This is a genomic window from Olsenella massiliensis (genome assembly GCF_001457795.1).
Lineage (GTDB): Bacteria > Actinomycetota > Coriobacteriia > Coriobacteriales > Atopobiaceae > Olsenella_F > Olsenella_F massiliensis.
On sequence record NZ_LN898210.1, the window covers coordinates 283,219 to 381,583 of the forward strand.

Consider the following 98,365-nt stretch of genomic DNA (forward strand, 5'->3'; position numbering starts at 1 on the left):
CCCGCCGCCAGGCAGATTATGCCAATGATGATCCATTCCATGGTTGCTCCTCAGATAGCTGGTATGTCTGTTCAGGAGACCGATGCGCACGTCATCGGAACCCGCCATCTGAGGCGTACTCTGAGCTGTGTGTTTCGACCGAGAGCAAAAGGAACGTGGCCAACAGAACAGATATGGATACCAGCCCCGCAAGGCTGGAAAAAACGACTCAAACAGCAGCTTTAATCCTAATTTGGCGGCCGCGACCTGTCAAACCAAAAGAACGAGCGGCAACCCAAACGCATGGATTGCCGACAACTCAGGAGGGCAGGAGTCCCTCGTCTCGCAGCCGTGCGGCCGCGGCGTGGGCGACGGCCGCCGAGAAGCCGCGCGCGCACAAAAAGCGGACGGCCTTGGCGTACGGGTCACGCCCGCCGAGGCGCCGTCGCGCGACCAGCTCGAAGGCGCGCGCGTCCTCGCCCCCGGGGTCAATGAAGGCGTCAGGCCAGCCGTCGAGCTCGCCCACGTCAACGCCGCGCTGGGTGAGCGCCCGCTCGATCTTGGCCATGCCCCAGCCGGCGTAGAGCTTCGAGCGCACGAAGACGTCGGCATAGCGGGCGTCGTTGACGAGCCCCAGGTCGCGCAGACGTACGAGGCAGGCCGTCGTGACGTCCGACCAATAGCCGTCCGCCCGCAGCCTGTCCGCAAGCTCCTTGGAGGAGTAGTCGCGCCTGTCCAGAAGAAAGGTGGCCCGCAGGCGCGCCTGGCGCTCCTGAAGCTCGCGCAGCTTGAAGACGAGCTCGTTGCGCGAGCGGGGCGCGAGCGACCCCTGCCTCCTGAGACGCTCCAGCTCCTTGCCGACCGCGAGCGGCACCCAAAACGTCTCCTCGGCGTCGTCCTGGACGAGCGAGACGCACGCCGTCGGCTTGAGGTGCGAGATTCCCTCCTGCCGAGCGCGACGGGCGGGAAGCGCGACGCTCCAGGTGAGGGCGCCCTTGTCCTGGCGTGCGTCCATGGCTAGGCCTCGCTCGTGGGCCCGTCGCCCAGGAGGGGCTCCCCCACCCGCTCGTCGCCCAGCTCGAGCCCGCAGGCGACGCGCACCTTGTGGTCAACCTCCTCGCGCAGGTCGGGATTGGTGGCCAAAAACTCCTTGGCCGCCTCGCGACCCTGACCCAGGCGTTCCTCGCCATAGGTGAACCAGGACCCGGCCTTCTCGACGATGTCATAGTCGACGGCCATGTCGAGGATGGAGCCCTCCTTGGAGATGCCCGTGCCGTACATGATGTCAAACTCCGCCTGCTTGAACGGGGGCGCGACCTTGTTCTTGACGACCTTGACGCGGACGCGGTTGCCGACGATCTCGTTGTTGCGCTTGATGGAGTCGATGCGACGTATGTCCATGCGGACGGACGAGAAGAACTTGAGGGCGCGGCCGCCCGGCGTGGTCTCGGGGTTGCCGAACATGATGCCGATCTTCTCGCGCAGCTGGTTGATGAAGACGCAGGTGGTTTTTGACTTGGAGAGCGACCCGGCGAGCTTGCGCAGGGCCTGGCTCATGAGACGTGCCTGAAGGCCGACCGTGGTGTCGCCGATCTCACCCTCTATCTCGGCGCGGGGCACCAGCGCCGCGACGGAGTCTATGACGACGACGTCGATGGAGCCCGAGCGCACGAGCATGTCGCAGATCTCGAGCGCCTGCTCGCCCGTGTCGGGCTGGGAGATGAGCACCTCGTCTATGTCGACGCCGATGCGCGCGGCATAGCTGGGGTCGAGCGCGTGCTCCGCGTCGATGAAGGCGACCATGCCCCCCATGGCCTGGGCCTCGGCAAGGATCTCGAGGGACAGCGTCGTCTTGCCGGAGGACTCGGGGCCGTAGATCTCGACGATGCGGCCGCGGGGCACGCCGCCGATGCCGAGCGCCGCGTCAAGGGCGATGGAGCCCGTGGGGATGGCCTCCACCTCAAGGTCCGTACCGCCGTCGCCGAAGCGCATGATGGCCCCGCTGCCAAACTTCTTGTTGATCTCCTTGGCGGTGGCCTCGATCATCTTGTCGCGCTCCTCGCCGTAGGTCTTCTCGTGGACCTCGCGCGCGGGAGCCTTGCTCTTTGCCATGCTGTCTCCTCAGGTCGTGACTACGCGAATGACTATATGCGAACACCCGTTCTATGTCAATCAAGCTGCCACAAGCGTACGAGCGGTGACTGGCAGGGGGCTTGCAAAAAGCTGGCGGCATCCTCGCGCCCTGCCGCGCGGCAAGCGTGAGGCGGCCTCTGAGCAGGCGGGCGGATGAGACCGTGGTCCCGTGGCGTCTCTTCCGCGCGTCCGTCTATGGCCTGGCGCCCTCAATCTCCTCACAAAGGAGGCGCAAGGCGCGACGGACCGCCTGACGGCGCACGGACGCCCTGTCGCCCGAGAAGCGCTCGAGGACGCAGCGCGTGCCGTCTGGGCCGTGCACGCCAAACCACACCGTTCCGACGGGCCTGCCGGGCTCTGCGCCGTCCGGGCCGGCTATGCCCGTCACCGAGACGCCAAAGTCGCTTCCGACGACGCGCGTGACGCCCTCGGCCATCTGGGCGGCGCAGGGCGCCGAGACGGCGCCTCGCGCCGGGTCGCTCAGGACGTCCTGCGCCACGCCGAGCACTCGCGCCTTCACGGACGTCGCGTAGGAGACGACGCCACCCACGAGCGCGGCGGACGAGCCGGGCACGGAGGTGAGGGCGCCGCACACCAGGCCGCCCGTGCAGGACTCCGCGCAGCCGACGGTCACGCCGCGCGAGCGCGCCGCACGCACCACCCGCCGCGCGAGTGCCTCCTCGCCCGGGGCGTCCGGGGCCCCTTTCGCCCGTGCGCCGTCGCCCATGGCCCTACCCCTTCCTGACGATGACGTGCCAGGACTTCATGAAGTAGTCCAGGCCGGACCAGATCGTGAGGACGACCGCCGCCGCGAGGCATAGCCGAAACGCCGTCGCAAGCAGGTTGACGTACGTCCCCTGCGGCAGGGCCATGACGAGAAGGAGCCCCGATATGGCCACCATCGTCGTGGCGGTCTTCCATTTTCCCAGGTCGCTCGCCGCGACGACCTCGCCCTCGGAGGCGACCACCATCCGCAGCCCCGAGACGAGGAACTCGCGGGCGACGACGACGAGCAGAACCCAGGGGCTGACCCATCCCATCTCGAGCAGGAAGCAGAGGGACACGACGACGACGAGCTTGTCGGCGATGGGGTCGAGGAACTTGCCGAAGGTCGTCACCTCGTCGCGACTGCGCGCCAGGTACCCGTCGAGCTTGTCGGTGAGCGACAGGAGGACGAAGAGAACGGCGACGAGAGCCAGGCCGGGCTGGAACTCCCCCGGCACGGGCGCCCCCGCAAGCTCGGCCGCGAACAGCCAGGCGGGCACGAGCGCCACGCGAAGGCAGGTCACGATATTGGCTGGAGTCCAGATTCCCTTAGTCGCCACATGTCTCACCGTCCTCGTCGGAAACGACCTTGCCCTCGAGCTCATAGCAGAACGAGTCCGTCAGCAGGACCCGGACCTTGTCACCGACGGACGCCTCGCCGCAGGCGAGGTGCACCGCGCCGTCGCAGTCGGGCGCCTGGAACCAGGCGTGGCCTATGAGCTCGACGCCCTCGTCGGTCTCGTCCACGCCGTCAATGATGACGTCAACGACCTCGCCCACGTGGGACGCCGTCGCGGCAAAGCCCAGGTCCTCGGCGACGTCATGGAGGCGCTGCTCGCGCTCGCGCCGTTCGTCCTCCCCCACCTGGCCGTCCATGCCGGCCGCGCGCGTGCCGTCCTCGCGCGAGTACGCGAAGACGGAGGTGTAGTCAAACTCCTGCTCCCTCACGAAGTCGAGCAGCTCCTCGAACTCCTCCTCCGTCTCGCCGGGAAAGCCCACGAGCCCGGTGGTCCTGAGCACCATGTGGGGGATCTCGCGCCTGAGGCGGGAGAAGAGCTCCGCGAGCTCGCGACGTGAGCCGCTGCGGCCCATGGAAGAGAGCACCCTCTCGTTGCAGTGCTGGATGGGGATGTCAAGGTAGGGCAGCACCTCGCTGACGTCGCGCAACGTCGCGACGAGCTCATCGGTCATGCCCTCGGGCTGCAGGTAGAGCACGCGCACCCACCCGCCGTACGGGGCGACCTCGCGTGCGACCTGACGCAGGAGCCAGGCCAGGCTCAGCTCGCCCGCGCCGAGGTCATGGCCCCACACGCCCGTGTCCTGTCCGATGAGGACGATCTCGCGCACGCCGCCTGCCAACAGGTCACGCACCTCAAGGAGGATCTCGTCGGCCGGCCGCGACGCATAGCGGCCGCGGATGTAGGGTATGGCGCAGAAGGCGCAGAAGCGGTCGCAGCCGTCGGAGATCTTGACGTAGGCGCTCGCGCCCTCCACGGTGCGCAGGCTCGCCGAGGCGTCTCGTCCCTGCGCGGCCTGCGGAGGCTCCGTGTCGAGCACGCGCGACACCACCTCGACGATCTGGTCCTCCTCGCTGGTCCTCACGAAGGCGGCCACCTCGGGAAGCTCCGCCTCAAGGGCGCTTCCGTAGCGGGAGGGCACGCATCCGCACATGATGATGGGTCGTGCGCGGACCCCCCGATGGACGTCATCGGCGAGCTCCAGGGTGGCCTCGACGGACTCGGAGGTCGCCGAGGCCAGAAAGGAGCAGGTGTTGACGAGCACGACGTCGGCGTCATCGACGTCATGGGCCTCGCCGAAGCCCGCGTTGAGCAGCAGCGCCCTCATGCGGTCGGTGTCGACTTCGTTCTTCGCGCAGCCGAGCGTCACGAACAGGCAGGATTGCATCGACGCCTCCCGCTAGCGGTAGTTGACGAACTGGAGCGGCTGGCCGTAGTCGCCCTCCCTGAGCGCGGCGATGACCTGCTGGAGCACGTCGCGGGAGGCGGAGCTCACCCGAAGCTTGTCCCCCTCGACCGTGGGCTTGCACTTGAGCTTGAGGTCGCGAACGTCCTTCGCGATGCGTTTGGCCGTCTCCTTGTCTATGCCCTGGACGAGGCTCCCGCTCTGGCGCACCGATGCGCCGGCGGCAGGCTCGACCTTGCCCCAGCGCAGCGCCGCGAGGTCGATCTGACGCTTGGCGAGCTTGCCGGCGAGGACGTCGCGCACCTGGGCGCATACGAAGTCGGAGGGGGCCTGGATCGTGAAGGTCTCGTCCTTGCGGGAGAAGTCCAGGGTGGCACCCGTCTGCTTGAGGTCATAGCGCTGCGTCAGCTCGCGCGCCGCCTGCTGGTAGGCGTTGTCCACCTCCTGGAGGTCCACCATCGACACGATGTCAAAGCTTGCTTCCTTTGCCATGAGGCCTTCCTTCCTGTGACGTTGCTGGTGCCAGGGCGCCTAGGCGCCCGTCGAGTCCGTGCCGGCCGCCGAGCGGGAGGTCGCCTTGGACGCCGCGGCGTCCGTCTTGCCCGTGCGTAGCGAGAGCTCGCGCGCGACGGGGGCGAGCTGAGGTCACGGGAGGTGTAGCGACGCTCCCAGTCGTCCGCGCCCGCGGTTCCGCGACGCACGAGGGGGCTGCTCTGCCCCTTGGGCCTCACGGGGGACGTCGTGGCGAAGCCTCCCATGTCACCCGCATATCCGCCGGAGGTGGGCAGGAGCCCCTGGCTCCCCCGGAAGCCCTCGCGACGGGGCATCCCCACGGACGCGTCGACGTGTCGCGACCGGGCGAGGTCCCTGCCTCCCGCCCGCTCCCAGTCTGCCATGTCCCGGCTGAACTGCTGGGAGACGGTGCGGGGATTGAGGCCGAGATAGCGCGAGTACGACGCGAGCATGCCCTGGGCGTAGCCGCTCTTGGGCATGTGGGCAAAGTCGCCCTCCTCAAACGCGACGAGGGCGCGCTCCTTGAGCTTGAGGACCGACGAGGCCTGGGCGATGGAGAGGCCGAGCGCTCTGCGCCTCTCGACGAGCATCTCGCTGAAGCGTGGACGAGCCATGGTCCCTACACCCCCCTAAAGGCGGCTTCTTGGGTCTTGAGCTGCTCGAGGGAGTCCTTGTCCAGGAGCACCTCCCGAGGCTTCGAGCCGTCCGGCGGGCCGACGACGCCCTTTGCCTCGAGCATGTCCATGATTCTACCAGCACGGGCGTACCCCACCTTGAGCCTTCGCTGCAGTCCCGAGGTGGAGCCCAGCTGGGAGTCGACGACGATGCTTGCGGCCTCCCACAGAAGCGGGTCGTCCGCCTCGTCCTCCTCTCCCATGCCCGCGCCGGACGCGCCGGGCTGCCCGGGGACGATCTGCGAGAGGATCTCCTCGTGGTAGTCGGGCGCCGCCTGGGCGCGAATGAACTCCACCACGTCGTTGATCTCGCGGTCCGACGTGTAGCAGCCCAGGACGCGGCGGGGCGAGAGGCCGCGGTCCTTGAAGAGCATGTCGCCGTTGCCCAAGAGGCGCTCGGCGCCCGTCTCGTCAAGGATGACGCGCGAGTCGATGCCCGAGGACACCTTGAGCGCCACGCGGCTGTCGATGTTTGACTTGATGAGACCGGTGACGACGTTGGCGGAGGGGCGCTGCGTGGCGATGACGAGATGGATGCCCGCCGCGCGGGCGAGCTGCGCGATGCGGACGATGGACGCCTCGACGTCCTTGCCGGCGACCATCATGAGGTCTGAGAGCTCGTCGATGATGACGACGAGGAAGGGCATGGGCTCGGGCGGGTTGTCCATCTTGGCGAGGGCGCCGTCTTTGCAGAGGCGGTTGTAGACCTTGATGTCGCGCGCCCCCGCCTTCTGGAAGACCTTGAGGCGCCGCTCCATCTCCGAGACGGCCCAGGCGAGCGCGCTCGCGGCCTGGCGAGGCTCCGTGACGACGGGGACGTAGAGGTGCGGAAGGCCGTTGTATGCCGAGAACTCCACGCGCTTGGGGTCGATCATGATGAGGCGCACCTGCTTGGGAGTGGTGCGCATGAGCAGGGACATGATCATGGAGTTGATCATGACGGACTTGCCCGATCCCGTCGTGCCCGCCACGAGCATGTGAGGCATCTTGGCTATGTCGGCGATGACGGGCCTGCCCGCCGAGTCGCGGCCGATGGCCACCTCGAGGGGGCCGCCCGCGGCAAAGGGCAGCACGTCCCCCAGGTGCACGTTCTGGCGCGACTTGTTGGGAATCTCGATGCCCACGTAGGAGGTGCCTGGGATGGGAGCGAAGATGCGCACCTTCTCGGCGGCGAGCGTGAGCGCGATGTCGTCCTCGAGGTTGCGGATGCGGTTGACGCGCTCCCCCTCCCCCATCTCGACTCGGAAGGTGGTCACGAGCGGCCCCGAGACGTAGTCAACGACGCGGCCGGTGAGCCCGAACTCCTCCAGGGTGCCCTGGAGACGCGCGCGCGTCTGGTCGAGCTCCTCCTTGCTGCTCGCGCTTGCGGCGCTGTTGGGGTTGGAGGAGAGCATGGAGAACCGTGGCAGCTCGTAGCCGTCGGCGTCATCGCCCGGGCGCGACGTCTTGGCCTTGGCCGCAGCGGACACGGGACGGGCGGGCGCCTCCGCGCGGGCCCGAGAGGTGGTGCAGCTGGGAGTTTGGGCGGCCGCGTGCTTGCGCGGGGTCCCTCGGCGCCCGCGCGCCAGGGAGCGTGCGGCGGCGTCCTCGAGAAACGGCGGGACGGCCGGCTGACCTGGCAGGTCGCTCGCAACGTCCAAGGCTCCCTCGCCTGCGATGACGGCCGTCGTCGCGGCGGGCTCGGACGTGGCGACGTCTATGTCAGGATGACGATGACGCAGCAGCCGCGTGGGCGCCTCCTCCGGCGCCTCGGGGCGCCCCCTCCTGAGGACGGTGGTCTTGCGCGAGCCCAAGAACGTGGTCTGGGCGACGTCCTCACGCTGGGCGACGGCATCAGGGAGCCCGTCGTCAAGAGGCCCCTCAAGGTCCACGGGCCGGCGGCGGGCGGCGATGCGGCGCCGCGCCGACCCCAAGGAGCCCTGAAGGCGCTCGACCAGGCGCGACACCGAGAAGCCGCAGACGACGACGCCCACGATGGCGAGGCCCACGAGGACGATGTTGCCGATGACCTGGCCGACGCTCTCGAGGAGGAGCAAGGCAAGCGCCCCGCCCACGTAGCCGCCAAACTCCTTGGCGACCTCGTCCAACAAGACGGCCGGGGGCTTTACCCCGACGACGTATGAGTTGATGGAGAGCAGGCCCAGGATCGCAAGCGCGATGAGGAGCACGCCCAGCGCGATGTGGCCCGAGAGAGGCCCGTCGTCAGGCACGAAGAACGTCAGCGCGAGCACGGCGACGGCCACGGGGCAGAGAAGCGCGCCCGCGCCAAAGCACAGGTGAAGCGCCTGACCGCAGGCCTGCGTCACGATCGCGTCAGAGGGTGCCACGACGGAGACGGCCAGCGCCATGGCGAGCACCATGAGCAGGACCCCGACGATGTCGCCTGCGGTCGTGCCGCGCAGGCTTCCCAGGGTGCGAGAGGGGCTCGGGGCCCCCGGGCGCGAGACGGGCTTGCGCGTGCGGTTGTGAGCTGCGTTTGATCTACGTAGTGCGGCCATGCGGCGCTAGACCTCCATAATGACCGGAATGACCATGGGACGCGTGCGCGTCTTGTCCCAGAGGTAGCTGGACAGCGCGCTGCGAGCCGCCTTGCGGAGCGTCTCGAGATTGCTGCCGCTCTTGTGCGCACGCTTGGACATCTGTTCCTTGACGAGGCGCTGGGCATCCTCGACGAGCCCCTCGGAGTCGAAGGTGACGCCGCGGCAGGCGAGTGCCACGTCGCCGACCTCGCCCCCGCGGCGCGACACGGTGACGACGCAGGTGACGATGCCGTCGCTCGCGAGCTTCTGACGGTCGCGGAACACCACGGGGTCACTGTCCGTCACGTTGAGGCCGTCCACGTAGACCACGCCCGACTCCACGGGCTGGCCCCAGCTCACCTGCCCGTTGCGCATCTCGAGGGTGTCACCGTTGTCGGCGATGAAGATGTGGTCGCGGGGCACCCCCATGGCCTCGCCCAGGCGCGCGTGGGCGCGCAGATGGACCGCCTCGCCGTGGACGGGCATGAAGTAGCGCGGACGCGTCATGGCGAGCATGAGCTTGAGCTCCTCCTGCGAGGCGTGGCCCGAGACGTGCACGACGGTCGTTGACTTGTCAAAGATCGTGCACCCGATCTTCGAGAGCGCGTTGATGATGCCCTGAACGCTCTTCTCGTTGCCGGGAACGGGCGTGGCCGAGATGATCACCGTGTCGTCTGCCGTGATGGTGAGCGACTTGTGGTCGCCGTTGGCCATGCGGGCCAGGGCGCTCATGGGCTCGCCCTGGCTGCCCGTGCAGAGGACGACGATCTTCTCGTCGGGAATGTCGTGGACCTCGTAGGCGTCGATGAGGTCGTCCTGGTCAATCTTGAGGTAGCCCAGCTCGCGGGCGATGCGCGTGTTGTTGATCATGGAGCGGCCCGTGACGACCACCTTGCGACCGACGCAGGTCGCGGCGTCGCAGACCTGCTGGATGCGGTGAATCTGGCTCGAGAACGACGCGACGAAGACGCGACCCGCGGCGTTCTTGATGATGTGGCGCAGAGACGGCCCCACCGTGGCCTCCGAGGGGGTGTAGCCCGGGCGCGTGGCGTTGGTGGAGTCCGAGAGCAGCAGGTCGATCCCCATCGTGGAGAAGCGGTTGATGGCCTGATAGTTGGGAAGGCGTCCGTCGATGGGCGTCTGATCGAGCTTGAAGTCGCCGGTGTGGAGCACGGAGCCCGCCGGGGTGCGCATGTACACGCCGAGCGCCGCCGGGATGGAGTGCGTCTGGGAGAAGAAGTCGATGCTGAAGGCCCCCAGGTTGATGTGGGTGCCGTTTTTGACCTCGCGGAACTTGGGAGCGTTGAGCTTGTGCTCGGCGAGCTTGCCCTCGATGAGCCCAAGCGTGAGCTTGCTGGAGTAGATGGGCACCTTCCTGCCCAGGTCCATGAGCAGGTACGGGAGGGAGCCCGTGTGATCCTCGTGCCCGTGGGTTATGAGGATGCCCCTGAGCTTGTCCTCGTTCTCGAGGACGTAGCTGTAGTCGGGAAGCACCAGGTCAACACCCGGCTGCTCATCGTCGGGAAACATGAGTCCCGCATCGACGAGAACCAGGTCGTCGCCATACTCGAAGGCGGTCATGTTCTTGCCGATGCCGTCGAGTCCGCCCAGAGGGATGACCCTCAGGGGAGTCTGCTGTTTTGCCATGTGCGCGTGCTGTCCTTTCGTGACGTTCTTGGTCAAAGCTATCTCTGGGGCCACGTCGTGGAGGCCCCGCCATCTTCATCGTGACCATTGTACTATCCCCGCCGTCCGTCACCGAAAAGGGACGGAAGCCACCATCAACACTCCCGAGGAGCCTGGGCGCCTTTTGCCACGTGGCCAAACGACGCCGGCACGATCAGGGAAGTCCCCGTGAGGGCTCACTGCCGCCGGTGAGCCATAGGTACGGCTGGACCAGCCGGGAGAGCTCCGAGGCTGGTCCAGAACGGTCAGAAGGAAGGCTGTCGCACCACGGTGCGGCAGCTTATTACGTGTTGCGGATGTACTTTACAAGCGCAATGCATCCCAGGACTTGAAGTAAGGCTGTCAGTATCAGGCTGAGATAGGAACAGGCCGAGACGAACAAAACAAACAGATCAACAGAATGCATAATTCATCACCCTCACATTCCTACTAGGGCCTACCTCAATATAGATACGTATGTATGCCCTCGTCCACAGCTCCTTTTGTCACATTTAACACACTTTGGTGCACAGTGTCACAAACCATGCTTTATTCACCTGTGGCTATATACTAAGGCATTCTGTGTCACGTCACGCACAATGAACCACTTGAGAAGCGCAGCGGCACAAGCGTCACGGTAGGTAGGTGACAATAAAAGCATTAAACCTACCCACGGACACAAGTGCCGCCGCGGCGACGCCTGCAAAAGGCTGGACCAGTCGGGAGAGCTCCGAGGCTGGTCCAGAATGACGCGACGTTATGGATGATGACGGTGACTAGCCCTCGTGACGACGGCGGGGCTGGCGGCCCGACCCGTTGCCGCCGCGATCGCCGGGACGGCGGCTGGGACGGCCGCGACGCTCCGCGCCCTCGTGCTCGTGCGACCTGCCGGAGCCGGCGGGCGCCTCGGGCTTGTCGAGGCGGTCGAGGCTGATCTTGCCCTTCTCGTCCACCTCGAGCACCTGGACGCGGACCTCGTCGCCGACGCTGAGGACGTCCTCGACCTTGTCTACGCGACCCTTGGCGACGCGCGAGACGTGGAGCAGGCCGTCCTTGCCGGGCAGAAGCTCGATGAAGGCGCCGAAGGGCTGGATGTTCACGACGCGGCCCAGATACTCCTCCCCCACCTCGGGGACCTTGACGATGGCCCTGATGCGCTCGGCCGCCTCGTCGCCAGCGCCGGCGGTGCCCGCGATGAAGATGGTGCCGTCCTCCTGGACGTCGATCGTGGCGCCCGTGTCGTCCTGGATGCCGCGGATGACCTTGCCGCCCGAGCCGATCACGTCGCGGATCTTGTCCGTGGGGATGGTGAGGCTGATGATGCTGGGCGCCGTGTCCTTGGTGGTCTCGCGCGGGGCGGGAATCTGTTCGAGCATGGCGTCGAGGATGAACATGCGGCCCTCGTGCGCCTGGTGGAGCGCCTGGCGCAGGATCTCGGGGGTGAGGCCCGTGGCCTTGTTGTCCATCTGCATGGCCGTGATGCCCTTGGTGGTGCCGCAGACCTTGAAGTCCATGTCGCCGAGGAAGTCCTCGATCCCCTGGATGTCGGTGAGGACGACGGTCTTGCCCTCCTCCTGGATGAGGCCCATGGCCACGCCCGAGACGGGACGGGCGAGGGGCACGCCGGCGTCCATGAGAGCCAGCGTCGAGCCGCAGGTCGAGGCCATCGACGAGGAGCCGTTGGACTCCATGACCTCAGAGACCACGCGGATGGTGTAGGGGAACTCGTCCTCGGAGGGGATCACGGGCAGAAGTGCGCGCTCGGCGAGGTTGCCGTGGCCTATCTCGCGACGCTTGGGCGCGCCCATGCGGCCCGTCTCGCCCGTGCAGAACGGCGGGAAGTTGTAGTGGTGGATGTAGCGCTTGCCATCGACGGGCTCGATGGTGTCAAGGCGCTGCCACTCGTTGAGCATGCCGAGCGTGGCCACGGAGAGGACCTGCGTCTGGCCGCGCTGGAAGAGGCCGGAGCCGTGCACGCGGGCGAGGTAGTTGGGCTTGACCATGAGCGGACGAATCTCGGTGGCCGCGCGCCCGTCCACGCGCTCGCCGGTCTCGACGACCATCTTGCGCATGGCGTGCTTCTCGAGGCCCTTGAGCTCCACGGGGATGGCGCGGTCCCACAGGGATTGCTCCTCCTCGGAGAACTCCGCCCTGATGGCGTCCTTGAGCGCCTCGACCCTGCCCATGCGGGCGAGCTTGTCGGCGTCCTTGAGCGCGGCGGCCATCTCGTCAAAGTGCGCGAAGACGCGCTCGTGAACCTCGGCGACGGGCTCGTCGAGCAGGTACTCGCGCGGCGCGATGGGGCCGTTCGCGGCCTCCACCTTGGCAAAGAAGGCCTTTTGCTCCTCGCAGAAGGCCGCGATGGCCTCCTGGCCGAAGGCCATGGCGGCGAGCATATCATCCTCGGAGATCTCCTTGGCGCCCGCCTCGAGCATGCTGATGAAGGTGGCCGAGCCGCCCAGCTCCAGGTCGAGGTCGGAGGCGTCGCGCTCCTCGTAGGTCGGGTTGACGATGAACTCGCCCGTCTCGACGTCGCGGCCGATGCGCACGCCGGCCAGCGGGCCCTCGAAGGGGACGCCGCCCACGGTGAGCGCCGCGGAGGCGCCCATGATGGAGATCGTGTCCACTGAGTTGACCTGGTCGGCCACGAGCGGCATGGCGACGATCTGCACCTCGTTGCGGAAGCCGTCGGGGAAGGACGGGCGGATGGGGCGGTCGATCATGCGCGCCGTGAGCGTGGCCTTCTCGGAGGGACGCGCCTCGCGCTTGAGGTAGCCCCCCGGGATGCGTCCCACGGCGTACATCTTCTCGATGAAGTCCACGGTCAGCGGGAAGAAGTCGTAGTTCTTGCGCTCCTTTGAGACGACCACGGTCACGTTGACCGTGGACTCCCCGCAGGACACCACGCACGCGCCGGTGGCCTGCTTCGCGAGTTCGCCCGTCTCGAGACGGTAGTGCTTTCCGTAGAGGTCGAACTCGTGCGTAACTTTTGCCATGTCGTTTCCTCTTTATCTCCGCCTGCCCCTTTGCAGGCGGGCCGTCATGTGAGGGGAGCGCCTTGCGGCGCTCCCCACGATGCCATCTGTGGTCTACTGGATGTTGTCGCGAATGCCCAGACTCTTGATGAGCGCTCGATATGCCTCGATGTCCTGCCTCTTGATGTAGGACAGGAGGCGACGACGCTGGCCGACGAGCATCAGAAGGCCGCGGCGGGTGTGGAAGTCCTTCTTGTGCGACTTCATGTGCTCGGTGAGGCCCTTGATGCGCTCGGTGAGCAGGGCCACCTGGACGGGCGCGGAGCCGGAGTCCTGGGCGTCCTTGCCATACTGGGCGATGAGCTCTGCCTTGCGATCCTTTGAGACTGCCATGGGGGTTCTTCCTTTCCTGGATATTCGCCTCAGACCGGGAGAGCCGCCTGGCGAGCGAGCCCCTAGGTCAAAGGTACGGACGGAAGCTAGGATAGCACGCCGGAGCCGTTACGGGGCTGGAGGCGGGACCACGGGCGCAACTAAACAAGGTCGCCATAGTTGCCACGCCCGCCCGGCGCCGGGCGGGCAGGAGCTCAGGCCCCGAGCATGAACTCCAGGCAGCGCAGGCGCGCGTCAAGGTGGGTGGACGCCCACTCGTGAGAGACCTCCAACAGCAGCGACGCCGTGGCGTCGTCAGAATCAAGGGACAGCAGCTGGTCAAAGGTGAGCGAGAGCAGCGACGAGACCCAGGAGAGGCCCCCTGCTCCCAGGAGCCGGACACCCGGCACGTCCTTGGCACAGCTGGCGCAGAGGGCCCCGCCCGCCAGCGAGGAGAACGACGACACGTCCGGGTCGCCGCAGGCGACGCATGACGCCAGCTGCGGCATCCAGCCGCAGTGCGCGCAGACCTTGAGGGCGTAGGCCGCCGTGAGGAGCCTGAGCGAGGCCTGGGAGGACAGCCCCTCCACGGCCGAGAGCGCCTTGGCGCAGATGCCGTACAGGTAGGGGTCGCGCACGTCCTCGAAGCTGGTGAGGCGCGCCAGCTCCGCCACGGCGCTGGCCGCGCACACGCGCCCGTAGTCGCCCCGGATGGCTCGATGGGGGTTGACGAGGGCGGCCTCGCTGACGATGGAGAGCGCGCCGCGCCCCTTGGCGAGCAGGACGTCCACCTCCGAGAAGAGCTCGGAGCGCGAGGCGAGGCGGCCCCCCGGCTTGCGCGCGCCCTTGGCGACGGCGCGCACCTGCTCGCCCTCGCGGCTGAGCAGCGTCAGGATGAGGTCCTGCTCCGAGAGCTTGGTGCGGTCGAGGACGACGCAGCCGAGCCGGAAGGTGCGCGCGGGCACGGGGCGCTACTCCTCGACGGACAGGCCCATGCGCCTGATCTCGGACTGGTCGCGCCGCCACGCGGGACGCACCTGGACGCGCAGGTCAAGGTAGCAGGGGGCGTCGAGGAGCCTCTCCACGTCGCGGCGGGCCGAGATGCCGATGCGCTTGATCATGGCGCCCTTGTGGCCGATGACGATGCCCTTCTGGCCCTCGCGCTCGACCACGATGGTGGCGCGGACGGAGGCGTGGCCGTCCTTGGCCCACTCGATGCCGTCACAGACCACGCCCACGGAATGGGGAACCTCCTCCCGCAGGTTCAGGAGCACCTTCTCGCGCACGAACTCCGCAACGAGCTCCTCGTCCGTCATGTCGACGTCCATGTCCTCGGGAAACCAGGAGGGGCCCAGGGGCAGGTGCGCGGACACGAGGCGCAAAAAGACGTCCACGTTGAAGCCCTCCTTGGCCGAGACGATGATGCCCTCGTCAAAGTGGGCCAGGGCCGCCGCCGCATGAAGCTGCGCGGCGGCACGCTCGGGCTCGACGAGGTCGGCCTTGGTGATGACGAGGAGCTTGTACGGGGCGCCTGAGGCCTCCACGTGCGAGGCGACCCACTCGTCTCCCCTTCCGACGGGCTTGGTGGCGTCAACGAGGAAGGCCGCGACGTCCACGTCGGCGAGCGACGAGAGCGCGGCCCTGTTGAGCTCCTTGCCCAGGGCGTCCTGAGGCTTGTGGAGGCCGGGCGTGTCAACGATGACGACCTGCGTGTCATCGGTGTTGATGACGGCCCTCATGCGCCGACGCGTCGTCTGCGCCACGTTGGAGGTGATGGCGATCTTGCCCCCGTAGCAGGCGTTGAGCAGCGTGGACTTGCCGGCGTTGGGCCTGCCGACGAGGGCGACGAAGCCGCTGTGATGCGAGGGCTGGCCGGGCACGTCTCCCATGCCGGCATGCTGGTCTGACATGACTCACCTATCCTAGGACGAGACGGACGATGGCATTGACGTACAGTATGAGACCGATGAGCGCCACCACGACCGAGAGGGTCCAGGTGGCGGCCGCGGCGATGTCCTTGGCCCGCCCCGCGAGGGGGTGGAACTCGGGAGACACGAGGTCGACGACCGTCTCGACGGCCGTGTTGAGCAGCTCGGCGGCGATGACGACGCCGCAGCAGAGCAAGAGGAGGGCCCAGCTCAGCGGGTCAAGTCGCACGGCGATGCCCCCGATGAGCGCGCAGGCTCCCACGGCGAGCATGACCTTGAGGTTGCGTTCCTGTCGCAGGGCGCCCCGAAGGCCCTGGACGGCAAAGAGGAAGCTCCTCCTGAAGGACGGATGACGGGGCGTCTTTCCCGGAATCATGCGCTAGCCCTCACGATGACGGGTCAGTCTCACGGGCGCCACGCGCTCGTCGGCCACAACCAGGCGCACGAGCTCGTCCTCACGCGCCTCCATGGCCCGCGCCTCGTCCTCCTCCAGATGGTCGTAGCCAAGAAGATGGAGGGTGCCGTGAACGAGCAGGAGCCTGAACTCGTCAGCCCAGGTGGTGCCGTAGCGTCGTGCCTGGCGAGCGATGTAGTCGGGCGCGATCACGACGTCGCCCAGCTCGCAGGGCTCGCCGGGCGCAAGGTCAGGGTCGCAGGGACGCTCGCACTCGAGCGAGATGACGTCAGTGGCCTGCGGGCACCCGCGCCACCTCTCGTTGAGGGACGCCATGCGCTCGTCGCTGACGACGCTCACCGACATGAGGCAGGGCCGCTCGACGCCCTCCTGGTCAAGGACGAGGCTCACGTCGCGGACGATCTCCTCCGGGCTGACGGGGCATGTGACGCCCTCGTCGCAGCAATAGTCAATCTCGTGGTGGGGCATGCTACTCCGCTCTCTTTTCATGTGCGCCCTCGGCCCTATCGTAGGCGTCCACGATGCGGGCCACAAGGCTGTGACGGACGATGTCACCCTTGTCGAGGTCAACGAACGCGACGTCGTCGAGGCCCGCGAGCACGACCCGCGCCGACTCGAGGCCGTTGCGCCCGAGCAGGTCACGCTGGGTCTGGTCGCCGGTTATCACGAACTTGGACGAGAAGCCCAGGCGCGTGAGAAACATCTTCATCTGGTCCGGCGTCGTGTTCTGGGCCTCGTCGAGGATGACGAAGGAGTCGTTGAGCGTGCGCCCGCGCATGAAGGCCAACGGGGCGATCTCTATGACGCCGCGCTCGATGAGGGAGCTGCCCCCCTCCATGTCGAGCATGTCGAACAGCGCGTCATAGAGCGGCCGCACGTAGGGGTCGAGCTTCTCCTGCAACGTGCCGGGTAGGTAGCCCAGCGACTCCCCCGCCTCCACGACCGGTCGCGCGAGCACGATGCGACCCACCTCCTTGCGCTTGAGCGCCGCCATGGCCATGGCCATGGCGAGGTAGGTCTTGCCCGTGCCCGCCGGCCCGACGCCAAAGGTCACGGTGTTGCGGGCTATGGACTCGATATAGCGCTGCTGCCCCTCGGTCTTGGGGCGGATGGAGCGTCCCCGGTAGGTGAGCAAAATGTCGCGCGAGAGGTCGGGGGAGCTCCTGACGCCGCGACGCACCTGTCCCACGAGCAGCTCGACGTCGGCCTCGTCGGGCCTCTCGCCCCTCTCCACGAGCCGTATGAGCCGCGAGAACACCGACGTCGCCGCATCGACCTCGTCCGCGGGTCCCATGACCTTGATCTGGTTGCCCCGGACGGAGACCATGGCGTCAAAGGACTCCTCGACCTTCCTGAGAAGCGAGTCCGACGGACCCATGAGGCTGAGCGGGTCTATGGCGTCAGGAATAGTCAGGCGGACATGGGTCGGCTGCATGGGCAGGCGCTCCTTCCAGGTTGACGCTGGGCGCACCCCAAGGCGCACGACTCCATGATAGCCCGAGAACGCCCGCGCTCACAGAAGCTCGGCAAGGAGGCTCCCGTCATCGAGCAGGGACGTGAGACGTGCGCGCACCATCGAGCCCACCTGCGCCGCCGGTGAGACGCGCACGTCAAAGAGGCCGCCCGTGACGCCTCTGCCGCGCGACTCCACCACCACGAGCTCTTCGGTGCCCAGACGAGCCCGTGCCGCCTCACGGCGGAGGTCGCGCGCGAGGGCGCGCAGCCGGGCGCTGCGCGCGGCCTTGTCCTGGGCGCTGACCTGGTCGGGGGCGTCCGCCGCCGGCGTGAGGGGTCGGGGCGAGTAGCGAAACACGTGCATGTTGGCAAAGGCCATGTCACGGCAGAACGACAGGCTCTGCTGAAACTCCGCCTCAGTCTCGCCGGGAAAGCCTGCGATCACGTCGGTGCCCAGCGCCAGGGAGGGCACGGCGGCGCGGGCCATGTGGGCCATGCGGGCGTACGCGGCGACGTCATAGGGCCTGCCCATGCGGGCGAGCGTCGCATCGCAGCCGGATTGCAGGCACACGTGCAGGAAGGGGGCGAGACGCTCCGGATACGCCCCGAGCGTCTCGACGAGGCGGGCACTGACGTCCATGGGCTCGATGGAGCCTATGCGCACCCGACGCACGTCCGTCTCGCGCATGAGCATCGCCAAGAGGCCGGCGAGGTCCAGTCCCCGGTCCTGATAGCTTCCCAGGTTGATGCCCGAGAGGACGACCTCGGCAGCGCCGCGCTCGCTCTCGCGGGCGACCCGCTCGAGCACGTCCGCGGCAGGAAGCGAGCGCTGGGCGCCCCGCGCCCTCCAGACGATGCAGTAGCTGCAGCGATGGTCGCAGCCGTCCTGGATCTTGATGCCGGGGCGCGTGCGACCCGTGGGCGTGCCGGGGCGTGGCGCGGCGCTCTCGTGCGGCAGGGCCGAGGTCCCCACGACGCTCATGACCTGGGCGGCGACCTGTGCCTTGTCGGGCACCACGCGCACGTTGGGGGCGACGGACGCGAGCTCGTCGGCAAAGAGGCTGGCGACGCAGCCGCTCACGACCACCTCGGGGGCCTGGGGCAGGGCCGCCAGGCGACGCACGCGCTTGCGCGTCGTCGCCTGCGCCTCCCCCGTGACGGCGCAGCTGTTGACGACGATGACGCTCGCGTCGGGCGGGTCCACGACGGCGACGCCCTCGGCCGCGAGCGTGCGGGCGATGTCGTCCAGCTCGTCACGATTGACCCTGCACCCGAGGTTCACGTAGGCGACGCGCGGCGCCGTCAACGACGCCTCCTGCCGTGGGGCCTCTTCTTTTCGCGCGCCGCCGACGACGTGGCGTCGGCGGCCGTGTCGCGAGGCTCGACCCCTGCGGCGGCCCGGCGACGCCTGATGAGCCCGCGCAGCAGCTCAAGGTCTTCCTCGGCCAGATTCGCGGGGGGGTTCACCTGGACGACGGCGATGAGCGAGCCGCGCGTCGCGGAGCCCGTCCGCGGCATGCCCCTGCCCGGCACCCTCACCCGCTCGCCGTAGGCGCAGTTCGCCGGCACCCGCACCTCGACGCGCTCGCCCTCGATGACGCCGTCCAGGGTCAGGGTCCTGCCGACGATGGCGTCAAGGGCGTCGACCTCGACCTTGCAGAACAGGTCGTCGCCCTGCCGCTCGAAACGCTCGTGCGCCTGCACGTCAACGGTCACCACGAGGTCGCCGGCACGGTCGTTGCGCACGCCCGCCTCGCCCTTGCCCCCCAGCGCGAGCGACTGTCCTGCGTGGACGCCCGCGGGGATCTTGACCTCGACGACCTCGCGCGAGGGCGTGCGCCCCTGCCCCCCGCACGTCTCGCAGGGGTGGTCCATCACCGTGCCGGCGCCCTGGCACGCCGGGCAGGTCGTCTGCGACTGCATCTGTCCGAAGATGGTGCGCTGGACCTCGACGACGCGCCCGGTGCCCTGGCAGCGCGTGCAGGTGACGACCTTGCCGTGTTCTGCCGCGCCGCTGCCGCCGCAGTCGTCGCAGGGGGCCAGCCGCTCATAGGAGACCGTCTTGGTGCAGCCCGAGGCCGCCTCCTCGAGCGTGATGCGCAGCGTGATGCCCATGTCACGCCCGCGGGTGCGCGGAGCCCGACCGCCGGCGGAACCGCCGCCGCCGAAGAAGGAGTCAAAGATGTCGTTGATGCCGAAGCCCCCGCCGAAGATATCCGACATGTCCACGTAGTCAGCGCCGAAGCCGCCCGGGCCGTCGGGCGTGCCGTAGCGGTCGTAGTTCGAGCGCTTGCGCTCGTCAGAGAGGACGGAGTAGGCCTCGTTGACCTCCTTGAAGCGCGCCTCCGCGTCAGGCTCCTTGCTGACGTCGGGGTGCAGCGTGCGCGCCTTCCTGAGGAAGGAGCGCTTGATGGTCTTGGCGTCGGCGTCCCTCGCGACGCCGAGGATCTCGTAATAGTCCGGACTTGCAGCCAATCTCACCGATCTCCCTTGCGAATCAACTGACGTGGCGTGACGCCCAAAGGCCTACCTGCCAACATAGCCCCGGGTGCCCAGGCTGGCGCAGGAGTGCATCATCGTGAGCAGAAGCGCGAGCAGAAGGCCGTTGGAGGCCCCGTTGGCGGCGACCCTGAGGCCGTGCTTCCACCAGGTCCTGGGATGCATGACGCCCTCGCCCAGCAGGCTCCAGAGCCCCACGCCCATCACGAGGACCACGAAGACGCCCATGCTCGTAAGATCCTGCGACGCCAGGCCGAAGGCGACGAAGGGCGTCCCAAAGCCCAGCAGGTAGAACCCTCGTGCCTGGCGCGAGCTCAGGCGCTCGGAGGCGACGGCGACGCGACACACGAAGTCGCCCCCCTCCCTGCCGTTTGTGCCGGCGTTTCCCATCCCGGCGACGCGGACCTCGCTCCCGTCGTGGGAGCCCGCCGGCACGTGGACGACCACCTCGCTGGCCGAGAGGGTGCGTCCCGACCCGCCGCATGCGGGACAGGGGTCGGCCACCACCTTGCCGGTGCCCGCGCACTCGGGACACTCCATCTCGAGGGTGCCGAAGCCGAAGATGCCGCTGAGGTCAACGCCGATATGCCCCGACCCGCCGCAGGTGGGGCAGGTCTCCGCGTGCTCATGGCGTATGGAGCCAAAGCCGTGGCAGCTGTCGCAGCTCGCATAGCGCTGGTAGGTGACCCCGCGCGTGCAGCCCTCCCGAGCGGACCGCTCGTCCAGGTCGAGCTCGACCACGACGTCAGACCCGGCGCGCGGGTTGTACGCGCGTCCCGCCGACCGGCCGGCCGTGCGCCCGACGCCGCCGAAGGGAAAGCCCCAGCCAAACGGGTCGCCGCCCGATCGTGCCGTGCTCGCGCCCGCACCTTCCCATGGCGCGAAGGGGCTGCCCGAGCGCATCGCGTCATAGCGGCTGCGCTTGCCGTCGTCCGACAGGACGGCATAGGCCTCAGAGACCTCCTTGAAGCGCTCCTCCGCGCCGGGGTCCTTGTTGACGTCCGGGTGGAGCTTGCGCGCCTTCTGTTGGAAGGCCCGACGAATCTCGTCTGACGAGGCATCCTTCTCCACGCCCAGAATCGCGTAATAGTCCTTCTCGTTCATTGCGGTCATGCGATGGTCCTGCCTGCCTGTCCGTCGTGGTCCTGCAGTCTAGAGAGTATAGCCAAGTGACGCCCTGCCTAAGCACCTGCGGCGCCCATTAGCACCGCGCGCCCAAAACCTCCCCCTCATGCAGGCCCCAGAGCTCGCCGTAGAGCTCGTTGCCCTGGAGCCACCCGCGTCGCGTGGGCGCGAGCGCGCCGTCGGGACGCGACGTCACGAGTCCACGCCGCAGGACGCGGCCAAGGCAGGCGTCCAGGCGTCGTGCGCCCAGGCGCTCTCGGGCGCGCTCGAGCAGAGGCGCCCCCAGGCCCGCGGAGGTGCGCGCGGCGAGCATGAGATCCTCGCAGAGCGCCTGGTCCGCCGTGAGGAACTCGAGGTCACACGAGAGGTCACGCAGGCGGGGGCGAAGGGCGACGGCGCGCGGGGAGCTGGTGACGGTGAGACGGACCCGCGTGATGTTCGCCGGCAGCTTGGGCAGCTGCGGGGCGACGACGCTGAGGCGGGCGTACCCGCGCGCGTCGAGCATGCCCGCTGCGCCCGTCCCCAGGCCCAGGTACGGGCGTCCCGTCCAATAGGCCAGGTTGTGGGCGCAGGCCTCGCCCGGGCGGGCGTAGCTCGCCACCTCATAGCGAACGAGCCCGGCCGCGCCCAGCGCCCCCTCCGCCTCGAGCATGCGGGCGGCCTGGACGTCGGGGTCGTTGAAGGCTGCCTCGGCGTGAACGTAGCGCCTGCCGAAGGCGCTGCTCTCCTCAATCTGGAGCGGGTACACGCTCACGTGGCCGACGCCCGCGTCGATGACGCCGGCGAGCGTGGCGCGCCAGGATCGTTCCGTCTGCAGGGGTATGGCACACATGAGGTCGCAGGAGACGAGAAGGCCGCTTTTGACGGCCGCGGACAGGCGCTCTCGGGCCTGCGGCGCACCGTGTGCGCGCCCCAGGGCGGCGAGCTCCGCGTCGTCCAGGCTCTGGACGCCCACCGAGACGCGCGTGACCCCGCCGTCCGCGAGCTTTGCCAGCAGCTCGTCGCCAAGCGAGTCGGGATTGGCCTCGCAGCTGAGCTCCGCGAGCGCGGGGCAGGCACGGTGCACCGTCGCCACGAGGGACCCCAGCGTCTTGGGTCCCAAGAAGCTCGGGGTGCCCCCGCCCAGATAGGCCGTCCGGACCCCCTCGAGCAACCCCAGGGACGTCAGCTCTGCGAGCTGAAGGCGAAGGGCCCGCGCGTAGGCGACGAGAAGCTCGTCGTCCGCTCGTGCCGCGCGCGTGGGAAAGTCGCAGTAGAGGCACCTGCGGGCGCAGAAGGGAACGTGCAGGTACAGGGCAGACACGCTCGGCGGGTTTTCGCGGGTCGGGTCACGGGCGCCGTCAGACATCGGCGCCTTCGTCCGCCAGACGGTCGCGCGCGTCGTCAAGCAGGTCAAGGAAGTCGGCCAGGGTGACGCAGGACATGGCGGCGTCGCGCCAGACGGAGGCGTGGGGCAGCCCCTTGAGATACCAGCCGGCGACGCTCCTCCCGCGCACGAGATGCCCGCCCGTCGCCTCGAGAATCTGAAGATGGAGCCCAAGCGCGTCCAGGCGCTGGGCGATTGTGGGGGACATGCCCTCCTCGTGGCGCCGGAGCGCCTGCGCCTGGCAGAAGAGCCAGGGGTTGCCATAGGATCCGCGGGCGACCATGACGGCCGTCGCGCCCGTCTCGTCCAGCAGCCGCGCGGCCGCGCGGGCGTCCGCCGGATCGTCGGATGCGAGAACGTCCTGGAGGCTCGTCTCGCCCTTCTTGATCTTGTCGCGCAGCTCAGCGCTTGTCTCTTATCCACATCTAGATGTGTATAAGAGACGGGGGTGGGGCGCCGCGGCCGGGCGCCCGTGGACGGCTATGGCGGACGCCCCCGCCTGCTCCAGACGGCGCGCGAAGTCGGGGGCGACCTCCTCGCCGTCACGCCGTCCGCGACGAATCTTGCAGGTCACGGGCACCTGGTCGCAAACGCCTCGCCGACAGGCGCGCACGATCGCCTCTGCGCGCGCGGGCTCGTCGAGGAGGGCCGACCCCTCCCCCTTCGAGACGACCTTGCGGACGGGGCAGGCCATGTTGACGTCGATGAGGGCGAGCCTCTCGCCCAGGCGCTCGGCCACGAGCGCGGCGGCCTCCTCGAACTGCTCGGGCCTGCTCCCGAAGAGCTGGACGGCGAGGTCGGGCTCTCCCTCGACGGGCAGCACGAGGTCCCAGGTCTTGTCGCTCCCGTAGTGGATGCCCGCGACGGAGACCATCTCGGTGTAGGCCAGGGCCGCTCCCCCGGCACGCGCCATCAGGCGATACGCGCCGTCGGAGACGCCGGCCATGGGAGCCATGAGCAGGGGGTTTCGGGCAAGGAGAGAACGAAGGCTCGAGCCGCGCCCGACGAAGGGGCGCACGGTGGCACCCAGGCCCGCGGCCGGGGCGCGCGCCGCCAGAAGCTCGGAGGGGGTCATTCGTCCCCCACCTTGAGGACGGCGAGGAAGGCCTCCTGGGGCACGTCAACGGACCCGATGGCCTTCATGCGCCTCTTGCCCTCCTTCTGCTTCTCGAGGAGCTTGCGCTTGCGGGATATGTCGCCGCCGTAACACTTTGCCAGGACGTCCTTGCGCACGGCCCGCACCGTGGAGCGACTGATGATCTTGTTGCCGATGGCGCCCTGGATGGGAACCTCGAACTGCTGACGCGGAATGATCTCCTTGAGCTTGTCGCAGAGGCCGCGTGCCAGGGCGTAGGCCTTGTCCTTGTGCACGATGAACGAGAAGGCGTCCACCTCGTCGCCGGCGAGCAGGATGTCGAGCTTGACCAGGTCGCTCGGCCGATAGTCGGCCATCTCGTAGTCAAGAGAGGCATAGCCCTTCGTGCGGCTCTTGAGCTGGTCGAAGAAGTCGAGGATGAGCTCGGCCAGCGGGATGTCAAAGTGGATCTCAACCGACTTCTCGCTGAGGTAGACCATGTCCTTGGTGATGCCGCGGTGCTCGATGGCAAGCTGCATCACCGCCCCCATGTGCTCGGGGGGGACGATGACCTTGGCGGCGAGGTAGGGCTCCTCGATGCGGTCGATGCGCGTGACGTCAGGAAGGTCCTGGGGGCTGGTGATGGCGAGCTCGCTGCCGTCGGTGAGGAACACGTGGTAGTTCACGGAGGGCGAGGTTGCGATGAGGTCGAGGCCGAACTCCCGCTCAAGGCGCTCCTTGACGACCTCCATGTGCAGGAGGCCCAGAAACCCCACGCGAAAGCCAAAGCCCAGGGCAACCGAGGTCTCGGGCGACCAGACCAGGGAGGGGTCGTTGACGCGCAGCTTCTCCAGGGCGTCCCTGAGGTTCTCGTACTGCTTGTTGTCGATGGGAAAGAGGCCGGTGTAGACCATGGGCTTGGCGTCCTGGTAACCCGGGCAGGCCTGGGCGCAGGGGCGCGTCGCCGAGGTGATCGTGTCGCCCGTCTTGACGAGCGCGGTGTCCTTGAGGCCCGTGACCACGAAGCCCACCTCGCCCACGGACAGGGCGTCAACCATGGTCTCGCCCGGGCGCTTGCAGCCGACGCCGTCGCAGAGGAAACCGTCGCCCAGGGCCATCATGCGCAGCTGGTCGCCCTTCCGGATGCTGCCGTCAAACACGCGCACCGTGGCGATGACGCCCCGATACTCGTCGAAGTAGGAGTCCAGGATAAGGGCCTTGAGAGGCGCGGCGGCGTCTCCCGCGGGGGGCGACACCAGGTAGACGATGGCCTCGAGCAAATCATGGATGCCCTCGCCCGTCTTGCCCGAGACGAGCACGGCGTCGTCGGCGGGGATGGCCAGCTCCTCCTCGATCTCGTCTTTGACCTCGTCGGGATGGGCGGAGGGAAGGTCGATCTTGTTGATGGCGGGGACGATGTCGAGGCCGGCGTTCATGGCGAGGGTGGCGTTGGAGACGGTCTGGGCCTCGACGCCCTGGGTGGCGTCCACGACCAGCACCGCGCCCTCGCAGGCCGCGAGCGAGCGGGAGACCTCGTAGGTGAAGTCGACGTGACCCGGGGTGTCAATGAGGTTGAACTGGTAGCTGTCACCGTCGTCCGCGTCGTAGCTCACGCGGACGGCGTTCGACTTGATGGTGATCCCACGCTCCCGCTCGATGTCCATGGAGTCGAGCATCTGGGTGGAGAGGTCGCGGTCCTCGACCGTGTGCGTGAGCTCGAGGATGCGGTCCGAGATCGTGGACTTGCCATGGTCGATGTGGGCAACGATAGAGAAGTTGCGAATATGTGAGACGTCATGCGTGTTCATGCGGAAGATGATAGCAAATGTGCCGGCCAGCATGCTATACTTCAGCGGTTGACCTCGCCGTGTCGAGGGTGGGTGCCCCACGCCCATCCGCAGCTAAGTCAAGAGGCCTCTGGGACAGCATTTGAAAGGATTCGCACGTGGCAAACATCAAGTCGCAGAAGAAGCGCATCATCACCGCCGAGAAGGCCCGCATGCGCAACAAGGCGGTTCGCTCCGCGCTCAAGACTGCCGTCAAGAAGGTTCGCGCGGCCGTCGAGGCCGAGGACAAGGACGGCGCCCAGGATCTTGCCAACAAGGCCGGACGCCTGCTCGACAAGGCGGCCTCCAAGGGCGTTATCCACAAGAACCAGGCCGCCAAGCGCAAGAGCGGCATCCAGAGCCTCGTCAACTCCCTCTAGGGCCCAGGGCCTGATCATGCCGCGCGTTCGCGTTGCGCTCGCGGGTCTCGAACGTTAGGGATTGCGCCGACAGCTCACATCGTAAGGGGTCCGTCCGCCACGACGGGCCCCTTCCTCATATGCACCTGATCCCAAGCTCGTCCTGGGGCCTTGCGGAATGCGGGATTTCAGTTTGGTCCCGGCCGCGAGGACTCAGAGGCCGCAGACGGCGGCCATGAGGGACAGAAAGGCGGTCTCGGCATCCCCGCCGCCCTTGAGGGAGCGCTCGCAGCTCGCGCAGGAGGCCAAGGCGCGTTCAAGCTCGCCCTCGCCAAAGCGCCGCGCCCATCCGACGTGCCGCCTGACGGCCCATTCGGGCTTTCTGAGCGTCGAGGCGAGCAGGTTCGCCTCTCCCCTGTCCGCCAGCGAGCGGGCGCAGATGAGCTCGCGCACTCGTCCGGCGACGAGGGCCGTGAGGGCGATCTGCGAGGGCTTCTGCATGAGGCCGTACAGCTCGAGCGCCCGCGGAAGCCTCCGCTCGCAGAGGGCGTCGAGGAAGTCCCACGGCTTGACCTCCGCCGTCCGCGCCACGTGGCGCTCGACGTCCGCGAGCATGATCTCGCCCCTGCCGCCGCAGAGCGCGGCGAGGGCCCTCACCTGGTTGTCAAGCATGGTGGTTGACGTGCCCGCGCGACTCACGAGCTCACGCGCCGCGTCCTGCCCCATGCTCATCCCTCGCGCCGTCGCAAGCTTCTGGACCAACGTCGAGAGGTCCCGCGACCTCATGGCGGCGCAGTCGATGACGGCCTGGGGGCCCAGGGCCGCCACCGCCTTGTAGAGGCGCGTGGACTTGGCCAGGGACTTTGCGACCAGCAGCAGGACGCAGCCGGGGTTGGGGTCGGCAAGATAGGTGATGATGGCCTCCGACACGGGCTTGGGCAGACGCTCGGACTCGCCGATGAGCACCAGCCTGAAGCCCGAGCCCATGGGCAGCGTGTTGAGCGAGGCGACGAGCTCGACGGGGTCAAGGTCGGGTCCCGCCTGGCGCTCGTCCAGGTTGAAGGCCTCCAGGCCAGGCTCGAGCCTCGCCTTGAGGCGCGTCTGGGCGGCGCGGCTCTTGAGCTCGTCCTCCCCCACGACCAGATAGGCCGCCAGAAGCGGTCGCGCGGAGCGTGATGCCATATGACACGTCCTTTCCCCTCGTGACCCTACACTATGCCACATCCGTCCCGTCCAAGGCGTCGTCCCGCGCGCTCACGACGACGACGCCGCGCGCGTTGGGCCTCAGTCGTATCGTGCCCTGGTCCTTGGTGCAGAGAAAGAGCGCCCGCGCCCCTTCGAGCGTCTCGCGACACGCTCGCGTGGGGTGATTGAACTTGTTGTTCTCTCCTGCGGAGGCCACCGCGACGTCAGGAGAGAGGATGCGGGCCGTCTCTGGGTCGATGGACGCCTCGGAACCATGATGGCCCACCTTGAGCACGTCTATGTCACGAAGGCGGGCCCCCCGGACCGCGCGGCGCGTCTCGTCGCGCTCGGCGTCCCCCGTCAACAGGGCCGTCATGCAACCCGCCGGCCCCTCGTAGCTCACGACGAGCTCGATGGAGTCCTCGTTGTCCTTCCCGTCCACGGGGGCGGTCGGCCATATCATGGTGAGGGTGAATGCGCCCGCCTTGAGCGTGTCTTTTTCGGACATCTGTCGCGGGCGTCGTCCCGTGATGCGCCGGCTGCTTGCGACGACGTCCGCCGGCAGGTCATCGACGCCGCGCGCAACGACGACGCTGCCGCATCCCAAGGGCGGCGCGAGGTCGCGCAGGCCGTTGATGTGGTCGGCGTGCAGGTGCGTGAGAACGACGGCGTCAAGGCGCAGGACCCCCAGCCGCGAGAGCTCACGTGAGCAGGAGGCGTCAGGCCCCGTGTCCACGAGGATCGCATGGGGCCCGTCACGCACGAGGATGGCGTCCCCCTGCCCCACGTCGAGCACGCAGACCTCTGCGGGGGACAGGACGAAGGGCACGATGACAAGCGTAAGGACAAGGGCGAGGGCGCCCGCCGCGAGCCGTGCCACCACCGCGGGTCTCACGTCGTCCCAGCGCCACCAGAGCAGGGCGGCCGCGAGGGCGCAGACGGCAGGGGGTAACGCCAGCCCCTCCGGGACGACGAGGGAGGCCCAGGGCAGCGCGCAGAGCAGGCGCAGGGGCATGAGGCAGAGGCGGGCGCAGAGCTCGGCCGCACACAGCGTCACCGAACCCAGCACGGGCAGCGAACATGTGAGGGCGGCACAACATCCCGCACCGACCAGCAGCGAGAACGGCAGCGACAGCACCAGGTTGGCCACGGGCGCCACCAGGGAGAGCTCGCCAAAGGCGGGAAGGGTCAACGGCAGGGTGGCCAGCTGGCACACGAGCGTCGCGGCCACGATTTCGCCCCCTCCCCTCACCAGGCCGCTCGCGACACGAGCGGGACGCGACCTCGACGCTTCCAGCCTGCGCCGCGGCCCCGCGAGTGCACGCCGGGCCAGATGAGTGGCCAGGGGCGAGAACACGCACAGCGCCGCGACCGAGCACAGCGAGAGAAGGAACCCGAGCTGGCCCGAAAGGCCGGGGTCCGCAAGGAGCATGGCGGACCCGACGATCGAGAGGGAGGACAGGCCGTGCGAGCGCCTGCCCGCCAGCTCGCCCGCGCACGCGACCGTCGCCATGGCCCACGAGCGCAGCGCAGAGAGGGGAAGGCCGCAGGCCACGACGAAACAGCCGAGCGCAACCGTCAGGACGCCCACGCGCGCCGCCGGTCGCAGGCGCGAGCGGCGCAGCGGCGCGCTCATGAGGGCGGAGAGGATAACCAGGTGGCCCCCGGAGACGGCGACGAGGTGGGCGACGCCGGCGCGAGAGAAGAGCTCCCGCAGGGACCGCGCGGCCATGCCGGGCGCGAAGCCCAGCACCGTGGCGGCGAGCAGCGCGCGCCCGTCAGACGAGGCGGGGTCGATTCGCGCGAGAGCGTCCCTTCTCCAGCCCATGACACGGCCCAACGGTCCCGACGCCTCGCTGCGCCCCAGGACGCGCACCACGCGCACCCTCCCGATCACCCCCTGCCGGGCGCTGCGCGCGCCCCAGTCGTCCTGCGCGTTGGGAGAGAAGCGCCCCACCACTCGCAGGCGGTCGAAGGCGGCAAGCTCCTCGGGCGCGCTCACCCACACGTTTGCCGCCTGGGCGCCGGGCCCGCGCAGGCGGCCCAGGCAGCTCCATCCCCGCTCGCCCGGGGTGGGGTCGCCCAGCAGCTCAAGCTCCCAACGTGCGAGGGAGTCATGACTCACGAGCCACCCCGTCGCCTGGTCCGCCCCCACCCGCAGGCACGCCACGGCCGTGCCCACGCAGAGCGCGGCGAGCACGGCCAGGACGGATCGGGCGACGGACCCGTGACGTCCGCCTTGAGGCGGCCAGCCTCCCAGAAGGAAGACCGCGGCGGCGCACCCGACGACAAAAAGGGTGACGATGACGACGGGCGCCACGTGGCCAGGCTGAAGGGACATGACGACGCACTCGGAGGATAGGACGCCCACAAGCCCCCAGAACGTCCACGGCGCCTCAGGCCTGAGAGGCGCGTCCGGTGACCTAGACACAGATCCTGTCCTTGAGCCTGACGAACTTCTTCTCGCCTATGCCCGAGACGCGCATGAGGTCCTCGATGGTCGCAAAGGGGCCGTTCGTCGAGCGGTCCCTCACGATGGTCGCCGCGGTCGCCGCCCCCACGCCCGGAAGGGTCTCAAGCGTGGCCTCGTCGGCGGCGTTGATGTTGACGAGCCCTGCCGCCTGGGAGGACCCGGCGGCAAAGCCCGGGGCCGAGGCGACCGTCCCGGCAACAGGCGCCTCGCCCACCTGCGGCACATGCACCTTCTGCCCGTCAGCGAGCGGCGCGGCGAGGTTGACGGCAGTGCCGTCCGCATCCTCGGTGAGGCCCCCGGCAGCGGTGATGGCGTCGCGCACGCGCGGCGGGCTGCCCCTGAGCTCGATGACGCCCGGGGCGTTGACGGCACCGTCCACGTCCACGACGACAAGGGCGACGTCGCCGTCAGCGGACGGCGCGCCTGCGACGTCGGGCGAGGCGCCCTCGTCGGCGTCATGCAAGGGCCGCTCCTGGCTCGTCTCGGCAGGGCCACCGTCATCGCGCATGACGAGCGTGCCGCTCGCCTGCGTCCCCGCGCCCACGACGATCAGGCAGCCCAGCGCCAGGGCGCCCGCAAGGGCGACGGCGCCCGTCACCGCTCGCGGCAGATTACCCCGCCTCCGTCGCCGCAGCTGTGCCATGCGAACCACCCCCCTCTCCAGTGTGGGACAAGGGAGGCGCGCAGGCGACGGCCTTGGTCACGCAAGCGAGCGCCAGTCTGGCGCCCAGCTTGCCGCGCCCCGTGCCGTCAGACGTCCTGCCGGGGAATATGTGCCGTCAGTTGCCTTCGGAGGCGGGCAGAAGGTCCCTGTGGCGAGCGCGCAGGGACGCAGGTGGGCGATACGAGGCGCACTGGTCAAAGTCAACGTACTCAACATCGCGCACCAAATCGTCAATCATGGCGTCGTGGTCGAAGGAGTCCCACGCCGCGTGCACCTCGGCGAGGCGGGCATGCGTCTCGGGCCGGCGCGGCATGAAGAGGGTGCAGCAGTCGTCAACTGACTGCGCGCTGAGGTCGTAGGTGCCGATCTGTTGGGCCCGACGCATGATCTCCTGCTTGTCGGAGCCGATGAGCGGGCGCAGGACCGGCATGGTCGCCATCTCGTTGACGGCGGCTATATTGTCGAGCGTCTGGGAGGCCACCTGCCCCAGCGACTCGCCGGTGACGAGCGCCTTCGCCCCCTCGAGGGCGGCGATTCGCTCGCTCACGGCGAACATCACGCGACGATAGGTGATGATGCGCAGGCTCTGGGGAACGGCAAGCGAGATCTCGCGCTGTCGCTCTCCGAAGGGCACCACGTAGAGCCGCCCGACCATCCCGGCGGGGGCCAGGGCGTCGACGATGTCGCGGCAGAGGTACTCGCTCGTGTCGGCGGTCATGGGCCTGCCGGAAAAATGCACGGGCACGCAGACGGCACCTCGCCGCCCGACCATCCAGGTGGCCACGGGCGAGTCAAAGCCGCTCGAGAGGAGCGTCACGACCTTGCCCGCCGTGCCGACGGGCAGGCCGCCCACGCCGGGCCCCGAGGTCGCGTAGACGTAGACGCCGTTGTTGACGACGTTCACGTTGACCGTGACGTCCGGCTTGTGCATGCGCACCTGCTTGTCGGGAAACGCACGGCACAGCACGTCGCCCACCAGGCGGTTCATGTCGATGGAGTGCAGCGCGTAGGTCGTGGACGACCGACGGGCATGCACCTTGAAGCTCGTGAAGTCACCCGCCTCGCCCAGTGCGCGCACGGCGGCGTCGCAGTACTCCTTTTCCACGAGCGCGCAGTGAAAGGCAAGCGAGACGCGCGCGACGCCGGGGACCTGCGCGACGGCGCGGGCCAGCTCGTCGGTGACGGCGTCATCGGCGCAGCTCACCAGGAGGTGTCCCGAGATGCGCCTCACGTCCTTGACGGGAAACGCCTGGAGCGCCTTGCGCAGGTTGGTCACGAGCTGGTTCTCAAAGGTCGAGCGATTCTTGCCCTTGAGACCGATCTCGTGATAGTGGACCAGGCATACGCGTGCGCCCATGCTACAGGTTGTGCTCGACGCGCGTGTTGGAACCCTGGATCTTCTCGTCGAAGTCCTCCTTGACGAAGCTCAGGGTGCCCTCCTCGATCTCCTGCATGGCGACCGAGACGGTGTCCTCGCCGGACACGATGGTCGTGATGTTGTCAAAGTCCTGCACCTCGGCGACGCGCAGGTGCATGCCGCGAATCATGTTGTTGATGTCGCAGGCGCGCTTGGACGCCACGGCGCACAGCAGGAAGGGGTTCTCCTCGGTCTGCGCCAGGAGGTCGTCAATCTCGGGCTTGGTTACTGCCATGATGGGGGTCTCCTCCATCCATCTCGTATGCGTTCAGAACTGACGCCAGGTCTCGTGCGGCGGCGGCGCAGTCGTCGTTGACGATGCGGACGTCATAGCTCGCGGCGTGCTCAAGCTCGCGGCGGGCGTTGCGCAGCCGCAGCTCGACCTCGGCCTCGTCCTCGGTGTGTCGGGCGCGCAGGCGCCGCTCGAGCTCCGCCATGGAGGGCGGCTCAACGAAGATGAGCACCGCCTGAGGCATGAGGCGACGCACGTTGAGGGCTCCCACGACGTCTATCTCGAGAATGACGGACCTGCCTTGGCCCAGGATCGCCTCGACGTCAGCCTTGAGGGTGCCGTAGCGATGCCCATGGACGTCGGCCCACTCCAAGAACTCGCCCGCGGCCACGCGGCGGGCGAACTCGCCCTCATCCATGAAATGGTACGAGACCCCATCGACCTCACCGGGACGAGGGGGTCTCGTGGTAGCCGAAACCGTCAGGCCCAGGCTGGGGTCCGCCTGCCTCACGAGCGAGACGAGCGTGCCCTTGCCTGCGCCCGACGGTCCGGAGATGACGAAGAGTCTCGGTGACCTGCCCACTTACTTGGAGAGCACCTCGAGGAGCTGCTCGCGCTGACGGCCGCCCAGGCCCTTGACGCGACGCGTGGAGGAAATGCCAAGCTCGTCCATGATCTTGGTGGCCTTGGCCTTGCCGTAGCCGGGCAGCGACTCGATGAGGGCGGAGACCTTCATGCGAGCGGCTATGGGATCGTCGGATGCGAGAACGTCCTGGAGGCTCGTCTCGCCCTTCTTGATCTTGTCGCGCAGCTCAGCACGAGCATGACGGGCAGCGGCGGCCTTCTCGAGAGCTGCCTTGCGCTGCTCATCGGTAAGCTGAGGTAGTGCCATTGTTCCTCCAAACGTAGGATGCGTCTGTAAAACGCCTTGCTCTGAAAGACTAGCAGGTAAGACGCTTGCGGACAAGTAGTTTGTGCGTTATGGCGCCGATTTGCAAGCAAAGTGGCCCACGAGGGCCCCCAAGGGACCCCGTTTCCATAAAACCGCCCACATTCGTGCGGCACGACAAGGCGGGCCTGCCGCACGACGCGGGCTCGCACGGTCTAGGCGGACGCGTCCGGCAAAGGGCCCTCGAGCTCCTCGACGACGCTCTCGAAGGCGCGCACGACGTCAGGGGCCTGCGTGATGGGGCGCCCGATGACGAGCTTGCTCGCCCCCGCACCGATGGCGACCGCAGGGGTGGCGACGCGACGCTGGTCGCCGACGGCGGCGCCCAAGGGGCGCACGCCCGGCGTGACGATGAGCGCCTGAGGACCCAGAAGCTCACGCAGGCGCGCGGCCTCCTGCGGGGAGCAGACGACCCCGTCCGAGCCCGCCGAGACCGAAAGGCGCGCCAGGCGGTCCACCTGCTCGGCGACGGGAGCCTCGACGCCCACCTCGGCCAGGGCGTCCGGGCCCATGCTCGTGAGCACCGAGATCGCGAGCAGGCGCGTGCGTCGGCCGTCTCTCTTCGCGGCGGCTTCCTCGACCCCCGCACGCGCCTCCCTCACCATTGCCGAGCCGCCCGCGCCGTGGATGGAGAGCAGGTCGGCGCCCGTGAGCGACGCCGCACGTGCGGCGCCCCTCACCTGGAAGGGGATGTCGTGAAGCTTGAGGTCGAGGAAGACCTTAAGTCCCCGTGCACGCAGCGCCCCCACGATCGAGGGCCCCTCCGCGTAGAAGAGCGTCATGCCCACCTTGACCCAGCGGGCGCGCCCCTCCAGGCTTCGAGCGAGGTCGAGGGCCGTCTCGCGGTCGCAGTCAAGGGCGACGATGATGGCGTCGCGTGCGGCGTCGTCACTTAGCATTCGAAGGCTCCAATCAGGTCGTTGACGTCATCCACGCCCTGGCTTGCGACCCAGGTTGTGAGCTCGTCAAGGATGCGGCCGGCAGCCGCGGGGTCATAGAGGCTCACCGTGCCCACGCCGACGGCCGTGGCGCCGGCGAGGATGAACTCAGCCGCCTCCTCCCCCGTCGTGACGCCGCCGATGCCGCAGACGGGAATGGACGTCGCGCGGGCCGCCTCCCATACCATGCGCACCGCTATGGGATGGATGGCGGGGCCGGACAGACCCGCCGTGGGCCGTGATAGCCTGCTTCTTCTGGTCCTGACGTCAATGGCCATGGCGGGAATCGTGTTGACGAGCGAGAGCGCGTCGGCGCCCGCCGCCTCGAGGGCGCGCGCCACCTCCGACACGTCATGCGGCGCCATCTTGACGATGAGGGAACGCGCGCTGCGGGGACGCACCGCACGCATGACCTCGGCCGCCTTCGAGGGCGTCGCGCCCATGGCGGCGCCTCCCTCGGACACGTTGGGGCAGCTGATGTTGATCTCGATGCCGGAGGCGAAGGGGGCAAGCTCCTCGTACAGCTCCACCGCGCGCACGTAGTCATCGAGCGAATGCCCGGCGACCTGGCAGATGACGGCGACGCCTCGCTCGCTCAGCCTCGTGAGATAGGCCCCGTTGTCCTTGACGAAGGCGCGGATGCCGGGGTTGGCGAGTCCCACGGAGTTGAGCATGCCGCTCGCCGTCTCCGCCATGCGACTGCCGGGGTTGCCCGGCCAGGGGACGGGCGCGCAGCCCTTGCAGGTGATGGCCCCCAGACGAGACACGTCCTGGAAGCTCTCGAACTGCCAGCCAAAGCCGAAGGTCCCGGAGGCGGTGTTCACGGGGTTGCTCATGCGGATGCCCGCAAAGTCCACGGCCATGTTGGGAGTGCTCACCATGCCACCTCGCTTCCGTCAAAGACGGGCCCGTCCATGCAGCATGACGCGTAGCCGCCGTTGCGCAGCGGCACGTTGCAGCAGCCGCAGGCCCCGAATCCGCATGCCATGAGCTGCTCCAGGGAGACCAGGCAGCGCACGTGGGCCTTCTCGGCCAACGACGCGACGCCCGCCATCATGCGCGTGGGGCCGCAGGCCATGACGAGGTCGTACGGGCGCGCCGCCAGGCACTGAGCCATGGCGTCGGTCGTGAGCCCGCCCAGGCCGTAGCTGCCGTCGTCAGTGGTGACGAGCGTGTGGTGCGCCCCGAGGTCGCGCAGCTGCTGCTCGCCCCAGAGCCTGTCCTTGCTGCGTGCCCCGATGATCGCGTCAAAGGGCAGGTCATGCGCGGCAAGCAGCCCCGCCGCCGCCACGATGGGCGGGGCGCCGACGCCTCCCGCCACGAGCAGGGTGCGCCCGCCGTCGGGAAGCGGCCACCCCACGCCCTCGGGGCCTCGGGGCCAACCGCGCTGACGCGCTCGCCGGCTCGTAGGTCCGCGAGCGCCTCCGTGCCCGCGCCGACCACCGCATAGACGAGCTCGACTGTGCCCGTCGCGGCGTCGGCGCGAGAGAACGAGAGAGGGATCCTCAGCAGCTGGCTCTTGTCACGAGGGACCCGCAGGCTCAGGAACTGCCCCGGCGCGAGAGCCTCGGCGAGTCGGGGGGCCCTCAGGACCATGCGAAATGTCTGTGCGGCCACGGCGGCGTTCTCCACCACCTCCGCCTCGTGCAGGCTCGGCCTCGGCTTGGGCACGATGCACCTCCTCACGTGCGCGGTGCCCGGCACGCCGGGCACCGCGGTTTGATGCGCGTCTAGGCCTGGGTGACGACGCCGCCCGTCAGGGTGCGCCTGCCGCCGACGAAGACGTCCGTCGCGGCGCCGACGAGCGACTGCCCCAGAAACGCCGAGTTCTTAGACTTGCTCTCAAAATAGTCGACCGTGACGTCCACCTCTTGCTCGGGGTCGATGAGCGTGAGGTCGGCCACGGATCCCGCCTCGACGCGCACGGGCGCGAGCCTCAGGACGCGACGGGGGTTGACGGCCATGACCTCCACGAGGCGCGCCCAGCTCAGACGTCCGGTACGCACCAGCTTGGTGAGCATGAGGGGAAGGGCCGTCTCAAGCCCTATGGTGCCAAAGAAGGCGATCTCCCACTCGCAGTCCTTCTCGTGCTGGGCATGGGGGGCATGGTCGGTCACAAGGCAGTCGATGGAGCCGTCGATGAGGCCTTCCACCAGGCGCTCCATGTCATGGGCCGAGCGCAGGGGCGGATTCATCTTGAGGTTGGTGTCATAGGCGTCCGTGATGTCGTCCTCGTTGAGGAAGAGGTGGTGCGGCGTGACCTCGCAGGTGACGGGCAGCCCCTCCTCCTTCGCCTGCCTGACGAGCTCGAGGCCCTTTGCGGTCGAGATGTGCGCTATGTGCAGGGCGCATCCGGTGAGGCGGCAGAGCTCGATGTCACGGTAGATCTCGAGCTCCTCGCCCAGGGCGGGCCAGCCGAACATCCCCAGGCGGGTGGACGATCTGCCTTCGTTGATGACGCCGTTGGCGGTGAGGGCCTCGACCTCGCAGTGCGCGATGGCGACGCGGTCAAACTGCGAGACGTAGTCCATGCACGTGCGCATCATGCCCGCGCTCTGGACGCCGTGTCCGTCGTCCGAGAAGGCGCTCGCGCCCTCCATCACCATGTCGCCGATCTCGGCCAGCGCCTCGCCCTTCTCACCGCGCGTGAGCGCGCCGATGGGGCGCACGTGACAGAGGCCCGCCTGACGGGCGTGGTCGAGCTGGTAGCGAATCTCGGCACCGGAGTCCGTGACGGGATCGGTGTTGGGCATCGTGGCCACGTCCGTGAAGCCGCCGTGGGTTGCCGCGCGCGCACCGGTCTCGATGGTCTCCTTGTACTCGAAGCCGGGGTCGCGAAAGTGCACGTGCATGTCCACGAGACCGGGAACCAGGTACTTGCCCGTGCCGTCGATGACCTCGACGCCGTCGGCGCCGTCGATGGCGGGCGCGACGCGGGCTATGGTCGAGCCCTCAATGAGGACGTCACGCACGTCGTCAAGGCCCAGCTGCGGGTCGACCACATGGGCGCCCCTAATCAGAAACGGCATTGTTCTCTCCTCCCAGAAGCAGGTACATCTCGGCCATGCGGGTCAGGACGCCGGCATTGACCTGGTCAAGGATGCGCGAGCGGGCGCAGTCGGCCACGTCGGCGTTAATCTCCATGCCGCGGTTCATGGGGCCGGGATGGCAGATGATGGCGTCGTCCTTCATGCGGCCCACGCGACGCATGTCAAGGCCGTAGAGGCGGTTGTACTCGCGCCGGGAGGGAATGGCGGCGCCCTCCATGCGCTCAAGCTGAACGCGCAGCATGTAGACCACGTCCATGTCCTCGACGACGTCGTCGAGGCTGGCGGTCTGGGGGCAGCCGAACCAGTCGGGGTCGTCCACCTGGAACGTCGGAGGACCCACCAACGTCACGTGGGCGCCCATGGTCTTGAGGGCGGGGGCCAACGAGCCGCAAACGCGACTGTGGGCGAGGTCGCCCACGATGGCCACCTTGAGCCCGTCAAGATGGCCAAAGTTCTTGCGGATGGTATAGAGGTCGAGCATGGCCTGCGTGGGGTGCTGATGCTTGCCGTCGCCGGCGTTGATGACGATGGCGTCGGTGTTCTCGGTGATCTTCTGCGGCGTGCCGGCAAGGCGGGCGCGGCAGATGAACATGTCCACGTTCATGGCGTCGATCGTCTGAATGGTGTCGGCAAGGCTCTCGCCCTTGACGACGGAGCTCGTGGAGCCGCCCATGCTCAGCGAGTCGGCCGAGAGGCGCTTCTCGGCTAGTTCGAAGGAGCTCTTGGTGCGCGTGGAAGGCTCGAGGAAGAGGTTCACTATGGTGCGGCCCCTGAGGGCGGGAACCTTCTTGATGGCCCGGCTGTTGACCTCCTCGAAGGAGGCGGCGGTGTCCAGGATCTGCGTGATGTCGTCGGCGGTGAGGCTGTACGTGTCGATGAGGTGCTTGACGGAGAGCATCTACTCGGCACCTCCCTTGCTGGTGGTGGAGGTAAGGTCCCAGATCTCCACGGCGTCGTGGTCGTCAAGCGGGCGCACGCAGACGCGGACGTCCTCGTCATGGGACGAGGGGACGTTCTTGCCCACGAAGTCTGCGCGAATGGGAAGCTCCCGATGGCCGCGATCGACCATGACGGCGAGCTGGACCGTGTGCGGCCGTCCGTAGTCCATGAGCGCGTTGAGCGCGGAGCGCACGGTGCGACCGGTGTAGAGGACGTCGTCCACCAGGACGATGTCCCTGCCGTCAACCGTGAAGGGTATGTTGGTCGCGTGCAGCACCGGCTGGATGGCGCGCGACACGTCGTCACGGTAGAAGCTGATGTCCAGGGACCCCAGCTCGGGGCGGACGCCGACGATGCGCTCGATCTCGTCGGCCAGGCGATGCGCGAGGGTCTCGCCCCGCCGGATGATTCCCACGACCGCAAGCCTCTTTGATCCCTCGTTGCGCTCGACGACCTCATGCGCGATGCGCACGAGCGCCCGCGACAGAGCCGCCTCGTCCATGATGGTTGCCTTACAGCTGCCTTGCATCTGTCTCCTCCCAAAAAAATAAGGGCCCGCACCGACTTGCACGGCACGAGACGCCTGATATCTGCAAAAAGGCAGCTATGGAACGACCCTGAGGGGCCGCGTCGCCTTACGGGCATCTCGTACCGCGTTTAAAGGACAGGGCCATTCTATACGAAACGGCCGCCGACATATGCAGAAATCGGCGACCTTCAAAACTTGTCCCGTTCACGGGCACCCTAGCGGGCCATGCGCCTGAGGTAGTCCTCCCAGAACGAGACGGACGTGAGCTCGTCCTTTGCGGCGGCCCAGCTGGCGGCCACCTCGTCGCCACAGCGGTCGAGCTTTGCCAAGACGCGGCGCAGCTCGCGCTCGAGCGCGGCGGCCCGACGGCGGTCGAACTCCCTCAGCACGCCCTCGTTGCCGTCTGCCGTGACGGCGAGGATGCAGCTGCGGTTACGAATCTTGTTGGGGGCGTAGTCCTGCAGGAGCGTCACGGCAGGCTCGTCGCTCACGAGGAAGTCGGGCAGGCGATGTCCGTTCTCGGTAACGTAGTCGTAGAGGTGCTGGGCGCTGTTTCGACGCTTCTTCTTCTTGAGCTTCTCGGGCTTGAACGATACGCGCAGGACCCGGGGATCGTCAATCTCGTCGAGGGGGACGACCTTCTCGTTCTTCTTGCCCGTCTCGGCCATGAGCGCGGCACCGTCGACGCGCTTGAGGTACTCCGGGCCGCGCAGGTAGTCCTCGATGGCGCGGATGGCGAGCTCGCAGCCGTCGTAATAGAAGTTCTTGAGGTCAAAGCCAAAGACGATCCTGATCGCCCTCGTGAAGTCAACGCCCGGGTAGGCACCCGTGGTAGCCTGGCCGATGAGGGAGTTGCGCAGCACCTGATACCGGTCGAGGTTGGCGCGGAACTTGGCCGAGAAGGTCATGTGCCAGATGCAGATGCCGTTCATGGTCATGAACGGCTCGTCGCAGCGTATGCCGTATTCCGTGTCGTCCCCGCGGATGAAGAGGGGCAACGGCAGGCCGACCCTCCTGATGACCGCCGTGGGAATGCAGCAGTACCACCAGCCCGCGTAGGCGTTGACCTTGGAGGCGCGCATCGTCTCAAGGCGGAGCGCCTCCCTGAGCGTCGCGACGCTGCGCTTCCTCTTGACCGGCTCAAACATGCCGTTCTCGTCAAGGTGGCCGATGTCCTCGCGGAACATGTCCTGCTGCTCGAGCGAGAGCATAGCCCCCGACAGCAGCGCCGACGCGTACTCGTCCCGCACGAGGGAGAGCAGGTTGAAGGTGCGCTTGACGCTCTCGGGCGACACCTCCACGTCGTCGTCCATGAGGATGACGTGCGTCGCCTGGGGCGTCTGCCTCAAGGCCTCGATCATGCCCCGGGCATAGCCGCCCGAGCCGCCCACGTTGGGGTTGGGATGCACGACCACGCAGCCCTCTGAGAGCCCCTGCGCGTCGAGCGTGCGGCCGTTGTCGATCACGTGCAGCGTGAAGTGCTTGGCAACCGGCTCGTCGCAGCCTCCCACCTCGCGCCGCAAAAGCTCGACGTTAGGAAGGATGTACTCCTCCTTCTTGAAGGTGGTTGTGGCGACGGCGAGCTCGACGGGGCGGATGAGGGCCTCGTCCACCTTCGTGTAGTAGTAGGCCTCGACCAGCTCCACGGGCGAGGCGGTCGCGACCTCAAAGGCGAGGAGGTCCCCCGCGATGGAGGGAAACTCGACGTCAAGATCCGCGACCTCGTCATGCCGGACCGTGCGAGTCAGCAGCTCCGCCCTCTTGGGCGACTTGTACCCCGAGTAACTCGTGAGCGTGAGCGTGAGGGAGCCCTTGACCCTCAGATGCAACCACACGTTGTCGATGGGCGTGTAGCGACGCCACTTGATGGACGAGAGGGCGTTGAAGTATGTTGCGAAGTCGTAGCGCTCGCTCGCGGGGTCGGCCAGGATGACGCTCCCCTTTTCCGTGGCCCTGGGAAGCCGGGACTGCCGCCAATAGAGGGAGGGCTGGGTGACGCTGCGCTCTGAGTCGCATAGCAGCACGTTTGCGAGCCTGAAGTTGACCATCATGAGGTTAGCGACCTTTCCTGGGGGCGCTCTTGGGGAGCCCCTTGCCCTGACCTTCCCCACCGTCGCGGCGCGGGCCGCGACGGTTCTGGTTGGCGCGCCTCCTGAGATAGCGCCTCGTCTGCGCGAGGGCAAAGCCCACGCCGTTGATGCCGAGGGAGTGTGAGAACTCGCGCACGAGGCCCCGGGCATAGCCCAGGGCGGCGACGCGGGGCACCTCTCTGCCTGAGAGCCTGAAGGCCAGCTCCCTCAGGCGAGGCGCCACGTTGTCCAGCGAGAGGATCGTCTCGGCGTCCATGCGAGAGAAGATGGCGCCCATCCGCGCCCTGAGGTCGGCGTCCTCGAGGGCGCCTTGGGCCACGGCCTCGCCCGCGTAGCGAAAGCCCACGACGGCGAGGGCCCTGCGCACGCCCTCGTCCGTGACGCCAAGCCGGTCGCAGACGTCGCACATGTCCTGCCAGCGGTCGAAGGAGAGGGCGAGGTCGCGCGTGGCCGACGAGGAGCCGGGAAGGTCCTCCCGGTAGCAGTAATAGGGCGTGTCCAGGTAGACGATCGTCTCTGCCTGGCAGAGCGTCTCGTACCAGAAGGGGTTGTCCACCCATCCCGCCCCCGGGACCTCCTTGAAGCGAATGGAGCGGTCGCGAATGAAGCCGGCTCGGTACAGCGCGGACCAGATGGAGGGATGATGCTGCACGAGGCGCGGGCAGTCGCCGAGCGTGAAAGGCTGGCGAGAGGGACGGATGCGCCGAAAATAGGCGCAGTTGAGCCGCCGCTCGTCAGGGGTCCCCGGCATCCAGATGCGCCAGTACGGCGACTTCACGACGTCCGGGGGCGTCTTGAGGCAGAAGCTCCGGGCAAAGTCAAAGAGGTCGTCATACATATGCGGCTCGACCCAGTCGTCCGGCTCCAGGATGGCAAGGTAGGTGCCGCGCGCCTCCGCGAATCCCCTGTTGACCGTCGCGCCGTAGCCCTGGTTGGGCTTGTCGATGACGCGCACGCGGACGTCCCTGGCCTCGTGGCGACGCATGATGTCCAAGGACCCGTCCGTGGACCCGTCGTTGAGGACGATGATCTCAAGGGAGACGCGGTCGTTCTGTTCGGCGCTCGCAAGCGCCTGGTCGAGGTATCGCTCCGTGTTGTAGCAGGGGACCACGACGCTGACGTCGACGCCTCCCCCGCGTTCGCCCTGCCCCGTCATGCCAGATCCCCCAGGCTCCGATACGCCTCGCACACCTCGTCGGCCGCGCCCAGCATGCGCTGCCTGCCCTTCTCGATCCAGCAGACGCGGTCGCAGATGCGCTCCACGAGGTCGATGCTGTGGCTCACGAGCAGCACCGTCGTGTTGTCGGACCTCACAAGCTCCTGGATCCGGTCCTCGCACTTCTGCTGAAAGAGGAAGTCCCCCACCGAGAGGGTCTCGTCGACGATGAGGATGTCGGGCTCCGTGATGGTCGCGATCGCGAAGGCGATGCGCGCCACCATGCCGCTCGAGTAGTTCTTGAGCGGCATGTCCATGAAGTTCTCGAGCTCGGCGAAGGCGACGATGTCATCAAAGTGGCTGTCGATGAACTCCTTCCTGTAGCCCAGGAGGGAGCCGTTGAGATAGATGTTCTCCTTGGCCGTGAGCTCCATGTCAAAGCCCGCGCCCAGCTCGATGAGCGGGGCGATGGTCCCCTTGACCGAGCAGCTGCCCTCGGAGGCCTCCAGGACGCCAGCGATGATCTTGAGCATCGTGGACTTGCCCGAGCCGTTGGTGCCCACCAGGCCAAAGGCCTCGCCCCGCCTGACCTTGAAGCTTATGTGGTCGAGCGCGCGGAACTCCTTGAAGCGCAGCTCGTGGCGCATCAGCGCGATGAAGTACTCCTTGAGCGAGTTGAACTGCTCCGAGGCGATGTTGAAGATCATGGACACGTCATCGACGTCGATGATCGTCTCGTCCTGGACGACGTTCGTCGTGAGGGTGCGAAAGAGGCGCTTCTCGGACAACGGGACTCCCTTGCGGCTAGAAGAGGTGCGGCCCTTCAGGGTTTACAAGGTATCACAAGGCGCTCTAGCTTGCGATATGCATCACAGTACGCTCGCATGACACGCCCGCCTGGAGCCGTGCGCAACACGCCCGAGAGGCAAGATGCCCTCCTGCCCAAAGTCAGGAACCAACCACCTGATCCTCCGCATGGGGCCTCCTAACGCGTGAGGCCCCCGCGCGGGGCCTCACGATAGCTCTGCCATTGCCTTCTGGTACTTTTCCAGGCGCTCAAGGTCTGACTCTGTGACCTCCGGCAGCCTCGACAGGTCGCTGTTGTGCGCGAGGTCGGCCAGCTTCACGGCACGGGCTATTGGGTTCGCCTTGATGCGCCGCACGTACTCCATGTACGGCGTCCCCGGCTCGTGGGTGAGCAGGCGCACGGCCTCAAGCACCTCGCTTGAGATGCCCGCCGCCAGCAGGTCGTCGAAGGTGACGCCCGTGTCCTCAACGACATCGTGGAGCCATGCAGCCGCCTTGGCGGCATCTCCCTCGACGTGAGCGGCCACGTGCGCCGGATGCTCGATGTACGGCCTACCGGCCTTGTCGAGCTGGCCCCTGTGCGCCGCCTCCGCCATGGATCTCGCGATTCCTTCCTGCGATGATGCCACGCGCGTCCTCCTCGTCGATCTCGTCCAGCCAGAGCTCCCCGATGAGCGTGTCCATCAGATCGAGGTTCGTCACTCACCTCCCGAGCGGGAAGCAGTACGTCTCGTAGACGCTGCCCGTATCGTCCATGCGGTGGACGTTCAGGCGCCCCTTGTCGGTCTCCTGCCTGTGCGATCTCTCGTAGAGCCTGTGGGTCAGGCCCTCCTTGACCCCAAGGCTCTCGGGCGTGTGGAACTGCAGATCGAACACGTACCCATCCGGCGTCAACACCTGGGCATTCACCCCACGGTACGCCCGCCGCTTGAACTGCAGGGTGTTCTTGACCTCGGCCATAGTGTACCCCGCGCCCTCAAGCGAGGACCGCACCCGCCTGGACTCCTTCGAGAAGTCCCCGGCGTCTGCGCTGAACGTGTGCCTGAGCACGTCATGGACCGTGCCAGCCGCCTTGAGCCGTTCCTTCAGCTCCTCGACCTCCCTCTGCAGCGCCTCGGCGTTACCGGAGCGCGCGCGGGCGTCGTCAGCCTGCCTCTTCAGGCTGTTGACGGTCTCGGCGTGGGCCTCGATGATCTCGTCCGCCTTGTCATCCTCGATGCCCAGGGCCTTCAGCATCTTGCGTGTCAGCGCCATGCTCTCTCCTCGCTGTCCTGGTGCCTCGGGACATCCAGGGGGCGTTGCCTTGCCCCTGCCTTATGTGCAAGGTGAGTATCAGCCGGCTGTCACGAGGCGTTTCTAGCCACCAAGGGCGTCACGCATGATCTGGGCGTATTCAGATGCATGGCCGGCCGCCGCGTCGCGCAGGAAGTGGGCCTTGCCGCCGTTCGGGTGTGAAAGCTTTTCGTCGAACTCGACGTAGGGCGCGTACTCGACGTTGGTGCCGACGTAGGCGTCCTTGCCGTCCGTGGTATGCGTAATCGAGTTCCTGAGCCTGCCCGTGTCCACCGGCACGTCCGCCTTGGCGTACCCCTCGGCGACGAGCCCTATGGTCTCCAGGCCTTTGGCGATGGCTGATTTGATCGCATTAGCTATCTGCTCGCGATTGTCCTCACGTATCTCTATCAATCCGTCTACATCAGCATCAGTAAGGCCTCTGGTGTTGCTGGCGATCATGCCTAAATCAACGCCATGCTGATTGATTTCTCCTCTAGCCATGAAAAAACACCTCCACGCATGAGCATGGGGGTGCTGTCACGAGCTTAGAGCAGGTTTGTAATGCCGCTTGCCGTAGCGCTTACAGCGGCCGTTACTGCGTCCTGTGCAAGCGTTTGTATGGCCTTGTGTAGCGGTTTGCACTCCTGGGCATATTCAAGCCCCGCAAGCGTGATAGATGGCGAAGAAGACCGCCACAGCACGCACTGAGGGGCATTGTCTATGTCCTCCGTCGTGATAAGCCCCTCGATATAGCCCGCATTCTGCAGCTTAAGTGCCAAGAGGTCACGCGTTGCCTCGTCCGTCTTGAGCGCCGCAGGAGAGACGGCGGCCGCATTGAAAGGCTTACCGTCGTAGGCGCGAATAGCCGCAAGCAGGCGAGCGATGACGGTAAAGTCGTTCATTAGAAATCAGCCAAGTAGACCAAAAGGCTTCTGCAAAGCTCACCATATTCATTGAGGCCATCACCAGCATCATTTATGCCGTATATCTGCAATTCCTCAGAAATAACGTCATCGATATGGTTGATCTCATCAGCGCTAAGCTCAGAAAAATTAGTGGGGAAGTTGAACTTTGAAAGCAGAGAAACTTGACTTTTGTTTAATGCCTCGCTGCTCATTCTTGCCTCCCGTACTTTTTTAGTCTCGATTTTCCTGTCGGATATACAGTGGTTATTTTACCCGTTTCGGGATTAACAACAGCCGTAGCATCCTTGCCTATGTAGTTCTGTGATGGTCTCCCATATTTGTCCACCTTAACTTCTGTTATATGCAGGGGGTTCTCTAGGGCATCTTTAATGCTTGTATCTGATATGCCACGTTCAACTTTCCTTTCTGCGGCATGTTTACTCATTTCTTGCTGCCTGCTCCTCGGCAGCGTCTTGAAGGCTCTGAGGTCCCTATAGCCTTGGTTGCGCATCTCCTCGCGCATGGCATCTGCGAGCGTCCTCACGCTCATGCCGGACTTCTCTATGCGCTTCTGCACGCTCGGAAGCTCCAGGAACCTCTCCAGGCTCCTGCCGCTTGCTGCTTCTGGTTGTTGCTCCCTAACGCCGCGCTTCCATTCCTCGTAGCTAAGAGAGCCTACAGACTGCTTCTCGCGGCCTGCCGTGACGTCATGGCCGGGGACGTAGGCGACGAGCGTGCAGCGGCAGTTATAAACCTCTGCTGCCGGTGCTTCGGGGTCGCCGGGGAACCTGCAGCCGTTGTCAAACTTCTCATCAGCTTTGACGTGCGTGCCGTCTAGCCTCCTGTGGGAATCGCGCGTGCGGCCGTCGAGGGAGGCTATCCACTGCTTGAGCTCGCGTCCGTAGCCTGCAGTGCTGCGGCGCACCCTCGCCTACGCGTGCGATGCGAGCTCGTGGCCACGAACCCGATGGACGTTGACTACCTCACGCCCTCCCGATCGACCTTAGTGAGGCGCGGCTTGGGGACATGATTGCTCGCCGAGCGAGAGAGGCTGTGGAAGGCATGCGCGGGTGCGCGGCTCGATCCCACGTTCCTGCTCATGACATTCGGAAGGCAGGGTCAGAGAGGCGCCCGGCCCGATGGAAGCCGGCGCGCAACGCGAGCCAGTTGGGACAAATGGGGGTGCAAATAAAACTATTAAGCCATCTACCTGCTAAGACGCAATCAAATTTAGATGAAGAGGATGAACTTGTGCTCATGGCGACGAAACACGACGTATCCCAAAAGCAGCGAGCCCAGCGCATAGGCGATGCAGGCCAGGTGCATCTGGGGCGAGGGGACGCTCTGAAAGAGCACGATCTGACGAAGGTAGGTCACGTAGCAGTACATGGGGTTGAAGACCTCGAGCCTGTGCAACCAGTCGGGAAGCAGCGTCACGGAGTAGAAGATGGGCGTGAGGTACATCCAGGCCGTCAGGACGACGCCCCACAGATGCATGACGTCGCGGAAGAACACCGAGAGCGCCGAGAGCAGAAGCGAGAGACCGGAGCTGAAGGCGATGAGCATGAGAAGCCACACCGGCCAAAGCAGCGCGGTGGGTCCCACGGGAACGCCCTCGAACAGCATGACGAGGGCGATCGCCATGATCGAGAACGCATAGTTGACGCCGGCGAACAGCGCCTTCTGGACCGGAAAGACATAGCGGTTGACCTTGACCTTCTTGAGCAGCGGCGCCGCGCCGATGATGGACCCCATGCCCTGGGACGTGGCGTCGGCCATCAGCTGCCAGGCGGTGTTGCCCAAGATCAGATACACGGGGAAGTTGCCGATCTCGGGGGCGCGATTGTTCATGAACGAGCCGAACACCGCTGCGAGGACGATCATCATGAGCAGGGGGTTCAGGACGCTCCACAGGATGCCCAGGGCGCTCCTGCGATACTTGAGCTTGAAGTCCTTGGTGACGAGCTGCCTGAGAATGAAGATGTCCTTCTGACCCGTCGGGTACCAGGCGTCCTTGCCAGAGATCTGCTGCGTCGCTTCCACGTTGCCTCCGAGGTCAGGGCGGTGTCCGTCCTTGCGTGTCGTTAGCATCCTAGCATAGGCCCATCATCGGGGTCCCTCCCCCAAGAATGAGCGGAAAAGCCCCATCGCCGGCGTTCGCACCCATCGAGGGGCAGACCCGCGCTCAGATTCGACGCAAAGGCAGCGAACCCGCCGGGCTTGCGGCCCAGCGGGTTCGAGGACAATCAAATGGCTCCCCGGGCAGGATTCGAACCTGCGACACGCTGATTAACAGTCAGCTGCGCTACCACTGCGCCACCGGGGAATGTCTGGTGCACGTGACACGAACAACTACTATAGCGGATTGAAGCTCGGGCGCAAGAGAAAAAATGGGCGATTTGCGCGCACACATCAAAGCGCGAGGGACGGCGCCGACGACTGCGACGAAAGGCCGTCAAGGCACGCCCAGGTGCGCGACACGTGCCTCCTCACTCCTCCATGAAGTCCTTGAGCTTGGAGGAGCGTGAGGGATGACGCAGCTTGGCGAGGGTCTTGCTCTCGATCTGGCGAATGCGCTCGCGCGTGACGCCAAACTCGCGACCCACCTCCTCGAGCGTCCGGGGATGGCCGTCCTCAAGGCCAAAGCGGAACTTGATGACCTTGCGCTCGCGGTCCGCAAGCCCATCCAGCACCTGGCCGAGCTGCTCGCGCAGCATGGAGTCGCTCGCCGCCTCGGCGGGAACGACCGCCATGGAGTCCTCTATGAAGTCGCCGAGCTGGGAGTCCTCCTCCTCGCCGATGGGCGTCTCGAGCGAGACCGGCTCCTGGCTGATCTTCTGGATCTCACGCACGCGGTCGGCGGAGATGCCCATCTCCGCGCCGATCTCCTCTGACGTGGGGTCGCGGCCGAGGTCCTGCATGAGCTGCCTCTGCACGCGCACGAGCTTGTTGATGGTCTCGACCATGTGGACGGGGATGCGAATGGTCCGGGCCTGGTCGGCGATCGCGCGCGTGATGGCCTGCCTGATCCACCAGGTGGCGTAGGTGGAGAACTTGAAGCCCTTCGTGTAGTCAAACTTCTCGACCGCGCGGATGAGGCCCAGGTTGCCCTCCTGGATAAGGTCGAGGAAGAGCATGCCCCTGCCCACGTAACGCTTGGCGATGGACACCGTCAGGCGCAGGTTGGCGCTGATGAGCGCCTGCTTGGCCTCAAGGCCCACCTGCTCGATGCGCATCAGACGCCGCTGCTCGGCGCGCGTGAGCTCGATCTCGCCGTCCTCCGCGGCCTCGAGCTTGGCGCTCGCCTCGGTGCCCGCCTCGATCTTCATGGCAAGGTGCACCTCCTCGGAGGCGGTGAGCAGGTCCACCTTGCCGATCTCCTTGAGGTACATGCGAACGGGGTCGCCCGTGAGCATGACCGTGGAGCTGTCGGTCCTGCGGGCGCGCGCACGGCTGGAGCGCTTGTGCGTCTTGGCCTTGGGGGCGGAGCGAAGAACCTCGTTGGCGGCCTTGGCCTCCTCGCGCGCCTCGGTGAGCTCGGGGTCATCGCTGTCGTCATCGTCGTCGAGCTTGTCGTCGTCCAGGTCCTCGTCGTCGTCCGCGTCCATCTTGGGGTCGTCCCCCTCGTTGGCGCTCACGATGTCCACGCCCTTGGATCGGACGGCGTCATACAGGTCAGAGAGCTCGTCGTCATCGACGTCAATCTCGGCGATGGCAAGCTGGACGTCATCCTCCGTCACCGACGAGCCTCGCTTTGAGCCCTTGGAGACCAGCATGCTGGCGACGGCCTGGAGCTCACGGGAGAGTCCTTCGAAGCCCTGAGACGTGTTTGTAGCCACAAATATCCTTTCGTCGAGAGAGACGCAGGTATGATACCCAATTGTAAGGCCTTACACACCCTGCGTCAGACGTGCCGCCAATTCGTTGACGTGCTGCTGGACCTGGTTCGCCTGACGCATCAGGTCGGCCTGATCGCCCTCCCGAGCCGCCATGACGCGCGCCTTGAGCTCCTTAAGCCGCTGACGCGAGGTCCATAGGTCCATCATGTCCACCAGGAACTCCACCTGGGAGGCGGTGGGAATGTCGGCCGTCGAGGGCATGGTCCCCTCCGAAAGGATCTGCGGCGCCTCGGCGACGACGGCCGCGGCCGCGCCGACGACCTGCGCCGGCGTGCTGTCCGGGGGCGTCGCGAGCATGGCCCAGGCCATCGCCTGGTCGCGGGCGTCCACCCACGTGAGAGAGCCGATCCTCTCCCCCTTGTCCCTGACCTGGTCGATGTCGGTCGTCATGATGGAGAGCAGCTCGCGCTCGACGGCCAGCTGGCGACGCTCGCCCTCGCTGAGCCTCAGGGGCATGCCCGCAGCCTGGCCGGAGAACGTCTGGACGGGCTCGTCATGCCGCGGGGCGGGCGTCTGGGTGGGACCGTCATGTTGACGCCCGGCGCGCCGGGCGGCGATGCGACGCTTTGCCTCGGCGACGTCAACGCCGACCAGGCCGGCAAGCTGAGTGGCAAACGCGTCCAAAAGGATGGAGTCCCCCAGCGGCGCCAGCAGGGACGAGAGGTCATCGAGCGCGGCCACCCGCTGGCCGGGGACCGTCACGTCAAAGCGGGCGAGGCGCTTCTCGAAGACGAAGGCCATCAGGGGGACGGCGGCCTCCAGCTGGGACCGAAGCGCCTCGGGGCCCTGCTCCTGAAGGAACTCGGCGGGGTCGAGCCCTCCCGGCAGCACCACGCACAACAGCTCGAGCGGCGTCTTGTCAAGAAATTGGATCGTGCGCTCCGCCGCTCGCTGGCCCGCCTCGTCGCCATCGAACATGCAGATGACGCGACGCTTGGCAAAGCGGCCGATAGCGGTCACGTGGTCCAGCGTCAGCGCCGTTCCCAGGGCCGCGACGGCGTTGGTGAAGCCGGCCTGATGCAGGGCGATGACGTCGGTGTAGCCCTCGCACACGACGGCCGCCCCCGTGCGGACCATCTCGTCCTTGGCGCGGTCGAAGGCAAAGAGATGCTTCCCCTTGCGGAAGACGGTCGTGTCCTTGGTGTTGAGGTACTTGGGCTTGGCGTCGGTCAGGACGCGGCCGCCGAAGCCAATGGGGCGACCCTGCTCGTCGCTGATGGGAAAGATCACGCGGTCAAAGAAGCGGTCCCTAAGCCCGCCGCGCCCCTCCAGGGCGAGGTCCGCGGCGAGGAGCTCCTGGTCGCTGTAGCCCTTTGAGCGCAGATGGGCGACGAGCCTGCCGCGACCCTCGGCAAAGCCCAGGCCCCAGTCCCTGCAGACGGAGGAGCCGAACCCGCGCCCGGCAAGGTAGTGCCGCGCCGCGTCGGGGCCCTCCCCGCGACCGCGCATGAGCATGAGGGCGTAGAAATCACGGGCATCCTGCACGCAGGCCAAAAGCCGGTTGCGCCGGGGCCCTCGCCGACCGGCCCCGCGCTCCTCGGTCAGCTCGACGCCCGCCCGATCGGCCAGATAGCGAATGGCGTCGGGAAAGTCCAGGCTCTCGCGCCTCATCACATAGGCAAAGACGTCGCCTCCCGCGCCGCAGCCGAAGCACTTCCAGAGGCCCGTTTCGGGGTTGACGTGGAACGAGGGGCTCTTCTCCTGGTGAAAGGGGCAGCAGCCCCAGTAGTCGCGACCGCGGCGCTTGAGCTCGACCGTCTCGCCGACGAGCGCGAGAGGGTCGGTCGCCTGACGGACGCGCTCCTTGTCCTCGTCGCTGATCATGTTGGCACCTCCACGCCCGCGGAGCCGATGTTGTCCCTCACCCAGGCGACGTTGCCCAGCACGGTCCTCTCGAGCTCGCCGAGGGAGCCAAAGCGACGCGAGGCGCGCAGCCAGCGGCAGAAGAGCACGCTCAGGGCGTCCCCGTAGAGGTCTCCCGAGAACCCCACAAGATGCGCCTCGAGAAACGCGGGGTCGGGCGAGGAGAAGGTGGGGGGCTTGCCCACGTTGACGGCAGCCGGCCAGGCCCTGCGCCCATGAACGACGACGCCGGCGTACACCCCCTCCCGAGGAAGGCAGCGCGTGGGGTCCACGACGACGTTGGCGGTGGGAAAGCCGAGGCGGGCCCCCTCGCCCCTGCCGTGCCCGACCGACCCCGAGACCAACGGGAGCCTGCCAAGGAGCCGGGAGGCGCGCTCGACGTCCCCCTCATGGATGAGCCTGCGAATGCGCGTCGATGAGACCGCGACGCCGTCCGCGGCAAGGAGCTCGTGGCCCGTGACGGTGATGCCGTGGCGCTCTCCCAGGTCGCGAAGACGATCAAGCGTGCCCGCCCCGCCCCTGCCCAGCCGAAAGTTGGTTCCCACGTGCAAGGCGCCCACCCTCATCAGCCGGGGCAGCGTCCGCGTGACGAAGTCCTCGTAGGTGGTGGAGGCCAGCTCGTCGTCAAAGTCAAGGACGATGACGGCGTCGAGGCCGGCTCCCAGCAGGGCCACGACCCGCTCTTCGCTGGAGAGCAGGCGATGGGAGCCTCCTGCGGCGCCAAAGAACTGAGCGGGCAGCGGCTCAAACGTGAGCGCCGCGGCCAGGGCGCCGTGACGGCGCGCGTCGTTCACGGTCTTCGTCACAAGGAGGCGATGGCCGCGGTGGAAGCCGTCAAATGACCCGACGCACAGCGCGACGTCACTCGTGGGTCCCAGCGCGACGCCCGGGCGCGTCCAGGACCTGCCTCGCTCAAGCTCCCGGACCTCAACGCCCGTGACGGGACCCCGAAGCAGGGAGTCTCTCACCAGCCTGGACAGCTCACCGGAAGCGAGGGGGTAGCTCGGAAGGCCGTCATGGGCGCTCATGGCCTCACCCCCGCCAGGGGCTGGGGAAAGTTGAGGTCGCACCTGAGGCGCGTGCCGTCGCGGTGCCACACCCCCACCAGGCCGCCGTCAAGGACCAGGCCCACGCGCCGCCCCTCACCCAGGCCCGCGGGGGCGTCGAGAGCCCGACCCTGCGCGGCAAGGGCGGCGACGCGGGCGTCCACGTGCCACGGGCGGGCGCCCAGCAGCTTGCAGGGGTCGAGGAGCCGGCCTTCGAGGGCGGCGGGACCGTCCTTCGCGAGGCGCTCGAGCGTGACGCAGTCGCTCAGGCTCACCCCGCCGGAGGCGGTGCGCCGAAGCTCGCACAGGTGCGCCGCCGTCTTGGCCATGCGGCCAAGGTCGCGGGCGAGAGCGCGGACGTAGGTGCCCTTGGAGACCTCGAAGCGGCAGCGCCACCTGAGAGGGTCGCCGGGCTCGATGCCCATGAGCGTCGCCTCGTACACGACGACGGGCCGCGGCTCGAGCTCGACCGCGCCGCCCGAGCGGGCGATGTCGTAGGCCCTGCGGCCCCGCACGGAGATGGCGCTGTAGGCCGGGGGAACCTGGAGCGAGCGTCCCGTGAGGCTCGCCAGCAGCGCCCGGGCGCGCGCGACGTCACGCAGCGCGCGCGGAACGTCCGCGCTGACCGTGGGCGTGCCCTGCGCGTCGTCCGTGTCGGTCTCAAAGCCAAACTCGACGCACGCCTCGTACGACTTCCGGTCGGCGGCAAGCAGCCCCAGAAGCCGCGTGGCCTGCCCCACCCCGACCACGAGCACGCCGGTGGCGGAGGGGTCGAGCGTGCCGGCATGGCCGACCCGCCGCTCGCCGAGGGCGCGGCGCACCGCCGCGACGGCGTCATGGCTCGTCATGCCCGTCGGCTTGTCAAGGCCCAGAAGGCCGTTGATGAGGCTCGCCCTGCGTCGCACTATTGGAGGCTCCCCGTCCCGTCGCGCCAGTCGGACACGTCCACGAGGTCGCGCAGCTTGGGCAGGACGGTCGCCAGGGTCTCGTCGACCGTCCCGTCAACCGTGAACCCCGCGGCGGCGACGTGCCCGCCGCCGCCCAGCGACGCCGCGACCGAGGACACGTCGTGCGTGGTCTTGGACCTGAGGTTGCCGCGCACCTGGCCTCCGGGTATCTCCTTGAGGAAGAGGGCGACCTCGCTGCCGGCGACGCTGCGGACGACGTCGATGAGCCCGTCGCATTCGTCAAGGCTCGCGCCCGTGCGCTCGAGGTCCTCCTGGGTGGCGTAGCTGTAGGCGATCTTGCCGCCCGCAAACGTCGTGATCCTTCCCATGACGGCCGACTCAAGGTGCAGGTAGCTCAGGCTGAAGCTTTGGTACACGTTGAGCGAGACCTCCGAGGGCGACGCCCCGGCGTCGACGAGCAGCGAGGCGACCTGGAAGGACTCGGGGTCGGCGTTCTGGTACTGGAAGCGGCCCGTGTCGGTGACGATGGCGCAAAAGAGGCACTGGGCCATGGCGGCGTCAAGCCTGACGCCCAAGAACAGCGCAAGCTCGGTGACGATGACGCCGCTGGCGGCGGCGGAGGGCCGGATGACGAAGGCCTCGCCCGTATGAGAGAGGCAGGGGTGATGGTCGATGATCGCGTGATGCCGGGAGCGCGCGAGCACCGCCTCGCCGTCATTGAGCCGTGCGTCAACGGACAGGTCAACGCTGACGAAGAGGTCGGGACGTCCCTGGTAGGCGCACGCGCGGACCATCTGGTCAGCCCCGGGAAGGAAGGCGTAGATGCTCGGGACGGGAGCGTCGTCGGCGAGCAGGTTCCAGACGCGCTTTTGTGGCCATGCCCGACGGATGATCATGCCCAGCGCGAGGCCGGAGCCTATGGCGTCCCCGTCGGGAGAGGTGTGGGCACAGATGGCGACTTCGTCGCTCGCCTCGATGAGACGGGCGATGTCGGCGAAGGCCTCCTCCTGCTCGCGATTGGATGTGAGTCCCATGCGGCTACCGCCCGCCTTCCTGGGTGTGGTCCCGCGCGGCGGCGGCGTCGTCGAGGGGATAGCCGTCCGCGTCCTTCTCGACCGCAAGCGTGGGCGGCACGTTCGTGAGGGCCTTCTGGATGCGCTCGGCGTCGTCGGCCGTCGTGTCGATCTGGAAGATCAGCTCCGGCGTCACGCGCCAGCCCAGCGCATGGCCCAGAAGCGAACGGATGCGGCCTCGGGCCCGGGCAAGCCCGGCCGAGACCGACTCGTAGCGATCGGGCTCGCAGCTCACGTACGCGCGCAGCACCGACTTGTCCACCGAGACCTCAACGCCCGTGATGGTCACGAGCGCGAGGTCGGGATCGGACAGCTCGAACAGCAGGATGGAGGCGAGCTTCTCGCGGGCCTGCCGATTGACGCGACGCGAATTCTGATTCTGCTTCATGTCTTACTCCGTACGTGCGACTTCTTCGACTCGATAGGCCTCGATGGTGTCGCCCACATGGAAGTCCTGGAAGTTCACGAGGCCGATGCCGCATTCGAAGCCCGCCTTGACGCTCCTGACGTCGTCCTTGAAGCGACGCAGCGAGGCAAGCCTGCCCTCGTAGACCACGATGCCGTCGCGGACGAGGCGACACAGGTCGTCGCGGGAGACCTCGCCCTCCTGGACCATGCAGCCTGCGGCGACGCCCACCTTGGGCACCTTGAACGTGTTGCGGACCTCGACCGACGCGGTCTGCACCTCCTGCTCGGTGGGCTTGAGCATGCCGATGCGCGCGGCGTCGATGTCCTCGATGGCCTTGTAGATGACGCTGTAGGTGCGAATCTCGACGCCCTGGCGCTCCGCGGCAGAGCGAGCCTTGGACTCGGGGCGCACGCCGAAGCCGATGATGATGGCGTTGGAGGCGTCGGCGAGCGTGACGTCCGTCTCGGAGATGGCGCCGACGGCGGAGTGGATCGTGTTGATGCGCACCTCGCTCTGGTCCATCTTGTCGAGGGAGTCCTGCAGCGCCTCGATGGAACCTTGGACGTCGGCCTTGATGATGAGGTTGAGCTCGCGCACGTCGGACTCCTCCATCGTGGAGAAGAGGTTCTCGAGCGTCACGTGCTTGACCTTGTTCTGCTCCTCGATGCGCGCCTTGAGGGAGCGCTCGTCCGCGAGGCTGCGGGCGTCGCGCTCGTCCTGGAACACGCGGAACTCGTCACCGGCCATGGGGACGCTCGAGAGGCCCAGGACCTCGACCGGGTCGGAGGGGCCGGCGGCGTCGACGCTCTCGCCGTGCGGGTTGACCATGGCGCGAATCTTGCCATAGCACATGCCCGCGACGATTGCGTCGCCCACGCGCAGGGTGCCGCGGTTGACGAGCAGCGTCGCCACGGAGCCGCGACCGCGGTCGAGCTTCGCCTCGAGGACGTTGCCCGAGGCGAAGGTGTCCGGGTTGGCCTTGAGCTCAAGGACGTCGGCCTCAAGCAGGACCGCCTCAAGCAGGGCGTCGATGTTGAGGTTGCGCTTGGCCGAGATGTCGATGAACATGTTCTGCCCGCCCCACTCCTCGGGCATGACGCCGTACTCCGAGAGCTCCTGACGGACGCGGGTGGGGTCGGCGCCCGGCTTGTCGATCTTGTTGACGGCAACGATGATGGGGACGTCGGCCGCCTTGGCATGGTTGATCGACTCGATGGTCTGGGGCATCACGCCGTCGTCCGCCGCCACGATGAGGATGACGATGTCCGTCACGCGCGCGCCGCGGGCGCGCATGGCCGTGAAGGTCTCGTGGCCCGGGGTGTCGATGAAGGTGATGACGCGGTCGTTGATCTTGACCTGGGAGGCGCCGATGGCCTGCGTGATGCCGCCCGCCTCGCCCTCGGCCACGCCCGTGTGCCGAATGGCGTCAAGCAGCGAGGTCTTGCCGTGGTCGACATGGCCCATGACGGTGACCACGGGCGGGCGGGACTTGAGGTCCTTGGGGTCGTCATAGAAGGTGAAGGAGTTCTCCTCCTCCTTGCTCATGACCTTGACGTCGGCGCCGAGGTCGTCCGCGACGAGCTCGATGAGCTCGTCCGACATGGACTCGGTCACCGTGAGCGGCGTGCCCAGAAGGAACAGCCGCTTGATGATGTCGTTGGCCGGCACGCCCAGAAGCTTGGCGAGGTCTGCGACCGTGGAGCCCTGGGGGACCTTGACGGTGTCGAGCTGGGAGAGGTCCTGGTCGTTCTTGATGGCCTCCTGGATGCGCTCCACCTCGGCCGCCTCCGCCTGCTGCTGACGGCGACGCTCCTTGCGCTTCTTGCGCCGTCCGGTGGACTGGCGGGCCTCCTCGATGGCCTCTCGAGCCTCCTCAAAGACGTGGCTCGTGCGCGTGTACTTCTCGGCCTCGCGCGCCATGCGGCTGTAGCGGTCCTCGCCCTGGGCGCGCTTGGAACCCTTGCGGCCCCTGCCGCGGCCGCGGCCGTCGCCCTCGTCAGGGCGGGCCTGGCTTGCGCCCTCGCCAGAATGCGGGGCAAAGCGGGAGCCGCGACGCTCGCCGGGCGTGGCGTCCTTGCGGGCGGAGCGGGCGTCCTCGCGCTTGCGCGCCCTGTCCTCCTCGCGCTGCTTGAGGACCTTCTCCTGCTCGGCGATCTGGTCAAGGAGACTCGTGAAGCTCGTCGTCGTCCGGGGAGCGGTGTCCTTGACGCGATTGCGCTCCTCCTCTTCCTTGCGCTTGCGCTCCTTTTCGGCGCGGCGCTCCTCCTCCTCGCGACGGGCCTCCTCGGCCGCGAGGCGACGGGCCTCCTCCTCGGCGCGCTCTTTCTCGCGACGCCTCTCCACCTCGATGCGCTTGCGCTCCGCCTCCTCGGCGGCAGCCTTCTCGGCCGCCGCCCTGGCCTCCTCCTCGGCGCGCCTCTCTGCCTCGATCTTGGCGGCGTTGGCCTCGAGGATGGGCTTCATCTTCTTGCGGATGATGGAGATGTAGGCCTCCTCGAGCGACGACGAGGCCGACTTGGCCGGAATCTTCATGTCGGAGAGATACCCGAGCATCTCCTTGCTCGTGACGCCAAACTCCTTGGCCAGGTCGTGAACTCTCATTTTGGGCATTGAATCACCTTCCGTACTCTTCGCGAGCGGGACTGTCGTTGTCAGGTCGCCCGCTAGCGCAGGGCGTCGGCCTCGGCGGACTGTTCGTCCTCGATGCCGTGGTGGCTCTCATGGATGCCGCAGTAGTTGGAGCCGGGTCGCGCCAGGTTGCGGCACTTGATGCCGGTGGGGCCGACGTAGTGGCAACGACGCTCCTCAGCGCCGATGAGGTCAAGGTCGGCCCCGAGGCCGCCGAGGATGTCGTCGGCGAGCGTCTCGTTCTTGATGTCGATGTGCATGCCCGTGAGTCGGGCGGCCAGGCGGGCGTTCTGCCCCTTCTTGCCGATGGCGAGCGTCAGCTGGTCATCGGGGACGATGACGGTGGCGTGCTTCGTCTCGGGGTCCACCACGACCCTGCTCACCCGTGCGGGAGAAAGCGCGTTGGCGACGCACCTGGCGGGGTCATCGTCCCAGAGGACCACGTCAACCCGCTCGCCCTTGAGCTCGCTCACCACGGTGCGGACGCGGCTGCCCTTGGGGCCGACGCAGGCCCCCACGGGGTCGAGGCGCGGATCCACGGACGAGACGGCCACCTTGGAGCGGACGCCGGCGTCGCGCGCGACGGAGCGGACCTCGACCACGTGGTCGTAGACCTCGGGGACCTCCAGCTCGAAGAGGCGCGTGATGAGATTGGGATGTGTGCGCGAGAGGACGATGGTGGGGCGCTGGCGCTCGCCCTTGATGGGCGCCTGCTTGGAGTCGGGGTCGCGCACGTCGATGATGATGGCGCGAATCTGCTCGTTGTGGCTGTAGCGCTCGCCGGCAGGTCGCTCGTTGCGCTCGTCGGGATGGCGGGTGAGGTCAAAGTAGGGCAGCTCCGCCTCGACGCCCTCGCGAATCTTGACGAAGGTGAACTCAGGTGTGGTCTGCAGCACGGTACCCGTGATCAGCTCGCCGATGCGGTCCTTGAACTCGTCAAAGATCTGCCGGCGGCTGGAGTTGCGAACCATCTCGTTGATGACGCCCTTGGCATGCTGCGCCGCGAAGCGGCTGGCGTCGGAGGGCGTCACGTTGCGCTCCGTGAAGCGTGTGTACTCGCCGTAATGCTCGTCCTCCTCGTCCAGGATCATGGAGTCGTCGTCTGGGACGAGCTCGTACACGTAGACGCTGCCGGACTCCCGGTCGATGGTCACCTTCGCGCCAAACGGGAGGCGCAGGACCTTGCCGTAGCTCTCGGCCAGGGACTCCTCCAGGTTGTGGATGAGCTCGCCCTGGTCGATGTGCTTCTCCTCGCAGAGCGCCATCAGGGCGTTCATCATGTCGGATGCTGCCATGTGTTGCTTTCCTTTCCTCGGCGGCGGGCCTAGAACGTTGGCTTCAGCTTTGCGGACTTGACGTCCTCAAGGTCAAGCGAGAAGGTCTCCCTGTCGCACTCGACGACGACCTTCCCGCCGGCCAGCCCCTTGAGGCGTCCGGTATAGCGGCTCCTTCCCTCGGCCGCCGTGGTCTTGATGACGACCTGCTCTCCCGCGAAGCGCTCGAAGTCGCGGGGCCTCGAGAGGGGCCGGTCGAGGCCGGGGGATGACACCTCGAGCGTGAACGGGCCCTCGATGGGGTCCGCCGCGTCGAGCGCGTCCGAGATCCAGCGGGTCTGCTGGGCCACCTCGTCCAGCGTGATGGCGGGCGACCCCTCGTCGGAGTGGTCAATGCGCACGCGCACGCAGGGCGCCTTGCGCGAGGCGGTCACCTCGAGGTCGACGAGGTCGACGCCATGATCGGCGGCCAGCGGCTCGAGCAGTTCCAGCAGCCGCATCTCCAACTCGGACGAAGCCATGCAGTCCCCTTCCCGGCACAACGTACCTGCATACTAAAAGGAAGCGGGGCAAAGGTTCTGCCCCACTTCCTCGAACGATCACGATTAAGCTCCACATACTATACGTCAGCCGGACGACAAAGGCAAGCCGGGCGCGGCGCACACAGCTCCTGCACGTCCGCTGCGATTGGCGTCAGGGCGTCACACCGCGACGACGTTCACGAGCCTGCCCGGGACGACGATGACCTTCTTCACGTCCTTGCCCTCGATCTGGGCGGCCACGGCCTCGCGCGCCAGGAGCTCGAGCTCTCCCTTCGAGATGTCCGCAGGCACGGTGATGCGCGCGCGGTTCTTGCCCTTGACCTGGACGACGATCTCGACGCTGTCGCTCTTTGCCGCCTGTTCGTCAAACGCGGGCCACGGCTCGTCGTAGACGGAGCCCTCCCTGCCCAGCGCCGCGTGAAACAGCTCCTCGGCCCAGTGCGGGCAGATGGGGGCGAGCATGCACACGATGTCATGGGCGACGCGGCGGCACACGGCGGCGTCGCGACCCGACGCATCGACCGCGAGGAGGTACTTGCTCGCGGCGTTCACGAGCTCCATGCAGGCCGAGATGGCGGTGTTGAACTGCCCGCGGTCAAAGTCGGCCGTGCAGCGCAGGCCGAGCGCGTGCAGGGTCCGGTAGAGCTCAGCCGCTCCCTCGTCGAGGGAGGAGGGGTCCACCTCGCCCGCAGCGCCTGCGGCGCTCAGCTCCCACACGACGCGCCAGGCGCGCTTGATGAAGCGGTTGGCGCCGGCGACGGCCTCCACGTCCCAGTCGAAGTCCTTCTCGGGAGGGGCGATGAAGAGGATGGCCAGGCGCATCGTGTCGGCGCCGTAGGGCTCGATGACGCTCGCCGGAGGCACGACGTTGCCCTTGGACTTGCTCATGACGTCGCCATGCTCGTCCTTGACCATGCCCTGGCAGAGCAGGTTGGTGAACGGCTCGTCAAAGCCGACCATGCCCTGGTCGCGCAGGACTTTGGTCCAGAAGCGCGAGTAGAGCAGATGCAGGATGGCGTGCTCGATGCCGCCGATGTAGTTGTCCACGGGCATCCAGCGGTCTGCGGCCTCGCGCGAGAAGGGCGCCGCGTCGTTGTGCGGGTCGCAGTAGCGCAGGTAGTACCAGCTCGAGCAGGTGAAGGTGTCCATCGTGTCCGTGACGCGCCGGGCGGGCCTGCCGCAGCGCGGGCAGGTGGTCTCATAGAACGGCGCGTACTGGGCGAGGGTCTCCCCCGCTCCCAGGTCGAGGCCGTCAGGGAGCAGGACGGGCAGGTCCTCGAGCGGCACGGGGACGTCGCCGCAGTCGTCGCAGTGAATCATGGGGATGGGGTTGCCCCAGTAGCGCTGGCGGCTGATGAGCCAGTCGCGCAGGCGGAACTGGACCTTCGCGCGTCCGCAGCCATGCTCGCCCATCCACGCGACGATGGCGTCGACCGCCTCGGAGTGCTTGCCGCCCTTAAGTCCCGTGAACTCCCCCGACTGCACGAGGAACCCCTCGGCGCTCATGGCGCGCTCCCAGCTCACGGAGCGCACGCGCAGCTCGCGCTCGTCCTTGAGCTCGTCATAGAGGGGGTCGTCCTTCTCGCAGATGATCGGGGCGATCTCCAGGCCGTACTTGCGGGCGAAGTCAAAGTCGCGCTGGTCGCCGCAGGGGACGCCCATGACGGCGCCCGTCCCGTAGTCCATGAGCACGTAGTCCGCGACCCAGACGGGCACGGGGCGCCCGTTGACGGGGTTGATGACGAAGCGGCCGGTGGGGACGCCGTGCTTCTCGCGGTCGGACCCCTGGCGCTCCACGGAGCTGACCTTCTCGGTTGCCTCCCTGAGCTTGCGGTAGGCCGGCTCGTACGCGGTGCCGGCCACGAGCTCGGCGGCGAGGTCGCTCTCGGGCGGCAGGACCATGAACGACACCCCGAAGATCGTGTCGGCGCGCGTGGTGAACACCGACACGACGCGGTCCGTGGGCGTCACGCCGTCCGACGCGGCCAGCCTGAAGTCGATCTCGGCGCCCTCGGAGCGCCCGATCCAGTTGCGCTGCTGCGCCTTGACGTTCTCGGGCCAGCCGTCCAGCTGGTCGAGGTCGTCCAGCAGCTCCTGGGCGTAGTCGGTGATCTTGAGGTACCACTGCGAGAGCTTGCGCTTCTCGGGGACGGAGCCGCACCTCCAGCACCTGCCGTCAACGACCTGCTCGTTGGCAAGCACGGTCTGGCAGGTGGGGCACCAGTTGACCGGGGAGGTGTCGCGGTAGGCCAGGCCCCGCTCCCACATCTTGATGAACATCCACTGGCCCCAGCGATAGTACTCGGGGTCGCAGGTGTTGAACATGCGGTCGTAGTCATACGAGAAGCCCATGCGCCGCATGGTCTTGACGGCCTGGGCGATGTTCTCACGCGTCCAGGCGCCCGCCTGAGTGCGGTGCTTGATGGCGGCGTTCTCGGCCGGCAGGCCGAAGGCGTCGAAGCCCATGGGGTGCAGCACGTCATAGCCCCTCATGCGGGCCTGGCGTGCCATGGCGTCGCCGATGGTGTAGTTGCGGGCGTGGCCCATGTGCAGGTCGCCCGAGGGGTACGGGAACATCTCCAGGACGTACTTCTTGGGCTTGGAGGGGTCCTCGTCGGTCGCGTAGCGGCCCTCCCGGTCCCAGACCTCCTGCCACTTGGCCTCGATGGCCTGGGCGTCGTAGGTCGGACAGCCCGTGCTTTCGCTTACGCTCTCACTCATAGGGAAGACCTTTCCTGCACGCGGACATACGCTGGTTGATTCTAGCAGGTATGCGCCGCGGGAGCGCCTGTGCGCGACGAGGCGAAAAGACGGGCGGCCGCAGGCTCAGCGAGGGGGCGGCGCCCCGCGCGTGAGACGAGCGGGCTGAGAGCCCGTCCGTGGCGGGCAGGGGGACCATATGTAAGCGGATCGTCAGGCATCGGTACGGGTTTGGGCAAATGCGCTCATTTGGCCCGAGTTTACCGACGCTGCGCGCGCGGCGCGCCTCCCCACCGCTACACTGATGTCACAAAAGCACGCGAGGTGCCCGTCGGCACCCGTCATCGGGAGGAACACATGTCAGACGCCTTTGAAGACATCAAGCTTGACGTCCCGGAGCCCGAGCTCGAGTTTGGCTCGCCGGCCGCGACGCCCTCCGAGCCCTCAGGCGCGTCGCCGGCACGCGACGAGGCCCTCGTCTCGTCCCTCACGCCCGAGGAGCGCGCCAAGGTCAGCGAGTTCGCCCGCAAGATCGACGTCACCGACACGGCGGGCGTCCTCGCCTATGGGGTGGGGTCCCAGCGCAAGGTCTCGGAGTTCTCGGAGCGCGCGCTCGCAGGCGTTCGCGGACATGACCTGGGCGAGGTCGGCGACGACATCAACGCGCTCGTCGTGACGCTCAAGAACTTCGACCCCAACCAAAAGGACACGGGCCTCTTGGGGCTCTTCCACAAGGCCAAGAACAACCTCGAGGCGCTCAAGGCCCGCTACAGCGAGGTCGAGAAGAACGTCGACGGCATCTCGGGCATCCTCGAGACCCACCAGAGGACGCTCCTCAAGGACATCGCCCTCCTCGACCAGCTCTACGACCTCAACGAGGCCTATTTCAAGGAGCTGACGATGTACGTGGCAGCCGGCAAGGAGAAGCTCGCCACCGTGCGCAGCGAGGACCTCGCGGCGCTTCAGGCCAAGGCCGCCCAAAGCGGTCTCGCCGAGGACGCCCAGGCCGCCCGCGACCTCTCCCAGAAGTGCGACCGCTTCGAGAAGCGCATCTATGACCTCGAGCTCACGCGGCAGGTGGCGCTCCAGACGGCCCCCCAGATCCGTCTCGTCCAAAGCTCCGACGCCGTCATGGCCGAGAAGATCCAATCCACCGTGGTGAACACCATTCCCCTGTGGAAGAACCAGATGGTCATCGCCCTGGGCGTTGAGCACGCGAACCAGGCAGCCCGCGCCCAGCGCGCCGTGGCCGACATGACGAACGAGCTCCTCAGGAAGAACGCCGACCAGCTCAAGATCGCCTCCGCCGAGGCCGCCCGGGAGGCGGAGCGCGGCGTCGTTGACATCGAGACGCTGCAGCACACCAACGAGCAGCTCATCTCCACCCTCGACGAGGTGTCGCGCATCCAGACGGAGGGTCGCGAGAAGCGGCGCCTTGCCGAGGCTGAGCTCGCCAAGATAGAAGGCGAGCTCAAGACGAAGCTCCTCGAGGCGTCACGACACTAGCCTCGCCGCCGCCAAGACGGTCACAAGCGACGGGGCGGGCAGCAGGCCCGAAAGGCGTCGGCGACGCTCTAGGGCCGGGGCCTCAGGGCGTCGCCGTCATCGACGAGGCCGTCCTGCTCGAGCATCGTGCGCATGACGCTCATGTCACCGGCGAGGTCCCACGACTGCTCGGTGAGAAGCTCGTCCGACAGCTTGGAGAGTCCGGCACCCACCTGTTTGAACGTGCCCTTGAGCTCGCCTAGGGTCGTTCGCGCCGTCACGCTCTGGGTGCCGTGCGACTCCAGCTCGGCGAAGGAGTCCGCCAGCTTGAGCGTCGTGGGCAGGTAGTACGAGGTGACGCGACGCATCCGCGAGGCGGTCTGGGGATGCGCCCTCACGTAGGCGGTGATGCCCTCGACCCTGGCGGCTATCTGCCCCAGAAGCGCCCGCGCCTCCACGTCCTCGATGCGCTCGCCCACGGCCCGAACGCTTCGCACGAAGGAGTCGCACGCGCCCAGCACGTCCTCTGTGCCGCACGACTCGTCCCTGACGACATGAGCCTCGTCCCATGAGCGCGAGCTCAGGAAGAGGGTCTCGGCGCCCTGAAGCATGCCCAGGTGGCCCTGCGGGATGAAGCCGCGGTCGATGGCGTCGTCCACGAGCGGGCGCAGACGGTCCTGGGTGACCTCCACCCGTCCCGCCAGCTCCCTCAGCGTGATGAGCTCCGTGTCGCCGAGCTCGTCCGACATCGCCTTCAGCAGCTTGGTCATGCGTCGTCGGCCGACGCCGCGCCCGACGAGGGTCTTTGCCCCCCACCCTGCCGAGGCTCCGAGAGCGATCACCACGATCCCGGGGCCCTGCAGACCGGCGGCGACGAGGGAGATGCCCAGGGTCAGCAGGGGAAGCGCCACCAGGCCCGCCATGAGGCCGCCCGCAACCTCACCGGTGCCGCGCAAGAGCGCGTCTCGCTCGCAGATGATGTAGGGAGAGGGGTCGCGCCTTGCCAGGCCCAGCTCCTGGGCGACGTCTGCCGCCGTCTTCGCGAGCGAGGCGGCCATGCCCTTGAAGTCGATCTGGGCGAGGGCGGCGTCAACCTCGTCAAGCAGGTCGACTTCCTCGTCGTCGTCCCAGCCGTTCGTGTCAGCCATCCCCACCGCCTCCCCCGCGACGTCGCCTGACCAAGGGTGCGCTAGGACCTGAACTGAACGTTGGAGTCGGCGTCCTTGAGAATCACGTCGTGGGCGCCGCCCTCGACGAGCGAGGTGGCGGACACGAGGGTGATCTTGGCCTTCTCGCGAAGCTCCGGCAGGGTCAGCGCACCGCAGTTGCACATGGTGGAGCGAACCTTCGTGAGCGAGGTGTCCACGTTGTCCTTGAGCGGGCCGGCGTAGGGAACGTAGGAGTCAACGCCCTCCACGAACGAGAGGCCCCGCTTCTCGTCCCCAAGGTCATAGCGCTGCCAGTTGCGCGCACGGGCCGAGCCCTCGCCCCAGTACTCCTTCACGTAGGAGCCGTTGACGTTGAGGCGGCGCGTGGGCGACTCGTCAAAGCGCGCGAAGTAGCGTCCCAGCATGAGAAAGTCGGCGCCCATGGCAAGCGCGAGCGTCATGTGATAGTCGTAGACGATGCCGCCGTCCGAGCATACGGGCACGTAGATGCCGGTCTCCTCAAAGTACTCGTCACGCGCGCGGCACACGTCGATGAGGGCGGACGCCTGACCGCGCCCGATGCCCTTCTGCTCGCGCGTGATGCAGATGGAGCCGCCGCCGATGCCCACCTTCACGAAGTCGGCGCCGCAGTCGGCGAGGTAACGAAAGCCCTCGGCGTCCACGACGTTGCCGGCGCCCACCTTGACGCTCTCGCCATAGCGCTCGCGCACCCAGCCGAGCGTGAGCTTCTGCCACTCCGAGAAGCCCTCAGACGAGTCGATGCACAGCACGTCCGCGCCGGCCTCGACCAGCTTGGGGACGCGCTCGGCGTAGTCGCGGGTGTTGATGCCCGCGCCCACGACATAGCGCTTGCGTTCGTCGATGAGCTCATCGGGGCGGGACTTGTGCGCGTCATAGTCCTTGCGAAACACGAGGGACGAGAGCCTGCCCTCGTCGTCGATGACGGGCAGCGAGTTGAGCTTGTTGTCCCAGATGATGTCGTTGCACGTCTTGAGCGTGCTTTTTACGTTGGTCGTGATGCACTCCGCCGCGGGGGTCATGAACTCGCGCACGAGCTTGTTGCGGTCGTCGCGGGAGACCCGGTAGTCGCGGCTCGTGACGATGCCCGCGAAGCGGCCGTGGGGCCTCCCGTCGTCGGTGACGGGCATAGTGGAGTGTCCCGTGCGGTCGCGGATGTCCAGCACGTCCTGAAGCGTCATGTCGGGGGCGAGCGTGGAGTCGGACACCACGAACCCGGCCTTGTACGTCTTGACCTCGCGGACCATGGCGGCCTCGTCATCGGGCGACTGGGAGCCATAGATGAACGAGACGCCGCCCTCCTGGGCGAGGGCGATCGCAAGGCGCGGTCCCGAGACGGCCTGCATGATGGCCGAGACAAGCGGCACGTGCATGGTGAGGGCGGGCTTCTCGCCCTTGCGGAAGCGCACGAGCGGGGTGTCGAGCGACACGTTGGCGGGGACGTTCTCATGCGAGGAGTAGCCAGGGACCAACAGATACTCAGAGAAGGTGTGGGACTCTCCCTCGAAGAAAACCGCCATGGACGACTCCTTTGCCAGTCGGATACAGGGGTGGGCTAGAGAGGATTCTAGCATCTATGGCTGGCGTGGGTCATGCCCCCGGGCTGCCGGAAGCTGACAACTTGAAAACCCGACGCACGACGCGGCGTGCCCTCGTGGGCGCACGCCCTCCTTCGACGAGGCCGCCCGGCGCCCTCCCCTACTTGGCGCCCTCCCCCACGACGTCATCAAAGTTCACGGCGATGTCGTGCTTGGTGGGGACCCACTCGACCTTCTTGAAGAGGGCGGCGATCGTGATGGGGATGTAGGTCATCATGAAGATCGGGAAGGTGAAGAGGTTCGTGACGACGCGCCAGCGCTTGGTGACGTGAATGTGCTTGCGCTCGCTGATGGTCGTGATGAGGGCCAGGATGAAGAAGACGACATACATGGAGGCAAACGTCATCACCAGCGACGCCACGCACATGGCGAGCTCGGCGTTCGTGGCGATGAAGCCGTGGCTGAGCGAGCCGATGACGAGGTAGGTGGCGTTGACGATGGCGGAGACCAGCGTGAGGATCATGCCGGGCGCCACGGTCATGAGCATGTCGTAGGAGGCGAACTGGCCTGAGCGAATGCCGTGCACAAGGTTGCCGCAGTATGAGAAGAACACCTGATAGAACCCCTTCGTCCATCTCATGCGCTGCGTCCAGGACGCACGGAAGGTGACCGGCTGCTCGTCAAAGAACTCCGCGGGGGCATATCCGATGCGAATGCCGTGAGCACAGCAGAAGGCGGAGAACTGGATGTCCTCGGTGAGGGTGTGGAAGCGCCAGCCGTGCATGCCGCGCACGATGCTCGCGGCCACCATCCAGCCCGACCCCGATATGGCGCAGCTCGTGCCCATGAGCATGCGCGCGTTGTTGAGATATTTGGCCTCGCGCAAGAACCAGGTGGCATACGCGGAGCTGATCCAGCTGGAGTCGAAGTTCTTTGAGTTGCGGTAGCTCGTGCAGACCAGGTAGCCGGCGTCAAACGCCTGGTTCATGATCTTGACGTAGTCGGGGGCGACGATGTTGTCGGCGTCCATGACGAAGAACGCCTCGTACTTGTCGCCGTACTCGTTGAGGATGCGGTCGAACGCATAGTCGAGCACCCAGCTCTTGCCCTTGCGCGCGAGGTCGTTGCGCTCCCAGGTGATGGCGCCCGCCTCCTTGGCCATCTGCGCCGTCTTGTCCGTGCAGGCGTCGGCGATGACGAAGCAGTCGATGAGCCCGTCGTAGCGCTGGGTGAGGATGGACCTCACGAGGTTGCCGATGACCGGCTCCTCGTTGTGCGCGGCGATCACGAAGGCGTAGGAGTGGTCCATCTCGGCCTCGGGAAGGCGCACCTCGCCGTGCAGCCAGACGCGAATGATGTAGACGACCTGGTAGAAGTACGCAAAGGTGAAAAACACCCACATGACGGCGTTGAAGATGACGATGGGCGTGACACCGACCTTGAGCATGTCCACAACGAGCCTCTTTCGCGAGCGGGCGCTACAAGACGCGTCTCGCGAGCCGGGGACAGATGTCCTGTCCCGCCCGGGTGCGCCCCATGGAACGTTCTGTCAGTGATTCTAGTACAGCGAGCAGGTCATCGGGGAGCCGGTCGGCAAAGACCAGGTCCTTGCCTGTGACGGGGTGGGTGAAGGCGAGATGCCAGGAGTGCAGGAACTGTCGGGTCAAACCCAGGTTCCGGAAGGCGTTGCCCATGCCGTAGAGCGAGTCTCCCACCACGGGATGGCCGACGTGACGCATGTGCACGCGAATCTGGTGGGTGCGCCCCGTGTACAGGTGGCACTCCAGCAGCGAGAAGCCCTCGTCGCGCCGGGTCGCCTCAAAGCGCTCGAGCGTCCTGAACGTGGTGATCGCCTGACGGGCCAGCGGGTCGTCCGTGACCGCCATGCGCAGGCGGTCCCGCGTGGAGCGGGCGATGCCGGTGGTGATGGTCGCCTCCTCGACGGCCACGTAGCCCTGCACGAGCGTCACGTAGCGACGGTCGAGCGTGCGCAGGCGTATGAGGTCCTGCAGGGCACGCTGGGTCGCGTCGTCCTTTGCCGCCACCATGAGCCCGGAGGTGTCCATGTCAAGCCTGTGGACGATGCCCGGGCGCTCATCGCCCTGGAGAAGCCCGAGCCTGCCGTAGCCGCAGCGGGCGACGAGGGCGTTGGCGAGGGTGTCGTCCACATGTCCCGGGCTCGGGTGGCACACGAGGCCGGCCTGCTTGGACAGGACGAGGAGATGATCGTCCTCAAGGCGGACGTCCAGGGCGATGTCCGGGTTGGGGGCGAGGGGGCCCGTGGCCTCGAGCACCGGCACGCGCGCCCGAACGCGGTCGCCCAGAAGCAGGCGTTCCGACTTTGACGTCGCGGCCGTGCCGTTGATGCTCACGTCGCCGGACTCAATGAGGCGGACGCAGGCCGAGCGCGAGGGAGCCCCCTCGAGCGTCGCCAGAAACGCGTCAAGGCGCAGGCCGTCCCCCTCGGGCCCCACCAGGCCCTCGACGAGCCTCTCTGCCATGGTTCACCTCCTGCGGCGCCGCGCAGGGGTCGGGCATGCGCCTGCGGGCGCGCCCCCGCCCCTCGTCAGCCGCGCTCGTCCTGTCGGGCACGCCGCACGTCCCAGACCCACCAGCCCACGAGCGCGCAGCCGACGCCCAGCGTCACGAAGACGTCCGCGACGTTGAAGACCGGAAACGACACGAACGAGAGGGAGAGGAAGTCCGTCACGGCCCCCAGCGCAAGCCGGTCGATCATGTTTCCCAGGCCGCCGCCGGACACGAAGCCCAGGGCGATCGCGAGCGTCAGGGGCAGCTCCTGCGTCCAGACCAGATAGCAGCAGACGACCACCGTGAAAAGCGCGATGGCGACGAACAGCAGCCCCTTGCCCTCTCCCACGCTGAATGCGGCGCCCGTGTTCTGCACCCTCGTGAGGTCCATGACGCCGGGGATGAGCCGCGCGTGCGCGCCCTCGGGCACACGGGCGCGCACGGCAGCCTTCGTGGCCTGGTCGACGAGGACGGCCACGATGATGACGAGCCAGAAGCTGACGGCGCGCAGCCCCCGGACCGAGGCGGGACCGTGTCCCATGACCTCACTCACCCCCCCTGCGCCCGGACGCCCGGGCAAACGCGACGCGGCACGGCACTACTGCGCGCTGATGACATCGTGGCACCTCTCGCACAGGCCGTCCTCGCCAAGCTCGTGCCAGGTCCAGCAGCGGGGGCACTTCTCGCCGCGGGCGGGCAGCACCTCGCAGGCGAGCTCCTCGCCCTCGCTCACGTTGACCTCGGCGCACACGAAGGCCTCGGCGAGGTCGGGCGCGGCGTCGCCACTCAAAAGCTCGAACATGTCATGCGGCAGCACGAGCTCGGCGCGTGTGGCGGAGCTGCTCTTCTCGGTGACGACGCCCGACTCGAGCGCCCGGTCGTACGCCTTCGTGAAGGCCGAGCGAGCCTGGCCGAGCGCCTCGTAGGCAGGCAGCAGCGCCTCGTAGGCGTCCCTGTCGAGAGGCGCCTGGAACCAGTCGAGCAGGGCGGCGAACTCCTGCCCGTCCTTGAGCGAGGTGGGCAGGTAGGCCATGACCTCGTCGGTGGTGTAGGCGAGGATGGGCTGGAAGTCGTGGACGAGCATGGAGAGGATGTACGACCAGGCCGTCTGGGCGCTCCTGCGGCCACGGGATCCGACGGCGTCACAGTAGGTGCGGTCCTTGGTCGCGTTGAGGTAGTCGTTGGAGAGCTCGGTGATGATGTAGTCGTAGAGCGTGCGGAAGACCACGTTGAAGCGATAGCCCTCGTAGGCGGCGGACACCTCGTCGTGCACCTGGCACAGGCGCGCTACGGCGAGCTTGTCCAGAGCAAGCAGCTCCTCCACCGCAAGGCCGTCCGCCGCGAGGTCAAACTGGCCCTCAAGCTCGCCCAGCAGGAAGCGGAAGGTGTTGCGGACCTTGCGGTAGGCGTCGCCCACGTGCGAGAGGATCGCGTCGTCGCAGGGGACGTCGGCGGAGGTGTCCACGGAGGCCACCCACAGGCGCAGCACGTCCGCCCCGCGGGTGTCGCACTCCTTGTTGGGGTCGATGACGTTGCCCAGGGACTTTGACATCTTGCGCCCCTGGCCGTCGAGGGTGAAGCCCTGGCTCACGACGGCCTTGTAGGGCGCGACGCCATAGGCGCCCACCGACGTCATGAGCGAGCTCATGAACCAGCCGCGATGCTGGTCGGAGCCCTCGAGGTACAAGTCGGCGGGGAAGGCGAGGTTGGGTCGGTGGCGGCACACGGCGGTGTGCGAGACGCCCGAGTCCCACCAGACGTCGAGGATATCGCGGTTGGGCTTGAGGCGGTGCCCGCCGCAGGAGGGGCAGACGCAGGCATCTCCCAGGTAGTCCTTGGGGTCGTCCGTGAACCAGGCGTCCGAGCCCTTCTCGCGAAAGAGCGTCACGACCCTGTCGAGCGTGGCGTCGCTCATGACCGTCTCGCCGCAGTCCTCGCAGGTGTAGGCCGGGATGGGCACGCCCCAGTTGCGCTGGCGCGAGATGCACCAGTCCGGCCTGCCCTCGACCATGGAGCCGATGCGCTTGACGGCGTGCGCCGGATAGAAGGCGACGTGGGAGAGGGCCTCGAGGGCCTCGGCACGCAGGTTGGTCTTGTCCATCGAGACGAACCATTGGCTCGTGGCGCGGAAGATGACCGGTCGCTTGCAGCGCCAGCAGTGCGGATAGCTGTGCGTGATGTCCTCGTGCAGGATGAGCGTGCCGCGCTCCTCGAGCCACGCGATGATCTTGGGGTTGGCCTCGTTGACCTCCATGGCGCCCCAGGGGCCTCCGCTGCCGATGGCGTCGCCCTTGAAGAAGACGCCGTCGTCGTCCACGGGCATGATCACCGGGATGCCAAACTTGACACCGGCGACGTAGTCATCCACGCCGTGGCCGGGCGCGGAGTGGACGATGCCCGTGCCGTCGTCGAGGGTGACGTAGTCGGCGAAGATGAACTCGCCCGTCTCGCCCGCGTCGCCGAAGACGGGCTGACGATAGCGATTGTGGGCGAGCTCCGCCCCGCTCATGCTCCAGACCTCGCCCGCCGCGTCGCGCGCGAGCTCAAAGCGCTCGTAGCCAAACTTGGCGCAGCAGCGCTCATGGAGGGCCTCTGCCATGATCTCGGCGCGGCCGTCCACCACGACGGCCACGTAGCGGGCCTCGGGATGGAGGATGACGGCGGCGTCGGCGGGCAGGGTCCAGGGCGTCGTCGTCCAGATGTCAACCCAGAGCCGGCCCGCCCAGCCCTCGAGCCCCTCGGGCACCGTCGTCATCTCGAAGCGCACGAATATGGCAGGCGAGACCTCGTCCGCATACTCTATCTCGGCCTCGGAGAGGGCGGTGTGACAGTGACTGCACCAGTGGACCGGCTTGCGTCCGCGATAGATGGCGCCCTTGTCGAAGATGGCCTTGAAGATCTCGACGTCCGTCGCGTCATAGTCGTTGACGTAGGTGAGATAGGGGTTGTCCCACTCGCCGAGGACGCCCAGGCGCTTGAAGCCCTGGCGCTGCGTGTCTACCTGCTCGACGGCCATCGTGCGGCAGAGCTCGCGAATCTTCTCGGTGGGAAGCTCGTTGAACTTCGCGGTGCCGAGCGCCTCCTCCACCTTGTGCTCGATGGGCTGGCCGTGGCAGTCCCAGCCGGGCACGTAGGGGGTCTGGAAGCCGCGCATCGCCCAGAAGCGGTTGATGATGTCCTTGGAGATCTTGTTCTGGGCATGACCCAGGTGGATGGGGCCGTTGGCATAGGGGGGGCCATCGTGCAGGACGAACTTGTCATGCCCCTCGTTCTTGGCCATGAGCTGCTCGTAGACCTTGTTGCGCTCCCAGTCCCGCAGCCGCGCCGGCTCGTTCTGGGCGAGGTTCGCCCTCATGGGAAACTTCGTCCTGGGAAGGTTGGTCGTGTCCTTGTACCTGTTTGCCACCGCGCGCATCCCTTCTACCTGGGCGCCAAAAAGGCGCCCGTCCCTTGTTGCTGGGACGAAGCGCCCTGACGGTCGGACTTCGTTGAAACCACCCAGCAAGCGGCCATGTGCCGCAACTCGGCTGGCCTGTCTCGGCGGCCACTCCGTCGGCGCCTACTGGCGTCACCGGCGCCTGGCGGGCGCGCTGACACGTTGGGGCCGCAGCTCCGGGGTGATCTTCCTCGGGGGCCGCTGGCGGGATCTCACCCTCCCCGCTCTCTGTGCAACGACCGGTCCCTCGTACTGTCCCCTTCACAGCATTGGGGAGCATGATAGCACGGCGGCGGGCTTCGTGCCTTGCTCCGACTTCCTGTTCCGATCCCTACCGCTCCGACACATGCCACGCCGTGCGCCCCGCACTAGGCCCCGGCACCCACTCCCCCGGCGCTCGTCGGCGCCCCCTTCAGCACTCGTCTTGTGTTATTGCTCACTTTTGCGTCGATTCGGCTCCGATTGTGTGTCAAAAGGCAAGATGAGCATGGCAATTTGTTGCGACCTGCAACATCAAGACCTGACGGCATGAGACATCCAGGCAGTACGACATGACGCGCGCCTCGGGAGGGCGGCAAGAAGCGTGGGAGTCGCGACAGCTGCGCTCGCACGTGCCCAATATGATCGAGCCTGTCTCCAGGCACTTTTTTCGAAGTCTCTGTCATTGGGTCAGCGCAGCACAATGTGCCTGCTGAGCCAGTCAGGCGCCAGCTTGCCGCATGTCACGCATGACGAATGTTCGCGTTCGTCGCCAGTCGATGCCGAGACGGTCCCATACTGAGAGGTCACATGGGCACGTAGGGGAGCATGTGCCAGAACGGAGGAGAAGCCGTCATGTCAAAAGTCGCTGACGCACGAGCCGAGGCCCTTCTCGACGAGGCGGAGGGCTCGAGAAGAGCCTGCATGCCTGCAAGCAGGGCGGACAGGGAGAAGATGCGGCGGCTGCGTGCCACGGGAACGGTCATCTCGCCTGCAAGAGGCATGTACGCACGGCTCGGCACCTGGCAGGGGCTTGGCTGGCGCGACCAGGCGCTATGGCTGATGCGCGCCCTTTCGCTCAAGCATCCGTCCTGGGTGTTCTGCGAGGCGAGCGCGGCCATCGTGCACGGGCTCTCCGTGTCAGTCAGGGAGGGACAAAGGCTCCATGTTGCCACGCCTCCCCGGCGTCCCGCGCAGAGCACGAGCCTGGTCTGCCGCCATCGCATACCGGCACGTCACAACAACCAGCGGATAGATGGGGTCACGGTCACGAGCCTCGAGAGGACCGCATTTGACTGCCTGAGGCGGATGAGGCTGCCCGAGGGGCTGGCCCTGGCAGACTCCACGCTTCGCGCAATGGGACACGTGAGCCCCGGAAGCCTCATCGACCGCATGTGCGCGCTCCATGCAGGAGAGCGGGGGCTCAAGGGGGCGCTGGCAACGCTTTAGTTTGCTGACGGAAGAGCAGAGAGCGGTGGCGAATCCATCGCGCGGGCCACCATGCTCGAGCTGGGCTTTTCTCCTCCCAGGCTGCAAGTTCCCCTATGCGACCCCTTTGTTCCAGGAGTGGTCTACAGGGCGGACTTCCTCTGGGACCTTCCCGACGGGAGTCGCGTCGTCGGCGAGCTGGACGGGCGCGAGAAGTACGTCAACCCCGCCATGACAGGTGGTCGTAGCAGCATAGACATCCTCGCGAACGAACGGCTGCGCGAGTCTCGGATCAGCGCCACAGGTGCCCGCGTCATGCGCTTCTCGTTCATGGATGTCCTTGACAGGGACTTCTTCTCTCGTCTTCTTGCCAGCTACGGCATCGAGCGCACGAGGGACGTCCGTGGCTATAGGTGCGAAGCTCACCGCATGACGTTGGGGGCGTGGCACCTCGAATGGGGTCGGGTGAGGCCTCCCTATCGCCTGCGATAACGATGAGCGCTTGCCCTCCACGCTCGCGCTCTCGCGCTTGCCCTCGCGCTTGCCCTCCACGCTCATCTTGCCTTTTTACTCACATTAGGGGCGATTCGGCACTGATTCTGAGTCAAAAGACAAGATGAGCACCTGCGGGCGGGCGCTCGGGCCTGCGATCGGGCCTGCGGTCGTAGGGGCGAACGGGAGGGCATGCGCCGCCGGGATGGTCGCTGGCGGCCGCTGATGGACACCCACGATCGTGCCATACGCCACCTTGCTACCGCGCACGGAAATTCACAGCTTGCGCATTGAGGCGGGAGGCTCACTCTGTCACAAGTGGAAATTAGATAACGTGACGCATAGATAGACGCATAGATAGACTCGTAGGTAACGTGACGCACGGGAATAACGCGTCCCGCCCCGCGCAAGGAGGACCACATGTCGCAGCATCCTCAGCACGACGACCCCGACCAGCTACGGTACCTACGGCTGCTCTCCCAGAGCTTCCCCACGCGCCAGGCCGCCTTCACCGAGATCATCAACCTCGAGGCCATCCTCAACCTTCCCAAGGGCACCGAGCACTTCCTGAGCGACGTGCACGGCGAGTACGAGGCCTTCGAGCACATCCTCAACAACTGCTCGGGCGTCATTCGCGAGCGCGTTGACGCCCTGTTCGCCGGCGAACTCGACGCCGCCGAGCGCGCCGACCTGTGCACCCTCATCTACTATCCCAGGCAGAAGCTGCGCCAGCTCCACGCACGACAGACGCTTGACGGCAACTGGTACGAGGCCCAGCTGCTGATGCTCGTGCGCCTGGCGCGCACGCTCTCGGGCCTCTATACCCGCTCCAAGGTGCGCCGCGCCATGCCCGTGGACTATGCCTACATCATCGACGAGCTCCTGCACGCCTCCGCGGCCGGCGAGACGAGCCGCCATGAGTACCACGTGCAGATCATTCGCTCCATCGTGGGGACGGGCGCCGCAGACCACTTCATTCGCTCGCTCGCCGCCCTCATCAAGCGCCTGGCCGTTGACCATCTCCACCTGATCGGAGACGTCTTTGACCGCGGGGCGCATGCCGACAAGATCATGGACCGCCTCATGGAGTACCACTCCCTTGACATCCAGTGGGGCAACCATGACATCTGCTGGATGGGAGCGGCCGCGGGATCGCAGGCCTGCATCGCGGCGGTGGTCCGGACCAACGTGCGCTACCGCAGCTTCGACATGCTTGAGAGGGCCTATGGCATCTCCCTGCGCAATCTCGCCCTCTTTGCCGAGCGCACCTATCGGCCGGACGGGGGCATCTCCCCCATGGAGAAGGCCATCTCGGTCATCCTCTTCAAGGTCGAGGGCCAGCTCATCCTGCGCCATCCCGACTTTGACATGACGTCGCGGCTGCTTTTGGGACAGATGGACCTCGCGGGCGGCACGGTGCACGTGGGCGGTCGCGACCTGCCGCTCTCCTCGACCGACTTCCCCACCGTGGACCCCGAGCGTCCCTATGAGCTCTCGGCCGAGGAGGGCGACGTCCTCGCCGAGCTTGAGCAGGCCTTCTCGCAGAGCGAGCGGCTTCGTCGTCACGTGGGCTTCCTCTACGAGCGAGGCTCCGTCTATCAGGTGTCCAACGGCAACCTCCTCTTCCACGGCTGCATCCCGCTGGAGGCCGACGGCACCTTCTCCACCGTCATCTGCGAGGGCTACCCCTATTCGGGCAGGGGCTTCATGGACTTCTGCGACCGCATCGCGCGGCGCGCGTGGAACGTGGGCGACCAGATGGCGCTCGACTGGATGTGGTACCTCTGGTGCGGCAAGCACTCCCCGCTCTCGGGACGCGTCGTCAAGACCTTCGAGCGGAGCTTCGTGAAGGACCGCTCGTCCTGGGCCGAGCCGCAAGACCCCTACTTCACGGCCACCCGCCTGGGGGCCGTCTGCGAGGAGATCCTGGAGGAGTTCGGGCTGGACGACGAGCACTCCCACATCATCAACGGCCACAAGCCCGTCAAGGCGATCGACGGTGAGAGCCCCATCAAGGGCGAGGGACGGCTGCTCGTGATCGACGGGGGCTTCTGCGAGGCCTATCACAAGACCACCGGCATCGCGGGCTACACGCTCATCTCCGCCGACGACGGCATGCGCATCAAGGCGCACCTGCCCTTCATGGGGGTCGACGCGGCGCTGGGCGACAACGCCGACATCCTGAGCGAGTCAACGACCATCGAGAGGGAGGTACCGCACCTGAAGATCAAGGACACCGACACCGGCGACGACATCAGGACCCAGATCGCGGACCTCAGGGCGCTCCTTGACGCCTACCGCTGCGGCACGCTCAAGGAGCGCAGCTAGGCGCCGTTGGCCCCGCAGGCTGCGACCGGGCACCGTTTGTCCCGCAGGCTGCCGCAGGTCTCGGCCGGACGGCGCCGACGACGGGCGGCCGGCGCGGGTTGTCCCCAATCTGCGCAGTTTGAGGACGCCGGCGTGCGGGTCCGGCCCAATGGGTATGAGTGACCCACGCGCCATCGCCACGCGACGGGCGCAGGGAGCAGACGACAAAGGAGCCAACACCGCAATGGAGATGGACGACAACAAGAAGCGCAAGTCAATGGCGCTCTATATCGTGATTGCCCTCATCGTGATGCTGACCGTGAGAACCTACCTCTATCCCAGCATCATGGCAACGCAGATCAAGGATGTCAGCTACAGCGAGTTCCTCGCCAAGGTCGACGCCCGGGAGGTGAAGAAGGTCACCTACGACACGAGCGCCAACCAGATCCGCTTCACCACCGGCGCCGGCGCCGACTCCCAGGAGTTTCGCACCACCGCCTGGCCCAACGACGACAGCCTCGCCCAGAAGGTGGAGGCGTCCGGTGCCGAGATGGTCGCCGAGATACCTGACGCAAGCGCGGGCCTGTGGCTCTACCTCCTCATCAACCTGCTGCCCTTCGCCCTCATCCTCGGCGGCGGGTGGCTCCTCAACCGCCGTCTGCGCAAGTCCATGGGCGACGCCCCCTCCATGAACTTCGGCGGAGGGCTGGGCTTCGGCGGCGGGCTGGGACGCTCCGGCGCCAAGGAGGTCAAGGGAGAGGAGACGGGCATAACCTTCAGGGACGTCGCCGGGCAGGACGAGGCGAAGGAGTCCCTCGAGGAGATCGTCTCCTTTCTGGAGCATCCCGAGAAGTACAACGCCATCGGCGCGCGCTGCCCGCGCGGCGCCCTGCTCGTCGGCCCTCCCGGCACGGGAAAGACGCTGCTGGCCAAGGCGGTCGCCGGCGAGGCGAAGGTCCCCTTCTTCTCCATCTCGGGCTCCGAGTTCGTCGAAATGTTCGTGGGACGCGGCGCCGCCAAGGTGCGCGACCTCTTCAAGCAGGCCAAGGAGAAGGCGCCCTGCATCATCTTCATCGACGAGATCGACACGGTGGGCAAGCGCCGTGACACGGGCCTCAACACCAACGATGAGCGAGAGCAGACGCTCAACCAGCTCCTGGCCGAGATGGACGGCTTTGACAACCACAAGGGCATCGTCGTGCTGGCCGCCACGAACCGTCCCGACTCGCTTGACGCGGCGCTCCTGCGCGCCGGGCGCTTTGACCGTCGCATCCCCGTGGAGCTGCCGGACCTCGCCGGGCGCGAGGCCATCCTCAAGCTGCACGCCAACGACGTGAAGATGGAGGGCGGCGTGGACTTTGGCGCCGTCGCCCGCCAGACCCCCGGCGCCTCCGGCGCCGACCTTGCAAACATGATCAACGAGGCGGCGCTCAGGGCCGTGCGCCTGGGCCGCACCCGCGTCACCCAGCGTGACATAGAGGAGTCCGTTGACGTCGTCATAGCCGGCGAGAAGAAGAAGTCCACGGTGCTCTCGGAGCACGAGAAGGAGATCGTCGCCTACCACGAGACGGGCCACGCCATCGTCGCCGCCGTCCAGGACGGCAGACAGCCCGTGTCCAAGATCACCATCGTGCCGCGCACCTCGGGCGCCCTCGGCTTCACGATGCAGACCGAGGAGAGCGAGCGCTACCTCACGACGCGCGAGGAGTACAAGCAGCAGATCGCCGTGCTCTGCGGCGGTCGTGCCGCCGAGGAGCTCATCTTTGGCCAGGTCACCTCCGGGGCGGCCAATGACATAGAGAAGGCGACCAAGATCGCGCGGGCCATGGTCACGCAGCTGGGCATGTCGGACACCTACGGCATGATGGCCCTCGGCGAGAGCCGCAACCGCTACCTGGGCGGCGGCATGGAGCTCACCTGCTCGGAGGGCACGGCGCGCGACGTCGACGAGGAGGTCAGGGCGCTCGTCGAGGAGGGGCGTCAGACGGCGCTCAAGACCCTTCGGGACAATCGCTTCAAGCTGCACGAGATCGCTCACTACCTCCAGAAGAAGGAGACGATCACGGGCGAGGAGTTCATGCGCATCCTCAGACGTGACGACGGGTTCGCACCCACCCTGCCCACCCGATCCTAGCGTCAGGACCCATGTCCCACCGCGTGCCGTGTCGGCCGGGGACCCCCACGGACCTCGGCCGACACGGCGCTGAGGCCCTAGGGACGCGACGCCGGGGCGTGAGGGCGCCCGAAGAGCTCCCAGCAGGCGACGGCGACTGAGGCGGCCACGTTGAGCGAGTCCACGCCGACGGCCATGGGGATGACGGCGTGGACGTCGCACGCCGAGAGGGTGCGCGACGACAGTCCCGCCCCCTCGCTCCCGAAGACGAGGGCCATCGGTCCGCGTGCCTGGGGCAGCCTTGACAGCTCGCCGAGCGGGTGCGCCTCGGGCGTGAGCGCCAGGGCGACGCGCCAGACGCCGAGCCCGGCCATCTGCGCGAACGCGCCCTGCGGCCAGGGCCCCTCCGCCCTCGCCCACGGCAGCTGGAAGACCGTGCCCATGGACACCCGCACCGCGCGGCGGTTGAGGGGGTCGGCGCAGCCAGGGGCGAGCAGGACCCCGTCGGCCCCGAGCGCCGCCGCCGACCTGAAGGCGGCCCCGACGTTGCTGACGTCCGTCAGCCCCTCAAGCACGACGAGGCGAGACGCCGCGCGCAGCAGCCGCTCCTGGGGAAGGGGGCGGGGGCGTCGAGCTTCGGCGAGATAGCCGCGCGTGACGGAGAACCCGCATATGCCGCTCAGGACCGCACGGCTCGCGCAGAAGACCTCCACGTCGGAACCGTCGAGCTCGGGGATGTCCGCGAGCAGCTTTTCCACGTGACGCTCGTCCACCAGCACCGAGCGGACCTGCACGCCCTCCCTGAGGGCCGTCCTGATGACGAGCAGGCTCTCGAGGATGACGACACCCTCGTCGGGCTCGAGGCGACGTTGCAGCTGGCGGGAGGTAAGCCGGGCGTACGAGCGCACGCGGGGGTCCGAGATGTTCTCGATGCGTGATGTTGTCATCAGATGACACCCATTCCTTACGCCGACGGGGCATGGGTACTATAGTAACCACCTACGTACGCTGGATGGACGATGCGCCCTCGGGGCGCGACGGATAAGGAAGTGTCGAGTGAGCGACAGCACGAGCGACGAGGGCGGCAGGGACGTGCGCGACGAGGCGAATGACACGCCCCGGGGCAAGCACGCGGCGCCGCGGGGCGAAGGGCCGTCTCTTTTACACATCTAGATGTGTATAAGAGACAGGCATCCCCCTGCGCCATCTCGCCCTCTTTGCCGAGCCCACCTATCGGCCGGACGGGGGCCTCTGGACGGCTCCGGCACGTCCGGCCGCGTCAGGCTCGCGCTCAGGGCCGCGGCGGCCCTGCTCGGCGTCGTCGCCGTCATCTACCTCGTCGGCGTCGCAGTCTTCTCGCGGCGCTACGTCCCAGGCACCACCGTCAACGGCGACGACGTCTCGCTCAAGACCCCCGCGGAAGTGGCCGAGGACTACGAGAGGGCGGCGGGCGGCTATGAGCTGTCCGTCTCGGGCCAGGGCGTCTCCTGCTCGATCTCGGCGGAGGACGTCGGTCTGAGCTACCGGTACGCCGACACCCTGGCCGAGTCGTCCCTTAGCTCCACGGCCTGGAGCTGGCCGGTGCTTGTGACAACGGGCAACGCCCTTAGCGTTGACTTCTCGCCCGGCTACGACGAGGGCAGGCTCGCCTCGGTCGTCCAGGGCGTCGTCGATGACGCCAACCGGGACGCCACCCAGCCCACGAACGCCACCGTCAGCTATGACGAGGACGGCTCCTCCTTTGAGATCGTGCCCGAGAGGACGGGCACCGCGCTTGACGGCGCCATCGTCCTCGACAAGGTGAAAGAGGCGCTCTCGACATCGGCACGCACGCTCGAGCTGGGTCCCGACAGCCTCATGGCGCCCTCGGTCCTCTCCACGGACCCAGCGCTGGCCGGCGCCCGCGACCGGGCCAACGCGATGCTCGCCGCCACGCAGACCCTCACCGTCAACGGCACGACCGTCGCCACGGTCTCGGCCGCCCAGATCGCCGACTGGGTGCGGCTCGACGACGACCTGACCCCCGTCGTCGATGAGGGGGCCGTCACGGACTGGGCCCGGGGCGACTTCTCCGCCGCGACGGACACCGTCGGCGCGACGCGCCGCTACACCACGCCCTATGGAAAGTCCGTGACCGTCGCGGGCGGCACCTATGGCTGGGTCGTCAACGGCGCTGCACTGGCCCAGGCCATCGCGGCCAACATCACGGCCGGCAGCGCCGCCACCGTGGAGATTCCCTTCTCGTCCTCGGCGGGCAGGTACAACCCCGGGGGCGCCGACTGGCCCAGGCGCTACGTCGACGTGGACCTGTCCGAGCAGCACGCGCGCATGTATGACGACGACGGCAACCTTGCCTGGGAGTCAGACATCGTCACCGGCGACTCGACCAAGGGCTTCAACACCGCGACCGGCGTCTACGCCATGAACTCGTACCGCGGGACCAACCAGACCCTGCGCGGCCTCGACCTCGACGGGGACAACAAGCCTGACTACATCAGTCATGTGACCTACTGGATGCCCTTCGTCGGCAACCTGGTCGCCTTTCATGACGCGGGATGGCGCGGCTCGTTTGGGGGGACCATCTACCGGTCACGGGGCAGCCATGGCTGCATCAACCTGCCTTTTGCGGCCGCCCAGCGGCTCTATGAGCTCACGCGCGTCGGTGACGTCGTGGTCGTCCACGACTGAGGGCGGCACACGCCCATGACCGCAGGCCAGGCCCGCAAGGCTAGGCTCCTAGAAGGGCAGTCGGCCGCCGGGCGCACCGAGGTCGCCCATGCCCATGTTGCGCATCATGCCGCGCATCTGGCGCAGGGACTTCCTCGACCCGCCGCCCATCATCTGGCGCATCTTGCCCATCATCTTGTTCATCTCGCCCCACTGCCGCAGGACCTGGTTGACCTCCTGGACGCTGTGGCCGGAGCCCGCGGCTATGCGTCTGCGCCGCTGGCCGTTGATGGTCTTGGGCTTGAGGCGCTCCTCTCGTGACATGGAGCGGATGATGGCCTCGACGTCGGTGAGCTGCCGATCGTCGAGCCCCGCGGCGCCACCTGCCTGTCGCATCATGCGCTCGCCGCCCGGCAGCATGCCGATCATCTTCTTGAGGCCGCCCATCTTGCGGATCTGTTGGAGCTGCGCGAGATAGTCGTTCATCGTGAAGCCCTGCGCGAGCATGCGCTCGGCGTCGGCGGCCTCCTGCTCGCCCGCCACCTTCTGGGCCTGCTCGATGATGCCGTAGACGTCACCCATCCCCAGGATGCGCTTGGCCATGCGGTCGGGATGAAACACCTCGAGCGAGCTGGGCTTCTCCCCCATGGACACGAACTTGATGGGCTTGCCCGTGACCTCGCGCACACTGAGCGCGCCGCCGCCGCGGGCGTCGCCGTCGAGCTTTGACATGATGACGCCGTCAAAGTCGACGCGGCGGGCGAACTCCGAGACGACGTTGACGATGTCCTGGCCGGTCATGGCGTCGACGACCATGAGGATCTGGTCGGGCCTCACCGCGCCCTTGATGTCCACCGCCTCGGCCATCATCTCCTCGTCGATCTGGAGGCGGCCGGCGGTGTCCACGATGACGACGTCGTTGAGGCGTGCGACGGCCTCCTTGACGGCGCCCTTGGCCACCTGCACGGCATCCTTGCCGTCGCCGCGAAACACGCGCACGCCGATCTCGCCGCCCAGGGTCTCGAGCTGGTCCGCCGCCGCGGGCCGATGCGTGTCGCAGGCGGCGAGCAGGGGGTTCTTGCCCTGGGACTTGAGGAGGAAGGCGAGCTTGGCCGCCGCCGTCGTCTTGCCCGAGCCCTGCAGGCCCACGAGCATGATGACGTTGGGCGTGCGGTTCTGGGCGAGGACCAGGCGCGACTCGGTCGAGCCGAGCAGCTCCGTCAGCTGGTCGAGAACGACCATGACCACGTTCTGCGCCGGCGTGAGGGACCCAAGCACGTCCGCCTCGAGGCAGCGCTCCTTGCAGCTGGCGACGAACTCCTTGACGACGCGGTAGTTGACGTCCGCCTCGAGCAGCGCCATGCGAATCTCGCGCATGGCCTTGCTGATGTCGTCCTCGGTGAGACGCCCCTTGCCCCTGAGACCGTCAAAGGTTTCCTGGAGTCGGTCGGAAAGGCTGTCAAACATGCGCTATCTCCCTTCGTCGCCGCCCACGAGCGCCTGGCAGAACGCATGCGCGTCAAACGGCTGGAGGTCGTCGATGGTCTCCCCGACGCCCACGCGAAAGATGGGGAGGGACAGGTCATGGGCGATGCGGACGGCGATGCCGCCCTTGGCCGTGCCGTCAAGCTTCGTCAGGATGATCCCGTCAAGTTCGAGGGCGTCATTGAACTCCCTCGACTGGTTGAGGCCGTTCTGGCCCGTGGTCGCATCCACCACCAGCACCACAGAGACGGGCAGGCCGGAGCGGCGGCGCGTGACGTTGACCACCTTGGCGAGCTCGCGCATCAGATCAGAGCTCGTGTGCAGGCGACCGGCGGTGTCAATGAGCACGAGCTCGGCCCCGTCGCGCTCCGCGCGTTCGCACACGTCAAAGCAGACGCTCGCGGGGTCGGCGCCACGCTCGCGCGTGACGACCTCGACGCCGGCGCGCTGACCCCACACCTGCAGCTGCTCAATGGCGGCGGCACGGAAGGTGTCGGCGCCGCCGATGAGGCAGGACTGACGCCGCGAGGCGGCGACGCCGGCAAGCTTGCCGACCGTCGTGGTCTTGCCGGCCCCGTTGATGCCCACGAAGAGCACGCAGGATGGCACATCGTCAAAGGGGTCGCGCTCGGCCTCGGGAAAGCAGCGGGCGAGGCGCTCGACGAGGGCGCGGCGAAGCTGCGGCGCAGTTCTCAGGTTCGCGCGCGCGGCCTCCTCCCGAAGGTCATCGGCGACCTGCAGCGCGACCTCGCCGCCCATGTCAGCCATGACGAGGCGGTCCTCGAGGTCCTCCCAGAACCCCTCGTCCACCTCACCGCCCATGTAGAATATCTCGGAGAGCGCCTCACGGGAGCGCGAGAGGCCCCTTCTCAGTCGGTCGGCCAGCCCCATCAGGCATCGACCACCTTTCCGCTTTGCTTGTCCAGACGCTGGCTGACGACGTGGCTCACGCCGTCGGCGCGCATGGACACACCATACAACACGTCAGCCTGCTCCATCGTCCTGCGCTGATGCGAGATCACGATGAGCTGCGTCGTCTCCTTGAGACGATCGACGGCGTCCAGCAGCTTCGAGAGGTTGGCGTCGTCGAGCGCCGCCTCCACCTCGTCAAACACGTAGAAGGGCACCGTGCGTGCGCGATAGACGGCAAAGAGCAGCGCCAAGGCGGTGAGGGACTTCTCTCCGCCGCTCATGAGCGTCATCTTCTGGATCTTCTTGCCGCGCGGCTGGGCGACGATCTCGATGCCCGTCTCGTCCAGGCGCTCGGGGTCCACGAGCTCAAGGCGGGCCGTTCCGCCCGAGAACAGCAGGGAGAAGATCTCGGCGAAGTTGGCGTTGACCCTGTCAAAGACGACGACGAACTGCCGGCGCATCTTGCGCTCGATGGCGGACGTGATCTTGCGCAGCGCCTGGCGCGCCCGCTCGAGGTCCTCGACCTGCTCGGCTATGTAGTCCACGCGCCGCCTGAGCCGGGCGTACTCGTCCATGGCGACCTCGTTGACGGGCCCGATGCCCTCGATGTCGCGACGAAGCCCCTCGACGCGTCGCTCGACGGCCGCACGGTCGTCCGGCGCGGGCAGCGAGAGGGCCTCCTCGAGCACCCAGCCCCCCTCCCTGATGCGCGAGAGGGCGTTCTCCACCTGGATCTCGAGCTTGCCCTTGCTCACCTTGACGTCCGAGAGCTGCGCCTTGGCGACCTCGAGGGCGGCGGCGGCCTCGCTGACCGCGGCGCGGGCGTCGCCGATGGTCCGCTTGAGCGAGTCGGAGTCCGCCTCGGCCAGCGAGGCGCGGTCCTTGAGACGGGCCGCCCAGGCGAGGGCACGCTCGTGAACGGCGTCGTACCGGGCGTGCAGGGGCTCGACCCTCAGAAGAACCACGTCAAGCGAGGAAGCCGCCGAGAGGGCCTGGGCGCGGCGCCGCTCGCTGTCGGCGGCCGTGCGCCCAAGCTGCCTCTCGAGGGTGTCCAGATGGCTTGCGCGCTCCTTGACGGTGGCATGTCGGAGCTTGGCGGACGCCAGCCTCTCGGATAGTTCGCGCTCCTCGCGCGAGGCCTCCGACCGACGCTCGGTGAGCTCCCGGATCTGCGCGTCGAGCTCCCTCACGTGCGCCTGCGCCGCGTCGGCCTCCTCCTTGTGACGCCTGACCTCCTCGCGCGCCGTCGCGCAGCGCGCACGCGCCGCCTCGCGGCTCGTGACGACCTGCGCCTGCTCAGACTGGGACTTGCGCAGCTCCGCCTCGAGGCGCCCCTGCTCGGACGAGAGGGACTTGAGCTCGCCGGCGAGGCGCGCGACCTCTCCGCGGGCGGCGTCGTCACGCTCTCGCGCCTCGCCGAGGCGGCGCTCTATGTCGGCGAGGGCGTCGCCGGCCTGCCTGTGGTCGCGCTCGAGGCGCGCGAGCTCCTCGGCGCCGCGCCTGATGCGTCGCTTGCGCTCGAGGGCCCCCTGGTCGAGGTCGGCGGGGGCTCCCACGCTCGTCCTGCCGTCCGGTCTGACGATGACGCCCTCCCTGGTCGCGAAGCAGAGCGTGGGATGCGCCTCATGGGCCCGAAGCGCCTCCTCCAGGCTCTCGACGATGCGCACCCGGCCCAAAAGGCGTGCGGGGACGTCACCGGCATCCGCGCGCAGGCGCAGGCGCGAGAGCAGGGAGAAGCCGGGCGCGTCCTCGGATGGGACCTGCGCCTCGGACGTCGGGAACACCATGGTCGCGCGGCCCTTGTCACCCACCGAGAGGCCTCGGCTCGTCAGGGCCCTGACGTCGTCGGCGTCGCGCGTCACGAGGGCGGCGAGGTCGTCGCCCAGCAGCAGCTCGACGATGCCCTCAAGCTCGCTCGGAGCCTCCACGAGGTCGCCGACGCGCGCCATGATGCGCGCCCGCTCCTCGTGGGCGAGGGCGGCGACGAGCCGGTTGGCGTTCTCAGCGCGCTCGTCGAGGGCCTTGAGCGCCGAATGCGTCGCCCGGGCGCTCGCGAGCCGATCCCTGCAGGACGCCTCGCGCTCGCGCGCCTGCCCAAGCTCCTTCCCGAGCGTCGCCGTGGCGAGCCGCGCCTCCTGGGAGCGCTCGCGGGCACAATCGAGCTCGCCCTCGAGACGCTCGCCGCGCGACCTGCAATCGTCGAGCGCCGCCTGCGTCGTGGCGAGCGAGTCCTCGATCTGCGCGAGACGGCTGCGGAACAGGTCGTCTTCGACCTCGGCGTTGTCGATCTGGTCCCTGAGCTTCGCGTAGGCGAGCAGCCCCTTGTCGGCCTCGCGTTGGCAGTCGCGCTGGTCAGCCGTCATGCGGGCGAGCCGGGCGCCCAGCGAGCGACGGCGCTCGCCTGCGGCGGACGCCTCGGGACCGAGCCTCTTGAGCACGGCGTCGAGCTCTCCCTCCTCGCGACGGGCGTCGGCAAGCTCGCCCGACACCCGCCGGCGCTCCTGGGCGGCCTGCGCCTGGCCGCGCTCGAGGGAGGAGAGGCTCGCGCGCAGCTGCGAGACGCGCGCGACCATGTTCTTGCCCTTCTCCTCGAGCAGCCTCATGTCGGACTCCATGCGGCCCAGGACGCTCTGCATGCGGCGACGCTGCTCGCCCAGGTCGCCGACGAAGATGCCCTTCTGCTCGAGAAGCGACTGGTACTTCTCGAGGTCCTTCGTCTTGGCGTCAAGGCGCCACTGGGCCAGCTCGACGGCGGCGTCGGCCTCCCGCTCCCCTCCCTCGAGGCGGGCGTAGCCCTCCCTGAGGGCGCGCAGGTCGTCCACGGCCAGCACGCATGAGAGGCGCGAGAGCTCGTCGGCGAGCTCGCGGTGGCGGCGCGCCTTGTCAACCTGGCGCTCGAGCGGCCTGAGCTGCCGCGTGACCTCCCGCTGGATGTCCTTGGCCCGCGTCAGGTTGTCCTGCATGGACGCGAGCTTGCGCTCGGCGCGCTCCTTGCGCCGGCGATGCTTGGAGATGCCCGCGGCCTCCTCGATGAGCGAGCGACGCTCCTCCGGTCGGCTGGCGAGAATGGCGTCGAGCTTGCCCTGGCTGATGATGGAGTGGGTGTCCTTGCCCAGGCCCGAGTCGTGGAGGATGTCCGTGATGTCCCTCAGGCGGCACGAGGCGCCGTTGATGAGGTACTCGGACTCCCCCGAGCGGTACATTCGACGCGTGATCGCGATCTCGGCGAAGTCGATGGGCAGGGTGTGGTCCTCGTTGTCGAGGGTGAGCGTGACCTCCGCGAGGCCCACCGCCGGCCTACCGGAGGAGCCCGAGAAGATGACGTCCTCCATGGCCTGGCCGCGCAGCGTCTTGGCGCTCTGCTCGCCCAGGACCCAGAGGATGGCGTCGGATATGTTGGACTTGCCCGACCCGTTGGGCCCGACGACGACGGTGAGGCCCGGGTCGAACGACAGCTGCGTCCGGTCGGCAAAGGATTTGAAGCCCTTGAGGGTGAGGGACTTGAGATACACGCGTCTCGACCTTCCTACGTCTCGTCGCGCTCAAGGCGCTCGTCGTCGTGCGTCTCATCCGCAACGCGCGCGAGCGAGCCATGGGCCGCGCCCAGCCGCTCCAGGGCGTCAAGCGCCGCCGCCGACTCGGCCGCCTTCTTGCTGGCGCCGCTGCCGCGTCCCGTGCGGATGCCCCCCACCAGCACGACGCTCGTGAACGTGGGCCTGTGTGCCGGCCCCTTCTCGCTCACGAGCTTGTACTCGGGGCCGCAGTGGTAGTCGCGCTGGGTCACTTCCTGAAGTCGCGACTTGGGCGAGACGGGCCTCTCGGCGAGCTCAGGCGAGACATGGGGGCCCAGGGTGCGCCTCACGAACTCGTGGGTCGCCTCATAGCCGGCGTCGAGGTACAGCGCCCCGACGATCGACTCGTAGACGTTCTCGAGGGCGGAATGGAGCCCGCGGGCGCCGGTGCCCCTCTCAGAGTCGCCGAAGACGATGTGCTCCGCGATGCCCAGGGCGTCGGCGACCTCGCTGAGGGTCTTGCCCGACACGAGCGAGATCTTGAGGTTGGTGAGCTCCCCCTCGTCCATCCCGGGGAAGCGCTCGAAGAGGTCCGTGGCGACCAGGGCCCCCAGGACGGAGTCGCCCAGGAACTCGAGGCGCTCATAGGACGCCGACACGGGTCGCCCCTCCACCGCGGAGGGATGGGTCAGCGCGGCGGTGATGAGCTGCTTGTCGCCAAAGGTGTGTCCGACGATTTCCTCGACGGCGCGGACATGCTCCTGAAGTCCCACCATGCGGCCCCTCAGGCTCGTGCCGCTTCGATGGCTGCGACGGCGTCAGCGATGGTCACGATGGACTGAAGGCCCTCGTCGTCCAACGTCGCGGCAAACTCGTCCTCGAACGCCGACACGAGCTCGAGGAGGTCGAAGGAGTCCGCCCCCAGCGCCTTGAACTCGCTGCGCTCCCCCAGCGACGTCGGGTCGAGCTCGAGCTGCTCGGCGGTGAGCTCGATGACCTTGTCAAGAATGGCGTCATGGTCCATGCGTGCCTCCAATGTCTTGCGCCGGGTGCGGGCGGCGCATGCCGCCCGCACAATTGTACCCTGAGGCGCGTTGCCTAGCTGCCCGGGGAGATCTCATGCCCGATCTTGTCCACGAGCCGCGTGCGCACGAGGCGGGCGCACGCGAGGGTGCCGTTCTTGACGGCGTCGGCGGACGTGGCGCCGTGACCTATGAGCACGGGCGCCTTGACGCCCAGAAGCAGGGCACCGCCGAGCTCGTCGCCCGACAGACCCGCCGCCACGCCGCGAAGCGCGGGCTTGAGCAACAGCGCCCCCAGGGCGGCTCGCCGGGAGTCATGGACGGCGCCCTTGAGCTCCCCGAGGATGAACCTGGCGCAGCCCTCGATGGCCTTGAGGGCGACGTTGCCCGTGAAGCCGTCCGTGACGATGACGTCGAAGGTCCCCGCCAGCAGGTCGGTGCCCTCGCAGTTGCCGCAGAACCATCCCCTTCCCGCCTCCGCCAGGGCGGCGTGCGCCGCCAGGGCCGCCTGGGAGCCCTTCGCCTCCTCGCTCCCGTTTGACAGCAGGGCCACACGCGGCGCGACCGCGCCGACGACCACCGTGGCATAGGCACGTCCCATCTGGGCAAACTGCACGAGCATCTCGGGGCGGGCGTCGGCGTTGGCGCCCATGTCCAAGAAGACCGTGGGCCTGCCGGAACTGCCGGGGATCGTCGCCGCGATGCAGGGGCGCCTGACGCCGCGGATGCGGCCGACGCCCAGGGTGGCCGCCGCGAAGACGGCGCCGGTCGAGCCGGCGGAGAAGAAGGCGTCCGCCTCATGGGCGCCCACGCTGGCGAGGCCGCGGACGATGGACGAGTCGCGCTTGGCGCGCACGGCGTCCGCAGGATGCTCGCCCATGCCAATGACTTGGGTCGTCACGAGGGCGCGCGCCCGCTCGTGACGGGCGCAGAACGGTACGACGACCTCCTCGTCTCCCGCGACGAGGACGCGGATTCCCTCGTTCTGTGCGAGCGCCGCCTCGACGCCCCGCAGCACCACCTCGGGCGTCTCGTCGCCTCCCATGGCGTCAACGCAGACCGTGCACATGGCCCCTCCTTCGCAAGGGTCGCTTCATGTCCCAAGACGAAGGAAGGCCGACCCCCTGGGGCCGGCCTTCCTGGCCGTCAGTCGCTACCTGCTGCCTACTCGGTGACAACGACCTCGCGGTCCTTGTAATAGCCGCAGCTGGGGCACACGTGGTGCGGAAGCTTAGGGGCGCCGCACTGGGGGCACAGGGAGCGTGCCGACGCGGCGAGCTTGCTGTTGGCCGAACGGCGGGTGTGCGTGGCGCCGCGGCCCTTCTTCTGCTTAGGTACTGCCATGTTGAACCTCTCTTTTAAGCCTCTCACGCCCGAAACGCGCAGACGGTCGTTCCTGCAAACATACGAATTGGGACTATAGCACCTCCGTGACGTCCTCGCAAGCAGGACGCGCACGGCGCCAAAACACATAGGGCGCGCATATGGGGCCTAGGCGTCCGACGACTCCCCGTCGCCCTCCTCGGGCCTGAGCCTCCTGAGCGCCGAGAAGGGGCCCGCGTCCAGACGCTCGCGCTCCTCGCGTCGCAGGGCGAGCTCGGCGTGCCCGCAGTCCCCCTCGTTGAGGTTGGCGCCGCAGACGGGGCACAGGCCCTTGCAGTCCTCGTCGCACAGGACGATGTAGGGCGTGTCCATGAGCAGGGCGCTCCGGATGGCCTCGGTGAGGTCGACCGTGTGGTCGTCACCGACGAGCGAGAAGTCCTCCTCGTCAGCCTCCGCGCCCTCCTCGGGCTCGCGGAACAGGTAGTACTCGTCGAGCTCTCCCGTCACGTCAAAGGCGGCGGGCCCAAGGCAGCGGTCGCAGCTGCCCGTGACGCGGGCGCTCACGATACCCGTGGCGAGGATCCCGTCCCCGGCGTTGGTAAGCATGAGGTCATAGCTAAGGCCCGCAGGCAGGGCAAAGTCGTGGCTCCCAAGACGGTAGCCGTCCTCGTCAAGATGGCCGGCGACCCTGAGGGAGTCGCCGGGGTTCTCGAGGCGCTCGTCGATGACGGCCCGAACCTGCTCCATGGCCTCTACCAAGGGACGTTGTTCGTCTGGTTGCGCGGACCGGAGTTCTCGTCGAGCGTCTGGCGCACGCGCCCGACCGAGCTCGTCAGGGACTTGAGGTTGTCCTCGAGGTGGGCCAGCACGGTGTCGGCATACTCCTCGGCGTTGTAGCGGGTGTCGCGCTCGTACTGGGAGGCCTGGTCCCGGATGTCATCGGCCTGCTGCTGGGCGATGCGGACGACCTCCTGGTCGCCCGCCAGGATCATGGCCTGCTGCTGGGCGTCGGCAATGATGGCGTCCGCCTGCTGCTGGGCGCGGTCGAGGGTCTCGCCCTCCTCCTTGACGATGCGTCGGGCGTCGGCGAACTCCTGAGGGAACACGCGCCTGATCTCGTCGAGGATCTCGTATACCTCCTGGGCGTCGACGATCCTCTTCTGACCGCCGCCGCCGAAGGGGACCTTGCCCTCGCTCACGATCTGCTCGAGCTCGTCAACCAAGCTCTCGATTTCCTCACCCGGCTGCATGCGGGCTCCTTTCGAATTGCGATCGACCTCATGCGCCGACACGAAGTTCCAGCACAAGCGTAGCCACCACATCGTAGCAGATTGATGTCGGGCACACGCGGGTGCGCGTCCACGCGCACGTAAAAAGGACTGAAAGCCCGCCCGTGCGCATGTCCCGGCAAACGTCGCCGAGGCTGGTCGCCACAGACGGCAGACGAGGCTAGGGCCTCGCGTGCTCCTTGAGCCGGGACTTGACGCAGTCCGTGACCAAGAACGAGATGTCGCCGCCCATGGAGGCGAGCTCGCGCACGATGGACGACGAGATGTAGCCGTAGGTGGGGCTGCCCATGACGAAGATGGACTCGACCTCGGGCGCCAGGTGATAGTTGAGGTCGGCCTGGCCCAGCTCGTACTCGAAGTCGGTCATGGCCCTGAGCCCCTTGACGACCGCCCCGGCGCCCAGCTCGCGGCAGAGGTCCATGAGCAGGCCCGAGAAGGGCAGCACGTCCACGCCGTCGTCGAGGCCCAGCTCCCGCAGCGACGCGCTGACGAGCTGGACCCGCTCGTCCAGGGAGAAGATGGTGCCGGTGCCGTTCTTGGAGACTGACGCCGCGACGGCGACGGTCACCTTGGGAAACATGTTCCTCGTGCGCGCGATGACGTCAAGGTGGCCTAAGGTGACCGGGTCGAAGGTGCCTGGCACGACGACGTGCTCGATGATCTTACGCATGCGCATCCCCCATCTCGAGGAGCGTGACGGCCGTGATGCCCCGCTCCCTGTGTTTGACGACCGTGAGCCCCGGCAGGGCGAGCCCGGCGGCGTCCTTGCCCCGTTCGTAGAGTACCAGGGCCCCGGCGCTCAGGAACGAGGCGTCGCGCAGGTCAGAGACGAGCGTGGCGACGCGCTCGGCGGCGAGCGCGTACGGGGGGTCAAGGACCACCAGCGAAAAGGGGGCCCCCGGCAGGGGCCCGTGCGCCGCCGCGGCAAAGACGTCGCCGACGACGAGCCTCGCCCGGCTCCCGGCGCCCAGCTCGCGGCAGTTGCGTCGAACGACCTGCGCCACCCGGCGGTCGCGCTCCACGAAGGTGCAGCATGCCGCCCCCCGCGAGAGGAGCTCGAGCCCCAGGGCGCCCGACCCGGCAAACGCGTCGAGCACCCGCACGTTCGACAGGTCAAGGTCGAAGGCTGACAGGACCATCGAGGCGAGCGACTCGCGCAGGCGGTCCGTCGTGGGTCTGGTTGTGCGCCCCTCGGGGGCCTCGAGGGATCGCCCGCGCCAGCTGCCGCCTACGATCCTCATCCTTCCCATGCGCGCTCGACCTCCCCAAAGTAGGCACCGAAGCGCCGGCGCGCCTCCAGGGCGAGCGGCGCGTGAAGCGCGTCCTGGAGGGCGGGGTCCTCGGCGGCGATGACGCGGGCGTCCTCGTGCGCCGCCGCCACGAGGTCCGCGTCGCCCGCCAGGTCGGCGATGCGCAGCGAGATGCCGCCCGACTGACGATACCCCAGCACCTCGCCCTCGTGACGCAGTTTGAGGTCGAGCTCGGCGAGCTCGAAGCCGTCGGAGCTCCTCTCGAGCGCGGCGAGGCGCCGGCGCGCCGGCGAGCCCTTCCGGGCGGCGCAGCAGAGGTAGGCGACGCCGGGGGTCTCCCCCCTCCCCACCCGGCCGCGCAGCTGGTGGAGGGTGGCCAGGCCAAACCGGTCGGCGTCGAGGACGACCATGACGGTGGCACCCGGCACGTCGACGCCCACCTCGACCACCGTCGTCGAGACGAGCACGGCGACGCGACCGGACCGGAACTCCTCCATGGCGCGCTCCTTCTGTGCGGCGTCCATGCGCCCGTGAAGGAGCCCCACCGACAGGCCGCGCAAGGCGCCGCGCGCGAGGTCCCTGGCGGTCGTGGTGGCGGCATGGACCTGACGCGCCGTAGAGCGCTGGGACGTGGGGACGTCGTCGAGCTCGGAGCCGTCGTCGGCCTCGTCCACCAGGGGGCAGATGACGTACGCCTGCCTGCCCGCGTCGCAGGCCTCGCGGACGGCGCCCCAGGCCACGTCGAGGCTTTCGGGCGCGATGCCATGGGTGGTGACGCCCGCACCGGCGCGGGGGCGCGTGGCGATGCGCGAGCAGTCGAGGTCGCCGTAGAGCGACAGGGCGAGGGTGCGCGGGATGGGCGTTGCCGTCATGGCCAGCAGGTCGGCGGCGGCGCCCTTGCGCCTGAGGGCGACGCGCTGGTTGACGCCGAAGCGATGCTGCTCGTCGATGACGACGAGGGTCAGGCGGCAGAAGGTCAGCGCGTCCGAGATGAGCGCCGTGGTGCCAAAGACCACGCAGGTCTCTCCCCGCACGACCCTCTCCTCGGCGTCGGCACGCTCGGCGGCGGGCGTCGAGCCCGTTATGAGCGTCCAGCTCACGCCGGCGGCGTCAAGGAGGGGGCCGACCCTCTCGGCGTACTGGCGCGCGAGGACCGAGGTGGGGGCCATCATCGCCGCCTGGGAGCGCGTGTCGCACGCCGCGGCCAGGGCGAGCGCCGCGACGACGGTCTTGCCGGTGCCCACGTCGCCCAGCAGGAGCCGGTTCATGGGCTGACCGGACGCCATGTCGCCCAGGATGTCGGCGACGGCGGTCTCTTGCTCGGGCGTGAGGGCAAAGGGCAGCGCCGCGCGCAGCGCCCGCAGATGAGGTCCGTTGACGTCGTGCCGCGTGGCCCTCACGCCCCGCTGCTCGAGGGCCTGCCTCGTCCTGAGCGTGAGCTGCAGGCAGAGGAGCTCGTCAAACGCAAGGCGGCGATGCGCCTGGCGGGCCGTGGCGAGGGAGCGGGGAAAGTGCGTCTCGCGCAGCGCCCTGCCCAGGCCCATGAGCCCGTGCCGGGCGCAGAGGCTCGCGGGCAGGAAGTCCACCTGGTCTCCCGCGTCCGCGAGCGCGGCCGACATGATGCGACGCAGCCAGTTGGCGGACAGCCCCTCGCTGGCGGGGTGAACCGGCAGCACGCGCAGCAACGAGGCCTGGTCGCGCCCCTCCTCCACCTTCTCGACGAAGGGGGACGTCATCTGCTTGAAGCCGAAGGAGAACGCCACCCTGCCCGACAGCGCGAGAAGGTCGCCCACCTTGAACTGCTCGGCAAGCCAGGGCTGGCCAAAGAAGCTCACGCGCAGGACGCCCGTGGGATCGACGAGGAAGAGCTCGACGATGGTGAGCCTGGGCCGGGGACGCTTGGTGGTCACCTCGTCCACGGTGGCGAAGATGGTCGCGTCCTGCCCCACGACCGACCCCTCGACGGTGGTCGCCCGCGTGAAGTCAAGGTAGCGATGGGGCACGTGCAACAGTAGGTCGTGCACGCAACGGACGCCCATGCGCGCGAGCGCCTCGCGCCGGGCGCCGGACACGTAGCGCAGGCGCGAGACGGGCGCGTCCAGCAGCGCGGTCTCGTCAAGGCGCCGTCCCACCCCCGCGATGGAGAGCCCCGCCGCCCTCGTCGGCACGACGCACGTCCCCTATTCGAGGGAGAAGACGACCGGGTAAAGCGGCTGTTCGCCGCGGTGGGAGTCAATCTCGAGGTCGGGATGGGCCGCCCCGACGGCGGCGAGCAGATGCGCGAAGCGCTCGTCGTCCAGGTCGCTGCCGGCGAGGATGGTGAGGGTGTCGCCCTCCTCCTCCGCCTGCATCCTGCCGATGAGGTCGAGGGTGACCTGCTCGACGTCGGAGCCGACGACGTCGATGGAGCCGCCGCAGATGCCCATGACGTCGCCCGCGTGGATGGGCGAGCCGTCCGCGGCGACGGAGTCGCGCACCGCAGTGGTCACCTCGCCGTCCCTGACGTTGGCCGCGGCCTCGCTCATGGCCTCGACGTTGGACGCGAGGTCGGCGTCAGGGTCGGCGGCGAACATGGCCGAGAAGGCCTGGAGCACGGTCTTGGTGGGGACGACGGCGACCTGCACGCCCTCGCAGGCCGAGGCCGCCGCCTCGGCTGCCATGCGGATGTTGCCGTTGTCAGGCAGCACGATGACGCGCTCCGCATGCGCGCGCTCGATGGCGGCAAGGATGTCCGCCGTCGAGGGGTTCATGGTCTGCCCGCCCGAGACGACGACGTCCACGCCGAGCGAGCTGAGGATCTCCTGCTGCCCGGAGCCCGCCGCGACCGCGACGAAGCCGAGCCCCTTGCGGGGGGCGTCGTCTGGCACGCCCGCGGCCTGCCTGTCCTCGCGGATGGCGTCGGTACGCTCGGCGGCCTCGAGGTCCATGTTGTGGACGAACACGTTAAAGACCTGCCCGCGATGGAGCATGTGGCGCAGGACGCGGTCGGGGCGGTTGGTGTGGACGTGGCACTTGTAGTCGGGGTTGGTGCCCACGAGCAGCTCGCAGTCGCCCATGGTCGAGAAGTACCTGAGACAGGCGTCCTCGTCGAACTGCGCGCTGTCCGCATGGAAGAGGAACTCCGTGCAGTACCGGTACTCGGAGCCCTCCCAGTCGTCGTTGATCTCGATGTCAACGGCGGCGGACACGTGACCCTTGGCGCCTGCGGTGTCAAGGGTCGTCTTGAAGTCGGTGAGCGCGCCGGAGTTGCCCTCATAGGCGTTGACGAAGCCCTCGATGAAGGTGGCCAGGCCGAAGGCGCCGGAGTCGACGACGCCGTTCTCCTTGAGGACGGGAAGCAGGTCGGGCGTGCGCGCGACCGACTCGTAAGCTGCGGCCACAAGCGCGTCGAGGGCCTCGCCGAGCGGGACCTTGGCCCTCTCGAGCTGGTCCGCCTTGGCCGACACGTCCTTGAGGACGGTCAGGATCGTGCCCTCGACCGGCTTGCGCACGGCCTTGAAGGCCACCTTCACGCCGTTGCGCAGGGCAGAGGCGACGTCGGCCGTCGTGGCGTCGGGGCCCTTGGCACCCGCCAGCCCCTCGGCGACACCCCGGAGGATCTGGCTCGTGATGACGCCGGAGTTGCCGCGCGCCCCCATGAGCGAGCCGTGGGTGATCGCCCGGGCGATGTCGTCCATCGTGGCGCCCGCCGGGAGCCCCTCGATCTCGTTGACGACCGTGCCCAGCGTCAGGGACATGTTGGTGCCCGTGTCGCCGTCGGGGACGGGAAAGACGTTGAGCTTGTTGATCTCGTCTGCCTTGTCTGCAACGACCTGGGCGGCACGGGGGAAGCAGCTGCGAACGGTGTTGGCGATCATAGTCTCGAGAACCTCGGTTCCTGTGAGGGGTTAGACGTGGTCGGGGCTACCTGGAGGTGCGCATGCCCTCGACGTGGATGCGGACGTCAACGTCATCGAGCTCCGCTATCTGCCGAAGCAGGAACTTGACGGCGCTCGTGAGGTTGGCGGACACGGAGGCCATGTTGACGCCCTGCTCGACGATGACGTGCAGGTCGATGACGACGGTGCCCTCCCGGGTGGAGACGCCGACGCCGCGGCGCAGACGGTAGGTGGGCAGCAGGCGCACCACACCCTCCTGCTCGTCGGTGGCGGCCATGCCTGTCACGCCATAGCACTCGAGGGCGGCGTAGCCCGCAAGGTCCGCTATGCAGTCGTTGGATACCTTGAGGCCTCCGGGTACTGCCTGAGCCATGGTTACTCCTCTCGCCCGACCAAGGAACGTCAAAGCATAAACGAGACCATACTAGCGTAGTTCGGCGCGCCGTTGGCCCGACAACCCCGCTGGCGCCCCGGGGCCTCGGACACGTCGCCGCGGGGCCAGCGTGGGCAGGAGGTGGGACCTTGACGTTATAAAACCACCATAACGGCGTGACTTCGCACTTGTGGGGCACGTTTGCTGTGGTATAGTGTTTCGGCTTTGGAAATTGCGGGTGCGCATGAACGTGCCGCGCGCTGCCCTTTGGAGGTCGCATCATGTCGAAGGTTTGTGATATCTGCGGTAAGCACGCTGTTGCTGGTCGCTCGGTGAGCCACTCACACCGCACCGTCAATCGTACGTTCAAGCCCAACATCCAGCGCGTCACGGTCTTTGAGAACGGTCGCGCCGTCAAGAAGAACGTGTGCACCCGCTGCCTCAAGAAGGGCAACGTCGCCCGCAGCGCCGCCCAGGCCTAGCGCCTGCGTGCCCGTCGCATCGCCAGGGGACCCTGCGGGGTCCCTTTTTTCATGGGGCGTCAGCGCAGCAGGAACGCCGCCACGATGCCCGCATGGCAGCTGACCCGCGCCGTGGCCGCCTCGACCACGTTGGACACGCCCTCGTCGCCCAGAAGCGGCAGCTCGCGCCGGTCAAGCTCCCACCGCAGGCCCTCCTCTGACACGCAGCTGCCCGGGGCCAGCGCGATGACGCTGAGCGTGCGTCCCACGGCGGCGTCTTTGAGCTCCCAGCAGGGGCTGCCCTGCGGCGAGAGGATGCGGCACTCCAGGTCGTCCTCCACGAGGCGCGCCCTGGCGCGAGCGTGGGAGGCGAGCAGCCCCAGCACGGCCAGCGCATGGTCCGCCCTTCCCCCCGAGGCGCAGGTGACGGTGAGCCTCAGGTCCTTTTCCCGACGCGCCGCCTCATGCGCGGCGCAGTCGATGGCGCATGAGAGGTCCGTCGCGTACTTCTCGGCCGGGAAGGTGACGACGGTGCCCGCCCGTCCCAGCACCCAGGCCCGCGTCTCGTCGTCGATCGAGTCCGCGTCCCCGCAGAAGGCGTCGGGCACGACGCCGGCCGCCCGGGCGTAGCAGGCCCCCCGGTCGGCCGCGATCACGTGCTGCGCCTCGCGCGCGAGGGCGCTGACCAGCTCCGCCGTGCTGGGACGCGAGGACCCGTCGATCACGAGGACGTCCAGGACGCCCGAGGCCGCTCCACTGGGGCGCTCGAAGTCACGGATGAGCGCCAGGGACAGCTCGACGTAGCCGTGGGAAAAGATGTCCGCGACGCCCCGGCAGTCGTCAAGGGAGCGGTGCCCTTGCACGTCATACACGCAGACCGTGGGGAACCCCGCCCTACGTGCCGTCCTGATGCCCACCGGGGAGTCCTCGAAGACCCAGCACGTCGCGCGGCGGCCGCCCAGCCTCCTGTGGGCCTCGAGGTAGACGTCGGGCTCCTCCTTGCCCTTTCCCACCTCCGACGCGCTCAGGACAAACTCGAAGAGGCCGTCGAGGTCGTTGGCCCTGAGAGACAGCTCGACCATGTCCAGGGGCGACGCCGAGGCGACGCACAGGCGCACGCCCGCACCGTGGAGCTCCTCCAGAAACGACCTGCAGCCGGGATAGGCCCTGATCGTATGGGCGTACGCCTCGGTCATGCGAGCCTTGAGCGTCTCCTCGAGGACCTCGGGGGCAGCGGGGGCGCCATAGCTGTCGTGGACGATCCGGCACAGGTTCTCGAGGGGCTCGGGCTCGAGGATGTCGAAGATCTCGTCGGGGTTCTCGACGCCCTGATCGGCAAGGACGCTGATCGTCTCGGCGCGCCAGGCGCCCATGGAGTCCACGATGGTGCCGTCCAGGTCAAAAATGGCCGTCTCGATGCGCATGGTTCTCCGTTCCAGGGGGAATGTGCCTTCCTTATGGTAGCATCCCTCCCCCGGCGCGGGGCTGCGGCCCCGTAGGCGACATGCGCCGACGAGGGCGGCTCACGCACGTCCCGGCGCAGGGCCAGCCTATGCCCCGCGCACGAGCCGCGCGCAGAAGTGCGCGTCGGGCCCGCCCGACCGCTGACGAACGCAGAGGCATCCCTCGAGGTCGATGGGACCCGCCAGGTCACGCGCGAGGGCCACGGCGCGGGGTCCGAGGGCCGCCAGCCCCGCCGACTCAAGGACGTCCCGAACGAAAAAGTCCCCGCCCTCCGGCGACGCGAGGAAGGCCCTGATGACGTCCTCGTCCTCGTGCCGCAGGGGCGAGCAGGTCGCGAAGACGAGGGTGCCCCCGCGCCTGACCCTGGTCGCCGCGGCGCGCAGCAGGTCGGTCTGAAGCGCACCCAGCGAGCGCAGGGCCTCCCCCAGCGCATCGCCCGCCAACGACCACACGGCCTCGGGGTGGCGGCGCAGGGTTCCCACGCCCGTGCAGGGGGCGTCGACGAAGGCCGCGTCAAAGCCGCCCTCGGGAGCAAACGCGAGGCCTCCTTCCGCAACCTTCCTCCCGTCAAGGACCTGACAGCTCACGCGTTCCCCAAGACCGAGGCGCCCAAGGCGAGCGCGGGCGAGATCAACCTTGAAGGGTGACGCGTCGATTGCGTGAATGCGGGCGAGGCCCCCGCGAACGTGCGCGCAGGATTCCATGAGCAGCGTCTTGGTGGCCCTCCCCTGGCCCACCTCCAGGAGGGACTCTCCCGGCGCGGGAGCGGCCGCGGCAGCGACGAGCTGCGACGAGAGGTCTGCGGGCACGACGCGCCCGTCGTCCACGAGGCCCGAGCGCGCGAGGCCCGCGGGCCTGCCGAGCGCGAATGACCCGCCCATCCCTACCGGGCGCGGGTCGAGACCGGCCGCGTCCAGCAGCCGGGCCGCCTCGTCATCGCCCTGGACGAGGTGATTTGCCGCCACGTAGACGGGAGCGGGCTCGGACAGGGACACGAGGAGCTCCCGCGCGAAGGGCCTCCCCCGGGAGGCGACGAGCTCGCGCACCAGGACCGGCGGGACCGCGGCGACGAGGGCGAGGTCCCCCTCGTCATCGCCGCCCGCGGCCACCCGCCCGCGAGCCGCCTCGATGACGGGCAGGTCATGGGAGGCAAGGGCCCTGAGAAGGGCGTGCGCCACGTCGGCGGCATGCGGGTCCGCCCGACGTGCGAGCTCCGTGCCCTGGCTCACGCAGACGTCCGTCGGCGTCGAGAGATACAGAAGCTCGAAGGCGCTCACGCTCAGGGCGTCGCGCACGCGCGCACGCAGGCGCACGCCCGGTCGTCGCCTGGCCTCGATGAGGCGTCTCACGAGCCCCTCGGCCAGGACGGCGCCAAAGGCGAGGCGGGTGGCGAAGGCGCGGTCGCGAGGCCCCAGCGCGTCCAGGGCGGCGGAGCCGCGCATGAGCTCCCGCATGCGCGCGCCCCGCAGGCGGCGCTCGACCACGAGCGAGAGCGCCACGCGGCGTGCGTCCGAGAGGCGCGCCATGCTAGCAGGCGTCCCAGGACAGGTCGTTCCTGAGGCCGCGCGCCCAGGCGGCGGCGTCCATCTCGCGCCGACCGTCAGGCTTGACCCGCAAGAGCTCCAGCGCCCCGTCGGCGCAGCCCACGAGGAGCCGACCCTTGGGGACGACGACGTCGCCGGCGGCGAGGGGGGCAAGGAGAAGGTCAAGCAGGGCCT

Annotated in this window: 86 protein-coding genes, 1 tRNA gene and 3 pseudogenes (1 of these 90 cut by a window edge); 8 read left to right on the forward strand and 82 right to left on the reverse strand. The window is 67.8% G+C overall.

Annotated elements, in window-relative coordinates; genetic code table 11:
* The 23 genes and pseudogenes from rny to lepA all read right to left on the reverse strand — a co-directional run.
* On the reverse strand, positions 1-41 hold the beginning of the coding sequence (gene rny / locus BN3001_RS03500) for a ribonuclease Y (RefSeq protein WP_058270405.1). The gene continues 1,513 nt to the left of window position 1, outside the view; only the first 41 of its 1,554 coding nucleotides appear in the window; the start codon lies at positions 39-41; its stop codon lies off the left edge, out of view.
* Between the two features lie 257 nt (positions 42-298).
* Entirely contained in the window at positions 299-994 is a 696-nt protein-coding gene (locus BN3001_RS03505) for a regulatory protein RecX (protein ID WP_058270406.1), read from the reverse strand.
* A 2-nt stretch (positions 995-996) separates the two neighbouring features.
* Positions 997-2,091: a recombinase RecA gene (gene recA, locus BN3001_RS03510; RefSeq protein ID WP_058270407.1), complete on the reverse strand. Its 1,095-nt coding sequence runs from the start codon at positions 2,089-2,091 to the stop codon at positions 997-999.
* A 214-nt stretch (positions 2,092-2,305) separates the two neighbouring features.
* A complete protein-coding gene (locus BN3001_RS03515; RefSeq protein WP_058270408.1) occupies positions 2,306-2,839 on the reverse strand; it encodes a CinA family protein in 534 nt (177 codons plus the stop codon).
* A 4-nt stretch (positions 2,840-2,843) separates the two neighbouring features.
* A complete protein-coding gene (pgsA, locus tag BN3001_RS03520) occupies positions 2,844-3,482 on the reverse strand; it encodes a CDP-diacylglycerol--glycerol-3-phosphate 3-phosphatidyltransferase (RefSeq protein WP_058270409.1) in 639 nt (212 codons plus the stop codon).
* Positions 3,427-4,782, reverse strand: coding sequence for a 30S ribosomal protein S12 methylthiotransferase RimO (gene rimO, locus BN3001_RS03525; protein WP_058270410.1), 1,356 nt, complete (start codon positions 4,780-4,782; stop codon positions 3,427-3,429). Before rimO ends, pgsA begins: the two co-directional genes overlap by 56 nt.
* Positions 4,783-4,794: 12 nt before the next feature.
* Positions 4,795-5,292 (reverse strand): YajQ family cyclic di-GMP-binding protein, encoded by a 498-nt coding sequence (locus tag BN3001_RS03530; RefSeq protein WP_058270411.1) that lies wholly within the window; start codon positions 5,290-5,292, stop codon positions 4,795-4,797.
* Positions 5,205-5,927, reverse strand: a complete 723-nt coding sequence (locus tag BN3001_RS08135) for a helix-turn-helix domain-containing protein (protein WP_082629959.1) — start codon at positions 5,925-5,927, stop codon at positions 5,205-5,207. Before BN3001_RS08135 ends, BN3001_RS03530 begins: the two co-directional genes overlap by 88 nt.
* Positions 5,928-5,932: 5 nt before the next feature.
* Positions 5,933-8,485 carry a DNA translocase FtsK gene (locus tag BN3001_RS03535; protein WP_058270412.1) on the reverse strand — a complete coding sequence of 851 codons (2,553 nt, stop codon included), beginning with the start codon at positions 8,483-8,485 and terminating at the stop codon, positions 5,933-5,935.
* Between the two features lie 6 nt (positions 8,486-8,491).
* Positions 8,492-10,153: a ribonuclease J gene (locus BN3001_RS03540; RefSeq protein ID WP_058270413.1), complete on the reverse strand. Its 1,662-nt coding sequence runs from the start codon at positions 10,151-10,153 to the stop codon at positions 8,492-8,494.
* A gap of 794 nt (positions 10,154-10,947) precedes the next feature.
* Positions 10,948-13,167 (reverse strand): polyribonucleotide nucleotidyltransferase, encoded by a 2,220-nt coding sequence (locus tag BN3001_RS03545; RefSeq protein WP_058270414.1) that lies wholly within the window; start codon positions 13,165-13,167, stop codon positions 10,948-10,950.
* 93 nt (positions 13,168-13,260) lie between these two features.
* Positions 13,261-13,539 (reverse strand): 30S ribosomal protein S15, encoded by a 279-nt coding sequence (gene rpsO / locus BN3001_RS03550; protein ID WP_058270415.1) that lies wholly within the window; start codon positions 13,537-13,539, stop codon positions 13,261-13,263.
* A 194-nt stretch (positions 13,540-13,733) separates the two neighbouring features.
* On the reverse strand, positions 13,734-14,483 hold the full coding sequence (gene recO, locus BN3001_RS03555) for a DNA repair protein RecO (protein ID WP_058270416.1): 750 nt from the start codon (positions 14,481-14,483) through the stop codon (positions 13,734-13,736).
* Positions 14,484-14,489: 6 nt separating this feature from the next.
* The gene (era, locus tag BN3001_RS03560; protein ID WP_058270417.1) at positions 14,490-15,428 is read right to left on the reverse strand and encodes a GTPase Era; all 939 of its coding nucleotides are present in this window, start codon (positions 15,426-15,428) and stop codon (positions 14,490-14,492) included.
* Between the two features lie 7 nt (positions 15,429-15,435).
* Positions 15,436-15,822 (reverse strand): diacylglycerol kinase family protein, encoded by a 387-nt coding sequence (locus BN3001_RS03565; protein WP_058270418.1) that lies wholly within the window; start codon positions 15,820-15,822, stop codon positions 15,436-15,438.
* A gap of 3 nt (positions 15,823-15,825) precedes the next feature.
* The gene (gene ybeY / locus BN3001_RS03570; protein WP_058270419.1) at positions 15,826-16,329 is read right to left on the reverse strand and encodes an rRNA maturation RNase YbeY; all 504 of its coding nucleotides are present in this window, start codon (positions 16,327-16,329) and stop codon (positions 15,826-15,828) included.
* A gap of 1 nt (position 16,330) precedes the next feature.
* On the reverse strand, positions 16,331-17,296 hold the full coding sequence (locus tag BN3001_RS03575; protein ID WP_058270420.1) for a PhoH family protein: 966 nt from the start codon (positions 17,294-17,296) through the stop codon (positions 16,331-16,333).
* Positions 17,297-17,374: 78 nt separating this feature from the next.
* Complete coding sequence (locus BN3001_RS03580; RefSeq protein ID WP_058270421.1) at positions 17,375-18,622, reverse strand: MiaB/RimO family radical SAM methylthiotransferase; 1,248 nt, start codon at positions 18,620-18,622, stop codon at positions 17,375-17,377.
* On the reverse strand, positions 18,619-19,791 hold the full coding sequence (locus BN3001_RS03585) for a DnaJ C-terminal domain-containing protein (RefSeq protein WP_058270422.1): 1,173 nt from the start codon (positions 19,789-19,791) through the stop codon (positions 18,619-18,621). Before BN3001_RS03585 ends, BN3001_RS03580 begins: the two co-directional genes overlap by 4 nt.
* Positions 19,792-19,842: 51 nt before the next feature.
* Entirely contained in the window at positions 19,843-20,928 is a 1,086-nt protein-coding gene (locus BN3001_RS03590) for a DnaJ domain-containing protein (protein WP_058270423.1), read from the reverse strand.
* A gap of 88 nt (positions 20,929-21,016) precedes the next feature.
* A complete protein-coding gene (locus BN3001_RS03595) occupies positions 21,017-22,243 on the reverse strand; it encodes a coproporphyrinogen-III oxidase family protein (RefSeq protein WP_235815030.1) in 1,227 nt (408 codons plus the stop codon).
* 37 nt (positions 22,244-22,280) lie between these two features.
* Positions 22,281-23,381: pseudogene (locus tag BN3001_RS03600) on the reverse strand (tRNA dihydrouridine synthase).
* On the reverse strand, positions 23,378-25,189 hold the full coding sequence (gene lepA / locus BN3001_RS03605) for a translation elongation factor 4 (protein WP_058270554.1): 1,812 nt from the start codon (positions 25,187-25,189) through the stop codon (positions 23,378-23,380). The pseudogene BN3001_RS03600 and the gene lepA overlap by 4 nt, the downstream one beginning before the upstream one ends.
* A 137-nt stretch (positions 25,190-25,326) precedes the next feature.
* Here lepA and rpsT point away from each other — a divergent pair, with 137 nt between their 5' ends.
* Positions 25,327-25,587 carry a 30S ribosomal protein S20 gene (rpsT, locus tag BN3001_RS03610; RefSeq protein ID WP_058270425.1) on the forward strand — a complete coding sequence of 87 codons (261 nt, stop codon included), beginning with the start codon at positions 25,327-25,329 and terminating at the stop codon, positions 25,585-25,587.
* A 192-nt stretch (positions 25,588-25,779) separates the two neighbouring features.
* Here rpsT and holA read toward each other — a convergent pair whose 3' ends face one another.
* The 35 genes and pseudogenes from holA to leuS form a co-directional block, all read right to left on the reverse strand.
* Positions 25,780-26,748: a DNA polymerase III subunit delta gene (gene holA, locus BN3001_RS03615; protein ID WP_058270426.1), complete on the reverse strand. Its 969-nt coding sequence runs from the start codon at positions 26,746-26,748 to the stop codon at positions 25,780-25,782.
* Positions 26,749-26,779: 31 nt separating this feature from the next.
* Positions 26,780-29,182: a ComEC/Rec2 family competence protein gene (locus BN3001_RS03620; protein ID WP_148362938.1), complete on the reverse strand. Its 2,403-nt coding sequence runs from the start codon at positions 29,180-29,182 to the stop codon at positions 26,780-26,782.
* The gene (locus tag BN3001_RS03625) at positions 29,175-29,867 is read right to left on the reverse strand and encodes a ComEA family DNA-binding protein (protein ID WP_082629960.1); all 693 of its coding nucleotides are present in this window, start codon (positions 29,865-29,867) and stop codon (positions 29,175-29,177) included. Before BN3001_RS03625 ends, BN3001_RS03620 begins: the two co-directional genes overlap by 8 nt.
* A 136-nt stretch (positions 29,868-30,003) precedes the next feature.
* Complete coding sequence (gene thiI / locus BN3001_RS03630; RefSeq protein ID WP_058270429.1) at positions 30,004-31,245, reverse strand: tRNA uracil 4-sulfurtransferase ThiI; 1,242 nt, start codon at positions 31,243-31,245, stop codon at positions 30,004-30,006.
* A gap of 1 nt (position 31,246) precedes the next feature.
* Positions 31,247-31,540, reverse strand: a complete 294-nt coding sequence (locus tag BN3001_RS03635) for a DNA-directed RNA polymerase subunit omega (protein ID WP_058270430.1) — start codon at positions 31,538-31,540, stop codon at positions 31,247-31,249.
* Entirely contained in the window at positions 31,515-32,120 is a 606-nt protein-coding gene (gene gmk, locus BN3001_RS03640) for a guanylate kinase (RefSeq protein WP_058270431.1), read from the reverse strand. The genes BN3001_RS03635 and gmk overlap by 26 nt, the downstream gene beginning before the upstream one ends.
* Positions 32,121-32,429 carry an integration host factor, actinobacterial type gene (mihF, locus tag BN3001_RS03645; RefSeq protein WP_058270432.1) on the reverse strand — a complete coding sequence of 103 codons (309 nt, stop codon included), beginning with the start codon at positions 32,427-32,429 and terminating at the stop codon, positions 32,121-32,123.
* A 212-nt stretch (positions 32,430-32,641) separates the two neighbouring features.
* Positions 32,642-33,385 (reverse strand): orotidine-5'-phosphate decarboxylase, encoded by a 744-nt coding sequence (gene pyrF / locus BN3001_RS03650; protein ID WP_058270433.1) that lies wholly within the window; start codon positions 33,383-33,385, stop codon positions 32,642-32,644.
* Complete coding sequence (locus BN3001_RS03655) at positions 33,379-34,305, reverse strand: dihydroorotate dehydrogenase (protein ID WP_058270434.1); 927 nt, start codon at positions 34,303-34,305, stop codon at positions 33,379-33,381. Before BN3001_RS03655 ends, pyrF begins: the two co-directional genes overlap by 7 nt.
* On the reverse strand, positions 34,299-34,784 hold the full coding sequence (locus BN3001_RS03660; protein WP_235815031.1) for an iron-sulfur cluster-binding protein: 486 nt from the start codon (positions 34,782-34,784) through the stop codon (positions 34,299-34,301). Before BN3001_RS03660 ends, BN3001_RS03655 begins: the two co-directional genes overlap by 7 nt.
* A gap of 71 nt (positions 34,785-34,855) precedes the next feature.
* Positions 34,856-35,020 (reverse strand): annotated as a pseudogene (locus BN3001_RS08545) (dihydroorotate dehydrogenase electron transfer subunit); the annotation flags it as partial.
* Positions 35,021-35,154: 134 nt separating this feature from the next.
* A complete protein-coding gene (locus BN3001_RS03665; protein ID WP_058270435.1) occupies positions 35,155-36,453 on the reverse strand; it encodes a dihydroorotase in 1,299 nt (432 codons plus the stop codon).
* Positions 36,437-37,372, reverse strand: coding sequence for an aspartate carbamoyltransferase catalytic subunit (locus tag BN3001_RS03670; protein WP_058270436.1), 936 nt, complete (start codon positions 37,370-37,372; stop codon positions 36,437-36,439). The genes BN3001_RS03665 and BN3001_RS03670 overlap by 17 nt, the downstream gene beginning before the upstream one ends.
* Complete coding sequence (gene pyrR / locus BN3001_RS03675; RefSeq protein WP_058270437.1) at positions 37,373-37,942, reverse strand: bifunctional pyr operon transcriptional regulator/uracil phosphoribosyltransferase PyrR; 570 nt, start codon at positions 37,940-37,942, stop codon at positions 37,373-37,375.
* A 215-nt stretch (positions 37,943-38,157) separates the two neighbouring features.
* Positions 38,158-39,993, reverse strand: coding sequence for a glycosyltransferase (locus tag BN3001_RS03680; RefSeq protein WP_058270438.1), 1,836 nt, complete (start codon positions 39,991-39,993; stop codon positions 38,158-38,160).
* Positions 39,994-39,997: 4 nt separating this feature from the next.
* On the reverse strand, positions 39,998-41,188 hold the full coding sequence (locus tag BN3001_RS03685; RefSeq protein ID WP_082629961.1) for a glycosyltransferase family 2 protein: 1,191 nt from the start codon (positions 41,186-41,188) through the stop codon (positions 39,998-40,000).
* Positions 41,185-41,976: an ABC transporter ATP-binding protein gene (locus BN3001_RS03690; protein ID WP_058270439.1), complete on the reverse strand. Its 792-nt coding sequence runs from the start codon at positions 41,974-41,976 to the stop codon at positions 41,185-41,187. The genes BN3001_RS03685 and BN3001_RS03690 overlap by 4 nt, the downstream gene beginning before the upstream one ends.
* A gap of 225 nt (positions 41,977-42,201) precedes the next feature.
* Entirely contained in the window at positions 42,202-42,624 is a 423-nt protein-coding gene (locus tag BN3001_RS03695) for an HD domain-containing protein (RefSeq protein ID WP_235815032.1), read from the reverse strand.
* Positions 42,625-42,697: 73 nt separating this feature from the next.
* Positions 42,698-43,249 (reverse strand): hypothetical protein, encoded by a 552-nt coding sequence (locus tag BN3001_RS03700; protein WP_058270441.1) that lies wholly within the window; start codon positions 43,247-43,249, stop codon positions 42,698-42,700.
* A gap of 102 nt (positions 43,250-43,351) precedes the next feature.
* Positions 43,352-43,771 (reverse strand): HK97 gp10 family phage protein, encoded by a 420-nt coding sequence (locus BN3001_RS03705; protein ID WP_082629962.1) that lies wholly within the window; start codon positions 43,769-43,771, stop codon positions 43,352-43,354.
* Between the two features lie 44 nt (positions 43,772-43,815).
* Positions 43,816-44,172: a YjcQ family protein gene (locus tag BN3001_RS03710; RefSeq protein ID WP_058270443.1), complete on the reverse strand. Its 357-nt coding sequence runs from the start codon at positions 44,170-44,172 to the stop codon at positions 43,816-43,818.
* Entirely contained in the window at positions 44,172-44,387 is a 216-nt protein-coding gene (locus BN3001_RS03715) for a hypothetical protein (protein ID WP_058270444.1), read from the reverse strand. The genes BN3001_RS03710 and BN3001_RS03715 overlap by 1 nt, the downstream gene beginning before the upstream one ends.
* Positions 44,384-45,100 (reverse strand): phage minor head protein, encoded by a 717-nt coding sequence (locus BN3001_RS03720; RefSeq protein WP_058270445.1) that lies wholly within the window; start codon positions 45,098-45,100, stop codon positions 44,384-44,386. The genes BN3001_RS03715 and BN3001_RS03720 overlap by 4 nt, the downstream gene beginning before the upstream one ends.
* Positions 45,101-45,405: 305 nt before the next feature.
* On the reverse strand, positions 45,406-46,218 hold the full coding sequence (locus tag BN3001_RS03725; RefSeq protein WP_235815033.1) for an ABC transporter permease: 813 nt from the start codon (positions 46,216-46,218) through the stop codon (positions 45,406-45,408).
* A gap of 208 nt (positions 46,219-46,426) precedes the next feature.
* A tRNA-Asn gene (locus tag BN3001_RS03730) sits at positions 46,427-46,501 on the reverse strand.
* Positions 46,502-46,664: 163 nt separating this feature from the next.
* Complete coding sequence (gene rpoD / locus BN3001_RS03735) at positions 46,665-47,951, reverse strand: RNA polymerase sigma factor RpoD (RefSeq protein WP_082629973.1); 1,287 nt, start codon at positions 47,949-47,951, stop codon at positions 46,665-46,667.
* A 114-nt stretch (positions 47,952-48,065) separates the two neighbouring features.
* Entirely contained in the window at positions 48,066-49,898 is a 1,833-nt protein-coding gene (gene dnaG / locus BN3001_RS03740) for a DNA primase (protein WP_058270448.1), read from the reverse strand.
* Positions 49,895-50,965, reverse strand: coding sequence for a riboflavin biosynthesis protein RibF (ribF, locus tag BN3001_RS03745; RefSeq protein ID WP_058270449.1), 1,071 nt, complete (start codon positions 50,963-50,965; stop codon positions 49,895-49,897). The genes dnaG and ribF overlap by 4 nt, the downstream gene beginning before the upstream one ends.
* A complete protein-coding gene (truB, locus tag BN3001_RS03750; RefSeq protein WP_058270450.1) occupies positions 50,962-51,888 on the reverse strand; it encodes a tRNA pseudouridine(55) synthase TruB in 927 nt (308 codons plus the stop codon). Before truB ends, ribF begins: the two co-directional genes overlap by 4 nt.
* Positions 51,888-52,925: a DHH family phosphoesterase gene (locus BN3001_RS03755; RefSeq protein ID WP_058270451.1), complete on the reverse strand. Its 1,038-nt coding sequence runs from the start codon at positions 52,923-52,925 to the stop codon at positions 51,888-51,890. The genes truB and BN3001_RS03755 overlap by 1 nt, the downstream gene beginning before the upstream one ends.
* 4 nt (positions 52,926-52,929) lie before the next feature.
* Complete coding sequence (gene rbfA, locus BN3001_RS03760; RefSeq protein ID WP_058270452.1) at positions 52,930-53,352, reverse strand: 30S ribosome-binding factor RbfA; 423 nt, start codon at positions 53,350-53,352, stop codon at positions 52,930-52,932.
* A 3-nt stretch (positions 53,353-53,355) separates the two neighbouring features.
* Positions 53,356-55,983, reverse strand: a complete 2,628-nt coding sequence (gene infB / locus BN3001_RS03765; RefSeq protein WP_058270453.1) for a translation initiation factor IF-2 — start codon at positions 55,981-55,983, stop codon at positions 53,356-53,358.
* A gap of 53 nt (positions 55,984-56,036) precedes the next feature.
* The gene (gene nusA / locus BN3001_RS03770) at positions 56,037-57,296 is read right to left on the reverse strand and encodes a transcription termination factor NusA (protein WP_058270454.1); all 1,260 of its coding nucleotides are present in this window, start codon (positions 57,294-57,296) and stop codon (positions 56,037-56,039) included.
* Positions 57,297-57,325: 29 nt separating this feature from the next.
* A complete protein-coding gene (locus BN3001_RS03775) occupies positions 57,326-57,796 on the reverse strand; it encodes a ribosome maturation factor RimP (RefSeq protein WP_058270455.1) in 471 nt (156 codons plus the stop codon).
* A gap of 180 nt (positions 57,797-57,976) precedes the next feature.
* A complete protein-coding gene (leuS, locus tag BN3001_RS03780; RefSeq protein WP_058270456.1) occupies positions 57,977-60,538 on the reverse strand; it encodes a leucine--tRNA ligase in 2,562 nt (853 codons plus the stop codon).
* A 336-nt stretch (positions 60,539-60,874) separates the two neighbouring features.
* Here leuS and BN3001_RS03785 point away from each other — a divergent pair, with 336 nt between their 5' ends.
* Entirely contained in the window at positions 60,875-62,023 is a 1,149-nt protein-coding gene (locus BN3001_RS03785; protein ID WP_058270457.1) for a toxic anion resistance protein, read from the forward strand.
* A 68-nt stretch (positions 62,024-62,091) separates the two neighbouring features.
* On the opposite strand, the gene BN3001_RS03790 is transcribed toward BN3001_RS03785, so the two are convergent.
* The 6 genes from BN3001_RS03790 to ileS form a co-directional block, all read right to left on the reverse strand.
* Positions 62,092-63,150 (reverse strand): 5-bromo-4-chloroindolyl phosphate hydrolysis family protein, encoded by a 1,059-nt coding sequence (locus BN3001_RS03790; protein ID WP_058270458.1) that lies wholly within the window; start codon positions 63,148-63,150, stop codon positions 62,092-62,094.
* A 41-nt stretch (positions 63,151-63,191) separates the two neighbouring features.
* Entirely contained in the window at positions 63,192-64,709 is a 1,518-nt protein-coding gene (locus BN3001_RS03795; RefSeq protein ID WP_058270459.1) for an IMP dehydrogenase, read from the reverse strand.
* A 178-nt stretch (positions 64,710-64,887) separates the two neighbouring features.
* Complete coding sequence (locus BN3001_RS03800) at positions 64,888-66,174, reverse strand: glycosyltransferase family 2 protein (protein ID WP_058270555.1); 1,287 nt, start codon at positions 66,172-66,174, stop codon at positions 64,888-64,890.
* A 31-nt stretch (positions 66,175-66,205) separates the two neighbouring features.
* Positions 66,206-67,228 (reverse strand): RluA family pseudouridine synthase, encoded by a 1,023-nt coding sequence (locus tag BN3001_RS03805; protein ID WP_058270460.1) that lies wholly within the window; start codon positions 67,226-67,228, stop codon positions 66,206-66,208.
* Positions 67,229-67,293: 65 nt separating this feature from the next.
* Positions 67,294-67,797 (reverse strand): signal peptidase II, encoded by a 504-nt coding sequence (gene lspA, locus BN3001_RS03810; protein ID WP_058270461.1) that lies wholly within the window; start codon positions 67,795-67,797, stop codon positions 67,294-67,296.
* Positions 67,798-67,854: 57 nt separating this feature from the next.
* Positions 67,855-70,662: an isoleucine--tRNA ligase gene (gene ileS / locus BN3001_RS03815; protein WP_082629974.1), complete on the reverse strand. Its 2,808-nt coding sequence runs from the start codon at positions 70,660-70,662 to the stop codon at positions 67,855-67,857.
* A gap of 933 nt (positions 70,663-71,595) precedes the next feature.
* Between ileS and BN3001_RS03820 the strand changes: the two genes are divergently transcribed.
* The 4 genes from BN3001_RS03820 (at position 71,596) to ftsH (ending at position 77,032) form a co-directional block, all read left to right on the forward strand.
* Positions 71,596-72,120, forward strand: a complete 525-nt coding sequence (locus BN3001_RS03820) for a type IV toxin-antitoxin system AbiEi family antitoxin domain-containing protein (protein ID WP_148362940.1) — start codon at positions 71,596-71,598, stop codon at positions 72,118-72,120.
* 117 nt (positions 72,121-72,237) lie between these two features.
* The gene (locus BN3001_RS03825) at positions 72,238-72,591 is read left to right on the forward strand and encodes a hypothetical protein (RefSeq protein ID WP_148362941.1); all 354 of its coding nucleotides are present in this window, start codon (positions 72,238-72,240) and stop codon (positions 72,589-72,591) included.
* A gap of 420 nt (positions 72,592-73,011) precedes the next feature.
* The gene (locus BN3001_RS03830; RefSeq protein ID WP_058270465.1) at positions 73,012-74,919 is read left to right on the forward strand and encodes a fructose-bisphosphatase class III; all 1,908 of its coding nucleotides are present in this window, start codon (positions 73,012-73,014) and stop codon (positions 74,917-74,919) included.
* A 223-nt stretch (positions 74,920-75,142) separates the two neighbouring features.
* Positions 75,143-77,032, forward strand: a complete 1,890-nt coding sequence (gene ftsH, locus BN3001_RS03835) for an ATP-dependent zinc metalloprotease FtsH (protein WP_058270466.1) — start codon at positions 75,143-75,145, stop codon at positions 77,030-77,032.
* 77 nt (positions 77,033-77,109) lie between these two features.
* Here the strand turns inward: ftsH and BN3001_RS03840 are convergent, their stop codons facing one another.
* On the reverse strand, positions 77,110-77,958 hold the full coding sequence (locus BN3001_RS03840; protein ID WP_058270467.1) for a TrmH family RNA methyltransferase: 849 nt from the start codon (positions 77,956-77,958) through the stop codon (positions 77,110-77,112).
* Positions 77,959-78,184: 226 nt separating this feature from the next.
* Here BN3001_RS03840 and BN3001_RS03845 point away from each other — a divergent pair, with 226 nt between their 5' ends.
* The gene (locus BN3001_RS03845; protein WP_058270468.1) at positions 78,185-79,699 is read left to right on the forward strand and encodes a L,D-transpeptidase family protein; all 1,515 of its coding nucleotides are present in this window, start codon (positions 78,185-78,187) and stop codon (positions 79,697-79,699) included.
* 48 nt (positions 79,700-79,747) lie between these two features.
* Here BN3001_RS03845 and ffh read toward each other — a convergent pair whose 3' ends face one another.
* From ffh to BN3001_RS03910, 14 genes are all read right to left on the reverse strand, one after another.
* Positions 79,748-81,145, reverse strand: a complete 1,398-nt coding sequence (gene ffh / locus BN3001_RS03850; RefSeq protein WP_058270469.1) for a signal recognition particle protein — start codon at positions 81,143-81,145, stop codon at positions 79,748-79,750.
* 3 nt (positions 81,146-81,148) lie between these two features.
* Positions 81,149-82,054 (reverse strand): signal recognition particle-docking protein FtsY, encoded by a 906-nt coding sequence (gene ftsY / locus BN3001_RS03855; RefSeq protein WP_058270470.1) that lies wholly within the window; start codon positions 82,052-82,054, stop codon positions 81,149-81,151.
* Positions 82,054-85,587 carry a chromosome segregation protein SMC gene (gene smc, locus BN3001_RS03860; protein ID WP_058270471.1) on the reverse strand — a complete coding sequence of 1,178 codons (3,534 nt, stop codon included), beginning with the start codon at positions 85,585-85,587 and terminating at the stop codon, positions 82,054-82,056. The genes ftsY and smc overlap by 1 nt, the downstream gene beginning before the upstream one ends.
* A gap of 14 nt (positions 85,588-85,601) precedes the next feature.
* On the reverse strand, positions 85,602-86,363 hold the full coding sequence (rnc, locus tag BN3001_RS03865) for a ribonuclease III (protein ID WP_197407448.1): 762 nt from the start codon (positions 86,361-86,363) through the stop codon (positions 85,602-85,604).
* An 8-nt stretch (positions 86,364-86,371) separates the two neighbouring features.
* The gene (locus BN3001_RS03870; protein ID WP_058270472.1) at positions 86,372-86,611 is read right to left on the reverse strand and encodes a phosphopantetheine-binding protein; all 240 of its coding nucleotides are present in this window, start codon (positions 86,609-86,611) and stop codon (positions 86,372-86,374) included.
* A 74-nt stretch (positions 86,612-86,685) separates the two neighbouring features.
* Positions 86,686-87,678: a phosphate acyltransferase PlsX gene (gene plsX, locus BN3001_RS03875; protein WP_058270473.1), complete on the reverse strand. Its 993-nt coding sequence runs from the start codon at positions 87,676-87,678 to the stop codon at positions 86,686-86,688.
* 95 nt (positions 87,679-87,773) lie between these two features.
* The gene (gene rpmF / locus BN3001_RS08140) at positions 87,774-87,953 is read right to left on the reverse strand and encodes a 50S ribosomal protein L32 (protein ID WP_070640427.1); all 180 of its coding nucleotides are present in this window, start codon (positions 87,951-87,953) and stop codon (positions 87,774-87,776) included.
* A 147-nt stretch (positions 87,954-88,100) separates the two neighbouring features.
* Positions 88,101-88,679, reverse strand: coding sequence for a YceD family protein (locus BN3001_RS03880; protein WP_058270474.1), 579 nt, complete (start codon positions 88,677-88,679; stop codon positions 88,101-88,103).
* A gap of 5 nt (positions 88,680-88,684) precedes the next feature.
* Positions 88,685-89,182 carry a hypothetical protein gene (locus tag BN3001_RS03885; RefSeq protein ID WP_058270475.1) on the reverse strand — a complete coding sequence of 166 codons (498 nt, stop codon included), beginning with the start codon at positions 89,180-89,182 and terminating at the stop codon, positions 88,685-88,687.
* Positions 89,183-89,381: 199 nt separating this feature from the next.
* Entirely contained in the window at positions 89,382-89,891 is a 510-nt protein-coding gene (coaD, locus tag BN3001_RS03890; RefSeq protein WP_058270476.1) for a pantetheine-phosphate adenylyltransferase, read from the reverse strand.
* Positions 89,884-90,471, reverse strand: a complete 588-nt coding sequence (gene rsmD / locus BN3001_RS03895; RefSeq protein ID WP_235815034.1) for a 16S rRNA (guanine(966)-N(2))-methyltransferase RsmD — start codon at positions 90,469-90,471, stop codon at positions 89,884-89,886. Before rsmD ends, coaD begins: the two co-directional genes overlap by 8 nt.
* Entirely contained in the window at positions 90,459-92,639 is a 2,181-nt protein-coding gene (gene recG / locus BN3001_RS03900) for an ATP-dependent DNA helicase RecG (RefSeq protein WP_058270478.1), read from the reverse strand. Before recG ends, rsmD begins: the two co-directional genes overlap by 13 nt.
* Positions 92,640-92,651: 12 nt before the next feature.
* Positions 92,652-94,328 (reverse strand): DAK2 domain-containing protein, encoded by a 1,677-nt coding sequence (locus BN3001_RS03905; protein WP_058270479.1) that lies wholly within the window; start codon positions 94,326-94,328, stop codon positions 92,652-92,654.
* A gap of 46 nt (positions 94,329-94,374) precedes the next feature.
* Positions 94,375-94,722 (reverse strand): Asp23/Gls24 family envelope stress response protein, encoded by a 348-nt coding sequence (locus BN3001_RS03910; protein ID WP_058270480.1) that lies wholly within the window; start codon positions 94,720-94,722, stop codon positions 94,375-94,377.
* A 281-nt stretch (positions 94,723-95,003) separates the two neighbouring features.
* Between BN3001_RS03910 and rpmB the strand changes: the two genes are divergently transcribed.
* Complete coding sequence (gene rpmB, locus BN3001_RS03915) at positions 95,004-95,204, forward strand: 50S ribosomal protein L28 (protein WP_058270481.1); 201 nt, start codon at positions 95,004-95,006, stop codon at positions 95,202-95,204.
* Positions 95,205-95,263: 59 nt separating this feature from the next.
* On the opposite strand, the gene BN3001_RS03920 is transcribed toward rpmB, so the two are convergent.
* The 3 genes and pseudogenes from BN3001_RS03920 to BN3001_RS03930 all read right to left on the reverse strand — a co-directional run.
* Positions 95,264-96,607 carry a thiamine diphosphokinase gene (locus tag BN3001_RS03920; protein WP_058270482.1) on the reverse strand — a complete coding sequence of 448 codons (1,344 nt, stop codon included), beginning with the start codon at positions 96,605-96,607 and terminating at the stop codon, positions 95,264-95,266.
* Positions 96,608-96,733: 126 nt separating this feature from the next.
* Positions 96,734-98,173, reverse strand: a complete 1,440-nt coding sequence (locus BN3001_RS03925) for a transcription antitermination factor NusB (RefSeq protein WP_058270483.1) — start codon at positions 98,171-98,173, stop codon at positions 96,734-96,736.
* 1 nt (position 98,174) lies between these two features.
* A pseudogene (locus BN3001_RS03930) lies at positions 98,175-98,365 on the reverse strand (methionyl-tRNA formyltransferase); the annotation flags it as partial.

Bases quoted from the DNA above. Each gene is read 5' to 3' on its own strand.
- ffh (WP_058270469.1), bottom strand. From the start codon at position 81,145: ATGTTTGACAGCCTTTCCGACCGACTCCAGGAAACCTTTGACGGTCTC.
- BN3001_RS03805 (WP_058270460.1), bottom strand. From the start codon at position 67,228: ATGGCAGAGAGGCTCGTCGAGGGCCTGGTGGGGCCCGAGGGGGACGGC.
- rpmB (WP_058270481.1), top strand. From the start codon at position 95,004: ATGTCGAAGGTTTGTGATATCTGCGGTAAGCACGCTGTTGCTGGTCGC.
- BN3001_RS03905 (WP_058270479.1), bottom strand. From the start codon at position 94,328: ATGATCGCCAACACCGTTCGCAGCTGCTTCCCCCGTGCCGCCCAGGTC.
- BN3001_RS03785 (WP_058270457.1), top strand. From the start codon at position 60,875: ATGTCAGACGCCTTTGAAGACATCAAGCTTGACGTCCCGGAGCCCGAG.
- thiI (WP_058270429.1), bottom strand. From the start codon at position 31,245: ATGGGCGCACGCGTATGCCTGGTCCACTATCACGAGATCGGTCTCAAG.
- BN3001_RS03505 (WP_058270406.1), bottom strand. From the start codon at position 994: ATGGACGCACGCCAGGACAAGGGCGCCCTCACCTGGAGCGTCGCGCTT.
- rpoD (WP_082629973.1), bottom strand. From the start codon at position 47,951: ATGCTGGTCTCCAAGGGCTCAAAGCGAGGCTCGTCGGTGACGGAGGAT.
- pgsA (WP_058270409.1), bottom strand. From the start codon at position 3,482: ATGAGCTCGAGGGCAAGGTCGTTTCCGACGAGGACGGTGAGACATGTG.
- BN3001_RS03670 (WP_058270436.1), bottom strand. From the start codon at position 37,372: ATGCTCTCCGTCAAGCACCTCATCGACACGTACAGCCTCACCGCCGAC.
- ftsH (WP_058270466.1), top strand. From the start codon at position 75,143: ATGGAGATGGACGACAACAAGAAGCGCAAGTCAATGGCGCTCTATATC.
- BN3001_RS03530 (WP_058270411.1), bottom strand. From the start codon at position 5,292: ATGGCAAAGGAAGCAAGCTTTGACATCGTGTCGATGGTGGACCTCCAG.
- BN3001_RS03710 (WP_058270443.1), bottom strand. From the start codon at position 44,172: ATGAACGACTTTACCGTCATCGCTCGCCTGCTTGCGGCTATTCGCGCC.
- plsX (WP_058270473.1), bottom strand. From the start codon at position 87,678: ATGTGCACGGTCTGCGTTGACGCCATGGGAGGCGACGAGACGCCCGAG.
- BN3001_RS03790 (WP_058270458.1), bottom strand. From the start codon at position 63,150: ATGGCTGACACGAACGGCTGGGACGACGACGAGGAAGTCGACCTGCTT.
- BN3001_RS03800 (WP_058270555.1), bottom strand. From the start codon at position 66,174: ATGCTCAAGGTCGGTGTCACGCCCATCGTCATCTTCAACGCCGTCATG.
- BN3001_RS03540 (WP_058270413.1), bottom strand. From the start codon at position 10,153: ATGGCAAAACAGCAGACTCCCCTGAGGGTCATCCCTCTGGGCGGACTC.
- ybeY (WP_058270419.1), bottom strand. From the start codon at position 16,329: ATGCCCCACCACGAGATTGACTATTGCTGCGACGAGGGCGTCACATGC.
- BN3001_RS03680 (WP_058270438.1), bottom strand. From the start codon at position 39,993: ATGATGGTCAACTTCAGGCTCGCAAACGTGCTGCTATGCGACTCAGAG.
- BN3001_RS03715 (WP_058270444.1), bottom strand. From the start codon at position 44,387: ATGAGCAGCGAGGCATTAAACAAAAGTCAAGTTTCTCTGCTTTCAAAG.
- mihF (WP_058270432.1), bottom strand. From the start codon at position 32,429: ATGGCACTACCTCAGCTTACCGATGAGCAGCGCAAGGCAGCTCTCGAG.
- leuS (WP_058270456.1), bottom strand. From the start codon at position 60,538: ATGAGTGAGAGCGTAAGCGAAAGCACGGGCTGTCCGACCTACGACGCC.
- BN3001_RS03840 (WP_058270467.1), bottom strand. From the start codon at position 77,958: ATGACAACATCACGCATCGAGAACATCTCGGACCCCCGCGTGCGCTCG.
- ribF (WP_058270449.1), bottom strand. From the start codon at position 50,965: ATGAGCGCCCATGACGGCCTTCCGAGCTACCCCCTCGCTTCCGGTGAG.
- rpsO (WP_058270415.1), bottom strand. From the start codon at position 13,539: ATGGCAGTCTCAAAGGATCGCAAGGCAGAGCTCATCGCCCAGTATGGC.
- BN3001_RS03700 (WP_058270441.1), bottom strand. From the start codon at position 43,249: ATGGCGCTGACACGCAAGATGCTGAAGGCCCTGGGCATCGAGGATGAC.
- BN3001_RS03910 (WP_058270480.1), bottom strand. From the start codon at position 94,722: ATGGCTCAGGCAGTACCCGGAGGCCTCAAGGTATCCAACGACTGCATA.
- coaD (WP_058270476.1), bottom strand. From the start codon at position 89,891: ATGCGTAAGATCATCGAGCACGTCGTCGTGCCAGGCACCTTCGACCCG.
- holA (WP_058270426.1), bottom strand. From the start codon at position 26,748: ATGGCATCACGCTCCGCGCGACCGCTTCTGGCGGCCTATCTGGTCGTG.
- rpmF (WP_070640427.1), bottom strand. From the start codon at position 87,953: ATGGCAGTACCTAAGCAGAAGAAGGGCCGCGGCGCCACGCACACCCGC.
- BN3001_RS03515 (WP_058270408.1), bottom strand. From the start codon at position 2,839: ATGGGCGACGGCGCACGGGCGAAAGGGGCCCCGGACGCCCCGGGCGAG.
- BN3001_RS03920 (WP_058270482.1), bottom strand. From the start codon at position 96,607: ATGCGCATCGAGACGGCCATTTTTGACCTGGACGGCACCATCGTGGAC.
- lepA (WP_058270554.1), bottom strand. From the start codon at position 25,189: ATGAACACGCATGACGTCTCACATATTCGCAACTTCTCTATCGTTGCC.
- BN3001_RS03885 (WP_058270475.1), bottom strand. From the start codon at position 89,182: ATGCAGCCGGGTGAGGAAATCGAGAGCTTGGTTGACGAGCTCGAGCAG.
- BN3001_RS03665 (WP_058270435.1), bottom strand. From the start codon at position 36,453: ATGCCGTTTCTGATTAGGGGCGCCCATGTGGTCGACCCGCAGCTGGGC.
- rsmD (WP_235815034.1), bottom strand. From the start codon at position 90,471: ATGGGAAGGATGAGGATCGTAGGCGGCAGCTGGCGCGGGCGATCCCTC.
- BN3001_RS03775 (WP_058270455.1), bottom strand. From the start codon at position 57,796: ATGGCTTCGTCCGAGTTGGAGATGCGGCTGCTGGAACTGCTCGAGCCG.
- nusA (WP_058270454.1), bottom strand. From the start codon at position 57,296: ATGGCAGCATCCGACATGATGAACGCCCTGATGGCGCTCTGCGAGGAG.
- lspA (WP_058270461.1), bottom strand. From the start codon at position 67,797: ATGGGACACGGTCCCGCCTCGGTCCGGGGGCTGCGCGCCGTCAGCTTC.
- BN3001_RS03635 (WP_058270430.1), bottom strand. From the start codon at position 31,540: ATGGCAGTAACCAAGCCCGAGATTGACGACCTCCTGGCGCAGACCGAG.
- BN3001_RS03755 (WP_058270451.1), bottom strand. From the start codon at position 52,925: ATGGGACTCACATCCAATCGCGAGCAGGAGGAGGCCTTCGCCGACATC.
- BN3001_RS03575 (WP_058270420.1), bottom strand. From the start codon at position 17,296: ATGCAGCCGACCCATGTCCGCCTGACTATTCCTGACGCCATAGACCCG.
- BN3001_RS03685 (WP_082629961.1), bottom strand. From the start codon at position 41,188: ATGACGGGGCAGGGCGAACGCGGGGGAGGCGTCGACGTCAGCGTCGTG.
- rbfA (WP_058270452.1), bottom strand. From the start codon at position 53,352: ATGAAGCAGAATCAGAATTCGCGTCGCGTCAATCGGCAGGCCCGCGAG.
- BN3001_RS03545 (WP_058270414.1), bottom strand. From the start codon at position 13,167: ATGGCAAAAGTTACGCACGAGTTCGACCTCTACGGAAAGCACTACCGT.
- infB (WP_058270453.1), bottom strand. From the start codon at position 55,983: ATGCCCAAAATGAGAGTTCACGACCTGGCCAAGGAGTTTGGCGTCACG.
- BN3001_RS03795 (WP_058270459.1), bottom strand. From the start codon at position 64,709: ATGGCGGTTTTCTTCGAGGGAGAGTCCCACACCTTCTCTGAGTATCTG.
- recA (WP_058270407.1), bottom strand. From the start codon at position 2,091: ATGGCAAAGAGCAAGGCTCCCGCGCGCGAGGTCCACGAGAAGACCTAC.
- pyrF (WP_058270433.1), bottom strand. From the start codon at position 33,385: ATGCTAAGTGACGACGCCGCACGCGACGCCATCATCGTCGCCCTTGAC.
- BN3001_RS03845 (WP_058270468.1), top strand. From the start codon at position 78,185: ATGTGTATAAGAGACAGGCATCCCCCTGCGCCATCTCGCCCTCTTTGC.
- BN3001_RS03870 (WP_058270472.1), bottom strand. From the start codon at position 86,611: ATGGACCATGACGCCATTCTTGACAAGGTCATCGAGCTCACCGCCGAG.
- BN3001_RS03590 (WP_058270423.1), bottom strand. From the start codon at position 20,928: ATGACCGCAATGAACGAGAAGGACTATTACGCGATTCTGGGCGTGGAG.
- BN3001_RS03565 (WP_058270418.1), bottom strand. From the start codon at position 15,822: ATGATTCCGGGAAAGACGCCCCGTCATCCGTCCTTCAGGAGGAGCTTC.
- ftsY (WP_058270470.1), bottom strand. From the start codon at position 82,054: ATGGGGCTGGCCGACCGACTGAGAAGGGGCCTCTCGCGCTCCCGTGAG.
- BN3001_RS03535 (WP_058270412.1), bottom strand. From the start codon at position 8,485: ATGGCCGCACTACGTAGATCAAACGCAGCTCACAACCGCACGCGCAAG.
- BN3001_RS03655 (WP_058270434.1), bottom strand. From the start codon at position 34,305: ATGGTGAGCACTCCCAACATGGCCGTGGACTTTGCGGGCATCCGCATG.
- rimO (WP_058270410.1), bottom strand. From the start codon at position 4,782: ATGCAATCCTGCCTGTTCGTGACGCTCGGCTGCGCGAAGAACGAAGTC.
- BN3001_RS03880 (WP_058270474.1), bottom strand. From the start codon at position 88,679: ATGGAGCAGGTTCGGGCCGTCATCGACGAGCGCCTCGAGAACCCCGGC.
- BN3001_RS08135 (WP_082629959.1), bottom strand. From the start codon at position 5,927: ATGGCTCGTCCACGCTTCAGCGAGATGCTCGTCGAGAGGCGCAGAGCG.
- BN3001_RS03705 (WP_082629962.1), bottom strand. From the start codon at position 43,771: ATGGCTAGAGGAGAAATCAATCAGCATGGCGTTGATTTAGGCATGATC.
- BN3001_RS03830 (WP_058270465.1), top strand. From the start codon at position 73,012: ATGTCGCAGCATCCTCAGCACGACGACCCCGACCAGCTACGGTACCTA.
- BN3001_RS03625 (WP_082629960.1), bottom strand. From the start codon at position 29,867: ATGGCACAGCTGCGGCGACGGAGGCGGGGTAATCTGCCGCGAGCGGTG.
- pyrR (WP_058270437.1), bottom strand. From the start codon at position 37,942: ATGCAAGGCAGCTGTAAGGCAACCATCATGGACGAGGCGGCTCTGTCG.
- dnaG (WP_058270448.1), bottom strand. From the start codon at position 49,898: ATGATCAGCGACGAGGACAAGGAGCGCGTCCGTCAGGCGACCGACCCT.
- BN3001_RS03820 (WP_148362940.1), top strand. From the start codon at position 71,596: ATGCCTGCAAGCAGGGCGGACAGGGAGAAGATGCGGCGGCTGCGTGCC.
- BN3001_RS03925 (WP_058270483.1), bottom strand. From the start codon at position 98,173: ATGGCGCGCCTCTCGGACGCACGCCGCGTGGCGCTCTCGCTCGTGGTC.
- rnc (WP_197407448.1), bottom strand. From the start codon at position 86,363: ATGGTGGGACTTCAGGAGCATGTCCGCGCCGTCGAGGAAATCGTCGGA.
- era (WP_058270417.1), bottom strand. From the start codon at position 15,428: ATGTCAGACCAGCATGCCGGCATGGGAGACGTGCCCGGCCAGCCCTCG.